This window comes from Empedobacter sp. UBA6305, from assembly GCF_002440405.1.
Classification (GTDB): domain Bacteria; phylum Bacteroidota; class Bacteroidia; order Flavobacteriales; family Weeksellaceae; genus Empedobacter; species Empedobacter falsenii_B.
In genome coordinates this window covers 1-86391 of record NZ_DJTP01000022.1, presented here as the reverse complement: position 1 = coordinate 86391, position 86391 = coordinate 1, and the positions used below count along the sequence as shown (strand labels likewise).

Annotated in this window: 105 protein-coding genes and 1 tRNA gene; 77 read left to right on the top strand and 29 right to left on the bottom strand. The window is 30.4% G+C overall.

Annotated elements, in window-relative coordinates; all coding sequences use genetic code 11:
* Window positions 1–326: hypothetical protein (locus tag B3M86_RS06175; RefSeq protein WP_291048101.1), on the bottom strand; the 326-nt coding region annotated here is incomplete at its 3' end.
* A gap of 609 nt (window positions 327–935) precedes the next feature.
* Between B3M86_RS06175 and B3M86_RS06170 the strand changes: the two genes are divergently transcribed.
* Window positions 936–1757 carry a hypothetical protein gene (locus tag B3M86_RS06170; RefSeq protein WP_286496213.1) on the top strand — a complete coding sequence of 274 codons (822 nt, stop codon included), beginning with the start codon at window positions 936–938 and terminating at the stop codon, window positions 1755–1757.
* A 52-nt stretch (window positions 1758–1809) separates the two neighbouring features.
* On the opposite strand, the gene B3M86_RS06165 is transcribed toward B3M86_RS06170, so the two are convergent.
* The 3 genes from B3M86_RS06165 to B3M86_RS06155 form a co-directional block, all read right to left on the bottom strand.
* Entirely contained in the window at window positions 1810–3102 is a 1293-nt protein-coding gene (locus B3M86_RS06165; protein WP_291048098.1) for a serine hydrolase domain-containing protein, read from the bottom strand.
* 167 nt (window positions 3103–3269) lie between these two features.
* Complete coding sequence (locus B3M86_RS06160) at window positions 3270–3704, bottom strand: hypothetical protein (RefSeq protein WP_219035348.1); 435 nt, start codon at window positions 3702–3704, stop codon at window positions 3270–3272.
* A gap of 149 nt (window positions 3705–3853) precedes the next feature.
* Complete coding sequence (locus B3M86_RS06155) at window positions 3854–4795, bottom strand: MBL fold metallo-hydrolase (RefSeq protein WP_219035347.1); 942 nt, start codon at window positions 4793–4795, stop codon at window positions 3854–3856.
* 121 nt (window positions 4796–4916) lie between these two features.
* Between B3M86_RS06155 and B3M86_RS06150 the strand changes: the two genes are divergently transcribed.
* The 3 genes from B3M86_RS06150 to B3M86_RS06140 all read left to right on the top strand — a co-directional run bounded on the left by B3M86_RS06150 (window position 4917) and on the right by B3M86_RS06140 (window position 9777).
* On the top strand, window positions 4917–7793 hold the full coding sequence (locus B3M86_RS06150) for an alpha/beta hydrolase family protein (protein ID WP_291068582.1): 2877 nt from the start codon (window positions 4917–4919) through the stop codon (window positions 7791–7793).
* Between the two features lie 146 nt (window positions 7794–7939).
* Window positions 7940–8470 (top strand): YqiA/YcfP family alpha/beta fold hydrolase, encoded by a 531-nt coding sequence (locus B3M86_RS06145; protein WP_219035345.1) that lies wholly within the window; start codon window positions 7940–7942, stop codon window positions 8468–8470.
* Window positions 8471–8541: 71 nt separating this feature from the next.
* On the top strand, window positions 8542–9777 hold the full coding sequence (locus B3M86_RS06140) for a porin (RefSeq protein WP_286496216.1): 1236 nt from the start codon (window positions 8542–8544) through the stop codon (window positions 9775–9777).
* A gap of 269 nt (window positions 9778–10046) precedes the next feature.
* Here the strand turns inward: B3M86_RS06140 and B3M86_RS06135 are convergent, their stop codons facing one another.
* The 4 genes from B3M86_RS06135 to B3M86_RS06120 are packed head-to-tail and all read right to left on the bottom strand — an operon-like array spanning window position 10047 to window position 13594.
* The gene (locus B3M86_RS06135; protein ID WP_147280013.1) at window positions 10047–10406 is read right to left on the bottom strand and encodes a hypothetical protein; all 360 of its coding nucleotides are present in this window, start codon (window positions 10404–10406) and stop codon (window positions 10047–10049) included.
* A 17-nt stretch (window positions 10407–10423) separates the two neighbouring features.
* On the bottom strand, window positions 10424–11629 hold the full coding sequence (locus B3M86_RS06130; protein WP_291076457.1) for an alanine dehydrogenase: 1206 nt from the start codon (window positions 11627–11629) through the stop codon (window positions 10424–10426).
* A gap of 6 nt (window positions 11630–11635) precedes the next feature.
* A complete protein-coding gene (tsaE, locus tag B3M86_RS06125; protein ID WP_115001044.1) occupies window positions 11636–12040 on the bottom strand; it encodes a tRNA (adenosine(37)-N6)-threonylcarbamoyltransferase complex ATPase subunit type 1 TsaE in 405 nt (134 codons plus the stop codon).
* Complete coding sequence (locus B3M86_RS06120) at window positions 12041–13594, bottom strand: bifunctional response regulator/alkaline phosphatase family protein (protein WP_291076455.1); 1554 nt, start codon at window positions 13592–13594, stop codon at window positions 12041–12043.
* 276 nt (window positions 13595–13870) lie between these two features.
* On the opposite strand from B3M86_RS06120, the gene B3M86_RS06115 reads away from it, so the two are divergent.
* From B3M86_RS06115 to efp, 5 genes are all read left to right on the top strand, one after another.
* A complete protein-coding gene (locus B3M86_RS06115; RefSeq protein ID WP_286496217.1) occupies window positions 13871–15061 on the top strand; it encodes an HD domain-containing protein in 1191 nt (396 codons plus the stop codon).
* A gap of 87 nt (window positions 15062–15148) precedes the next feature.
* Entirely contained in the window at window positions 15149–16174 is a 1026-nt protein-coding gene (gene lpxD / locus B3M86_RS06110; RefSeq protein ID WP_115001039.1) for a UDP-3-O-(3-hydroxymyristoyl)glucosamine N-acyltransferase, read from the top strand.
* 6 nt (window positions 16175–16180) lie between these two features.
* Window positions 16181–17569, top strand: coding sequence for a bifunctional UDP-3-O-[3-hydroxymyristoyl] N-acetylglucosamine deacetylase/3-hydroxyacyl-ACP dehydratase (locus B3M86_RS06105; protein WP_038336111.1), 1389 nt, complete (start codon window positions 16181–16183; stop codon window positions 17567–17569).
* A 17-nt stretch (window positions 17570–17586) separates the two neighbouring features.
* Window positions 17587–18372 (top strand): acyl-ACP--UDP-N-acetylglucosamine O-acyltransferase, encoded by a 786-nt coding sequence (lpxA, locus tag B3M86_RS06100; RefSeq protein ID WP_115002092.1) that lies wholly within the window; start codon window positions 17587–17589, stop codon window positions 18370–18372.
* A gap of 19 nt (window positions 18373–18391) precedes the next feature.
* Window positions 18392–18958, top strand: a complete 567-nt coding sequence (gene efp / locus B3M86_RS06095; RefSeq protein WP_038336113.1) for an elongation factor P — start codon at window positions 18392–18394, stop codon at window positions 18956–18958.
* Window positions 18959–19007: 49 nt separating this feature from the next.
* Here the strand turns inward: efp and B3M86_RS06090 are convergent, their stop codons facing one another.
* Window positions 19008–20714 (bottom strand): M64 family metallopeptidase, encoded by a 1707-nt coding sequence (locus tag B3M86_RS06090; protein ID WP_286496220.1) that lies wholly within the window; start codon window positions 20712–20714, stop codon window positions 19008–19010.
* A gap of 157 nt (window positions 20715–20871) precedes the next feature.
* Here B3M86_RS06090 and B3M86_RS06085 point away from each other — a divergent pair, with 157 nt between their 5' ends.
* Entirely contained in the window at window positions 20872–21528 is a 657-nt protein-coding gene (locus B3M86_RS06085; RefSeq protein ID WP_125349808.1) for a SanA/YdcF family protein, read from the top strand.
* A 10-nt stretch (window positions 21529–21538) separates the two neighbouring features.
* On the top strand, window positions 21539–21910 hold the full coding sequence (locus tag B3M86_RS06080) for a hypothetical protein (protein ID WP_038336116.1): 372 nt from the start codon (window positions 21539–21541) through the stop codon (window positions 21908–21910).
* Between the two features lie 56 nt (window positions 21911–21966).
* Here the strand turns inward: B3M86_RS06080 and menD are convergent, their stop codons facing one another.
* Window positions 21967–23637 (bottom strand): 2-succinyl-5-enolpyruvyl-6-hydroxy-3-cyclohexene-1-carboxylic-acid synthase, encoded by a 1671-nt coding sequence (gene menD / locus B3M86_RS06075; protein WP_280051849.1) that lies wholly within the window; start codon window positions 23635–23637, stop codon window positions 21967–21969.
* An 82-nt stretch (window positions 23638–23719) separates the two neighbouring features.
* Window positions 23720–24463, bottom strand: a complete 744-nt coding sequence (gene fabG / locus B3M86_RS06070; RefSeq protein WP_038336119.1) for a 3-oxoacyl-[acyl-carrier-protein] reductase — start codon at window positions 24461–24463, stop codon at window positions 23720–23722.
* A gap of 147 nt (window positions 24464–24610) precedes the next feature.
* Here fabG and B3M86_RS06065 point away from each other — a divergent pair, with 147 nt between their 5' ends.
* Together B3M86_RS06065 and B3M86_RS06060 are read left to right on the top strand one after the other, a co-directional pair.
* Complete coding sequence (locus B3M86_RS06065) at window positions 24611–24994, top strand: hypothetical protein (RefSeq protein ID WP_221856850.1); 384 nt, start codon at window positions 24611–24613, stop codon at window positions 24992–24994.
* 95 nt (window positions 24995–25089) lie between these two features.
* Entirely contained in the window at window positions 25090–25467 is a 378-nt protein-coding gene (locus tag B3M86_RS06060) for a hypothetical protein (RefSeq protein WP_221856848.1), read from the top strand.
* Window positions 25468–25525: 58 nt separating this feature from the next.
* Here B3M86_RS06060 and metK read toward each other — a convergent pair whose 3' ends face one another.
* Window positions 25526–26785: a methionine adenosyltransferase gene (gene metK / locus B3M86_RS06055; protein ID WP_219035092.1), complete on the bottom strand. Its 1260-nt coding sequence runs from the start codon at window positions 26783–26785 to the stop codon at window positions 25526–25528.
* A 328-nt stretch (window positions 26786–27113) separates the two neighbouring features.
* On the opposite strand from metK, the gene B3M86_RS06050 reads away from it, so the two are divergent.
* Both B3M86_RS06050 and B3M86_RS06045 read left to right on the top strand, forming a co-directional pair.
* A complete protein-coding gene (locus B3M86_RS06050) occupies window positions 27114–27575 on the top strand; it encodes an Lrp/AsnC family transcriptional regulator (protein WP_115001022.1) in 462 nt (153 codons plus the stop codon).
* A 314-nt stretch (window positions 27576–27889) separates the two neighbouring features.
* Window positions 27890–29188, top strand: a complete 1299-nt coding sequence (locus tag B3M86_RS06045; protein ID WP_291076453.1) for a site-specific integrase — start codon at window positions 27890–27892, stop codon at window positions 29186–29188.
* 4 nt (window positions 29189–29192) lie between these two features.
* Here B3M86_RS06045 and B3M86_RS06040 read toward each other — a convergent pair whose 3' ends face one another.
* From B3M86_RS06040 to B3M86_RS05995, 10 genes are all read right to left on the bottom strand, one after another.
* A complete protein-coding gene (locus tag B3M86_RS06040; RefSeq protein ID WP_291076451.1) occupies window positions 29193–29648 on the bottom strand; it encodes a hypothetical protein in 456 nt (151 codons plus the stop codon).
* Window positions 29635–30531, bottom strand: coding sequence for a hypothetical protein (locus tag B3M86_RS06035; protein ID WP_291076449.1), 897 nt, complete (start codon window positions 30529–30531; stop codon window positions 29635–29637). The genes B3M86_RS06040 and B3M86_RS06035 overlap by 14 nt, the downstream gene beginning before the upstream one ends.
* 57 nt (window positions 30532–30588) lie before the next feature.
* Complete coding sequence (locus B3M86_RS06030; protein ID WP_291076447.1) at window positions 30589–31086, bottom strand: hypothetical protein; 498 nt, start codon at window positions 31084–31086, stop codon at window positions 30589–30591.
* Window positions 31087–31176: 90 nt separating this feature from the next.
* Window positions 31177–31749 carry a DUF4468 domain-containing protein gene (locus B3M86_RS06025; RefSeq protein WP_291076445.1) on the bottom strand — a complete coding sequence of 191 codons (573 nt, stop codon included), beginning with the start codon at window positions 31747–31749 and terminating at the stop codon, window positions 31177–31179.
* A 54-nt stretch (window positions 31750–31803) separates the two neighbouring features.
* Window positions 31804–32514, bottom strand: a complete 711-nt coding sequence (locus B3M86_RS06020; RefSeq protein WP_291076443.1) for a hypothetical protein — start codon at window positions 32512–32514, stop codon at window positions 31804–31806.
* A gap of 61 nt (window positions 32515–32575) precedes the next feature.
* Window positions 32576–33205 carry a hypothetical protein gene (locus B3M86_RS06015; protein WP_291076441.1) on the bottom strand — a complete coding sequence of 210 codons (630 nt, stop codon included), beginning with the start codon at window positions 33203–33205 and terminating at the stop codon, window positions 32576–32578.
* A gap of 27 nt (window positions 33206–33232) precedes the next feature.
* Window positions 33233–33838, bottom strand: a complete 606-nt coding sequence (locus B3M86_RS06010) for a hypothetical protein (RefSeq protein ID WP_291076439.1) — start codon at window positions 33836–33838, stop codon at window positions 33233–33235.
* Between the two features lie 121 nt (window positions 33839–33959).
* The gene (locus tag B3M86_RS06005; RefSeq protein ID WP_291076437.1) at window positions 33960–34700 is read right to left on the bottom strand and encodes a hypothetical protein; all 741 of its coding nucleotides are present in this window, start codon (window positions 34698–34700) and stop codon (window positions 33960–33962) included.
* A gap of 16 nt (window positions 34701–34716) precedes the next feature.
* Window positions 34717–34989, bottom strand: a complete 273-nt coding sequence (locus B3M86_RS06000; protein ID WP_291076435.1) for a hypothetical protein — start codon at window positions 34987–34989, stop codon at window positions 34717–34719.
* Between the two features lie 72 nt (window positions 34990–35061).
* On the bottom strand, window positions 35062–35733 hold the full coding sequence (locus B3M86_RS05995; RefSeq protein WP_291076433.1) for a S24 family peptidase: 672 nt from the start codon (window positions 35731–35733) through the stop codon (window positions 35062–35064).
* A gap of 168 nt (window positions 35734–35901) precedes the next feature.
* Between B3M86_RS05995 and B3M86_RS05990 the strand changes: the two genes are divergently transcribed.
* The 3 genes from B3M86_RS05990 (at window position 35902) to B3M86_RS05980 (ending at window position 37447) form a co-directional block, all read left to right on the top strand.
* Window positions 35902–36174, top strand: a complete 273-nt coding sequence (locus tag B3M86_RS05990) for a hypothetical protein (protein ID WP_280036393.1) — start codon at window positions 35902–35904, stop codon at window positions 36172–36174.
* Window positions 36175–36195: 21 nt separating this feature from the next.
* The gene (locus tag B3M86_RS05985; protein WP_291076430.1) at window positions 36196–36444 is read left to right on the top strand and encodes a response regulator transcription factor; all 249 of its coding nucleotides are present in this window, start codon (window positions 36196–36198) and stop codon (window positions 36442–36444) included.
* A 769-nt stretch (window positions 36445–37213) separates the two neighbouring features.
* Window positions 37214–37447: a hypothetical protein gene (locus B3M86_RS05980; RefSeq protein WP_291076428.1), complete on the top strand. Its 234-nt coding sequence runs from the start codon at window positions 37214–37216 to the stop codon at window positions 37445–37447.
* Window positions 37448–37450: 3 nt separating this feature from the next.
* Here the strand turns inward: B3M86_RS05980 and B3M86_RS05975 are convergent, their stop codons facing one another.
* Window positions 37451–37690, bottom strand: a complete 240-nt coding sequence (locus tag B3M86_RS05975; RefSeq protein WP_291076426.1) for a hypothetical protein — start codon at window positions 37688–37690, stop codon at window positions 37451–37453.
* Between the two features lie 105 nt (window positions 37691–37795).
* On the opposite strand from B3M86_RS05975, the gene B3M86_RS05970 reads away from it, so the two are divergent.
* The 32 genes from B3M86_RS05970 (at window position 37796) to B3M86_RS05815 (ending at window position 58695) form a co-directional block, all read left to right on the top strand.
* A complete protein-coding gene (locus tag B3M86_RS05970; RefSeq protein WP_291076424.1) occupies window positions 37796–38086 on the top strand; it encodes a hypothetical protein in 291 nt (96 codons plus the stop codon).
* Between the two features lie 18 nt (window positions 38087–38104).
* Entirely contained in the window at window positions 38105–38437 is a 333-nt protein-coding gene (locus B3M86_RS05965; protein ID WP_291076423.1) for a hypothetical protein, read from the top strand.
* A 91-nt stretch (window positions 38438–38528) separates the two neighbouring features.
* Complete coding sequence (locus B3M86_RS05960) at window positions 38529–38900, top strand: hypothetical protein (protein ID WP_291076422.1); 372 nt, start codon at window positions 38529–38531, stop codon at window positions 38898–38900.
* Window positions 38897–39331: a hypothetical protein gene (locus B3M86_RS05955; RefSeq protein WP_291076420.1), complete on the top strand. Its 435-nt coding sequence runs from the start codon at window positions 38897–38899 to the stop codon at window positions 39329–39331. The genes B3M86_RS05960 and B3M86_RS05955 overlap by 4 nt, the downstream gene beginning before the upstream one ends.
* 19 nt (window positions 39332–39350) lie before the next feature.
* On the top strand, window positions 39351–41360 hold the full coding sequence (locus B3M86_RS05950) for an ATP-binding protein (RefSeq protein WP_291076419.1): 2010 nt from the start codon (window positions 39351–39353) through the stop codon (window positions 41358–41360).
* 20 nt (window positions 41361–41380) lie between these two features.
* A complete protein-coding gene (locus tag B3M86_RS05945) occupies window positions 41381–41665 on the top strand; it encodes a helix-turn-helix domain-containing protein (RefSeq protein ID WP_291076417.1) in 285 nt (94 codons plus the stop codon).
* 16 nt (window positions 41666–41681) lie between these two features.
* Window positions 41682–41876 (top strand): hypothetical protein, encoded by a 195-nt coding sequence (locus B3M86_RS05940; RefSeq protein WP_291076415.1) that lies wholly within the window; start codon window positions 41682–41684, stop codon window positions 41874–41876.
* A 16-nt stretch (window positions 41877–41892) separates the two neighbouring features.
* Window positions 41893–42924 (top strand): recombinase RecT, encoded by a 1032-nt coding sequence (locus B3M86_RS05935; RefSeq protein ID WP_291076413.1) that lies wholly within the window; start codon window positions 41893–41895, stop codon window positions 42922–42924.
* Entirely contained in the window at window positions 42925–43662 is a 738-nt protein-coding gene (locus B3M86_RS05930) for an MBL fold metallo-hydrolase (protein WP_291076411.1), read from the top strand. It abuts the gene before it with no gap.
* A 2-nt stretch (window positions 43663–43664) separates the two neighbouring features.
* A complete protein-coding gene (locus B3M86_RS05925; RefSeq protein WP_291076409.1) occupies window positions 43665–44057 on the top strand; it encodes a hypothetical protein in 393 nt (130 codons plus the stop codon).
* A gap of 7 nt (window positions 44058–44064) precedes the next feature.
* Window positions 44065–45093, top strand: a complete 1029-nt coding sequence (locus B3M86_RS05920) for a nucleoid-associated protein (RefSeq protein ID WP_291076407.1) — start codon at window positions 44065–44067, stop codon at window positions 45091–45093.
* On the top strand, window positions 45093–45557 hold the full coding sequence (locus B3M86_RS05915) for a hypothetical protein (protein ID WP_291076405.1): 465 nt from the start codon (window positions 45093–45095) through the stop codon (window positions 45555–45557). The genes B3M86_RS05920 and B3M86_RS05915 overlap by 1 nt, the downstream gene beginning before the upstream one ends.
* A gap of 116 nt (window positions 45558–45673) precedes the next feature.
* The gene (locus tag B3M86_RS05910) at window positions 45674–45892 is read left to right on the top strand and encodes a hypothetical protein (protein WP_291076403.1); all 219 of its coding nucleotides are present in this window, start codon (window positions 45674–45676) and stop codon (window positions 45890–45892) included.
* A 4-nt stretch (window positions 45893–45896) separates the two neighbouring features.
* Complete coding sequence (locus B3M86_RS05905) at window positions 45897–46895, top strand: DUF4373 domain-containing protein (RefSeq protein WP_291078990.1); 999 nt, start codon at window positions 45897–45899, stop codon at window positions 46893–46895.
* The gene (locus B3M86_RS05900) at window positions 46879–47589 is read left to right on the top strand and encodes a hypothetical protein (RefSeq protein ID WP_291076399.1); all 711 of its coding nucleotides are present in this window, start codon (window positions 46879–46881) and stop codon (window positions 47587–47589) included. Before B3M86_RS05905 ends, B3M86_RS05900 begins: the two co-directional genes overlap by 17 nt.
* Window positions 47579–47857, top strand: a complete 279-nt coding sequence (locus tag B3M86_RS05895; protein WP_291076397.1) for a hypothetical protein — start codon at window positions 47579–47581, stop codon at window positions 47855–47857. The genes B3M86_RS05900 and B3M86_RS05895 overlap by 11 nt, the downstream gene beginning before the upstream one ends.
* 191 nt (window positions 47858–48048) lie before the next feature.
* Entirely contained in the window at window positions 48049–48540 is a 492-nt protein-coding gene (locus tag B3M86_RS05890) for a hypothetical protein (RefSeq protein ID WP_291076395.1), read from the top strand.
* A gap of 19 nt (window positions 48541–48559) precedes the next feature.
* Window positions 48560–48979 (top strand): hypothetical protein, encoded by a 420-nt coding sequence (locus B3M86_RS05885; RefSeq protein ID WP_291076393.1) that lies wholly within the window; start codon window positions 48560–48562, stop codon window positions 48977–48979.
* Entirely contained in the window at window positions 48976–49407 is a 432-nt protein-coding gene (locus B3M86_RS05880; RefSeq protein WP_291076391.1) for a hypothetical protein, read from the top strand. Before B3M86_RS05885 ends, B3M86_RS05880 begins: the two co-directional genes overlap by 4 nt.
* Complete coding sequence (locus B3M86_RS05875; RefSeq protein WP_291076389.1) at window positions 49404–49721, top strand: hypothetical protein; 318 nt, start codon at window positions 49404–49406, stop codon at window positions 49719–49721. The genes B3M86_RS05880 and B3M86_RS05875 overlap by 4 nt, the downstream gene beginning before the upstream one ends.
* Window positions 49722–50069: 348 nt before the next feature.
* On the top strand, window positions 50070–50495 hold the full coding sequence (locus B3M86_RS05870) for a hypothetical protein (RefSeq protein ID WP_291076387.1): 426 nt from the start codon (window positions 50070–50072) through the stop codon (window positions 50493–50495).
* A gap of 35 nt (window positions 50496–50530) precedes the next feature.
* Window positions 50531–50604: transfer RNA gene (locus B3M86_RS05865), tRNA-His, on the top strand.
* 161 nt (window positions 50605–50765) lie between these two features.
* On the top strand, window positions 50766–51281 hold the full coding sequence (locus B3M86_RS05860; RefSeq protein ID WP_291076386.1) for a hypothetical protein: 516 nt from the start codon (window positions 50766–50768) through the stop codon (window positions 51279–51281).
* A 3-nt stretch (window positions 51282–51284) separates the two neighbouring features.
* Window positions 51285–52118: a terminase small subunit gene (locus B3M86_RS05855; RefSeq protein ID WP_291076384.1), complete on the top strand. Its 834-nt coding sequence runs from the start codon at window positions 51285–51287 to the stop codon at window positions 52116–52118.
* Complete coding sequence (gene terL, locus B3M86_RS05850) at window positions 52108–54552, top strand: phage terminase large subunit (RefSeq protein WP_291076382.1); 2445 nt, start codon at window positions 52108–52110, stop codon at window positions 54550–54552. Before B3M86_RS05855 ends, terL begins: the two co-directional genes overlap by 11 nt.
* A 10-nt stretch (window positions 54553–54562) precedes the next feature.
* On the top strand, window positions 54563–54829 hold the full coding sequence (locus tag B3M86_RS05845; protein WP_291076381.1) for a hypothetical protein: 267 nt from the start codon (window positions 54563–54565) through the stop codon (window positions 54827–54829).
* A gap of 8 nt (window positions 54830–54837) precedes the next feature.
* Window positions 54838–56229 (top strand): phage portal protein, encoded by a 1392-nt coding sequence (locus B3M86_RS05840; RefSeq protein WP_291076379.1) that lies wholly within the window; start codon window positions 54838–54840, stop codon window positions 56227–56229.
* A 446-nt stretch (window positions 56230–56675) separates the two neighbouring features.
* Window positions 56676–56927, top strand: coding sequence for a hypothetical protein (locus B3M86_RS05835; RefSeq protein WP_291076377.1), 252 nt, complete (start codon window positions 56676–56678; stop codon window positions 56925–56927).
* A gap of 7 nt (window positions 56928–56934) precedes the next feature.
* The gene (locus B3M86_RS05830) at window positions 56935–57180 is read left to right on the top strand and encodes a hypothetical protein (RefSeq protein ID WP_291076376.1); all 246 of its coding nucleotides are present in this window, start codon (window positions 56935–56937) and stop codon (window positions 57178–57180) included.
* Window positions 57177–57500 carry a hypothetical protein gene (locus tag B3M86_RS05825; RefSeq protein WP_291076374.1) on the top strand — a complete coding sequence of 108 codons (324 nt, stop codon included), beginning with the start codon at window positions 57177–57179 and terminating at the stop codon, window positions 57498–57500. The genes B3M86_RS05830 and B3M86_RS05825 overlap by 4 nt, the downstream gene beginning before the upstream one ends.
* Complete coding sequence (locus tag B3M86_RS05820; RefSeq protein ID WP_291076372.1) at window positions 57479–58510, top strand: hypothetical protein; 1032 nt, start codon at window positions 57479–57481, stop codon at window positions 58508–58510. The genes B3M86_RS05825 and B3M86_RS05820 overlap by 22 nt, the downstream gene beginning before the upstream one ends.
* A gap of 20 nt (window positions 58511–58530) precedes the next feature.
* Entirely contained in the window at window positions 58531–58695 is a 165-nt protein-coding gene (locus B3M86_RS05815; protein WP_291076370.1) for a hypothetical protein, read from the top strand.
* Between the two features lie 90 nt (window positions 58696–58785).
* On the opposite strand, the gene B3M86_RS05810 is transcribed toward B3M86_RS05815, so the two are convergent.
* A complete protein-coding gene (locus B3M86_RS05810; RefSeq protein WP_291076368.1) occupies window positions 58786–58989 on the bottom strand; it encodes a hypothetical protein in 204 nt (67 codons plus the stop codon).
* A gap of 35 nt (window positions 58990–59024) precedes the next feature.
* Here B3M86_RS05810 and B3M86_RS05805 point away from each other — a divergent pair, with 35 nt between their 5' ends.
* A complete protein-coding gene (locus tag B3M86_RS05805; RefSeq protein WP_291078988.1) occupies window positions 59025–59300 on the top strand; it encodes a hypothetical protein in 276 nt (91 codons plus the stop codon).
* Between the two features lie 381 nt (window positions 59301–59681).
* Here the strand turns inward: B3M86_RS05805 and B3M86_RS05800 are convergent, their stop codons facing one another.
* A complete protein-coding gene (locus B3M86_RS05800; RefSeq protein WP_291076363.1) occupies window positions 59682–60173 on the bottom strand; it encodes a hypothetical protein in 492 nt (163 codons plus the stop codon).
* A 2-nt stretch (window positions 60174–60175) separates the two neighbouring features.
* A complete protein-coding gene (locus tag B3M86_RS05795) occupies window positions 60176–60334 on the bottom strand; it encodes a hypothetical protein (protein WP_291078986.1) in 159 nt (52 codons plus the stop codon).
* 151 nt (window positions 60335–60485) lie between these two features.
* Between B3M86_RS05795 and B3M86_RS05790 the strand changes: the two genes are divergently transcribed.
* The 19 genes from B3M86_RS05790 (at window position 60486) to B3M86_RS05700 (ending at window position 79525) form a co-directional block, all read left to right on the top strand.
* The gene (locus B3M86_RS05790) at window positions 60486–61187 is read left to right on the top strand and encodes a hypothetical protein (RefSeq protein ID WP_291076361.1); all 702 of its coding nucleotides are present in this window, start codon (window positions 60486–60488) and stop codon (window positions 61185–61187) included.
* Window positions 61188–61189: 2 nt separating this feature from the next.
* Complete coding sequence (locus tag B3M86_RS05785) at window positions 61190–61720, top strand: hypothetical protein (RefSeq protein ID WP_291076359.1); 531 nt, start codon at window positions 61190–61192, stop codon at window positions 61718–61720.
* A 16-nt stretch (window positions 61721–61736) separates the two neighbouring features.
* Window positions 61737–62855: a major capsid protein gene (locus tag B3M86_RS05780; protein WP_291076357.1), complete on the top strand. Its 1119-nt coding sequence runs from the start codon at window positions 61737–61739 to the stop codon at window positions 62853–62855.
* A 2-nt stretch (window positions 62856–62857) separates the two neighbouring features.
* A complete protein-coding gene (locus tag B3M86_RS05775; protein ID WP_291076355.1) occupies window positions 62858–63139 on the top strand; it encodes a hypothetical protein in 282 nt (93 codons plus the stop codon).
* Between the two features lie 2 nt (window positions 63140–63141).
* On the top strand, window positions 63142–63459 hold the full coding sequence (locus B3M86_RS05770) for a DUF6706 family protein (protein ID WP_291076353.1): 318 nt from the start codon (window positions 63142–63144) through the stop codon (window positions 63457–63459).
* Window positions 63450–63779, top strand: a complete 330-nt coding sequence (locus B3M86_RS05765; protein ID WP_291076352.1) for a hypothetical protein — start codon at window positions 63450–63452, stop codon at window positions 63777–63779. The genes B3M86_RS05770 and B3M86_RS05765 overlap by 10 nt, the downstream gene beginning before the upstream one ends.
* On the top strand, window positions 63770–64201 hold the full coding sequence (locus tag B3M86_RS05760; RefSeq protein ID WP_291076351.1) for a hypothetical protein: 432 nt from the start codon (window positions 63770–63772) through the stop codon (window positions 64199–64201). The genes B3M86_RS05765 and B3M86_RS05760 overlap by 10 nt, the downstream gene beginning before the upstream one ends.
* Entirely contained in the window at window positions 64198–64599 is a 402-nt protein-coding gene (locus B3M86_RS05755; RefSeq protein ID WP_291076349.1) for a hypothetical protein, read from the top strand. Before B3M86_RS05760 ends, B3M86_RS05755 begins: the two co-directional genes overlap by 4 nt.
* Before the next feature lie 25 nt (window positions 64600–64624).
* The gene (locus B3M86_RS05750; protein WP_286512134.1) at window positions 64625–65140 is read left to right on the top strand and encodes a hypothetical protein; all 516 of its coding nucleotides are present in this window, start codon (window positions 64625–64627) and stop codon (window positions 65138–65140) included.
* A gap of 141 nt (window positions 65141–65281) precedes the next feature.
* Window positions 65282–65797, top strand: coding sequence for a hypothetical protein (locus tag B3M86_RS05745; RefSeq protein WP_291076345.1), 516 nt, complete (start codon window positions 65282–65284; stop codon window positions 65795–65797).
* A 5-nt stretch (window positions 65798–65802) separates the two neighbouring features.
* On the top strand, window positions 65803–66024 hold the full coding sequence (locus tag B3M86_RS05740) for a hypothetical protein (RefSeq protein WP_291076343.1): 222 nt from the start codon (window positions 65803–65805) through the stop codon (window positions 66022–66024).
* Window positions 66024–70883: a tape measure protein gene (locus tag B3M86_RS05735; RefSeq protein WP_291076341.1), complete on the top strand. Its 4860-nt coding sequence runs from the start codon at window positions 66024–66026 to the stop codon at window positions 70881–70883. Before B3M86_RS05740 ends, B3M86_RS05735 begins: the two co-directional genes overlap by 1 nt.
* Entirely contained in the window at window positions 70858–71397 is a 540-nt protein-coding gene (locus B3M86_RS05730) for a hypothetical protein (RefSeq protein WP_291078985.1), read from the top strand. Before B3M86_RS05735 ends, B3M86_RS05730 begins: the two co-directional genes overlap by 26 nt.
* Window positions 71394–72032 carry a hypothetical protein gene (locus B3M86_RS05725; RefSeq protein ID WP_291076337.1) on the top strand — a complete coding sequence of 213 codons (639 nt, stop codon included), beginning with the start codon at window positions 71394–71396 and terminating at the stop codon, window positions 72030–72032. The genes B3M86_RS05730 and B3M86_RS05725 overlap by 4 nt, the downstream gene beginning before the upstream one ends.
* Window positions 72017–77560 carry a phage tail protein gene (locus B3M86_RS05720; RefSeq protein ID WP_291076335.1) on the top strand — a complete coding sequence of 1848 codons (5544 nt, stop codon included), beginning with the start codon at window positions 72017–72019 and terminating at the stop codon, window positions 77558–77560. The genes B3M86_RS05725 and B3M86_RS05720 overlap by 16 nt, the downstream gene beginning before the upstream one ends.
* A gap of 18 nt (window positions 77561–77578) precedes the next feature.
* Window positions 77579–77884, top strand: a complete 306-nt coding sequence (locus B3M86_RS05715) for a hypothetical protein (protein ID WP_291076333.1) — start codon at window positions 77579–77581, stop codon at window positions 77882–77884.
* 97 nt (window positions 77885–77981) lie between these two features.
* Window positions 77982–78452, top strand: a complete 471-nt coding sequence (locus B3M86_RS05710) for a phage holin family protein (protein ID WP_291076331.1) — start codon at window positions 77982–77984, stop codon at window positions 78450–78452.
* A gap of 2 nt (window positions 78453–78454) precedes the next feature.
* Window positions 78455–78955 (top strand): M15 family metallopeptidase, encoded by a 501-nt coding sequence (locus tag B3M86_RS05705; protein WP_291076329.1) that lies wholly within the window; start codon window positions 78455–78457, stop codon window positions 78953–78955.
* 3 nt (window positions 78956–78958) lie between these two features.
* The gene (locus B3M86_RS05700) at window positions 78959–79525 is read left to right on the top strand and encodes a hypothetical protein (protein ID WP_291076327.1); all 567 of its coding nucleotides are present in this window, start codon (window positions 78959–78961) and stop codon (window positions 79523–79525) included.
* A gap of 33 nt (window positions 79526–79558) precedes the next feature.
* On the opposite strand, the gene B3M86_RS05695 is transcribed toward B3M86_RS05700, so the two are convergent.
* Window positions 79559–79762: a hypothetical protein gene (locus tag B3M86_RS05695; RefSeq protein ID WP_291076325.1), complete on the bottom strand. Its 204-nt coding sequence runs from the start codon at window positions 79760–79762 to the stop codon at window positions 79559–79561.
* A gap of 185 nt (window positions 79763–79947) precedes the next feature.
* Here B3M86_RS05695 and B3M86_RS05690 point away from each other — a divergent pair, with 185 nt between their 5' ends.
* The 4 genes from B3M86_RS05690 to B3M86_RS05675 all read left to right on the top strand — a co-directional run bounded on the left by B3M86_RS05690 (window position 79948) and on the right by B3M86_RS05675 (window position 81553).
* Entirely contained in the window at window positions 79948–80262 is a 315-nt protein-coding gene (locus tag B3M86_RS05690) for a hypothetical protein (protein WP_291076323.1), read from the top strand.
* 77 nt (window positions 80263–80339) lie between these two features.
* A complete protein-coding gene (locus B3M86_RS05685) occupies window positions 80340–80726 on the top strand; it encodes a hypothetical protein (protein WP_291076321.1) in 387 nt (128 codons plus the stop codon).
* Window positions 80727–80729: 3 nt separating this feature from the next.
* On the top strand, window positions 80730–80933 hold the full coding sequence (locus B3M86_RS05680) for a hypothetical protein (protein ID WP_291076319.1): 204 nt from the start codon (window positions 80730–80732) through the stop codon (window positions 80931–80933).
* 206 nt (window positions 80934–81139) lie between these two features.
* The gene (locus B3M86_RS05675) at window positions 81140–81553 is read left to right on the top strand and encodes a hypothetical protein (protein WP_291076317.1); all 414 of its coding nucleotides are present in this window, start codon (window positions 81140–81142) and stop codon (window positions 81551–81553) included.
* On the opposite strand, the gene B3M86_RS05670 is transcribed toward B3M86_RS05675, so the two are convergent.
* Window positions 81540–81830, bottom strand: a complete 291-nt coding sequence (locus tag B3M86_RS05670) for a hypothetical protein (protein WP_291076316.1) — start codon at window positions 81828–81830, stop codon at window positions 81540–81542. The genes B3M86_RS05675 and B3M86_RS05670 overlap by 14 nt on opposite strands.
* Before the next feature lie 170 nt (window positions 81831–82000).
* Here B3M86_RS05670 and msrA point away from each other — a divergent pair, with 170 nt between their 5' ends.
* Window positions 82001–82534 (top strand): peptide-methionine (S)-S-oxide reductase MsrA, encoded by a 534-nt coding sequence (gene msrA, locus B3M86_RS05665; protein ID WP_291076314.1) that lies wholly within the window; start codon window positions 82001–82003, stop codon window positions 82532–82534.
* A gap of 28 nt (window positions 82535–82562) precedes the next feature.
* Here msrA and B3M86_RS05660 read toward each other — a convergent pair whose 3' ends face one another.
* Window positions 82563–83918: a DEAD/DEAH box helicase gene (locus B3M86_RS05660; protein WP_125349811.1), complete on the bottom strand. Its 1356-nt coding sequence runs from the start codon at window positions 83916–83918 to the stop codon at window positions 82563–82565.
* Between the two features lie 110 nt (window positions 83919–84028).
* Here B3M86_RS05660 and argS point away from each other — a divergent pair, with 110 nt between their 5' ends.
* Both argS and B3M86_RS05650 read left to right on the top strand, forming a co-directional pair.
* Window positions 84029–85801, top strand: a complete 1773-nt coding sequence (argS, locus tag B3M86_RS05655; protein ID WP_286475224.1) for an arginine--tRNA ligase — start codon at window positions 84029–84031, stop codon at window positions 85799–85801.
* A gap of 63 nt (window positions 85802–85864) precedes the next feature.
* Window positions 85865–86335, top strand: a complete 471-nt coding sequence (locus B3M86_RS05650) for a DUF1810 family protein (protein WP_135835150.1) — start codon at window positions 85865–85867, stop codon at window positions 86333–86335.
* The last annotated feature ends 56 nt before the right edge of the window (window positions 86336–86391 follow it).

Genomic DNA, 86391 nt, shown 5'->3' with positions numbered 1-86391 from the left:
TTAACAAGGGGAAGATTACACCCAAATAAATATCTGACCATAATAAGGAAATATTCAAAATTATATTTATCATCATTTTTAGAGAAGATAACAATTGAATCAGAGAAGTTAACGATATACACTTCAGTATCACTATAGCATCCATCAAGATGAGTACTATAATTTGTTTTTTCTATACTTTTTTTGAATTTGTTAATAGAGGTTAATCTAGAATAAATTTCATCATGAGTATTTCTCATAATACTATCTTTGAAACCTAATATATCTAAAAAAGCTACAAAACGAAAATCAGTTGTTTTCCAATTTGTTTTTATTGTATTAGTCATTAAATCTTGATTTTATTTACTTTTAAAATAGTTAATAATATTTTTTTTTACACTCAAATATACCAAAAAATCACAATCAAACCCCTTATTGTAAAACTACAATCCTACAAATTTTCTCCCACTTTTGCTCGTGTTTTCTTTTACTAATTGTCAAAAAAGAATATATAAATAACGTTGCATAACCCAAAAAGCTCCTGAGAGGAGCTTTTTTTGTGGAGTATATACTATTTTAAAAACTAAGGTTTTCACTACTTCGCATTCTACGTAAGCATAAAAAAAAGCAGTAATCATATAAAATACTGCTTATATAGCTTAAAACTAAACTTCGATAACTCCATAAGAATTAAAAGCTAACTTCGGTTCCGTTCAACAGGCTTCCATCTCATGCCCTCTGGGCAAGACGAAAGCTTAGTTATTGTGCGACGTTTTTATTCTAAACAGATGTGTTTTAACTTACCCGAGTCCTCGGTTGATTATAAACAGGTGTGTTTTACCTTATCCGAGTCCTTGGTTGATAACAAAGAAATTTATTTTTAACTATAATTAGTGAGTTTTAGACGAATTAAAACGTTTATTTTTGGCGTAATATTAATTGAGACTTTCTAAAAAATGAAAAAACTATTTTTATTGACAACATTCTTTATGGTGTCAGCACTTTTTGCTCAACAAGCGACTAATACGTTAGAAGGCGTTTTTACAACAAAAGCAAAAGATGAATTATATAATCCATTGAAATTTGATGGAAAAGGAAGAGTAACAATCGGTGAATTTGATGAGGTTGGTTACGAATTTACAGAACGCAATGATTCGGTTATAATATTTGTCGAAAAAACGGTTTTTATCTTCAAAAAAGAGAAAAATCAATTAAAAGGAATTTCAGATTGGGTGGATAAAAAAGTGTATAAATCAAATTTGAAATCTTTCGAAAATAAACCTCAATCAGATTCTAAATTAGCACAACGTGCAAATTGGATGGCAGAGAATTATGATATTAATTTTAAAAATAATGCAACCTATTTGTTTGATTTTGATGAAGAAAGTTTAACTAAAAAATTAAAAGAAAATGAAGCTGCAAATGCAAAACTGTGTAAAGAAGGTTTTGATGAAAGTTGTAAAGTAGTTTTTGCCTATAAATTTGCTGAACAATCTGGTGGTGTTTTCGAAACATTAAGTGCAACAGAAGAGTTGAAATTAAAACCAAATAAAGAGTTACAGCAATTAGCACAACGTGTGATTGATTTAGGAAATCCAGATGGATACGGATTATTTTATACGTATTACTATTTTACAGGAGAAAAGGAAAAAGCGGAAGAGTTTTTACAAAAAGGATTAGATTTAGGATCTAAGTATTGTACAGAGATTTCATTAAATTCTGCTTTAAGTGAATTTGGAGAAGGCTTACAATCGGAAGTAGAAGAATCAGAAGATTAATTCGAACAAATTATCATATAAAATAAAAGCTCAACATTAGTTGAGCTTTTTGTTATTTAGTCAATAAATATTTTGCAACAGCATGATAAGCTGGTAACGAATACGGGTCGTTCGCACTATTCGATGCAACCGGATTGGAAGCAAATCGCACAATAACCATTTCCGCTTTTGGATCAACATAGATCGCTTGACCATGAACGCCACGCGCCATAAATGCTTGATGCTCATTATTGGTTACCCACCACATATCTTTGTAGCTCCAGCCTTTTAGAAGTTTATAATCTGCCTTTGCAAAAGCTTTTTGATTTCCTCCTTTTTTTATTTCGTCAACCAATTTTTTAGGCAAAATTTGATGATTATTAAAGTAACCATTGTTTCTTATCATTTCTCCAAACATTGCCAAATCTCTAAGGTTTGCATTAAATCCACCTCCTGCAAAAGCAATTCCAGCACCATCAATCTGGTAATATCCATCAAAGTTAGTTCCCAACGGTTGCCAAAATTTTTCAGATAGAATTTGAGCCAAAGGTTTATTCAATACTTTTGTAATAATCCAACCCATCACATCAGTATTCACTGTTTTATAACCAAAAGCTTCGCCATGTTTACCATTTTTCTTGACTGTTTTTAGATAATCATAATAATTTGTAGGTCCATTATAATTAGCAGGTTTAGGAAAAGGATTTCCAGCAGCCGAAAAAGCCCACACTTCTGCATTCGGATCGCTGTAATCTTCACTATACTGTAAAGCTGTGGTCATGTCCAAAACTTGACGAATCGTAGCATCACCAAAAGCTGAGGTTTTCAATTCAGGAATATAATCACTACATTTTTTATTCTCATCTAGAATACCTTCGGCAACTAACATTCCGCCCAATGTACCCGTTAAGGTTTTACTAACCGACATCAAGGTATGAGTTCCGTTTTTGTTTAGTTCTCCAAAGTAATTCTCATAAACAATAGCGCCTTTGTGTAAAACAATAATTCCATCGGTATAATTTTTTTGCAAAGATTCTTTCCATGTCATAGTTTCTTTAGTTTCTAAAGGAGTAAAAGTCACATTATCGATAGATTGATCCAATTTAGTTGCCCAAGTATATCTGTTTTCTTGTGCCGAAGCAACATTTACAGTTGGGAAAAACTCGCGCATATGACAAACGCTGTAACGCAAAGCCGGAAAGTTAAAAAAGCTACCATCTATAGCGGACAAAATATCTTCTTTTGCAGGTGGAAACCCTTTCATCCAATTAAAATTCTTTGGATCCGATTGCTCTGCAGTCAAGAATTGTTGTCCATAATTCATTTGCGTCATCACTAAAATTAAACAAACTAATATTTTTTTCATAGTTGTACTATCTATTTGGTTGATAAATGAAGTAGAGGAGAAGCTTGCTTCTCAAATTTACGAAAACCATTTTAAACTTTATTTTATTAAAAATCGGTGAATTCGAAAGAATAATAAGGTCAAATAACAAGACGAATTCACCGACAAGTTTTGAAGTATTCGATTGATTAGATCTCAACTTCTCGTTCAGAATTTGTGCAATTACTATGAACGATATAATCGATTAGTTTTCCGTTTTCAAAACACAACATTAAATCTTCTTCATAAATTGATGTATGTGTCAATTGGTTAAATTGTAATAATTTTCCTTGTGAGATTTTAATGATTCCAGAATACCAGCTCGCAAAAACTTCTTCTCTTCTCGGAAACAAATAATTCAATTCAACTTCATCCAAACCATCCAAATATCCTCTGAAATTAATCAAAAACAATTCGTCATTTCTCAATTCCCATTTCCCATAATATCCTCTCCAGCATGTTGGCGAAGGTGGAGTAAAATAAGGTGGATGATTTAATTCTCTAAAATAATGATGTAATGGTTGTTCGGCTATAATATATTGTTGGTTGTCGATTAATAAAATTTCTCCTATTTGCGCGATCATTTTTTCTTATGGTTTATTCAAATGTAAAATAGCCATTCGAATAAATGAAAAATCAATAGTGCTAATTTATCAAAATAATAAAAATTGACCGACTAAAATAAATAGTTGAAAATTATTTTGTCTTTAAATGATAAATTCGTATTTATTATTTATTTAAGAGTTATTCTTTCACCTTGTTGAGGGAAAATATAATTGATGTTATATGGATTATCTTTTAACAATTCGTCTTTAATTTTTTGCTCATAATCATCTTTTGGCTTGATATGAGTAACGATAATTGTTAAACCTTTCAACCTACTTTTTCCAACTTCTTTCGCTAATTCGCCTAATTCTTCGTTCATTAATTTTGGGGTTAAATGACCAAATAATAATTTTTCGGGTTGAGAATTCGGAAAAGAAACTTCTAACATCATTGTTTTTAATTTTCCTGATTTAATTTTAGGTGAAATTGCTTTCCAAATAGTTGATAAGTTTTGAGTTTTTTCGATACGATCAGCTCCTGTATCACCAAAATATAAGACTGCATTTGAACCATTTTCGACTAATATTGCTGAACTTTTTAAAGGGTTTACATGACTCAATTCGTAAATAGTTCCTGTGAAATTAGTACCTTCTATTGTGAAAGGTATTCCTATTTCTGCGTATTTGTAGTAATATTTATTCAAAATTGGCGATTCACCTTCATTGGCAAAATTTGCCCAAGCATCATTGGTAAAATATTTATTTTTTAAAACTGAAATTGTTTCAGAAATACCATAAATAGGCTTGTTAGAATCTTCTGGAGAATTAATAATCATCCCAGAAAGATGATCCAAATGTCCATGTGAAATAAAATATCCTTTGATATAGTTTTTCAGAATTTTATTGTTTTGTTCTTCAAAAGTACCTTTCTCTATTGCTTTATTGATTCCAGAAAGAATTGTTCCTGCATCCAATGCTAAATAGCTGTTTGTTGTTTCTTCACCAATCAAATAAGATGAAAGATTGCTTTCATTGCTACCTCCATAAACACCAAGTGGAACAATCTGAATATTTTGTGCTGATGCAATCATCGAAATTCCGAATCCAATACTTAATAGATATTTTTTCATAAAAAGAATTTTAACAAAAATACAACTGAAAAGTATTATTAAACTAAAATATCCCCATAGTTTCTAAAAACTTTAGTATTTTCACATTTCTTTAAAAATTAACGCATAAAAATTAGTTAGAATGAAATCGAAATTATCTACTAAAATATTGAAAAATTATGCGACTCAACTGATGATGAAAAAAGCAATGTATGCAGCTGCAATTGCTTTATTGGCAACGAATGTTGATGCGCAAAAGAAACCTCTTGATTTGACTGTTTTTGATGAATGGCAATCAATCGGAATGAAAGAATTATCAAATAATGGTTCGTGGGTTGCTTATCAAGTATATGCACAAGAAAGCGATAATACATTGAACTTTTTTGGTTTGAAAACAGATAAAAATCTAAGTTTTCATCGTGGTGAACAAAGTGTTTTTACAGCAGATTCTAAATTTGCCGTTTTTAAAATTCGACCTTTTTACAAAGATTTGAAATTGGTTCGAATCAAAAAGAAAAAGGAACATGAAATTGCTAAAGATTCAATCGGAATATTAAATCTTGCAACAAATCAAGTCGAGAAATTACCAAATATAAAATCATTCAAAACACCGAAAAAAGGAGGTTCTCTTTTAGCTTATTTATTAGAAAAAGAAGAAACGAAGAATGATAAAAAAGACAAGTCAGATTCTACAAAAACGAAGGATAAAGTTGCAAAATCAGCTGGAAAAGATAAGAAAGATACGCCGTTAGAATTGGTGTTGAGAAATTTGATTTCAGGTCAGAGAAAATCATTCAAAAATGTGATGAATTATGAGTTTAGCGAGAATGGTAAGCAATTAATTTTTTCGACTAAACAAGAGAAAAAAGATAGTTTAGATAAAACTAAATATGGTGTTTTCTTAGTGAATACAGCAACGTTTGTTCAAAAACAATTGGTAGATACAATTGGTGATTTTAAACAATTTGCGTTTGATGAATTAGCAAATAAAGTCGCTTTTGTTGGAACTTCTGACGAAGAGAAAAAGGAAAATAAAACATATTATTTATATTATTCTACAACAAATAATCCGCAACAAATCAGGAAATCTGAATTGTTAGGATTGAAAAAAGATTGGCAAGTTTCAGAAAATCGTCAACCAAAATTTAGCAAAGATGGAAATTCTTTGTTCATTGGTTTGATGCCGAAATTAGCAGAAAAAGACACAACTTTGATTGCTGATGATCATGCAAAAGTGGATGTTTGGAGTTACAAAGACGATTTTATTCAACCACAACAATTGAAGAATCTTGAGCGAGAGAAAAAACGTTCGTACCTATCTGTGATTGATTTATCGAATCCTGTAAAAGTGACACAATTAGCGGATTTGGATATGAATCAAGTCGAGATTTTGAACGAAGGAAATTCAAATTTTGCTTTAGGAACTTCTGATAATGCCTATCGATTAAGCTTGAATTGGGATGTAACAGGTCGTAAAGATTATTATATCATTAATACGAAAACGGGAGAGCGTGAATTATTTGCAAAAGCTTTGGCTGGAAAAGTGGAAATGTCGCCGAATGGAAAATTTGCTGTTTTTTATAATGCCGAAAATGGATTATGGTCGAGCTATAATATCGAAACAAAGGAAACAAAAGTTCTGAATAAAAAGCTGAAAGTGAAATTTTATGACGAAGAAAATGATTCACCAACTTTAGCGCAAGAATATGGAGTTGCCTATTTTACTGATAATGACGAAACGGTTTTAATCAAAGATCGATATGATATTTGGGAGTTTGATTTGGTTGGAAAACGTCGTCCAGAAAATATGACAAATGGTTTCGGTCGTAAACATAATATTACGTTTGGTATCAATCAATTAAATGATGATATTAAAACAATTAATCGAGATAATTTAGTTTATTTAGGTGCTTTTAATAATCAGAATAAACAATCAGGGGTTTATCAAACAATCATTTCGAAAGCAAAAAATCCTGAAGAAGTTGTCATGTCGAATACTTGGGGAACGCAAAAAATGAAGAAAGCGTTGAATGCCAACGAATTTATTTATACAAAAGAATCGTTCCGAAATTCGCCTGATGTTTATGTTTCAACAAATTTTAAAGATGAGAAAAAGATATCTGCAATCAATCCGCAACAAAAAGATTATTTATGGGGGAATGGTGAGTTGGTAACGTGGAAAACGTATTCAGGTAAAGATGCAACAGGAGTTGTGTATAAACCAGAGAATTTTGATCCAAATAAAAAATATCCGATGATTGTTTACTTCTACGAAAAACTTTCGGATAATTTGAATCGTTATCAAGCGCCTGCGCCAACGCCTTCTCGTATTAATCACACATATTTTGTAAGTAACGATTACATTGTGTTTACACCAGATATTTCATATACAATTGGTCATCCTGGTAAATCTGCCGAAGATTATATCAATTCTGGAGTAGAAGCGTTGAAGAAAAATACGTGGGTAAATGGAAGTAAAATCGCTATACAAGGACAAAGTTGGGGAGGTTACCAAGTTGCACATTTGATCACTGCAACCAATATGTATGCTGCTGCTTGGACGGGTGCGCCTGTTGTTAATATGACTTCTGCTTATGGTGGAATTCGTTGGGGGACGGGTATGAGTCGTCAATTTCAGTACGAACAAACGCAAAGTAGAATCGGTAAAACCTTGTGGGAAGCGCCGGAATTATATATCGAAAATTCGCCTTTGTTTAATATGCCAAAAGTTACGACGCCAGTTGTAATCATGCATAACGACGAAGACGGTGCTGTTCCTTGGTATCAAGGAATTGAAATGTTTATGGCATTGCGTCGTTTACAAAAACCAGTTTGGATGTTAAATTATAACGGAGATGATCATAACTTGATAAAACGTGCGAATAAAAATGATATTCAACAACGTCAAGTTCAATTTTTTGATCATTATCTGAAAGATAAACCTGCTCCGAAATGGATGACAGAAGGTGTTTCTGCAATTAATAAAGGTATTGATTGGGGATTTGATCTAGAGAAATAATTATAGTAAATATTTAAAAGCGACCAATTTGGTCGCTTTTTTTGTCAAAAGAATTTCTTACAACACAATTATATTGTTAAATTTACATTTCATGTATAATTAACTTCTTGAAAAAGTTTTAATTTAGAGGGATAATTGCACTGAATATGAATACTAATAATCGACAAATTGTTTATATCCATGGACTAAATAGTTCGGCAAATTCAACCAAATTCAAAACTATTCTAAAAAATTATCCTTCAGCTATTTGTATTGAATGGAAAACGGAGGACAATATTGCAACTATTTTATTTGAAGCTTACGAACATTTAAAAGGTTTGGTAAATGATTTGGCAATTATAGGAAGTTCTACTGGAGGGAATTTTGGTTGGCAATTGCAACAAAAATTAAAGGAAAATGGAAAATCGAGTGAATTAATTTTGTTAAATCCTTTGGTTGATGTGTCGATGAAAGTCGAAAATAATTTTCCAGAAAATCTTTCGCAATATTTAGTGGATATGAATCGTTTCGAAAATACAACGGTTTTTCTTTCTGTACATGACGAAGTTTTGGATTTTGAAAAACTAAAAACTTTCTTTGAAATTCAACAAAATATCTTTCCACAACAAATCGAAATCATAGAAATTGATGACAATCATCGAATACGTAACTTCGAGTCATTGTTAACGTTAATTTAATTTACGCATTACAATTATTTAATTTTATTAACTGCATTTTTGCACACGAATCAAGAAATAAATAAATAAACATGAGGCAATTTTTAATATTAATACTTATTGTATTTTCAATCAGTTCGTATGCGCAAGTAAAAGATTCTACAGAATCTAAAAAGAAAACTGTACAGGATTTTAAGAATATGATGTCGCCTTATTACAGCTATGGTAACGGATTGGGAATTACTTCTCCAGATAGTCTTTATCAGGTCAATATTAGATTTCGTATGCAAAATCGCATTAGTTATAATCATAATGATGGAGAAGAAGATAATATTGATGGACAAATTCGTCGTTTAAGATTGCGTTTTGATGGATATATCGGAGATCCAAAATTTGGTTATTCGATGCAATTATCTTTTGCAGCAGGTGATGTAGGAAAAGCAGAAGAGGGTAAGAATACAAATATTATTCGTGATGCGATGATTTTCTATTACCCAAATAAACATTGGAGTTTAGGATTTGGTCAAACAAAACTTCCAGGAAATAGACAACGTGTTAATTCTTCTGGAGCATTACAATTAACGGATCGATCTATCAATAATGCAGATTTTAATATCGATCGCGATTTTGGATTTCAAGTCTTATACAATAAAAGAAATCAAGAAAAATTCTCTTATATTTTGAGAGGAGCTATTTCTACTGGTGAAGGGCGAAATTGGACAAGTTTTAAGGATACTGGTTTAGCTTATACAGGAAAAGTTGAGTTGTTTCCACTTGGAGAATTTACAAAAGGTGGAAGTAATTATGAAGGTGATTTAGTTCACGAACAAACACCAAAATTGATGATTTCGGGAGCTTATAGTTACAATGATAGAGCACATAGAACAGCAGGAATGTTAGGAGATGATATTGTAGGTGGAGGAACAGCTAATATAAAATCATTGTTTTTGGATGTGATGTTAAAATATCGTGGATGGAATTTGATGTATTCTTATATGAATCGTAATTCTGATAATGTGTTATTTTATAACCCTACAGATATTTCTGATTTTAATTATATCTATAATGGAGAAGGAATGGATTTTCAAGGTTCATACACATTCCCGAAACACTGGGAGGTGATAGGACGTTATTCAACTCAAACAGTAGATAAAGAAATTTTTGAGTTTACACCGAATACAAATCAATACACATTAGGTTTGACAAAATATATTTGGGAACATGCTTTCAAATTACAAGCAGAATTTACGTATGAACAACAAAAATTCTATAATTTAGAAAAGAAAAACAACTGGTACGCGCGTTTTCAGATAGAAATTGGGATTTAAGATATCTTATTGTAAATTAAATATTTTAGAATAAAATAAAGGTTTGATATTTGATAATATTTAATAAATTTGCAGTCAAATATCAACCTATGCAATCCAATAAAAAAAGAAAAAGTTTAAACCGAAATGTAGAGTTCGGAACTAAAAAAGTGCAATTTAAAGATGTAATTATTGTCGCAATATTAATCTTCGTAATTGTTTTAGCAATTTTGAAATTTATAAATTAATTATAAAACAAAAAACCACTTCAATTGAAGTGGTTTTTTGTTTTATTTCTTTTTGATGGAAACTAATTTTGAATCTTCTTTGCAAATTTCTAATACAAAATCATAATCCTTTGTATTGTCTTTGCTTTTATAGTTTGCCAAATATTCTCTACAAGGAACTTGATCTTTTTTCGAGTGATCAAAATCAACTTTACTTCTTTTGAATAATTCTTTTTTCAAGAATGTCGAATCTAAATTTTCTGCTTTTAAAAATGCTTGAGCTTCTGGTGAAATAGCTAATCTTTTTGAAAAAGCTTCATCCAAAACTCTTGCATTTGGAAAGTAATTACATGAGAAAGCACGAGGTCCAAACGCCATAGCGACGAAAACTAACCCAATTCCAACTCCCATCAAATACTTCATAAATCTTTGCGTAAACGTCATATGATCAATAAATTAATGTCGTGAAATGGTAAATCAAACCAATCACATAAGTTCTTTTTTACAATTCTTCCTTTGTACAAATATACGCCATTTCTTATAGTTTTATCCGATTGTACTACATTCGAAAAACCAGATTCTTCAGAAATTTGGAATAAATACGACAAGAAATAATTGCTCAATGCTTTGGTAGAGGTGCGTGCGACGCGAGAAGTGATGTTAGAAACTGCATAATGAATTATATCATTCTTAATAATGATCGGATGATCGTGAGTTGTTAATTCAGATGTTTCGAAACATCCACCTTGATCAATGCTCACATCAATAATTACAGCGCCAGCTTTCATATTTTGTACCATCATCTCAGTTACAACACAAGGTGTACGCGTTTCTCCGCGAAGTGCACCGATTGCTAAATCGCAACGTCGCAAAGCTTTTCCTAATTCTTTTGGATCTAATGTAGAAGTAGAAACTCGTTGTCCTATATTTTGTTGTAATCGTCTTAATCTTGTTAATGAATTATCAAAAACACGAACCGAAGCACCTAAACCCAAAGCTGTTCTTGCTGCATTTTCTGCAACCGTTCCAGCTCCAAGAATCACAACTTCTGTTGGTCGAACTCCTGTTACGCCGCCCATCAAAATTCCATTTCCTCCGTTTGTAGAAGACATCAATTCACTTGCAACCAAAATTGCCGTTGTTCCTGCAATTTCACTTAATAAACGAACGACTGGTAAATGATTTTGTTCATCACGAATAAATTCAAATCCAACAGCGTTTACACGTTTTGTAATTAATTTCTGAAAATATTCGCGTCTTAAAGTATTCGCCGGAACAGATGAAATAATTAACGCATTTGGTTTTATCCAATCAATTTCATCTAAAGTAAGTGGACCAACTTTTAGAATAATAGGTTTCTCGAAAACAGCTTGCGTATTGTAAGAAATTTGCGCACCAGCTTCCGAATATTCTTTATCCGAATAATTTGCACCTTCTCCTGCTCCAGTTTCTATCGTAACTTGGTGTCCATTATTGACCAAAATTTCGACTGCATCAGGAGAAAGACAAATTCTTTTTTCTTGATTATTTGTTTCTTTTGGAATTCCAATATCAAAGCGTTCTTTCTTGTGAGGAATCTCTAAACGCTCGGGTTGAGGAATAAGATCTTCCTGAGAAAAAGGCGTGAAAATATTTTTTCCGTCCATATAGTATTAGCTAAAATTTAAATGACGAACGCCATCTACATTTTCCAATGTAATTGTGTGGTGCTCATCTGGTATAAAGTTAGCAATTTTATTTGGCCATTCCATTAAACAATATTGATTAGAATATAAATATTCTTCAATCCCAAAATCTAAGGCTTCATCTTCGTGATTTAGACGATAAAAATCGAAATGATAAACTTTTCCTTTATCTGTTTCATATTCATTAACAATCGAAAAAGTAGGACTCGAAACTTCATCATTTGTTCCCAAAGCTTTTACAAACTCTTTGATAAAAGTTGTTTTTCCAGCTCCCATTTCTCCTTCGAAAGTGATTAATTTATACTGAAGTTGATCGATTATTTTTTGAGCAACTTCTGGTAATTCGTCTAAATTATTGATGATAAATTCCATTTAATTTTTTGGTGTTAAAACAACCATTGGGATAATTATTTCCTCCAACGAAATTCCACCATGTTGGTAAGTGTTTTTGTAATAATTAACGAAATGATTGTAATTTTTTGGATACGTTAAAAATAAATTTTCTTTTGCAAAGATATACTTTGACGTAACATTAACCTTAGGTAAAAGGAATTTTTCTGGTTGCTCAACCGCCAAAACATCTTTCGGATCATATTGCAATTGTTTCCCCAGTTTATAACGCAAATTTGTACTTGCTTCTTTGTCGCCAATCACTTTTGTAGGTTCCTTTACGTAAATTGTTCCGTGATCGGTTGTTACAATAATTTTCATTTTTTCTTGCGCCGCTTTTTTCACAATTTCCATTAAATATGAATTCTCAAACCAATGTTTTGTGATCGAACGATACGTTTTATCATCACGAATAATTTCACCAACAATTTTGTTGTCCGTTTTCGCATGCGAAAGAATATCGATAAAGTTGTAGACAATTACATTTAGATTGTTCTTTTTGTAATTATTAAAATCATCTGCAATTTTTTTCTCGAAATCAGAATTTAAAATTTTGAAATAATTATACGATAAATCGCCAAAACCAAGACGTTTTAATTGTTCACCTAATAATTCTTTTTCGTACATATTTTTATTTCCTTCATCGGTATCATTCAACCAATATTCAGGATATTTTTTCTCAATTTCCAAAGGCATTAAACCCGAAAAGAACGCATTTCTCGCATATTGAGTTGCCGAAGGTAAAATACTGTAATATAGATTTTCGGCTTCTGAATTATAATAACGATTGAAAATTGGCTCAATAACTTTCCATTGATCGTAGCGTAAATTATCCACCATAATCAATAAAACATTTTTATCTTTTCCAAGATGAGGTCGAACCAATTGATTGAAAATTGTATGTGATAAAACGGGACGATCTTCGTCGTCGTGCAACCAATCTTCGTAATTACGTTCTATAAATTTGAAGAAAGCTGCATTTGCTTCACTTTTCTGATTTTCGATGATTTGAGAAAGTGCTGTATCTTCGATATTTTCAAGTTCAAGTTCCCAAAAAACTAATTTTTTATAAATCTCTTGCCAATCTTCAAAATCGCGTGCATTCATCATATCCATTGTGATATTTCTGAATTCCTGTTGATAATTAATCACTGTTTTTTCAGAAATAATTTTCGATGCGTCCAAAATCTTTTTCAAACTCAATAAAATCTGATTTGGATTAACCGGTTTAATTAAATAATCTGCTATATGTGAGCCAATTGCATCTTCCATGATATGTTCTTCCTCACTTTTTGTGACCATAATAGCAGGAAGATTTGGACGCAATTCTTTAATTTTTGGTAAAGCTTCCAATCCGCTCAAACCGGGCATATTTTCGTCGATTAAAACCGCTGCAAAGCTCTCTTTTTCTATTTCTTCTAATGCATCAGTCGCATTATTTATCATTGTTGTATCGTATCCTTTCTTCTCTAAAAAAAGCTGGTGTGGTTTCAATAAATCGATTTCATCATCAATCCATAAAATTTTTATAGCCATTTGTTATATTTTTATTTTTTATATTGATTTCTACTTTTAGAATTATTCCAAATATAGCGATTACGGAAATGTTAAAATCAAAATTGTATGTTAAACAAAATTGTAGTTTTCCCAAAATTTGCGATGATTATTTAGCATAAATAATTCCAAAAATGATTTTTATCTAAAATATTTTATAAAAACCATTCTTAATCAAAAAAGTAACGTTCTGAATGAGTAAAAATTCTTATCTTTGCCGACAAAACAGTACGTTTGAATCCATTAAACAATAATAAGTTGAAGATAGTAAATGATCCAGTTCATGGATTTATTACGATTCCAAACGAGCTTATTTATCAGATTATTCAACATCCATATTTTCAGCGACTTCGTAGAATTACGCAAACTGGATTAACAGAAATGGTTTATCCAGGAGCGAGACATTCTCGTTTTCATCACGCTTTAGGTTGTATGCATTTGATGCAAAAAGCCTTAAATATTCTCAAAAGAAAAAACGTCGACATTACTCCAGAAGAAGAAAATGGAGCTTTAATCGCGATTTTATTGCATGATTTGGGACACGGACCTTTTTCTCATTCTCTTGAACATTCTATAATTAATGGTTCGCATCACGAAGAAGTTTCGCTTCGTTTGATGGAAGAATTGAATCAAATTTTTGATAATCGATTAGCTCTAGCTATTCAAATTTTTAAAGGAAATTATCCGAAAAAGTTCTTGTCACAATTAGTTTCGAGTCAGTTGGATTGCGATCGCATGGATTATTTGAAGCGCGATAGTTTTTACACAGGAGTGGTAGAAGGAAATATCAATCCGGAACGAATTATCTCAATGATGAATGTCTCGAATGATGAGTTGGTGATAGAAGCAAAGGGAATTTCGTCGGTCGAGAAATTTTTGATGGCGCGTATGTTTATGTACATGCAAGTGTATATGCATAAGAAATCGTTTACAGCAGAGAATTTTTTGATTAGCGTTTTGAGAAGAGCGAAAGAATTGACAAAAACGGGAGAAAATCTTTTTGCAACGTTTGCTTTTAAATACTTTTTAAAAGAAAATGAAGTTGGAAGTTTATCGAAAGAAGGTTTAGAAATTTTCACACGTTTGGACGACTCGGATGTTTTATCAGCGATAAAAGAATGGCAGTTTCATGATGATTTAATTTTGAGTAAATTATCAAAAAATATCATTCAGCGTACATTACCAAAATCATATTTGATGGATACAAAATTATCCGAAGAAGAAATTTTGGTTGAAAAAAATAGAGTAGAAAATGCTTTAGGAATTGATGATGCAAGTTATTTTGTGGAACAAACAACGATAAAAATTGTTCCGTACGAAAAATCAAAAAGTCCAATAAAGGTTTTATATAAAAATGGTGAGGTAAAAGAAATTTCGAGTTCAGAAAAAAGTTTGTTAACGCAATTTTTGCAACAAGAAATTACAAAATATCATTACCATAGCGTTTAAATATCGATTTGAAGAATTTGACAAAAAAGTTAAATAACTTAAATAATCATTTTATAAATTTAAGAATAATTATTAGTTTTGCAGACTATGAAATTTAAAGCTGCAGAGATTGCGCAATTATTGCAAGGAACCGTAACAGGTGATGCAAATGTAGAGGTTTCCACATTATCGAAGATAGAGGAAGGAAAAGAAGGTTCGATTTCGTTTTTGGCTAATCCGAAATACGAGCATTTTATCTATACAACAAACGCTTCTATTGTGATTGTGAGTAAGGATTTTGTGGCAACAGATTCTATTTCGTCTACATTGATTGTGGTTGAAGATGCATATCAAGCCTTTACAAAGCTGTTGCAGTATTACAATACGATAAAAAATAATAAAGTTGGAATAGAAGAATATACGAAAGTAAATTCTACTGCGCAACTAGGAGATAATGTATATGTTGGAAGTTTTTCTTATATTGGAGCTAATGTTTCGATTGGGAATAATGTAAAAATATATCCAAATGTAACGATTGGCGATCATGCTAAGATTGGTGATAATACCGTTTTACATTCAGGCGTACAAGTGTATGAAGAGTGTGAAATTGGTCAAAATTGTATCATTCATTCTAATGTTGTGATTGGTGCTGATGGTTTCGGTTTTGCGCCAAATCCAGATGGTTCTTTCGAAAAAATTCCTCAAATAGGAAATGTTTTGATTGAAGATAATGTCGAAATTGGAGCAGGATCAACAATAGATAGAGCAACAATGGGATCTACAATTATTCGTAAAGGAGTAAAATTAGATAACCAAATTCAAATTGCTCACAACGTTCAAATTGGAGAGAATACTGTTATTGCTTCGCAAAGTGGAGTAGCAGGATCTACAAAAATTGGACGTAATTGTATGATTGGAGGTCAAGTTGGTATCGCAGGTCATTTGACAATCGGAGATTTTGTACAAGTACAAGCTCAGAGTGGTATTAATGGTGATGTAGAAAGTAAAACGCAATTGTATGGTTCGCCAGCAATCGAAGCGTCAAGCTTTAGAAAATCGTATGTACATTTTAGAAAGTTTCCAGAAATTGTGAAACGAATCGATAAATTAGAAAAAGAGAACAAACAAAAGTAAAAGTTAATGTCTGATAAACAAAAAACTTTAGCGAATGAAGCCGTTCTAAAAGGTGTTGGCTTACATACAGGTAAATTTGTTACCTTAACATTTAGACCAGCCGAACCAGATACAGGATTTGTATTTGTTAGAACAGATTTAGAAGGTCAACCTCAAGTAGAAGCTGATGCACAGTATGTTGTGAGTACAGCCAGAGGAACAACTTTAGAGAAGAAAGGAGTTAAAGTACATACAACAGAGCACGTTTTGGCAGCTTTGGTAGGTATGGATATTGATAATTGTTACATTGAAATTGACAATGCGGAACCACCAATTATGGACGGTTCTTCTCGTTTTTTCGTTGAAGCAATAGAATCTGCTGGAATTGTAGAGCAAGATAAAGACAGAGAATATTATAGAATTAAAGAAATTGTAACGTATGTAGATCCAGAAACAGGATCAGAAATCACGGCGATTCCTGCAGATGAATACCAAGTTACAGCAATGGTAGATTTCGGAACGAAAGTTTTGGGAACTCAAAATGCAACTTTAACATCTATCAAAAACTTCAAACAAGATATCTCTCAAGCAAGAACATTTTGTTTCTTACATGAGTTAGAGCAATTGTTGGAAGCTGGTTTAGTAAAAGGTGGAGATTTAGACAATGCAATTGTTTATGTTGACAAAGAAATTACGCCAGAAACAAAAGAAAAATTATGTAAAGCGTTCAATAGAGATGATGTTTCTATTCGTCCGAATGGAATCTTGGATCACTTGACTTTACACTATCCAAATGAAGCTGCACGTCACAAATTATTAGATGTTGTGGGAGATTTGGCTTTAGTAGGTAAAAAATTGAAGGCTAAAATTATTGCAACAAAGCCTGGACATCATACCAATACAAATTTTGCAAAGAAATTAAGCAAACAAATTAAATTAGCGCAACGCAATAAAGTGCCAGAATTTGATTTGACAGCAGAACCAGTTTATGATATTAATGATATCATGAAGTTATTACCACATCGTCCACCATTCTTATTGATTGACAAGGTAATTTCTAAAAGTGCAACAGGTTTAATCGGCGTGAAAAATGTAACGATGAACGAGCCTTTCTTTGTTGGACATTTTCCTAAAGAACCTGTTATGCCAGGTGTATTGCAAATTGAAGCAATGGCACAATTAGGAGGGTTATTGATTTTAGGAGAATTAGAAAATCCTCAAGATTATTCAACTTATTTCATGAAAATTGAAAGTGCTAAATTTAAACGCAAAATTATTCCAGGTGATACATTGGTGTTTAAATTAGAGTTGGTTGAACCAATTAGAAGAGGAATTGTTCATATGCAAGGAATTGGATATGTAAACAATCAAATTGCTGTGGAAGCAGAAATGATGGCAGTTATTACAAAAGAATAATTAAAGAAATGGAAGTTATGAATCATCCGATGGCATATGTTCATCCAACTGCAATAATAGGTGAAAATGTTACAATCAGCCCTTTCTCTTCTGTTTACGAAGATGTAGAAATTGGTGATGGAACATGGATTGGTCCTAATGTAACAATTATGTCAGGAGCACGTATTGGAAAAAATTGTAAAATTTATCCAGGTACGGTAATTTCTGGTGAGCCTCAAGATTTGAAGTACGAAGGTGAAAAAACTTTAACATATATTGGTGACAATACAACAATTCGTGAATGCGTTACTGTAAACAAAGGAACTAATGCATTAGGTTATACTAAAATTGGTGACAATTGTTTGATTATGGCAACTGCACATATCGCGCACGATTGTGTTGTAGGAAATAATGTCGTAATCGTAAATGCGGTTGGTTTAGCAGGACATATAGAAGTTGGAGATTTCGCTTTTATTGGTGGTTATAGTGCAGTTCATCAATTTACAAAAATTGGAGAACATGCTTTTGTAGCTGGTGCGACACAAATTCGTAAAGATGTTCCTCCGTATGTTAAAGCTGCAAAAAATCCTGTTGCTTATGCGGGAGTTAATGCAATTGGATTGAGAAGAAAAGGTTTTACATCAGAAGAAATCTTCGAAATTCAAGGTATTTACAGAATTTTATATCAACAAAAAAATAACGTATCTCAGGCTGTAGAACAAATCTTAGAAAAATTCCCAGATTCACATTATCGTGAAGTGATCCTTGATTTTATCAATACAAGTGATCGTGGAATTATGAAAGGATATAGCTCGGGAGTTTAATAAAATAACAATAGAATAAATGGCGACAACTTCTGATATCAGAAAAGGTTTATGTATTATTTTTAATAATGATACGTATAAAATTATCGAATTTTTACACGTAAAACCAGGTAAAGGACCTGCTTTCGTTCGTACAAAATTAAAATCATTAACTAACGGAAAAGTATTAGACAATACATTCTCTGCTGGTCATAAAATTGAAGAAGTTCGTGTAGAAACACGTAACTACCAATATTTATATGAAGATGATAATGGTTTCCACTTCATGAATAATGATGATTTCTCTCAAGTTTATTTAAACAAAGATTTGATTGATAATTCACAATTTATGAAAGCTGGTGACGAAGTAAAAATCTTGTTCCGTGCTTCTGATGAAACAGCTTTAGCAGCTGAGTTACCAACTACAGTTGTAATGGAAATTACATACACAGAGCCAGGTCTTAAAGGTGATACAGCTACAAATGCTACAAAACCTGCAACGACAGAAACTGGTGCTGAAATCCGTGTTCCTTTATTCATCAACGAAGGTGATAAAGTAAAAATCAACACAGAAGATGGTTCTTATGTAGAACGTATTAAAGAATAATTATTCTGAAATATAGATAAAAAAAGCGACCTTTTGGTCGCTTTTTTTATTACAATTTTATTGTAACTTTTTCGCTAGAGCATGTCGTTTCTTTATCTATTTTCTTGACAAAAATTGTAGAACCTAAGAATTCATTTTTGATTGTGATAGATGATGAATCACTCCCTTTATAAACCGTTTTATTCTCTTTTGGATCGAAATTATAGATTCTATTTCCATCTTCATCCAACCATTCGAATTTATATTTCTTATCGTCAGTATTTTTTAAAGTAAGTATAATCGTTCCGTCTTTTTTATTCTGTTTGATACTAACTTTTTCAGAAAAATTAATTTTTTCTAAAACAGTAATTTGAATTGCTTTTCGTTCAGATTTTTTGTTGTTCCAATTACTTTCAACATAATAAGTCTTATTCTCAGTAATAGTTGGACTAATAATATTGCTTCCTTTTACAAATGGTTGAGTAGAATTTAGCTCATCATACCAAAAATATTCAACTTTTGCTTCTGGATTTTTCACCGTTAGTGCCTGATGTTCATTGTAACAACTTTCTTGTTTTTCACCCCATGTCAAAACTGGTGGAGTTAAACTCTCATTATTAGGTTTTGTAATTTCCCATTGCGTTGTGTACATATGATTCGCATGATTTTCTTTTCTTACTAATTGCGTTGTATCCGTCACTTCAGCTCTTAAAATATTTTTTTCTAAGTTGAATTGACCTTTGTTTAGATGAATAGAATCTAAATTTTCTGCAATCAATTTATTATTCAAAATCCATTTTACTTTCAGGGTATTTGGAACTGGTTTTACTAAATTAAGAGTAAAAGCATTCATGTTTTCTGTGTTAACAGGAGTATCAACAGCGGGTTTTGTAGAAATAATTGGATTTGTTTTTTGATGAATTACTTCAATAAATTCTTCTTGACAAACATTACAAAAAGGCGCGATTAAATATTGCATTTTACAGAATTCGTGCGGACGAAACCATTGTGCTCTTGCATCTTTTTCGCCATATGCATAAATTCCAATTCCATTTGTCCCAATCCAATTTTTCCAAGGAACATCTTGTATATTCTGTGTTTTATTTGGACCAGGAACCGTATACAACGGACCAGACCAATATTCGTCTGATAATTTTGCAAACGAATGTCCAATTTCGTGAACAGCGATATCATTACTTTTAAAATTAACTGTTGTCGTCGCAAATTCTCCTCCAGAACCACCATAAAAAGGAGAATTAACAAGAATTACAACTTGACTATAATTGGGAATATTATCTTTCAGAACTTGTAATACCTTTTCATTTTTCGTTGGAACAACTAAACGATGAATTCCAGAAATATCAAAACTACTTCCGAAAATTGTATTTGGATTAGTTTTCGGAACTTCATATTTCTTTACAAATTTATTATAACGTTCAGGTAACTGATCCCAATCTACTTTTTCTGTGGGACATTCTTTGGTAGAATATGGGTGAATTGCACCAGATTCCTCAGAAATACTATTTATAACAAATACATTAAAATAATTGATATATTGACTTAATGGTTCCGTTTTGAAAAAATAGTCTGTAAATCGTTTTGCATCTTCTTTATAATATTTTAATTCGTCTTTTGTATAACCATCTGCTAAAACAACAAGGTTGATAATGTTTTTATCACTTCCCTGATATTGTAAGGTATCAATTTCGAATTTTTGTGCTGATAGAGTTGAAACTGTAAATAGAGTGGTGGCTAGAAAAAATAATCTTGTTCTCATAGTTGTATTTTAAAAAAATAATACGCAATATAGTAAGATAGATTTTTTTAATGAAATTTTGATTTTAAATATTTATTATCGGATAGGAGTTCTTAAATCATTATAAAACTGAAGAATATATTGTATTTTTAACACAAGAAATAATCTTGAACCAACTATGAAAATCAAAACCAAAAAGTTTCTGAAAAAATCTTTTTATACTTTACTTATTTTAGGAATTGGAAGTCTTTTGTTCACAGCTTTTGCAAATTATAAAATAGAAAACTCAACGGAAGAATTTGTCACAGATAAATTAGAGATTTTACCTAAAACCAAAGTTGCGATTGTATTGGGAACAGCGCCAAATTTGGTGAGTGGTTATCAAAATTATTACTTTACGTATCGTATAGAAGCTGCAACAGAATTGTATCAATCAGGAAAAGTAACGTACTTTATTTTGAGTGGAGATCATGGTCGAAAAAACTACAACGAACCTGAAGCAATGAAACAAGCCTTAATAAAAAATGGAGTTCCAGAAAATGTGATTTATTTGGATTATGCAGGTTTTAGAACATTAGATTCTATGATTCGTGCAAAGGAAATTTTTAGTCAGAATGAATTTATTGTAGTTTCCCAAGAGTTTCACAATCAACGAGCAGTTTATATTGCACGTCAAAACGGAATTAATGCGTATGGTTACAGTGCAAAAGATGTCAATAAACATGCTGGATTAAAAACAAATATCCGCGAGTATTTTGCTCGAACGAAAGTTTTTATTGATAGCTTTTTTGGTGTTCAACCAAAGTTTTTAGGAGAGAAAATTGAGATAATTTAATTTTTATTCAATGAATAAAGATATAAAGCAAATAATGAGTAAAATGCTTCTAATTCAATCTTCTGATTGCATTTTTATTTATGGTAAACACAATTTTAAAATAAATAATGAATTAGATTTTACTTTTGATTTTGAAGAATTAGTAGAGTTAAATATTGTAGAAAATAATATTGAGAAGAATCTTTTTACTTCCATCATTAGTCATTGTAAAGGAATTATTAAAAATAATTTTATTGTTGATTTGACTAGTTACAGAAACGCTGAGAATTTATATGTGTATTTAAAGGAAACATCCGAGTATTATGTTATCATTTCAATCGGAGAATACCAACCTAGTTTATATAGAATTTATATAGAAGGTGTCTTTTTGAAAATGTTTTAGGAAAATTATTTGAATTAAAAAGAGAAACCAAACTAATGATTTCTCTTTAATATTTTTTACTTCAAACTACTAAAATATCCTCTCAAAATAGCATCGTTAGCAGAATTTCGTGTATCAATTTCTAAAATCTTCGGGCGATTACTTTCTGCATAAAAATCTTCAAAAGTATTTTCTAAATCAGTTAAATTTGAAACAACTTGGTATTCAAAACCATACATTTTAGCTAAATGTTCGGCAGTGAAATGATGTTTTGTTTCAAAATAATCTTCAACAACATCTGTTTCAGATGGGCCAGGAATAAATTTGAAAATATTTCCTCCGCCATTATTGATCAAAATAATTCTGAAATTATTCGGCATGTTTACATTCCATAACGCATTCGAATCATAGAAAAACGAAATATCTCCCGTAATCATCACCGTATTTTGACCAAAAGCGATGCAAGCCCCAATCGCTGTAGATGTAGAGCCATCAATTCCACTTGTTCCGCGGTTACAAAAAACAGGATTCGAATTGTTGTGATCATACAATAATCCGTAACGAATAATGGTTGAATTTCCGTACTGAATTTGCCAATTTTCAGGATAATTTCTAATAATGGAATCAAATGCTTTCAAATCACAAAATGGAATCATATTGATGTAATTTTTGTGTTTGATATTATTCGCTTCTCGTATCGAATTCCATGTGTTGTAATATTCTGATTCTTTTGGATTAACAAACGGAACAAATTGTTCTAGAAACAATTCAGGTTTCGTCTCAATTTTATCTGTTAATGCTTGGAAAGTGTCTGGTTGCCAATATTCATCTAAATGCCAATGTTGCGTTGGCTTTTGATCACGTAAGAATTTTTTAATCTTTTTGGAAACGACATTTTGCCCAATTGTCAATAAAATATCAGGTTTCAACGCTTCTAATTCTTCTTCCGAATAAGGGAAAATAACTTGATCTATTTTATTGAAAAATCGTTCATCATGAATATTTGATGTTACTTCTGTTAACACAACAACCGAATCATCTTGCGCCAATTGTTTTACAAAATGATCAAATTTGGCATCAGGATGATGTAATCCGACCAAAATCATTTTACGCGTCGAAGCATTCCAACGTTTCATCAAATCAATTACATCAATTTCTGGATAATCTTTTGCAGGAATTGTAATTGTATCAATTTCAATATCTGGTGTTGTTACAGATTCGTACAAAGGCTCAGAAAAAGGCATATTGATATGAATTGGCGCAGATTTGTGCATACAATCAATCAACGCATATTTCGTCAACAACATATTTCGCGTTAAATCATCCGTTTCTTCACTTTCGGAAAGTTGTACATTATGAACTGAATGTTTCTCAAAAATATCTTTTTGGCGAATGGTTTGTCCATCAAAATTATCAACCAAATGCTCGGGACGATCTGCAGAAAGCACGATTACAGGAACATTTTGAAAAAAAGCTTCCGTAATTGCTGGGTAATAATTTGCCGTTGCCGAACCAGAAGTACAACAAACAACAACAGGTTTCTGAATTTGCTGTGCCATTCCCAAAGCGACAAATCCTGCCGAACGTTCGTCGATTACACTATAAGTTTTGAAACGTTTGTCATTCGCAAATTGCATTGTTAATGCTCCGTTTCGAGATCCTGGCGATAATACGATATGATCAATTCCGAAAGCCAAAAAAGTTTCAGCAATCAATTGAACATTTAATTTATTTGATATTTTTCTCAACGTAGTTGTCTTAAATTATAAAAGGTTTTGATTAGCAAATTTACTAAACAAAACCTTTCAAAAAGTATGATATTTTTAAGAATTAAGTATGTAAACCTCCGTCTACACTCAAAACTTGTCCTGTTACATAACTTGATAAATCTGACGCTAAGAATAAACATGCATTTGCAACGTCTTCTGGTTGTCCTCCACGTTTTAATGGAATTCCATTACGCCATTCTTCAACAACTTTTTGGTCTAAAACTTCTGTCATTTCAGTTTCGATGAAACCTGGTGCAATTGCATTACAACGAATATTACGAGAACCTAATTCTAATGCAACAGATTTAGAGAAACCAATTAAACCAGCTTTAGATGCTGCATAATTTGCTTGCCCAGCATTTCCTTTGATTCCAACAATAGAAGACATGTTCACGATAGATCCAGAACGTTGTTTCATCATTGGTTTGATCACTGCTTTTGTTAAGTTGAAAGCCGAATTTAAGTTTGTTTGAATTACTTTTTCGAAATCTTCTGCAGACATTCTCATCAACAAATTATCTTTTGTAATTCCAGCATTATTAATTACAATATCAACTTGACCAAACTCAGCAATTACATCTTCCACTAATTTTTGAGCAGCTTCGTAATCAGAAGCATCAGATTGATATCCTTTTACTTTACCGAATTGTCCCAATTCTTCTTCCAAAGCTTTTGCTTTTTCTACAGAAGAAGCATAAGTAAAGGCAACGTTAGCGCCATTTTTCACAAAAACTTCAGCAATACTTTTTCCAATACCGCGAGTTGCGCCTGTAACGATTGCTGTTTTACCTTGCAATAAATTCATGTTTATAGGTATTATATATTGCTTCAAAAATACGATTTTTTGTGAGAGTTAAAAATGTAAAAAAATACTTTATCAATTTTATTTAACATTTTATGGTATTATAATTGAAAATATTGATTGTTATAACCAAATTAAAAATATAAAAACATGAAGAATCTATTGAAATTTTTAGCGGTAACATTTTTTGCCTTATTTGTATTTACGGCTTGTAGCGATGATGATGATCCAGCAAACAATGATTTCTTTGCAGGAACTTATAAAGGAAAAATAAGTTATGTTGATGGAAATAATACTCTTTCTGCTGATAATGGAAGTGTATTTGTAACTAAAATTGCAAGTGGAACAAAGTATAATTTTGCTTTTTCTGATAAAATTCCAGATTTGAACGGAGTTGAGTTCGAGAAAAAAGGAGACAATACTTTAGTAAGTGTTGGGGCAACAGAATTATCTTACATTAGAATTGATAATTCAAAATTAACTATTCTTTATACAAAAGATGGTAAAACTTGGACTGCGAATGCAACAAGATAATTTTTAGGAATAATAATAAAAGACGTTCAGTTGTGAGCGTCTTTTTTTTGTACAATATTTTGAGTTGAAAATAGTTAAATATAAAATGATGTTTTATGAGAACGATTGTATGTTTTGCTTCTTTATTAATGCTGATATTTTCTTGTAATAATGAAGATGATGGTCTGAATACTATTTATAAAGAAAAATATGAAAGACGATTTATAATTTTTCAAGATTCTTTAGGAGGAATTGTTCAAGATAGTGTAGTAGTGCAAGTTTCTCAATCTAAGAATTTATATAAATTTGATTTTATCACATCTCAAAAAATTGATCCGATAGAAAATATTCAAATGGAAATGACAGGAAGCAATTCGTTACGAAATGTGGGATGGACACCGACAAAACTGATTATGCTTTCTAGAGATAGTATCAATATTTCTTACAAAGATGGAAAACGATATTGGTTAGTCAATTCGATTAGTGAAAATTAATCATAAAAAAATCCACTCAATATTGAGTGGATTTTTTAGTATGATTTAAAATTTCAGATTATGATCCGAAAGCTGTTTTAATTTGATCTACGAAGTCTAATTTTTCCCAAGTGAATAATTCAACTTCAACTTCAACAACATCCTGTCCATTAGCAGATTCAAAGCGTTTTGAAACTATTTTTGGTTCTCTACCTAAGTGTCCGTAAGATGCAGTTTCTTTGTAAATTGGGTTTCTTAATTTTAATCTTTGTTCGATAGCGAAAGGCTTCATATCAAAGATTTCAGAAACTTTTGTAGAAATTTCTCCTTCAGTTAACTCAACTTTTTGAGTTCCGAAAGTATTTACTAATAAAGAAACTGGAGCAGCAACACCAATTGCATAAGAAACTTGTACTAAAACTTCGTCAGCAACACCAGCTGCAACCAAGTTTTTAGCAATATGACGCGCAGCATAAGCAGCAGAACGGTCAACTTTTGATGGATCTTTTCCTGAGAAAGCACCACCACCGTGAGCACCTTTACCACCATAAGTATCTACAATAATTTTACGACCAGTCAAACCTGTATCTCCGTGAGGTCCTCCAATAACGAATTTCCCTGTAGGATTGATATGATAAGTAATACTATCTGTAAATAAATCGCGTAAATGAACAGGTAATTGCGCTTTTACACGTGGAATTAAAATACTTACTAAGTCATTTGTAATTTTATCTCTCATTGCTTCTTCGTTTGCGAAGTCATCATGTTGAGTAGAAATTACAATAGTATCGATACGAACAGGTTTGTTGTCATTATCATATTCAATTGTTACTTGAGATTTAGCATCAGGACGTAAATATGGTAACAAATCTTTTTCGTATTTACGGATATGCGCTAATTCTTTCAATAATCTGTGCGATAAATCTAACGCCAAAGGCATATAGTTTTCAGTTTCGCTTGTAGCATAACCAAACATCATTCCTTGGTCACCAGCACCTTGCTCTTCGTCAGATTGTCTGTCTACACCTTGGTTAATATCTGGAGATTGTTCGTGAATTGCAGATAAAATTCCACAAGAATTTGCATCGAACATATATTCACTTTTCGTGTAACCAATTTCAGCAATTGTTTCTCTTGCTACACGTTGTAAATCAATGTAAGAATTAGATTTTACTTCACCTGCTAAAACAACTTGTCCAGTCGTTACTAAAGTTTCACAAGCTACTTTACTTTTTGCATCAAATGCTAAAAAGTGGTCAAGAATTGAATCAGAAATTTGATCGGCAATTTTATCTGGATGCCCCTCAGAAACTGATTCTGACGTAAATAAATATGACATTTCTATACTTTTTTTTAAAATGATAGAGGGAAGGAGAAAACTGAAGTCCTGTTTTAGCAATTGTTTTATGAGGTTGCAATCAGTCAAATCTTTCCTCTCGATTTTTCGAGCTCAAATATACAATGAATAATATGAATAATGAAAGATATTTAACATTTATTAGTATATAAAAATTATAGAGTTTAACTTTTTATCTTTTTTAGAATAGAACAAAAAACGGTGTGTTTTAATAAATTATAAATATATTTTCTGTAAATGAGTAATTTTTTTAATCTATATAGATAATTATTCAAAATAATGTTGTTACTTTAGAAAAAAATTAATTGAAATGAAATTTGACACTCTCGATCAACAGCTGCTAATGTATCTACAAGAAAACAGTAAAATTACCTATAAAGAATTATCTGATAAGTTAAATTTATCGTCAACCGCAATTCATGAAAGAATCAAGAAATTAGAAAAGTCAGGAATTATTTCTAAATATGTTGCGCTTGTAAATAGAAGATTAATTAACAGAGAGCTTTTGGTATTTAGCCATATTAAGTTACAACAACATTCTGCTGATAACATCAAGATTTTCGAAAACGAAATTGTGAATTTAAAAGAAGTTCAGGCGAGTTATCATGTAAGTGGTGATTACGATTACATTATCAAAATGTCTTTCGAAAATATGGACGAATACAGAGATTTTATGGTAAATAAACTAACAACAATAAAGGTAATTGGTAGTACTCACAGTACTTTTGTTATTGGTGATGTAAAAGATGATACCGCTTTCCAATTGGTATAAAAATATAAGAATGGTTCTGATAAATTAGAATTTTTTTTGATTGAATAAGTAAAAATAGAGAAGACATGAGCAAGGAAATAGCAGTTTTAGGAGCTGGTTGTTTTTGGTGTGTGTAAAATCATACTATTTTTTTTAACTTATTGACATCAATAAATATACATAAATTTCATATTCAAACCCTTTGTATTCAAAGGGTTTCTTTATTTGTTAAAACTTGTCGTTGTGTGATGTAAATTGATAAAAAGTGTTGAGAATAACAATAGTTTGTGCAAATTTTTGAATATTTGCACAAAAGCATTTTTAAACCCCGAAATATGATTACAGCTATTATTATTGTTGATACAAGAAGAATTACAAACAAAGGATATCCAATTAAAATAAGAGTTTACAATCAGGAGGAAAAACAGAATAAATACATTCTTACTAAAAAGTATCAGCTTGAAAAAGATTTGGTGATTGATTCTGAAATTAGAAAATTACAATATGATATTGATGAAAGATTAATTTACTGCAGAAGGAATAATTTAGATTTTGATTCTTGTATGGATGTTTTAAAAAATGGTATTCCAGATAATGATATTGATTTAGAAATAAAAATTCTTGAGTCTAAATTAGCAGAGCTAAAAAAGAAAAGACCTTCAATTGGTTTTATACAATTTGCTGAAAAATTTTTAAATCAAAAATTGAAACGAAACGAGAAAATTGAAATATTTCAAACTGCAATAAACCACTTAAAAAAATTTATTCTACCTGATTTAGATATTCCTATTAATAATATTGATTATGATTTTGTGAATAATCTTGATCTATATTTAAGAGGAGTAGAGTCTGTGAGTTCAAAAAATAAAAAGCTTTCTAATGCGACAATAAACACTTACTTTGAAAAGTATAATCATATATATAACGAAGCGAAAAAGCACGAGCATTTGTTTGTGAAAGATAAAAATCCTTTTTCTTTAATAGATATTAAGTCAATTTCGGAAAGAACAAATAAAGATTATTCATTAGAAGAATTAAAGGCTTATTTTAATTCTGATTTAATATTTGTTAATTCTAAAAAATATCCTGTTAGACCAAGCGCGGAGCTTGCAAGAGAAATACATAAGTTTCAATTTTTAATTGGTGGACATGATTTAATAGATATTGCATCTTTAAAATGGTCAAGCATTGTTAATAATCGTTTAGTTTTTAAACGTGCAAAAAATGTAAGACACAAGTTTGGCGGAAAAACAATCGATAATATGTTACATCCTTTAGCTTTAGAAATTGTAGAGAAAATTGGAACAAAGGAAAATGAGAGAATATTTTCATTTTTGCGAGATCCAACAGAATCATACGAAAGATATAAAGCGCAAAGGCAATATTACGATAAGGTATATAAATCTATTGAAGACAATTTTTCTTTTAGTAGTAATAAATTAAGAAGTAAAACTATGCGTTACACTTTCAGAACTATAGCTGGGAATCTTATGATTAATACAATGATCATTGAAAATATAATGGGCCACTCAAACAACTCTATTTCGATGGGTTATCAAGGTGCTACTCCTTACGAAATTCAAGATGCGGAACATTTGAAAGTTATTGAAGCTGTTTTTGGAGAAATTAGATAATTCTTTATAAAGTTTGATCTAAAATATCATTATTTAATTTTTGGAGTTGTGTAAAATTAACAATAAAAAAAATGATTGAGAACGATAGAAAACATAAAGCAAACAAACTAAGGTTGAAATTCACATCTACTTCTTTTACAGATAAAAGTTTAAAGGTATTAATATTTGTATTTTGATCTCTAAAAAAATATTCTATAATATAAATTAAAGCAGAAACAGAGAAAAGGGTGATAAAAGATGTTTGTAATTTTTTAATATTCTCTCTGATTACTTTTAAAACAGTTTTATTTTTTATAGAACTAAGGTTAAACGTAACAATTAAACCCATTCCGATTGAAAACATAATACCCATTACAGTAAAAATAGCATTCATAAAGTAATCACTCACAATTATATTTATTTGCGAAAGCGATAATAGGGCTGAAATTATAAGCGCAATATATACCTTAGTTATTTTCATTTTCAATTATTGATTGAAGTATATTGTCGAATTCCAAAAATACAGAATTTTCATCTAAATTTCCATTTTCTCCAATAATATCTAAAACTGTTTCTTCTTTTAGTTTACTACCGTTAATTTTTTTTCCATCTTTTGTTATAATTTCAACATTATCACTATTTGTAATAACTTTGAAAATTGAACTTAATGATGCAATGTTTGATGATTCTTTATGAGGTGTTAAGCTTAGATTTATATCAAAATAGTGTTCTAGTTTTAGTCTATTAATGTCAATTGTGTCATCAAATAGTTTTATAAATTTCTTTTTTGCTGAATCAATAAGATTCTTGTCTATTCCATCGCTAAATTCATTCGATAATTCAGGATCAATAAATCTTATCTTCTTTACGTCATTCATTGATAAATCAAGGTTTTCTTGACAGATAATTCTATCATTGATAAAATATTTTGTTGTTGAACACTCTTTTAAAAGCCAGTTAATATAATTTTGAAACTTCATTAATGAGCTTCCTTTATCAATTGTTACAATAGCATATTTGTCGGTTATTAAAAAATAATAAATATCTTTTACTAATAAATTATTAGAAAATTCATGAACACTAATTTCAGATGTTGTTATTTTTTCTAGTTCAAATATCTGATCGTCAAATTTTAAAATTTTATTCTGAGATGTTAATCTCATAATTGAGCCTTTTATTACTCCTACTTCTGAATAGAAGTCATTTATTACATCAAATTCATTAGGGTCTTCACTTATTTGAAGGCATTTGTTTTTAAGAGATTTACCTCTTAATACAACATCTAGGTTAGAAATAAGATTGTCTAAATCTTGTCCAAAAAATAATTCTTTTTTAATGTTGCAAGCTCTAAAATTTACTTTCATGGGTGTTTATAGGGTTTCTTACTTAATTTACTATTTATGAAATTCAGTTTTTTTACTTTAAATCTTAAACAACGTTTTAGATTTTTGCCATTCATTGTCAATAATACGCTGTGAAGCTTCAATAATATCTTGTAAAAACGGTTCAATTATATTTTTATCTAAATTATTTATATCTTCAAATTCCAAATATTTATAAACTTCATTTATGGAATTTATGATAATTTTATGATCAGGATATTTAGGATTTAAAAGTAATAGAATTTTATTTCCAATAATTTCAGTTTTATTTGATTCATTTAAATATATACTGTAGTTATTTTCAATAATTTTATTAATATGATCCTCTCCTAAATTAAGTACTTTATTTTTAATATTATTTACTAGCAATACAGTTGTTTTTGAAGTGACTATATATTCACTTACAAGATCTCTTAAATTGTTTGTCCAATTTATTCTAGCATTAGATATAATATTTGATTTTACTTGATATAGCGCAGCAAACCAAGCAATAATTGCTATTAATATAGGTATTGAGCTTAATATAAGTGTTTTCATTAGTGTGTTAATTAATGGTCGCAATAGTATTAATTAAAAGTGTTTGTTTTTTTTACGGGAAGCCGTTATTGCAACTGATTCCTTTTATTCCTACCAATCAGCATTCAATTTATTGCTCGATCCTGATTCGATGTAAGATTTTAAATCTGAATTTAATCTATTTAAATTACTCATTAAATCAGGTAAATAAGAATTATTTTTATTTCTTAATTCTCCTTTTTTATTATAGTAAGCGCTACCATCTATTAAATCTACTTTTCTCCAGCCTGTTAAATTACTGCTTAAATATTGGTTAGGTTTTACATAAAAAGCCATCTGAATTACTTCGAAACGATACTTATTATCTTTAAATTCTAAATCAACTAAGTATTTTACATCTGTACAGTCAGTTAATCCTATTCTATTCACGCAAACACCATTTGGAGTAATTCCTTCAAATCTAATTTTATTATTTTCAATTGTAGATTGAATTACTGCATCTGCATTTTTAAAAGTTTCTTTAACCCATCCTAAAGCGTTTTGATAAATTTCTGATTGAGATTTATTAGGAGTTACAACAACTAAATATTTTGGAGTTAAGCCTTCTGGAGTGTAATTGAACTCAGTTTGAGCGAATGAAAAGATTGATAAAAGTAAAGTTGTTGTGAGTAAAAGTTTTTTCATTATAAAAATATAGTTTTAAAAAAAAGCCGAATGAACGGCTTTTTATATTATGTATTAATCTTCTTTTTTATTGGTAATAAGTGGAGCTAATTCTTTTTTCAATTCTTCAAATTCATCCTTTGACATCATGTCAATTTCCATTAACTCTTTAGCTTCTTTCAATTTCTCAATTGCTTCTTCTCTAGTCATTTTCATATTTTTTAAAAGAATTTCTCCAGATTCGATTGCTAATTCAGTATCCATTACACTAAGATATTTGTTTGCTCCAAAAGCTCTACCATTTATTTCTCCTAAAACCATAACAACATACAAAGGTTTCTTTTTACTTCCTCTGTGGTAAGTTTTTATTTCTTGAACAATAACCGTTGTATTTTTTAATGAATTATCAGCCATATATTGCGCATCACCATTCATAGTTGCCATTACGCTAGTAAAACCTGCAGGTCTACCCATTTTCACAAATTCATAAGTTTTCTTTGAAGTACTTCTTGATTGTGCAACTCCTACTCTTACACCGTTACCATAACCGCCAGCATATGTTCTTGTAGCTGTTTCTGCCGAAGTAGGTGTACCTAAAATTAAAGTATCACCAACAGAAACGCTATTATCACTAACAGTAATATATTTATTTACCTGAGTACCATTTTTAACAGTGTTGAAATAATTAATATCTTGTGTGTTTTTATAAGTTAACTCGCTAATATCGTCTTGAGCAAACGTAAAAGTTGAAGTTATTAAAGTTGCTAAAAATAAAAGTTTCTTCATAATGTATAAATTTTTCTAAATATATGTGTTTTATGTTGTATAAAATTACGGAATACCGTAATTAAGAGTAAATGTCTTCGATTTTGTTTTTAAGAAGCTTAATTTCGTTATGATGTTCTTGTGTAGGATTTTTAAATGAATGCTTTATTTCATCTATTAACTCATAAATCTTTTTCGTTTGATTATCTTTTGCTTTTTCTGATTTAAGAGATTTATATTTTATTTCATATTCATCGATTTTAAATTTTGCTAAATCTAAAATCAATTTATTGTACTCAATACATAGTTTATTAATAAAGTCTAAATCAAATTTAATATCATATCCTTGATCTCGATACATTTTAATATATGTATGGTTTTCATAAATAGTGTCAAATCTTCTTTTAATAACGTCTATATTTTTTGAACTATACAATATATTTAAACTTTCCTGGATAATCTTCTCGTGCCTATCTAATGCGGATTTAAGCTCTTTTTGTTCAGTTTTTAAATAGTTAATTCGATTAATTGCGTCTTGCTTTGAAGTTGGTTTGAAATTTTCATTTAAAACACTATAATCGTTTTGATTACTTTTAAATGAAACATTAGAAGGTATATTAGTTTGTCTTTTATCACCGAAAGTAATTTGAAGTATCGCACCAAGTAAACCGCAGCCGAATATTATTCCTAGTAATATTAATATAGTGTTCATTGGTGTATAAATTATAATTGATTCCTTTTAATATTTTGTGTAATTTGATTTAATAGTTTTAAAATCTATTAATTGTAGATTTTTATTAAAAAACAGTTGAGCTGTATCAACATCATAAATACCATTCGATTTAGTTACGGATATTTTTATTAACGCTTTGAAGCTTGTAGGCTTAATAGAGTCTGCTTTTTTAGTTAAATCTTGTAGTCTTATTCCTTCTTTAACTAAATTTTGCAAAGAGTCTAAGTAAGTTTTAGCTTTATCTGAAGCTTCTTTTGCTGATTTAATTTCTATTTCCGTTAATGTGCCGCCATAAAGTTCACTTCCAAGTTTCGCTAATTCAGTTTTCTTTTTAGCATTATCCATTTGAATATTTAACATCTCACTTAAATAATTCGCTAAAGGATTCAAACTTTGAAATGTTAAATCATATTCATCTTTCATTGTTAACGTGTCAACAGAAATGATAGATATGCTATCGATAGATTTTAAATCTTTTCCTATTGAATTATTAAGTTCATGATTAATATGTTCTTTAGATTTATTTAAAATAATTTCATCTCTTTTTTCAATTTCAGATTTACAAGAAAAAAAGCTTACTGAAATAAATGTTATTAGTAAAATTTTATTCATAGTCTTAATTTATTTTGCAATTTATTTATAATAGTTATTTTATTTTTACGTGTTCCCGTATTACATAGCTAATTTTTCAAATTGTCCCCAAGCAACTACCTGAAAGAATTTTTCAATAAAATCAATTGGAACTTCTAACTATAATATATTTATTGGTTAATCCATTTAAATTGAAAATTATTTCAGCTTCATTTTCTTTATAGTTTAAAACTTCAATATAGCCGTCTACATTTTTTTCTTTACTCAAGTAGTAAATAGAATCTTTTATAATGTATTTTCCGAAAAAACTTACATGGCTATTTTTTTTATAATCAGATAAACTAATGTAATTGTCTCCTAAAAAAGATAGAGACGATTTGTCGCTATTGAATAAATTATAGTATTGATAAGCTTCTTTATTTGAATTATATTTTTGCTTAATCACCCATTCACCAAATAATTTATCTTCTTTATTAACTTCATTAGCTTTATTTACATTACTATTTTCTTTGTTAATATCAACAGATGGAGTCATGTTAATTTGATTATTATATGATGATTTATTATTTATAAAATCAGTGTTTTCAAAATAATATTTTCCATTTACTTCATCTATTTTACCAGCAACTATTTTAAAAGTGATTTTATCTCTAACCATTGCACCATAGCTATTAGTAGCGCCATAGTCAATAGTGAATTCTGAAACTATCCCATTTTCACCATCAGGTAAATTGTAAGATTCATTATATATCTTTAATGATGCAGGATCTTTTAAATTTTTATTTAAATATTCTTTATACGCAATTCTTCCATCGTTTACAACCTTAGGATCACAGCTAATGAACATAAATAAGAGAAATAAAATAGATAAAAGTTTATTCATTGATTTAATTTTTTACTTAAATATCCTCTTTTCCGAATGTTTGAATTTTTAAAGTAGTTGAAATTTCGGATAGAATTGATAGTAATAACTTACTTAAATAACCTATAAGGCAAAGCGTAACACCTGTGCAAAATAATACTGAATCAAACCCTATTTCATTCGTGAAAGAATATGTTACCATTAAAATACCAATAGATAATAATAAGGCTAATATTGTAGTAGAAGCTTTTGTAGTTTGTTTTTCTATTTTTAAGATTTCATTTTGTTGTTGCTCAGTTAATTTCTTCATAGAATTATAATTTTAATTTAATTTCATCAAACGTAATGTAATTATTTTATTGAAAATTACGGTTTTCCGTAGTTATAATTGATTTCTTTTAATTTTTCCTTTAACGATAAACATATGAAGTATATCTTCTTTATTAATTACAATATCACCTTTAAAGTTTGGATTTGAAGCGCGTAAAATAATTTTTGATTCATCTTCATGGTAATGTACTTGCTTAATAGTTTTTAAATCGTTAGCATTTCCATTTGTCGCAACAAAATAAGTTTCTCCCCATTGAATAACATCTTTGTTTAAAATCTCTTTAACCGCAACTATTTCTCCAGAGCAATAACTCGGATACATACTATCCCCGACAACAGGAAGGTAAGCTGTACAATCATTAAAATGCTCGTAATTAATATAAAATGTAGGAGTTTCTTTATAATCCGAATACATTGGTAACGCACCTCCAGATACTTCAATATTTTCATAATAAGGAACACCATCAGTTGACGAAGTTATTATTTTGTAATTATCTGAATCAGATTTAATCATTTGCCCATTACCTGTTAAAAGCCATTCAGCCGAAATTTCGCTAAATCTATTTAGAATACTGTTTAATGTTTCGTCTTTTAAATTAGACTCTCGTTTAATAGCTGTTTGGATAGAATTATTCGATAATCCAACTTCTTTTTCGAAATTGCTGATATTAAATTTGTAGTAATCAATTACTTCTTTTACTCTATTTATAGGTTTTCTATACATATGTTAAAAATTTTAACATAACAATATTCTAAAATATATAGAATATTGTTTGATAATTAGAATAGTGTTTATATATTTGTAAAACAAAATACCACTGTGCACAAAGTTACACAAGGTATAATTAGTAAAAGTAGTAAAAATATACCAATTATATAAGATAGTTCAGATATGGAAGCCAGTTTAAAACTTAAAAAATACAAAAGTTTCTCAAATGGAGTAGGTCAATTAAAAAGAGATTCTTTCCAATCTTTTAAAAAAGAGGTAATGATGTTTTTAGCTATGAAAAGTGATAGCACTTATTACTCTAAGATGAGAGGAGAAAGACCTATGAGTCCATCAGATATGGCAACTATCGAAAGAATCTTCAAAAAACATGGTGTGACACAAAATATTTGGTCCGATCCTATCAAAAAGGAAAAGCCTAAGATTAATCAATCATAATATACCCTAAATACCCGAAAAATGGAACAATTAACAGAAAGAGAAAAACTAATCACTCAAATGATTGCGAGTGGTAATTCAGTAAAAGAAATTGCTGATAAGGTTTGCAGAAGTGAACATACAATTACTAAGCAAATCCAAGTGATTTACGATAAGACAGGAATCGCAAGACGATTAAATGCTCTAGCAGCTTACTATTACCAACTACTTATTTCAAAAGAGTTTGAGAAGGTGAGTTTAAATCCAAATCAGCAAACATTTCTAGCATAAGCAGAAGATCTTAGTCTACGGACTTTAAAATATAAACGAAGCGTTCTTTTCAAAATCGAGATTAATAAAAAAAGATAAAAGAGTTACATCTTTTTATCCTTCTATTGGCGGGATTGTCAGTAAGTTCTTACAGCGCATTGAAAAGTGTTCTATAAGCGCGTACAATAAGACGCGTATCCTTCTCTTAGCGGGGTCGAGAATAAAAGAAAGTACAATATAATCTTAAAATGAAATCGAGAAAATGAAACTTCAAATAACACAATTTTTTGAGTTGTTCTTTGACATCATTGGGATAAATATAATAGTCATTGCTAACTATATCAAGTTAGGTGAGTCTGCGAGCTGTAATTGTATGAATTACTAAAGAAACAGCTAAGAGCGAGGGGGTAACCTTTGAAGCATCCGAATTATTATGATTTATCAAACCGCGATAAGGCGCGGTATTTAATACCTGTTAAACATCTTACTCTTATTTGGAAGTTAAACAAGTTCGAAACTTGGTAAGATGGCTAAAACAAATCAAATAGCTTATGAGAAAAGAGCCATTTTACGAACGTTGGATAGATTTAATAACAAAAACCGTTGTTATATCGTCTATGACTATATTAACTTTAGTCATGATAATGTTGTTAATCAATGTTTTTTACAACTTTTATAAATTTCTATTCACAAATTTTAATCTAACTATCTGGTAAGTTGCTTTAAGTTTTTTATAATCCTTTAGCATAACAAACTATTCATTAGTTAGATAATAAATAACCTTATAACTATGAAAAAATTAATTAGAAGAATTAATAGATTTTTATTTCTTGATGATGAAAGGATTAAAAATCAACTCAATTTATACAAACTACTAGAAAACGAAGATGCACTTTCTGAGTCAGAAAATAAAGCGATGCTCTGGTATTTTAAAAAAGTATTAAAAAAAGAGCTTAATAAATATGTGCCAATCAATGAAATGATTGACGCTTTAGAAAACAAAAAAACCTCCGAAGAGGTTTAATTACTAAGAAAATACACTATCTAGAATTTCATCCGGACCGAGAGATGAAGAAGTGTTTTCTTTCTTCTTTTCAATTAAATGAATTGATACAATAATTTGCGTAGAGAATTTAGGATGATATAACAATACCCATTTATGATCTACTTGAATAAAACTTCTTTCATTTTTATCATCTAAGAAAGCACTGATAATAAAGTTTGTTTTATTGTATCTGACTTTGTCATTAATCTTAAAAACATTCATAACGTATATATTTTATTGTTGGAACTACAAATATATACAAATTCCTGATTGGCAAGCATCAACGTTCGAGCCGTTGACAGGAACTAATCCAAAAAACTAATCCAAATGAGTGAAGTAGAAAATTACCTTCAAAAGAAGAAGTATTTGGAGAGAAGTGACTTTCCAAAAGTTTTTAAAATGGACTTTAGAACATTTGAAAACTATTATGTTAAAGCTTCTAGTAATCAAGACAGAAGAATTAGCAAGGCTAAAATTGATATTATTAAAATTCCTAAAAACAAAAGAACAAAACAACTCTTTAAAACTTCTGATGTTGTTGACTTCTTATCTCTTCACGGAATTTATCCGCTTGATTTTTTAAACATAAAAAAAGCTCCAGTTGCACCTGAAGCTTAGTTTCAAAATTTATAATGTATGAAAAAGTTTCTCGAACATTATGTAGCAAAACTACGAAGATTTTTCCAACGAAAAAAAGTAGTTGAAAAAACAACTGAACCAGAAGAAACTAAAATTCTGGTAGGAATGGTAAAAGTCAACGCAAATAACAAAGTTATAGTGTTTGACTTTAGACTTCAAGAAGGTCGAAAATTATCATTGAGCGATCATTTAAAAAGGTATCACCAATGCACAGATTCTCTTTTAAAAGAGCAATATCTGATTGATATGTATAACGATGGCTTTTTAGATGAAGCGATTGATTTGTATGAAAATAAGAATGGTTTAATTGTAATTGATAAGACTTTATGAACGAGCAAAAATTAGTGCAAGATTTAAATACAATGATTTGTCTTGCAGCACTTATTGTAGTTGGTTTTTTCGTAATTAAAATAGTTTTTTAATGAAAAGAAAAATATACATCCCTCAACTTGCAGAAATTGAATTTGATTTTATGCAGATGAAGCCAGATTGTTTTAGAATTGTTGATGGTGAAATGAAATTAGCTTTTGAGTTAAAATGTACTGATCCAAATTACAAAGGTCATAATCTTACTTTAGGATTGAATTTCAATTACAACGAGAATGCAATTGACGAACGTTTCCCTAATTATCGTTATACCGAGTTAGAATCGCTTCATAGTATAGAATTGTATGATTATAACATCGAATATCAATTCAACGATTTTACAACAGCTAAAATACTTCAAATTGCAAAAGCTGTTATGCCACGGAAATATACTGAAATGCAAACTATCAAAATTTATTCACTATGAATGAAATGATTTATGTCTATGACAGAAATAATAAGCTTGTTTTTGAAACAGAAAATAAAGCTGAATTAAAGAGAAGATTTGGAATTACATATAAATCTTTAATGATTCGATTGAAAAATAAAACACCTTTCAAAGATTATTATTTTGCAATTGTTGCTGATTTCAAAATTCCTATTCAACCACTTATAAAACCTAAAATTAAAGCTTCACCAGGTCGACCAAACACAAAACCGAACTTAAAGAAGCAGGAAGAAAAAGAAAAATTCAAAGAAAGTACTTTCTTAAATTATTCTGAAAATAAAGAGCAGTTAACTATCGCTCAAAAAGTCTTAGAAAAAGCAAAACTTCAAAACAAACCTGTACGCAGATTAAGCGTTAAAGACGCTGTTAGGAATTCTTTAAAACGCGAATTAAAACTTTCACACATCTAACAAATACCCAAACATTTACATGAAAAATATTGTATTAAAATCGCTGGAGTTGAAGAACTTCAAAAGCTTTCGTCATGCCAAATTTGACGATTTTAACGAAAAAGAGAACTTCATTTATGGTAAAAATGGAGCTGGAAAATCAACTTTATTTGATGCTTTTTTGTGGTTGCTTTTTGGAAAAGATGCTAACGATCGTAAGGATTACGAGGTTAAACCACTTGATGAAAATAATCAAGTTCAAAAGCAGATTGATGTAGAGGTTCACGCTACTTTATTAATCAATAATGAAGAAGTTACTTTATCACGAATCTACAAAGAGAAGTGGCAAAAAGTAAAAGGAGCAGAGGAGAAAACTTTCAAAGGTCACGAAACTGAATTAATCTTTAATCAAGTGCCTGTTTCCTTAAAAGAATTTAATGCAAAAGTCGCTGAGATTTCTGAGGAAAGTTTATTCAAGTTAATCACAAATCCAAGCGCTTTTGAAGCGTTAGATTGGAAGAAGAAACGCGAAGTTTTAGTTTCAATTGCTGGTGAAGTTTCGGACGAGGAATTATTTAATTCTGATGCAGATTTTAAAGAGTTATCGTTTAAGTTAACTAACAAAACGTTAGATGAGTATGACACTCAACTTAAAGCATCAATTAAAAAGTCGAAACAAGAAAAAGAAGATACTCCTGCTCGAATTGATGAACTTAAAAACTCTAAAATTGAAGATGTTGATTTTGCAAAAATTGATTCGGATATCCAGGAGAAAGAAACTAAGATTTCTGATATAGATTCTGAACTTGAAAATGCTTCTAAATCCGTTCAAAATATTGTTGATGCAAATACAAAGGTCCAGCAAGAGATTCAAAAACTTAATTCTCAAAAATCAGAGATTGAGATTCGTTTGAGAAATCAAGCTAAACAAGAGTGTTTTGTTGATACATCGAGTGTTGATGCTTTGAAATCGAGGTTAAGATTAAAGGAGAGTGAACGTGATGATTACGCTGATAATAGAATTAAATTAAAATCATCAATTGTTGATTATCAAAAGCAGATTGAAATTTTACAAGTTAGAAAACAAGGCTTAATTGCTTGGTATAATAAAGAAAATACGAAACAATTAGTTTTCAATGATAATGATTTTAATTGTCCTTGTTGTTCACGACCTTTTGAAGAAAAAGATATTGAAACTAAAAAACAAGAATTAGTATCTAAATTCAATACTGATAAAACTTCTTTATTAAATTCAATAATTAATGATGGTAATCAAGTTAAAACCCAGATTGAAGTTCTTAATAATACTCTTAATGCTTATCAATTAAAACTTGATGAACAAAAAGTATTTATTGATCAATTGACGGATGAAGTCATTTCAATCGAAAATCAAATCCAAACCGAAACTTCAAACCTTCAAACTCCTAAAAACGAAGAAGAAGTTTACCAATCATTAATCAATGATGATGCGCAATTGTCAAAACTGAAAATTGAAATTGCAACTCTTCAATCAAAAATCAAGGAAGTTAAGCAGGCTAATAATTCCGAGTTGAAAGAGCAAAAACAAACTTTACAATCGGAAATTAAAAAGTTAATTGAACTTAAAGGAAAGAGTTCTGTAAATGAATCTATTGATAATCGTATCAAAGAATTAGCTAATCGAGAAAAAGAACTTTCTCAGATTATTGCAAGTCTTGAAAAAGAACAATTTGTTGTTGAAAGATTTAAGAAAGTAAAAACTGAAAGTCTTGAAAAATCAGTAAACGAAAAATTTGAATACGTTACTTTCAAATTATTCGAAGAGCAAGTAAACGGAGGTTTAAATCCAACTTGTATTACGTTGGTTAATGGAGTTCCTTTTGGTTCCGCAAATACTGCAGGAAGAATCAATGCAGGATTAGATATTATCAATACACTTTGTAAAGCAAATGAAATCACAGCGCCTGTGTTTTTGGACAATCGCGAATCTGTAACCAAATTAATTCCTACTGAAAGTCAAATCATCAGTTTGATCGTTGATCCTAATCAGGAAACTTTAAAGTTTAATTAATCGCAAAAACCCTAAATACAATGGATATCAATAAAGATTCTGATTCGATAACTATGAGCTTTGAATCGTTTGAAGAACTAAAGACTACTTTAATAGCTGAAATTATTTCTCATTTAGAAAGCATTAAACCTAATAATGATTTAGGATTATTGACACGTGATGATATATTGAACATTTTTAAAATCAATAAATCAACTTTAATTAGATGGCAAAGAGAAAAAACACTTCCTTTTATTAAGATTGGAGGGCGTGTATATTTTAAACGCGCTGAAATAGAAACAATGTTAAATACTGAAATTAATTAGTCTTAAAAACAGAATTATGAAAATCGAATTGGAGGATTTAGGATTTATTAAAACATCAAATAAAGTTTACGAGAAAAAAATAAATCAAGAATCAACCATTACTGTAATGTTAGATAATTTAATTCTGGTAGAATCAAAGAGATTTAAATGTTATTCATATGAATTAACTATTGAAAAAGTTAATCAATTAATTAAAATTTTTAACCCGTAAAAAAAAACAAAATAAAATGTCAGAAAATACACAGGTAGCGCAAGTCAATCAACCAACACCAGCAGAAAAATTCGCTTTAGCGGTTGAAAAACAATATTCAAGTAATAATGGAGCGATTGAAATGTCATCGTTCCAAAAGAAATTAGCTCAAAACTATTTTATTGCTATTGATCAAGCCATTAAGGATTCTGAAAATAAAAGAAAGCAATATGAACCTTTACAGTACTCATGGCAAAATATGAATTTAGATGCTAAATTTTATTTTAATGTCATGGCTTATTCAGCAATAGGTTTAGATCCTTGTCAAAAAAACCATTTATCAATTATTTTGTACAAAAACAATAAACTTGGTAAATATGACATTAGTTTCACAATCGGTTATGTAGGATTAGAACTAAAAGCAAAAAAATATGGCTTTGATATTCCTAAAGAAGTAATTACAGAAGTCGTCTACACAAATGATATTTTCAAGCAGTACAAAAGAAATCGTGAAAATAAAGTCGAATCTTATGACTTTGAAGTTGTAGATGATTTTGACCGTGGAGAAATCAAAGGAGGTTTTTATTATCTAATCTATGAAGATGAAACAAAAAATCGTATTCGTGTATTCAACATGTACGATATCGAAAAACGTATTCCAAAATATGCAGCTGCAGAATTTTGGGGAGGTGAAAAAGATATTTGGAAAGATGGTCAAAAAACTGGTGAAAAAGAAGAAGTTGAAGGCTGGAGAGATGAAATGGTTCTCAAAACACTTAAACGCGCGGCTTATGATTCAATTCCTATTGATTCTGCTAAGATTGATGAAAACTTGATGCAGGTTATTCAAGCTGAAAAATCAAATGATGTTGAAGGTGATATCAAGTATGAAATTGAACAAAATGCGAATAGTCAACAAATCGATTTTGAAGATGCGAAATTGATTGAAGAAGCTTCTTCTCAGAAAATAGAAATTAATGCAAATTCAGTTGAGCCTATCCCTGTTGAACAAGCTTTTGAAAGTAATACAACCGAAATGCAATTTCCAACCGAACCACCTTTTGCGTAAATGCAACTCAAAATACTTAGCACAGGATCAGTAGGTAATTGCTACATCCTAGAAAATGAAAAAGAAGCCCTAATCATAGAATTGGGGCTTAATTTTTCCAAGATTAAAGAAGCTTTGAACTTTGATTTAAGTAAAATTTCAGGAGCTATAATTTCACATTGTCATTTAGATCACGCCAAAGGATTGAAACAAGCATTAGATAACGGAATTGAATGTTATAGTAGTCAAGGTACTTTCCAAAATTTAAACATTAACCACCACAACGCTAAAATCATCAAATCAAAACAAGCTTTTACAATAGGAAATTTTAAGATTCTTCCTTTCAATGTTCATCACGATGTCAATGAGCCTTTAGGTTTTTTAATCGACCACGAAGAAACAGGAAGGTGTCTTTTTGTAACCGACACCACTTACATCGATTATACTTTTCCTAATCTCAATAATATCATCATTGAAGCAAATTATTGTGAAGATATAATCAAAGAAAAACTTGGTAGCTCCTGGCAAAGTGAATTTTTGAAAAATAGAATTCTTAAATCTCACATGAGCCTAAATACTTGTAAAGAAACATTATTAGCTAATGACCTTTCGCAAGTACAGAAAATAGTACTTATTCACTTATCAGATAGTAATTCTGATGAGCGAAAATTTAAAAAAGTAATCGAAGAAGCAACTGGTAAAATCGTCTACGTTGCTAACAACAATCAAATTTTAGAGTTTAATAAAAATCCTTTTTAGAGATGCAAAATTTAATCGCTTCACTCGATGAGATTGAATTAGAATTACAATCAATTCAAGAATTCACAGAAATAACTCCAAGCGAAGATGTAAATGAAATAGTTCAGAGAGGAAATGATTTGATTGCTTATCTCGCACGAACTACAAAGCTTTTAGCTGATTCAAAATATCACAAAGACAGTAAGCTTAACTCGACTTTTATAGATGAGATTCGAAAGATTTCGCAATTATCTGCATCAGTAGCAAATAAGTATGTTGATAGTCTTTGCAAAGATGAAAATTACCTAATCAATTGGTCTGAAAGATTAAATCGAACAGTTACACATCAAATTGATTGGTGTAGAACTATTGTAAGTAAAAACAAAGCAGAAATGCAAAACCTAAATTTTAGATGATAAAATCATGAAAGAATTAAAAAACGCATATATAGAACATTTAGTCCTACAAAAAGTAGGACACAAAGTAAGAGAAGAAGTGAATATTTTTGCTTCAAAAACTACTGAATTTGACGAATCAAAAGAAGAACAATTAATCCCTTTTCTTTTTAATCCATTCAAGAAAAATCTTGAATTAAAACAATTCAGTCATTACACTGATAAGCTTGAATTCAATAAAGTTTACAACTTATGTAAATCTGCATTCGATGAAGAAATTGATTTTGTTGACTTTTCAAATGAAGTTCTAAAAACGCTTTACGATCAATCATTGCATCCACAAATTAAAAGTGGTGAAGTTTTTACTGTACAATTGAATAATGCTCAATTTGATAGAATTCCTTGTAAAGCAATCGGAATATATAAACTCGAAAACAAATCAAAATTTTTAAGATTTGATGAACGAGAAACTATTGACTACAACGTTCTGAAAGGCTATAAGCTTGATAAATTAGATAAAGGAGTATTAATTCTGGATGTTTATCGTGATGAGGGGTTTAGAGTTTATACAATCGATGATAACAACGTTGAATCTGAATTCTGGACAAAGAATTTCCTAGAAGTGAAACCTGTTACAAATCCAGCTTTGCAAACAAAAAAGTTTCTTGAAACAATCAACGACTTTGCAATTGATGTTGTTTTAGATAAAACTAACAAAAAGGACCAAGCTGAATTTCTTTCAAATTCAATTGATTTATTGTCGAACCACGAATTTGTAAACATTGAAATCGTTGACGAAACTTTAGGAGAGTACAAAAATGATTTCAATCAATATCTGCATCAAAGAGATATAAAGCTTGATAAAGAATTCGAAGTTGATCCTGGAGTATTAATCACTCAAGCAAAGAAAATCAAATCAGAGATCAAATTGGATACAGGAGCAAAAATCAATATTGATTTACTTAATTCTGATTGTGCTACCGATAATCTTGAAAGAGGTTTCGATGATGATAAGAAGATGTTTTATTACAAGGTTTATTTTAATTCGGAAGCGTGATGAAAAAAAAGATTATTCCAGCTAAAGAATTTGTTAAAGAAGCAAAAAATATTATTGCTAAATGTAAAGCAATTAAACAAGCGTATGGTGAATATTGGAATCAATTGCGAGATTCAGCAAAGTTTTCAGCTATAAACAATAATGGTTGGTTGCATTATAATGAAATAACTAACAATAATGGAACTCTATTAGATTGCATACAAATGGATATTTTACATGATATAGATTGTTATAGACCTAAATCACTTCATGGAATCGAAAACAATAATGGTTGGATTTGTATAGAAAGTGAAGAGGATTTGCCGAAAGAAGTTATTGAATGTAGGACTTGTTTTTATAATGGAAAAAATTATATAGAAGGAGTTATAAAAAAAAGAAGTCCACAAGAGTTAAGTAGATTAAAATATATTAACGAAATCACCCACTACCAACCAATCGAAAAAACAAAGCCACCAATTTACTAATCTATGACTAAATACGAAAAAGAAGATAAGAAGCTGTTTTGGCTTCTTTTTTCTTCAACAATTATCGCAGTGCTTATTGTAGCACTTTATTTTAAACTAATCAAATACATACTACTATGATAGCAGATATCGAACAATTAAAACAACAAGTACAAGCTAAAGGATATAAAATTGTAAACTATCACGAAAGTCCTATGCAGTTTAACATCATCGTCCAAACTAAAACAGGCGATCATTGTTTTGGTGAAATCTTTACAGGCTGTAACGTCAACGAACGCATCATAATCAAAAACAGGGCTTGCGAGAAATTAAAGGAGCTGATTAAACAAAATTAGTGTTATGGCTAGACCAAAAAAAGTAGGACTAGATTACTTTCCTCTTGATATTGATTTTTTTGAAGATATAAAAATTAGAAAGCTTATTAAATATCTAGGCTCAAAGTCAATATCTATTTACACTTACATGCTATGTAAAATATATAAAGAAGGATATTTTATCAAATGGGACAGTGAACTACCTTTTATTGTTTCGGAAGCTACAGGTTCTAAAGAAGAGTATGTAAATGAAGTTTTAAAATTTTGTTTAAAGAATCATCTTTTTTCAGAAGAACTTTACAATAAACATAATATTTTATCATCAAAAGGAATACAAGAAAGATATAAATTAATATGCTTAACAGCGAAAAGAAAATTCAATATTTCAAAATATAATCTAGTTAATTCGGAATTTAGTACACAAAGTAAAGTAAATAAAAGTAAAGTAATAACTTCTTCTAACGAAGAAGTAAAAAAAAACACACAAAAAAAAGATTTGGGGTGTGTGTCTGAAAATTTAAACGAGGAAGAAAATTCAAATTCTAAAACTTCTAAAAACCTCGAAGAAGAAAAAGAAAAAAATTGCGAAAAAAAAGAAAAAGAATTACCAAAAGGTTTCACGACTGAATTAAGAGATTCTCAATTCTTCAAAAATGTTTGTGAGTTCTTTTCTCAAAAATCAGAATTGTTGCAAATGAAAGTAATCGGAAGAATGATTTCGATAGCACGTGAAAAAGATTTTGAGGAATTCAGAAAGCAAACTAAAGCTTACATGGATTACAAAAATCAAACAGGTGAAAAAGTTCATAGGTTTCAAAATTTTTCTTTCGAATGGGATCAAGACGATTGGATTGATAAGCTTAAAAAAATAAATCAAACTAAAACTCAAAATGGAAATGCAAAGTCAGAATCAGATGATATCATTGTCGGAAGAGTCAATGTTACCAAAACAGAAAGCTACCTTGAAAGTCGTAGAAGACAACGCGAAATGGAGTCCGCTAGAACTTTTGAAACAGACATATGAATTTCCAATCATCAAAGAATGTAGGAAAATCGATGTTATAAATGCAATTGAAAGTTTTGTTTGTGCTGATGCTACGTTGAGAGGTGTCAAAGATGAAAATATGCCACAAGGAGAGTTGTTAGATGATATTTCCGAAATGATTTACATGAGATTTTGGATGATTTCTGTTCAAGAAATTCAAATTGCTTTGAAAATGAATAGGTACGGAATGTTTGAACAGAAATCTGAACATTATCAACTTGTAAATTCGGAGCTTATCGCTGAAATTCTAGGTAAATACTGCAAGTGGAAGCAAAAAAAAGCAATAGAGCATAACCTTTCACGAAAACCAGCTTCTCACCAAATTGAAAACAAAATTGACGAAGAAAAAATCGAGCAAGAATATCGGGAAACGATTTTAAACGAAATAAGAGAAGGAAAATCTCACAGACATATAAACGCTCATCTTTTGATTAAAAGTGTCCCAAATCAATTTAAACCTAACAAAATTCAGTATTATTCACTCCTTGAAAAAGAAGAAATGAAATTGAAAAATGAAAAAGAGTTAAAATTAGCAGAAGAAAAAGATCCGTTAAGTGCAAAAAAAATCATCCGAGAATTTAACGAAACACTTAAAGTAAAGGCTCATCAAAGAGTGTGTAATGTAATAGTTTGTAATTGGTTAAATAAAACAATTATACAAAATGGAACTTAACCAAATTGATGATCTCACCGAAAAAACAAATGAGGAATTGATTAACTTAGTAATCGACCTCATAAAAACTCTCTACAACAAAAGACCAAAACAAGGATTTAGACTTGAATCTGGAACAATCGTTAAAGATTCAGAAAACTACTTCAAATCGTTTAAATCCTACCTAACAAAATCAAATAATATTCGAAGCATTACCACAGGTGAACTCAAAGAAGATTGGGTGAAGTGGTATTGTATTTTGTTGAACCTAAAAAAGCAGATAAGATGAATTTTTACATAGGAGAATTTTATCAATATACGAATTCAAAACAGAGATTCAAGCTTAAAGAAAAGAGATTTTCAGTACTCGTTTTTGAATGTGGTCATTGGTGTACAGATAATGTTTTTCTTGATTTAATCAGAGTAAAAACTAATCAATTAGTTAGTGAAGATTTGCAATTAAAACTAAACTTTTAAAAAATGAATTATCCAGGAGAATTTAAAGAGCGTGCTCAAATAGAAATGTCGAAAAGGTTAGGTTTTAACAGCCGAACTGAATGTGTTAATTCCTTAGGAGTAAAGGAATTTGCAAGAAAGCGAGATGAATTTTACAAAACGTTTTTTAAGGAAGAAAACGAGCTGATAAAAGTTGAAGTATCTAATCAACAAAAAGTAATGAAAAACAAAGATCTTCCTGAAAAATTGGAGTTGATTTTTGAATATATAAAACAGAATCCTGAAACTCGAATTTACAAAGTTGAAGAAAAGTTTTTATTCTGTAAATTCTACTTAAACATAGTAGTTAAACTTGGTTATGTAGCTAATATTGGATCAAAACATAAGCCTATTTTCATAGTAAAACAGCAAGGGAAATCCTGTGCAGAAATAATAGCAGAAGTTCGAAATTATTCAAAATTAAAACAAAGAAGAGTAAGGGAGAATGAAGCAAGGAGAATTTTAAATGGAGAGTAAAAAAAAATCGAAAAATATAATGAGTAAATTAGTCGTAAAGCCGTTTCAAAAACAAGAAGTTTTAAATGCAAAATTAACAACAATCGCAATCTTAAATCAAGTAATACTTGAAAAGTTTGACGAAATCGCAGATAAGAAAGAAGTCTGGAATCAAAGGTTTAAAAACATTGGAAAGCAAAATATTTCAATGATTGAAGAATTGCAAGAGAAAGTGTATAATCAGCATTATGAAGCGAATCAAAATAGATTCATTTATGCAGAAGAATCAACACGAAGATTAGTCAATCTTTTGTCAACTCTTAACATTGATGAATATATCGATTTAATGGGATTTGTAGAGTTAATGAAACACGATAAAATTAATTCTACAAAGCATTGTGTTAACTTTTTAATAGAAAATACGGAACGAATTAATAATCAATTAAAAGAGGTAGTATGAAACTAATCAGCATGACAGATTTTGTTTTGGAGCAAACAGAATTGCTTTACGAAAAAAATCAAAGTAAGTTAATCCATAGAGTTGTTAACTACGCCCAATTCTTAAAACAACCTTCAAAACTTGGAATGTTTGTTCCTTGCGATGAAAATAATAATCCAATCAGTAAAAATATTGCTGATGATAATTATTTAGGAGTTCATTTATACCAACAAGCTAAAAATAGAGTGTTATTCGAAGGGTTTGAGATAAAAGTTTCAAATATTACAAATAATCTTCAAAATGATTTTTTAATTATTTCAGAAACCAATGAAGTAATAGGTCATGAAAATAAAGATCAATGGTTTTTTAATCCTTATAAAAAAATTGAGGACTTAATTGATTACGATTTAACACTAACCGAAACTGCTAAAAAACAAATAGGATTATGATTTTAACAGGAAAATGTAAAGAAAAGTTTTGGGAGTGGTACAAAAACAGAGAAGGTAAAACGTTAACACCAAAAGAATTAGAATTAATATCAGAAGAAGTGCTACAAAACGCCTTAATAATTGATTTTTTTGATAGTGTTGGGATTTATATCGAGATTCATTATTCAAGTTTTTTAGGTAACAGATTCCTTTGTATTGTAAATACAAATGAAAATCATAAAGTAACATCATTTCAAAATAATAGACACCAAGCGATTAAAAAAGCAATCAAAAAAGCAAACGATTTATATAATTCTAGATATGAAAATGTTTAACGTAAAGGCAACATATTGCACAGAAACACAGGAATTGGTAGAGTTAACGATTGGGAATAAAAATAATTTAAGTCATAAAAGAAAGGTAGAATTCAACAAATTGCAAAAAGAAATAAAATATAAATTCAGCGCAAAAACATCATAAAATTTACACCCTTGTACACTATACAACACACCCGTAAACAAAAACAGAAATTTCACCAAAAAAACATGTTTTTTATACGATTATTCTTTTTTAATACAGAGACTTACCTCATATTTGAATCAATATTCAACGAAAGGGGTTTTGTGGCTAACATCAATTGAACTTGATTTTTAAACCTCTTATGAAAATAGGAGGTTTTTTATATGATTTTAGTCGGAATAGATCCAGACGTTGAGAAAAATGGTTTTGCATTAATTCACAATAAAAATTACGAGTTAGCAAACCTTACGTTCTTTGATCTTTATGATAAGCTACAATCATTAAAAAATGATTTTGGAACTGAGAAAGTCAAAGTTTATGTCGAATGTGGATTTTTAAATAAATCTAACTGGCATAAACTTAGAAAAGGTTCAGCTTCTATAAATGCAAATATAGGAAATCGAACAGGACGAAATCATGAAGTAGCTTATAAGATTGTTGAGATGTGCGAATATCTAAACTTAACTCATTTTAAGGTAAAACCAACCACTAAAAAAAGAGATAACAAGGATTTTTCACTCATTACAGGAATCAAAAAAAGAACAAACCAAGAGCAACGAGACGCGATGCTTTTAATATTTGGAAGGTGAATTTTTTACATATATTTCTTTGTGTTTTGTTGGTTGGGAAAGTAGCTCAGTAGGTAGAGTGCTTAGATGATGAATCAAGAGGTCAAAGGTTCGAGCCCTTTCTTTTCCACTATTTCTGTTAAGGAAATGTTTCGGGTATTTAAAGACTGATGAAGTTTAGTAATCAGTCTTTTATTTAAAAATGAATTTTAAATTTTATTATAAACAAAGGCGCTAATAATTAGGCAGTAAGTAGCAAAGCGCTATTTACTGCCTTTTTTATTTTTATTCATGGATCAAAAAGTAAATAGATTTAACTCAAAGAATGTTCAAACATCTTTAATCCCGGACCTTTCAAAAAGGATTGAGATTTTAGAAAATGAACAATATCTATTTCTTCCAAATGATTGGATAAATGATGAAGAGCTTATTGTTTTAAAATTTAGAGCTGAACAAAAAAAATATAAAATCGAATATGCTGATTCTGCTCCAAAAACCTCAACTCAATTAATCTTTGAAGAAATTGAAAAAGCAATCAATATTGTTACAGGATTAAACCTTCAAGATTATGCTTTAAATGACAGGAGAACTCATTTATTTTATGCTAGAGCAATCTATGTTACTATTTGTTTTTCATATAAAATCGAAAAGAAACTTATTTCTAAAAAAATAAACAAAGCAATTAAAACGATTGAACTCATTGTCGAAAAGCACGACGATCTTTTTAAATTCACTCCAGAGTATCGCAGAAACTATAATGACGTGATGCAAATAATCACAAATAACCAAGTAATTGATAAAGTTTAACCAATGGCAAAACAAAGTAAATCACAAATCGTAAAAGAATGGAAATCATCTGATATAAAAATCAAGAAGGATTCCAAAGGTTTACTTTGGGTTATTCTTGGTAGAGAAAAGGTTAAGCTTCCGAATGATTTAACTAATGTAAAGTCTATTACTCTTAGTCAAGCTGAGGGATTTCTTGGTTTGGATAAATCTATTAATGATTTGGCTGATGATGTTGAGAAAGAACGAAAAGAGAAATCAAAAGCTCCTTGGATGATTGGTAATAAGTTTTGGCAGCAAAGATCAAAACATGGGAGAGATAAATTATTTACAACTCCTGAGTTATTATGGGAAGCTACTTGCGAATACTTTCAATGGTGTGATGATAATCCTTGGGTTAAATTAGAGCAAAAGAAAGGTAATTCTAGTATAGATATATTGGAATTAATGCAGTTCGCAAAAGAAGAAGGTGCAGATTTAGATAAAGTAATGAAAGGAGCTATAAATCCTTTAATGGAAATCCCAACTGCAAGACCTTATACTATTAAAGGGTTGTGTATTTATTTGGGATGTAACGAAAGATATTTAGAGCAATTTGAGAAATCTTTAATTGATAAAGAAGATATTTTGTCAGAAGATTTTTCTACAGTCATTACACGTGTGCGCGAAATTATATTTACTCAAAAATTCGAAGGTGCTGTTATTGGAGCTTTTAACGCTAATATAATAGCGCGTGATTTAGGACTAACAGATAAAAAAGACCACACATCCAACGGTGAAACAATTACTACTCCAGCTCGCATTCTAACAAAGAAAGAAGCTCAAGAACTTTACAATAGTTTAGAAAATGACTATTAAGAATTCTGACATACGAGATATTGATGTATTAAAAACTTGGGTACTTTCCAGTACCTTAAATTTTACACGCTATTTTTTCAAACATAATCAAAATCGAAAGTTTATTGTTGGATCTCATCACGAAAAAATATCAGATGTTTTAAATCGAGTATTAAAAGGAGAGGTTAAACGTCTTATTATCAATGTGGCGCCTCGTTATGGGAAAGCTATTGATTGTAATACAGATATGCTTACTATTGATGGTTGGAAAAAAGCAAATGAATTAACGATTGGAGATTATGTTTTTGGAAGTGATGGAAAACCAACAAAAATTATAGGTGTTTATCCTCAAGGAATAACAAATGCTTATAAAGTAGAGTTTAGTGATGATACGTATTTAATAACATGTAGTGAGCATTTATGGAGTTTAAATCATAAAGACTTATCAAGGAAAGATAAATTTACTTTCCAACAAATTAGAAAAACGAAAGATTTGATTGGAAAATTATATGCAAACGATGGGCATAAATTATGGCATATTCCAAATGTTCAGAGTTTGGAAATCGACGATAGAAATGATTTAGAAATTGATCCATATCTATTAGGATGTTGGTTAGGTGATGGTCATTCACATACTGCTTCTATTACAACTATGGACGAAGAAATTATTTCAAAATTTGAATCATATAATACTGTTGTTAGAACGCATCAAAATTCAGGAAAGGCAATTACTTATGGCTTAAGAAATAATTTTATTTCAAAACTTAAACAGCTAAATCTTCATAAAAATAAACATATTCCTTTGAAATATTTATTATCTAGTCATAAACAAAGATTAGAACTTTTAAGGGGTTTATGTGATACTGATGGAACTGTTAATAGAAAAAATAATCAAGTAAGTTTTTGTTCAACTAACGAAGTTTTATTACAAAACGTAAAAGAATTGATTTGTTCATTAGGAGGGATTTATAAAGAATATAGAAATTCATTATTCTTTAAAATAAAAGATTGTCCTTTTCATTTAGAAAGAAAAAAGAAATTTTGGAAACCTTTAACTAGAAGACATTTTACAAAAAGATTTATAAAATCAATAACTAAAGTTGAAGATCGTGAAACAGTTTGTTTTACTGTAGATGCAAAAGATAGTTTGTTTTGTGCAGGTAGAGATTTGATTGTTACTCATAATACCGAATTAGCTGTAAAAAACTTTATTGCAATGGGTTTAGGATTAAATCCAAAAGCAAAGTTCATTCATTTATCGTATTCAGATGGATTAGCAATTGACAACTCAGAAGGCGTGCGTAATGTTATAGAATTACCACAATATAAAGCACTTTTTGAAACAAGACTAGCTAACAGAGGTAAAAAGCATTGGTATACAACCGAAGGAGGAGGGCTTTATGCAACCTCATCAAGTGGGCAAGTAACAGGGTTTGGAGCTGGTTTAGTTGACGAAAAAAAAGAAGAAGAAGAGTTTGAAAAGGCCTTAGATGATTTATTAGCTGTTGACGGAACTGAATTCGGTGGAGCTATTATCATTGACGACCCTATTAAACCTGATGATGCAACATCTGCAACAATTCGAAATAAGGTAAATAACAAATTTGATACGACAATTAAAAACCGTGTCAATTCAAGAAATACACCAATTATCATCATTATGCAACGATTGCACGTTGATGATTTATGCGGTAAATTAATTCGTGAAGAAGGTGAGGATTGGGAGGTTTTAGAACTTCCTTGTATTTACACAAATGAAGAAGGTGAAGAAGTTGCGCTTTGGGAATTTAAACACACTTTAGCTGAATTAAGAAAGGAAAAAGAAAAGAATTCATTTGTCTTCGAAACTCAATATATGCAGAATCCTAAACCATTAGAAGGATTAATGTATGATCGTGAATTTAAAACTTACGAAACTATTCCTTATTCAAAATCTGCAATCCGTAAAGCTTATATTGATACAGCTGATGAAGGGAAAGATTATTTATGTGCAATTTCATACGAAGAACAACCGCACGGAAATTACATTTTAGATGTTTTATACACTCAAAAACCAATGGAGTACACCGAGCCGAAAACTGCTGAATCTTTAACTATGCACGCTATTGAAGAAGCAGTAATTGAATCTAATAACGGAGGTCGTGGTTTTGCTCGTAATGTTGAAAAACAGATGCGAGAAATGGGTAATAATGAAACGTATGTTGATGATTTTCATCAAAGTTTAAATAAGAATGTACGAATATTCACCCGATCAAATGAAGTAATGAATTTAACTTTCTTTCCTGTTGGTTGGGATAAATTATGGCCAACTTTTCACACTCATATTACAACTTACATGAAAGTAGGTAAAAACGAATTTGATGACGCGGAAGATGCTTTGACAGGAACGGTTGAAAGGAGAGGAGAAAGCAGTATCGAAGAAACCGAAGATATACTATCAAGATTGAACTTTTAAAAACAAAACCATGGAAAATAAGAATGTAATTATCGTTGGAAGTGAAGATTCAAAAAGAGGATTAACTGAAGAAATTGAAAAAATTGCAACAGCTTGTAATTTATCACTTGTCGAAGTGAAAGAAAATGTAGAAAAATTTGTAAACTATTTAGAATGTACAAACGATTCTATGAAAGAATTAATTGATTCTGTCGCTTCTGCCGAATTTAGATTAATAGACTATCCAAAAGAAAGAACTTCTGTTATTCCTCCAAACTTTTATCGCAAACGATTTTAAAAAAATAAATGAACGAACTATGTAAACTTTTAAAAATACCCGAAGGCTCAAAAATACAAAAGATAATCGATGCCTTAAAACAAGATAAAGATAAAACAAAAATCATTGAAAAAGCTAAAAAGGAATTAGATCCAAAGCAGCATGATATAATGAATCCTATTCTTAGACGGCCTAAGGATAAGGATGAAAAAGATAAAAACAAAGATGTTATTTCTATTGCATTAGCTTATCAAAAATGGATTGTTCGAAAAGAAAAAGCTATGATTTTCGGTAATCAACCGATTTTAAGAGCTAATCCAAATGATGAAACAGAGAAAGCTGTTTTAAAGGCAATTGAAAGAATTTTACACGACATCAAGGAACCTTCATTCAATCGCAAACTAGCTGAATCAATAGGTTCTTATACAGAAGGAGGTGAGCTTTGGTATTTGAAAGAAGGCGAAGAACATGATTCTTACGGATTTAAAACTAAGATGAAAATCAAAGCAATGTTATTGTCTTTAAAAAATAGTAGTCAACTATATCCGTGTAAAGATGACTTTGATGATATGATTTGTTTCTCTCGTAATTACATAAAAAAGATTGAAGGAAAAGAGGTTGAGTATTTTGAAGTTTACACGCAAAATTTTACTTATTTATTCGAGAATTTAAAAGAATGGGAGCTTGTAGATGGTTATCCTAAAAAGCAAGTACTAGAAAAGATTCCTGCTGTCTTTGGAGAACAGGAAAATGTTTCTTGGTATGATGTACAAGATTTAATCGAAAGGATTGAAGTATTGGTTTCTGATCATGGAGAAGTGAATGATCGAAATGCTTATCCAATTCTTAAAGTAATTGGTAAACTTAAAAATTACTTGAACAAAGGACCAGGAGGAGGAGTTGAGCTTGACAAAGAATCTGATATGAGTTATTTATCATGGGATCAAGCCACAGACTCAATTAAACTTGAAATCGATAATCTTGTTAAGAATATTCAATTGTTCTCTCAAACTCCTAATATTTCATTCGATGAAGTAAAATCTTTAGGTGCTCTTTCTGGAACTGCTTTAAAAATGTTATTCCTTGATGCGCATTTGAAAGTAATGGAGAAACGAGAAATCTATGATGAGTATTTGCAGCGTCGAATCAATATTATTAAAAAAATTCTTGCAACATTAAATCCAGCTTGGAAAACTGCAATTGACAATCTTGTTATCGAGCCAGAGATTGTTCCTTTTATGGTTGAAAACGAAAAAGAACAGGTCGAAATCGCTTTACTTAAAAACGGAAACAAACCTTTAGAATCTCACGAGAAGTCGGTTAAGAATTGGCAGGGTCAAGATACTGAGGATTACGAGAAGATTAAGCAGGAGGAAAAGGAATTAAATAACGTGGATTATTTTAATCCAGCGAGCGAATAAGAAATAAAAACCTTACAAATCTGCTTATTCCTACAAAAAGTGTACAAATAAGCAGGTTGTAGAATACTTATTTTGACAATGGTAAAAAAAAATAGAATTAAAAAAGAAAATATGAAAGAAGATATTATTTACGACAATCCTTTTGATTTAATATTAGGGAATTATATCAAATAAGTTTATCTAAAAATAAACACTAAGCAAGATGAATTTAGACGTTGTTTTTAGCTTAAACAGAGGGATTTATAAAAGTAAGCAAGAATTGAGTTCGTCTAAGCAACATCTAAGTTCGTCTAAAAATGTACCAAGATGATTAAGATTAAGTGTTAAGATGAACTGTTAGGAAATTCCGAACAGTTGACCATTTCGAGGAGATCCTCGATATGATAATTAAATAGCAAAATGTAACACATTTCAAAAATGTGTTATAAAAACTTAAAAAATGTAACATGAAGAAATACATTAAAAAGCCAGTTATTATTGAAGCGAAAGAGCTTGAATATAATACTAAAAGTCAAGAAGAAATAATTGAATGGTCTAACGGATTAATCAAAAAAGGATTAGATGGAGGTTTAAGAATTCCAACGTTAGAAGGTGTTATGGTAGCTAATACAGGTGATTTTATCATTAAAGGAATTGAAGGAGAATTTTATCCATGTAAGCCCGATATTTTTCATAAAACATATAGCGAAGTCAAATAGCCATCAAATGAAATCAGATACAAACTTCTATTGTCAACATCATTCTGGACATGAAGATTTTTCGATTGATGAGTGGAATGAAGTAAATCATGAACTTCAATCTTTACCATTAACAGAAAAACAAAAACAAGATATTTTATTTCCTGATCCTTGTAAAAAACAATGTCAAGCTTGCATTAATATAATTATTGATCAAAGAGCGAAAACTCAAAGATTAATTAAAAAGATGAACAATCAACCTGCTATCAAATGAAAACACTTTTAAAAAATAGAATTTACGTTCCAATTTACGATCATTACTTTCATTTGTTTATTGTTGACGAAATCCCAAAAGAAGATGGTCAAGCTTATGTTTGCACAACAGAAAATAAAGTAATTTATGTAACATTTCAAGAAACGAATTTACACCCTGCATTAATCACTCATGAAGTAGTGCATATTGTCAATCGTATATTTGAGTTCAAAGGAGTAAAATTAGATACGAGTAATGACGAAACTCAAGCGTATTTGACTGAGTATATTTTTAATGAAATTTGGAAAAGAATAAATAAATGTCAATCGAAGAATTCATAATCCAAGACGAAAAACTTGCAAGAATTGCAGCAGGTAAAAACTTGCAACAAATCGAAAGATTATTTCAAAAATACATTTCGAAGGTAATTTCGTTGTATCAATTGAATGAAAATATTGATTTAGACTCTTTAACTCCTCAGTTAAAAAAGGAAATTGAAAAGTTAACGAAACAACTTTCATTCGATTTAGAAAATAAAATCAATTCTGCAACAAAAGAACAATGGATGCTAGCGCAAGGAACCGCAACAAGATTCGTTGAAACTTATTTTGATATTAATAAACTAAATAAAGCTACTCAAGATATTTTCCGAAATAATAATCTTGATAATTATATGCAAGCACGTAAATCAAGATTAAATCAATTCAAGTTATCTGATAGAGTTTGGAAGTATTCTAAAAACTTTGAAACAAACATCATTGATTCGCTAGAAATAGCTTTAAAAAATGGAGATTCTGCTCAAGTTTTAGCAAGAGATATTAAACAATATCTTAACGAACCTGCAAAGCTTTTTAGAAGAGTTCGCGATGTTAAAGGACAATTACATCTAAGTAAAAATGCTGCAGCTTATAATCCAGGGCAAGGTGTTTATCGTTCAGCTCATAAAAATGCTTTAAGGCTGGCAAGTTCAGAAATCAATACTTTTTACAAAGAATCAGAAAATCAACGTTGGAAGTCAATGGACTTTGTTGTTGGTTTCGAAATTAAACGTTCGAATAATGTTTTTGATTGCGGGGTTTGTGGTCCGTTAGCTGACAGTTATCCAAAGTGGTTTTTATTTACAGGTTGGCATCCGAATTGTCGCTGTTACCAAATCCCAATACTTAAACCAATCGAAGTGTTTACCGATGAATTAAAAGGAGCTGTAAAGCCTTCTTATTCGCATTTAGGTAATTTTCAAACTACTGAGATAAAAGAAATGCCTGCTAATTTCAAGAATCATCTTAAAGAAAAAGCAGACATTTATAAGGGGTATAAGACGGTTCCTTATTGGGTTAAGGAGTTTGTTTAAAAATTACTAATTTTATCAATATGGAAATAGGAGATAAATTAATACATAGACATACTAAAAATGTAGGTAAATTAGTTAGAATTACTTATCCAACAGGTAAACCTACTACATTTGTGATTGAAATGGAAAATAAAGGAATTTATTTCGCTCCTGCAGGAGAGTTTAGTGTGCTTGCGAAATCTTAATTGGTTTCGCTTTTTTTTATCTCATTATCCAATTTAAAACAAAATCTTCTTTGAATTTTCCGTTAATTTCAAGTTTACTCATATTTTCTTTTAATAATATTGATTTGATACCCATCCAAGCCAAAAATAATCAGTTTCATTTGTTTTTTGACCTTCTTTCAAATGGAATTTTAGAGAAAAATTATAACCGTCGTTATTCTTTGAAATTGAATAACGTTCTTTAATTCCTATTCCAATCGACGAAGTATCCAAAGCTTCTAAAACTGCATTTATAATTTCTTTTTGACCTTGCATACTACAAGATATGAAAAATTGCTATATTTAGTGTTGTGCAACAAGCACCGATGTTAGGTGCAGTTCTAATTACAAAACTTTATAAAATGGAAAATTTAGAAAAACTTACAAAAGAAATGGCAATTAAAGAAGTTGCAGACATTAGAAGCATCGCATTAGACGATGAAGCTGCACACTCAACCGAAGATAGTTTGCATTATTGGTTTATATGCTGTGTTGCTGCTGGAATGTATGAGAAAGAAGAAGCAATAGAAGTGGCTAATATTGTTAAATCTACTTCTGAAATTGATTTCGCTCGTTGGTGCGTATAGCATTGCACCTAACATACGTAACTGTTGCATAACTCCAATTTACAGTAAAAACAGAATATATGACCTCGTTTAAGCCTTTTTAAGCGAGGTTTATTTTTAGAAAAATATATTAATGTAAAATTAGGTTTGCTTAAAAACTCTCTTTTTAAGGAGTGAAGGAGTGATTTTGTAGAAGCGTAGTTCTTCCCTTGTTTTAAATAAATAACTTGGGCTAAAACACTTGATTTACTTGGCGATAAAAGTTATCAGATGGAACTAGCCGATCTAAACTTAATTCATAAAAAAGTTGAGGAATAATTTCTTTTTGACCTGTGATTTTCATTAAAGTAAAGGTAGCTAATGAAAATTGATTGTTTTTACGTGAAGACGTAAAATATTAAATTATACTTCGTCTGGCATAGGTGTCCAATCGGTATAATTCCCAGTATTAAAATATTTTGTTTCTTTTTGACACGTGATTGATGTATTATGAAATATTAATTCTTCTCTTGTTAATGCGAAATATAAGTTTTGCAGTTGGTGAACATTATAAATACGATTTCCATTATAAGATATAATTGAATTATCATAACCATTAATATTAATTTGAAAATTATTAAAATTTAATAATTTATCATCACCACTATAGCAATTAAATTCAAAACCAAACTCAATCAATCTTTGTTCGGTTAGTGGGATTGGTTTTAAATTATTTGATTTAAATATTTGTTTTTTGTTATTTATAATAAAATAAACACAATCTTTTAAAATGCCCTCTACTTTAACTTTGTCAAAATAATAATCTTCTTTATTAGGTATTGGATTATAAACTTTTCTATATAAGTAATTCCCAATTCTCAACTCGTTCGCCAAAATGATATTTGTGTTCTCCATAATTACTTCTCTTTAAAAATTTCATACAACTTAACTACTGCTTCTTCATATCTCTTTTTTGCAGATGAATTCTTGAAAGCATCAGCTGATTTAATTCCAAAAATATCAGCCATCTTTTCATTAGTTAAATTGTATATTTTTTTTATCTCTTTAAAATTCATGCTCAAAAGTAAGTATATATTTACTATTATACAAATTTAATTCAATTTTCTTTCCCATAACTCGCTCTTATCTCGTTAAAAAATACGCTACTTAAGCGAAAATTGTTCAATATTTTTGTTTTAATCGATTTGAAATTAAAATCTCATTATAATGAAACAAAAATTACTTGAATTACTTAATACTAGATTTCTAAGTAAAGGCGTTCGAAAAGATGTTTTGGCGCGATTAGCAACAGCTTATTCGTTACAAATCACAACAGAAGAAGAAGCACAGGCACTTGTCGAAAAGTTAACAGACGAACAGGTTACTGAATTTCAAAAAGAATTACGTTCGGAAGTAGATTCTGAAATTGCTAAAGCGACAAAAACAGCTTTAGAAAATGCTGGCAAAAGTAAAGGTGGTGAAGGAGAAGGAGATCCAGAACCAAAAAAGGAAGAAGGAGGAAATTCTGATCCTGCAGATATTGCTTCAATCGTTGCGAATGCTATTGAAAAAGCAACAGCTCCATTATTGCAAGAAATCAACTCTATCAAAGCTGGTAAGACTACAGAAACAAGGCTTTCTCAAATCAATGACATTTTAAAAGATGTAAAAGACGAAACTTTGAAAAATACAATTTCAAAGAATTTCCCTCGTATGTCTTTTGAAAATGACGAAGAATTTGCGGAATACTTGGCGGAAATTCAAACAGATGTAACAACATCAAATCAATCATTTATTAATCAAGGCTTAACTAATCATCAGCCTTCATTCGGAGAAAAAGCTCCCGATGGTGTATCAAGTTCAGTAAAAGATTTTATTACAAAATCTACTGCAACAACTGATGATGGATTAGGTGGTAAAGAAATTTAATTATGTCAGAATTACAAATTTCAAGATCTAAAGGGCGTAAGCCGACAAGATGTATTTTACATAAAGTAGCTGATATTCCTGGAGGAGTTGCAATTGATCCTACGACATTAGAAGATGAACGTCTTTTAGAAGGTGCACCACTTGCAAAAGGAAAAGGTGGGCTTTATGAAGTAGTAGGAAATGCAGTTATTTCTAAAGCAGCAGATACCTCTGCGACATCAATTGATGTTTTAAAAGGTTCTCATTTAAAAGTAGGAATGACAATTTTGGGTGCTAAAATCACTGCAATTGATAAATCAAAAACAGACTTTGATACTTTGACTTTAGATAAAGGTTTTTCTAAAGCTGTAGTAAAAGGAGATGTTATTGGAGAGTCAAAAGTTGTAATTGCAGTTTGCGGTGAAGAGAAAAACGTTTCTGATAAAGGAAATGTTTTTGTAAGTGCGTGGGTTATTGCGGTTATCCAAGAATCAAATTGCCCTGGATTAACAACTGAGCAAAAAGCAACTGCTCCAACATTAGTTTATGTTTAATATATAAAACAAGAAAATGAACGAATCATTAATGATTGGCTTAGTAGAAAGTGATGTACAAGCCGTAGTAAATACGTACGATTTAAAGCCTTTTTACTATCCAACTTTGTTTCCTGTAAAAGAAACTTATAAGTTAACGTTTACAACGTTAGAATCACAAGTTGGATTGAAAATCGCAGCAGATTTAGTTGCTAGAGGTTCAACTATTCCAAAGAAAGTTCGTGATGCTATCGAAAAAATAGCAGGATCAATTCCAAAAATTGCTATTTCTCGCGAGTTAGAAGAAAACGAATTAACTGAATATGATATTGCTGTTGCAATGTTCTCTCAAAATAGAGATATGACTGCTTTAATTGAGTTTTGGGCAGAAGATACTGAGTTTTGTTGGACGGGTATTGCTTCAAAAATTGAATGGATGGCATTGCGTCAAATCTCGCTAGGTGGTTTAGTAATGAATCAAGAAACGTCACAAGGCGTTAAACAAGCTATGCCATTGGATTATGAAATTCCAACAACACAAAAAGTAGGCGTTTCAAAATCTTGGGATGGAACAGATGCTGATATCGTTTCAGATTTTAAGAAAGCAATTAAAGTAGGAAAATCTTTCGGAGCTTCTTATAAATATGCTTTTATGAATCCTACAACTTTGTCAAAGATTGTAAGACAAGAGCAAATTGTCAAAAATTCTGCTTCTTATGTTACAAATTTGATTGGTGCAGCTCAAGAGCCTGATTTAGCTGGAGTGAACTCTTATTTTGCGAAAGCAGTGGGGTTAAATGGAATCCAAATCGTGATTATCGACCAAGATATTACTCTTGAAGATAAAAACGGAGATCGTGTAACAGGTAATCCATTCGAGGATGATGTTGTAATGTTATCAGAAGCTAAAGTTTTAGGAAGAACTCTTTACAAAAAACCAATTGATATGAACTTGAAGAACTCTAAAGCTTTAAAAGTTTTACGTTCTCATACTTTAATCAAAAAATGGTCGGAAGAGAATCCTGTAAAAGAGGTTACTCAAGGTATTGCAAATGCATTCCCTGTTTGGGATTTAGCAGGTAGATCAACTCTTATGCAAGTAAATAATACTACTTGGAATAAAGAGATTGTAGATAAAGTTTTACCAGTTGGATAGTTATGGCTAAAGTAACAGTCACTAAAACATTAGTAGAAAAAAACTCTCAGTTAGCGGAATTGCTAGCTGAGAGAAATATCGAAGTAGGTTCAAAAATTGAGCAATCGGAATTAGATGAATTGTACAAAGTTTTAGAAAAACCTAAATCTTACAAAGTGATTTCTCGTTTCCGTGATCAAAATAACGAATCAAAGATTTACGAAGTGAACGAAGTTATTCCTGCTGATTTTGAAGAATCTCGAATTGCTTCTTTATTAGAACGTAAACTAATCTCAGAAGCTTAATCATGACAAATAAAGAATACATACAAAGCGTAATGTCGAGAGTAGGAGCTAATGCAAATGATATCATTATTCTATTTGCTGAAAATCCAACTTTAGATCCAGACGCACAATTGATATTGAAAGACTGCGAAAAAGCTTTGTATGATTCTTTTTGTTCTTGGATTCCGATGTATGAAAGTGTATCAGAAGGCGATATGACAGTTAAATGGAATTGGAATGCAATTCGAATGATGTTAGGTCGATTAGCTACAAAGTTGGATTTACCTAATCCATTAGACGAAAATGAACCAAGTGTAACAGCGATTAAACCATGGGGATAGGACACAATCATTATCTATTTATTGAAGATAATTCTTTGATTTACGATGAAGAAACAGGCGAAATGATTCCGAATGAAAACGGAATTAAATTTATTTCTATGTGTCGTGAACAGGTTAATTCAAGTGGGAAAGTGATTGCTGGAACTGATGGAATTACAATTGCTTTTAATTCAGTGATTCATTTGGATAAATCTGTTTTACCAATCGAATTAGGAAAAACTATCATTGTTTCAAATGATTCAGAAGGTAAGGACGTAAGGATTAAAGGTAGTGCACTAAGGTTTACGCAAGGATTATTACATAATAGATTATGGGTATAAGACCGAATTTTTCGAGTAAAGATTTAGATAAGCTAAATCAAAAAATAATTGATGATACTTTAAAAAAGTGTATTCAAGCTTATTTATACTTAGGTGAAAGAGTAGTTTCTCATGCAAAACAAAGTGTTGGTTTTATGGACCAAACAGGAAACTTAAGATCATCTATTGGTTATGTACTTTTCGTAAATGGACAAGTTTACAGAGAATTTTACGAAGGTAAAGCAGTTGGAACATCCGAGGGAAAACAATTCGCTCGTGAATTAGCTTCCAATGCAAGTAAAGCTAAAATAGTCTTAGTTTTTACAGCAGGAATGAATTACGCTTATTCGGTTGAATCTCGTGGTTACAATGTTTTAGCAGCTTCTGAGAATTACGCTAAACAAGTAGCTGATTTAATAATCAAACAAATAATGATGAAATGATGTACGATACTTTTGACGCAAATGAATTGCTTTTTAAAGCTTTAAATATTGATGAAGTTAAATCTGCTATAAAAGGTAAGTTGTATAATGATAGTCGTCCAATAAATTCACTGAACGAAGACATTGTCGTGAATACTATCACAATTACAACTGTTTTTAAACCGCAATTAGCAACTTCGAATATTAATATTTATGTACCTGATTTAGAATTGGGAGTTAAAAATTCAAGAAGATTAAAAGAGATTTCGAGAGTTGTTCGCAAAGTATTTGAAAATCATCAATTCATAGGGAAGTCAGTTTATATTTCAGACTTAGGAATCATACAAGAACAAAACGGAAAAGAACATTATGTAAATCTTCGCATTCAATGGAGGATTTACGATCAAAAAACAAACTAATTATTAATTTATAAAAAACGATATTATGGCAACATACACATTTGGTTTAGCCAAAGTAATGGTAGCAGAAGTTTCAGCTGATGGAACAATGCCTGAAACTTCAACAATGACAAAAATTGGTGAAGTATTCGAAGATTCTGGTTCTTTAGAGCAAGAAGAAGGTGAAACAACAGAATTTAAAGAAGAAGGTAATCCAATTCCTAAGGTTGTAATTACAAAACAAGGTAAAATTACATTCAAATTTAATTTAATGAATGTAGATCCTAAAATGATGGCTGATTATATTGGCGGATCAGTAAACGTAACTTCAAAAGAATGGGAGTTTGACGGAAAAGCTAAATCAGTTGAAAAAGCATTATATATTCAACCTGAACAAGGATTGTATTTCAAAATTCCAAAAGCTTCTATTTCTGCTGTACTTTCTGGTGAAATGAATCAAAGTAATTTAATTACAATGAACTTTACAGTAACTCCTTTGTCTCCAGGAGAAGGTAAGAAATCAGTTTTAGCTGGTAATGTTTCAGACTTACCAACAGGATAATTGATTTAATATTTTAAAACTAAAAACCACTCTTTATAGTAGTGGTTTTTTTTATTTCTTCCTCTTAACTCACTCTTATCTCGCTCGATTTTATAATACTAAATCCTTATCCCTTCACCATTTTTGTATAAATCGAAATATATGGATCAAAAAGATATACAAAGAGAAGAAATCAAGACTTTAATTGAAGCTCCTTACGAGTTTGAAGTTGAATATAACAAGAAAGCAATTGTTCAAGAAAAGTTCTTTTTTGGATTAATTCCCTATGAAAAAAGAGTAACTAAAAAAGTAAAAGAAAAGTTCGAAATAAAACCTTGTACATTATCGACTTTGGACCGACTTTGTCAATATCAAATCGAACTATTTATCGATAATGATAAATTGAATAGTGAAGTTGATATTTTCAATGAAACGAAGCTAATTGCTGCGAAAAATTCAAAACTGATGGCTAATATAGTTGCGGTAGCGGTTCTTGGTGTTGATTATTCAAAATCAGAATTTAAACGAGTATCATCTATTCTTTTTGATTCGCTTACTCCAGCAATGCTTTTCAATGTTATCAATGAAATTTTAAAATCTCAAGATCTAGCAAATTTTATGAACTCTACTCGATTAGCATCGATAAAGATGACGATAAGTCCAAACGAAGTAGAGTAACTGGAATGAAAAGCACTTACGGAACGAGAGCTTCCATTTGCGCACATTTCAGTTGGACACTTGATTATTTAGAAAATCAAATCCCTTGGTCAAAAGTAATTCGATTGATGGCAGATTTACCTTCTTATGATTACGACGATGACGAAAATACAAGTACTCAAACAAAAAAAGCAGTAAAAATAACAGAGCAAAATGCAGATGATATTCTTAAAATGTTTAAAAGCTAATGGATATAAGTAACGGAAGAATAGGATTTACCCAAGATTTAGATAACCAGAAATTTTTAAATGCACTTCGACAATCAAATCGAGGTGTAACAGATTTTAATGCTCATTTACAAATGAATTTTAATCAATCATTAATATCTGTTAACGATTTAGCTAAAGGAGTTACAGCGTTTCTAACAATTGATATGGCGCGCGATTTTGTCACTCAAATGGTTAAGATTCGCGGAGAATTTGAGCAAACAGAAATTGCTTTTAATACCATGCTTCAATCTCGTGAAAAAGGAAATGCATTGATGCAAGAAATGGTTGAGCTTGCAAAGAACACACCTATGCAATTTAGCGAGGTTTCACAAGGAGCGAAACAACTTTTAACATACCAAGTTGAAGCGGAAAAGCTAACTGAAACTCTTTCAATGCTTGGAGATATTTCGAGCGGACTTGGGGTTCCTATGTCTCGTTTAATTTTAGTTTACGGACAAGTAAGAGCAAAAGGTCGTTTAATGGGGGATGATTTGCGTCAATTTACGGAGGCTGGGGTTCCTATGATTGCTATGATTGCCAAAAATATGGGAATAGCACAATCTGCTGTTGCTGATATGGTTTCTGAGGGAAAAGTTGGTTTTAAAGAAGTAGAAAAAGTCCTTGAGCAATTAACATCTCAAGGCGGATTGTTCTACAACATGATGGAAGAACAATCTAAAACTATTCCTGGACAAATAGCTAAACTAGAAGATGAGATTGAGCAGATGTTTAATAGTATTGGTAAAGATTCTCAAGGTTTTGTAACGTCTGTGATTAGTGGTGCTTCGAGTGTTGTTGAGAATTATAAGGAAATTGGTAATGTTTTAGGGGTTTTAATTACAACTTACGGAGCGTACAAGGCAGCGTTATTTGCTGCACATACTCTTCAAACTACAGAAGCATCAATGCTTAAAAATACTGTAGATAACTTAAGAGAAAATCAATCTTTTACAGCAAGAAAGATTGTAGCTGAATATGATTATGCAAATGCAAAATTAGCAAGTGCAAAAGCAGAAGAAATAGCTTCAAGAGCGGTTGTAAAAGCATCAAGAGAAAATTTAAACGCTTTACAGATAGATAAATCTAAAGCATTTGAAAAATTAAATGCTGCCCATTCTGCTAGAGATGCGGCAGATATAGAAGTTGCGGCAGCTCAAAAACAATACGACGCTTATAAAGGTTCTCATTGGGTTAAAAAAGAAAATGAAGCTTTATCAAATCTTGAAGCAGCAACTGCTAAAAGGAACGCATTATCTAAAGATATAGAAACTGCAAGTATTGAATATAATACAGTTGCTGAAAAAACAAATACAGCAAGCAAGACTTTAAATAGTAATGTACAAGATTTGCAATCAAAAAAACAAGCTGTTGGTATTGCTACAAAAAATTTAGATACTGCAGCTACAACACGACTAACATTTTCACAAAGATTAAATATTGCAGCAACTGAATTAGCTACTATTGCCAATGATGCATTTAACGCTTCATTGTTAGCAAATCCGATTGTCTTAATTACTGTTGGCGTGGTTGGTTTAGCTTCTGCAATTTACTTTTTGTCTGATAATATCAACGGAGCTAAAGATGCACAAGATAGATTTAACGAATCTCAACAAAAAAATTCTAATGATTTAGAATCAATCACTCAAAAATTAAATAGTTACATACAAACAATTAAAGACTCAACAAAAACACAAAGTGAACAAATACAAGCTTATTCTAATTTAATCAATTTAAGAACGCAATCTTTTGAAGGATTATCTATTGAAGAGGTTAAATTAATGTCCGTAGCTGACGCTCAGAGCAAGGTTAACAAAGAGATTGAATCGTATAAAAACATTCAAATTGATAAATCCATTTATGATTTAAAAAATAGAATTGACGAATTAAACGACTCACTAAAAGAAGAGATTAACTTATGGGAGCAGAAAAGATTATCAGACGAATTAGAGAAAACTGGACAGCTTTTAGAACAGCAACTATACACTCAAGAAGATATTAATATTGCTAATAAACTTGCTTCTATGAATAAGCAAGAGCAAATTCAATATTTAACAGAATTAATAAAAAAACATGAAGACAATGTAAACTTATCAAATAGAGTAAATGATAGTTTAGCAGAAGGGACAAGTTATTTAAATTCTGCTAACATCGCAACTAATATTTGGACTTTAAGCCTATCTAATACAGCTTCAAATATCGATTATATCACATCAAGAATGAGCAGCTGGAAAAGTATGTTAGATGGTTTAAGTAAGGACACTTCAAAGGCACTCGGAAAGTCATATGGTGAAAGAAATTATGATGATTGGAAAGCGATACAAGAACAGGCTATAAAAGATCAAAAAAATCTTGGTATCAGTAAAAAAGGAACAAAGGAATGGCAAGATTTACAAAAAGTAATTGATGGGGCTACTCAAGCTTTAAAAACTTGGGATACAACAAAAACTAAAACAGATAAAACTAAAACTCCAAAATCCATTAAGCCATCAAAAAAATCCGATGATCCATTTGAGATATACAAGAAGCAAATCGAATCTGTAAAGGAAGATTACGAGCGTTTTGTTGATTATATGAATTCAGATGATTTGGTTTTAAAGAATTCTGGTAAAATTCAATATGAATCACTTTCTAAAAGTGGAGCAACTTACGAGGAGTTTTTAAGAAGATTACAAAAACAACTTGTAGAGACTTCAAACAAATCGGCATTACAAGTAAAACAACTTCGATTTATCAATGATGAATTAGTTAAAGTTATCGATTATAACGCATTTGATAAATTCAAAGAAGGGATTGAAAACTCTATTTCTGAATCGGAAAATCTTTTAGAGGTTCTTGGTAAAATACAAGAAGAAAAATTAAAACTACAAGGAAATACTGATCAGATAAGTATCGATAAATTAAAATTTCTTGACGAAAAGGAGATTGAGAATATCAAAAAGGCAGACGATGCTGCAAAAGATTTAATCAAAACTTTAACAGAAGAGTTTAATCCATTAGACGCAATCAATAAAAAGTATGATGAGCAAATCAATCTTTTAAAAGAAAAGCTAAAAACAGCTAAAGATGAAGTTGAAAAAACTAAAATAGAAGTCGCTATTGAACAGGTTGAGTCAAAACGTAATTCAGAAACAAAGAATATTACAAATAACGTTGATTATAATAAACTAATTTCTGAATATCAATCATATGAGGATAAGATAAAAGCTATTGATGATAAAATGAAGGCTGATTTATTGACGAATCAAACTTATTATGAAAATCAGAAAAAAGCATTAATTGAACAAGGTAAACTTGATGAAATTAAAGCTTTAGATGATATCAAAAAAGCCAAGGATGCTCAGATTAAAAAGCAAGCTTCTGATGATACTTCAAGTATTGTAAAAGATCAGTTAATGAACTCTGAAGAGTGGGCAATGTTATTCTCTAATATGGATGAAATGACTTTCCAACAAATTGATAATTTAATAAAACAAATAGAAGGGAAGTTTAATTTATTAAAAGGGAAGTTTAACCCAATTGATTTAAAAGTTATTCTAAAACAATTGAACCAAGCTAAAAATTTAGTGATTGAGAAAAATCCTTTTGGTTCTTTAGCTGTAGGTTTAGCAGACTTATTTAAAGGAGCGGAAGAGGAAACAAATTCAAGTACTGAAGGTATAACTACTAAATGGAATAGAGTAGCTAAATCTTTAACAGGAACTTTTGATTTTATCAATGATGCTATTGATTCAGCAGGAGTTTTAAAAGAATTTCTTGGAGAGACAGCTAGTAGCGCAATGGAAACTACACAAACAGTTCTAAGTATTGGTTCAAGTGTTTTAGCTGTATCCCAAATGACTACAGAAGGTATTAAAGGAGTTGAAAGAGCATCTGTAATCCTTGCAATTATTTCAGCAGTAATTCAAATAGCCACTAAAATAGCTAATTTATTATCTAATATTTTCTCTAAGGACAAGAAAAAACAGAAAGAAATAAATAAGCATAAAGCTGCTGTTGACGACTTAACAAATTCCTATAAAGATTTAGAAGATGCTGCCAAACGCGCACTCGGTTCCGATGTTTATTCAGGTCAAAAACAAATGATTGAAAATCTGAAACAACAACAGATTGAATATCAAAAAATGATTGAGCTAGAAAAAGGGAAAAAGAAAAAGGATGCTGGAAAAATTAAAGAGTGGGAAGATGCTCTGAGAGATTCTAAAAAAACTATTCAAGATTTACTTGAGGAAATCGCAGAAGATGTTGTACAGACGAATGCAAAGGATTTAGCCACTGAATTAGGTGATGCTCTTGTCGAAGCATTTGGAAAAGGTGAAGATGCGGCAAAGGCATTCGCTGAGGTTGCAAACAATGTTTTAAAGAATGCTGTTTTAAATCAACTTAAAAAACAATTCTTAGAGAAGCAATTACAAGCTGCGCTTGATAAACTCTACAAAGATATGGGCGGCGACGATGAAGGTAATTTCAATTTTAATGGATTATCTCCAGAAGAACAGCAGGCGTTCAAGGATAAAATCAAAGAAATATCCCAAAACTTTACAGGAATGTTAGATCAGTATTCCGACTTGTTTAAGGATATTATTGATCCAAACGAAACAGCAATGGCTGGAGCAATTAAAGGGATGTCGGAAGAAACAGGCAATGCTTTATTAGGTCAATTTAATGCTATTCGTATTCTTCAAAAGGAACTTGTAACCATTAATATTGATTCGAACAAAATACTCCTAAATAGTTTGGACAGATTAGCGAACATAGACTACAACACAAGAAGTGTTTTACCACTTTTAGAAAAATTAATTAACAGAATAGATAATGCAGGACGAGCATATGGATTTTAATAATATAAAAATAGAAGCTCTAAAAAGAGCAAAACAAAACGAAATATGCGAAGAATGGGCGGTTAAAATGGAAAACGCCCAAACTTTGGATGAGTTACTTGATATGTACATCAAAGGAATAGATTTTTCTTTTTCGTCAGAATTTTTATCAAATGATTTTATGCGTAGAAATTTAAAAGGAAAAATGGAACATAAAGGAATTTTCCTTGATGATTCAGTTGATTTACATAATAACAGAGATATTGTTTGTCTTGGTGATTCAAGATTAAACTATTTAGCTGATGAATTTTCAGTTACTCAGATGTATTTGCGAGACAATGTGAAAGCTCGGTTAGTCGTAAGAGATAGTGCGTTTGTTATGATTGATATTTTTGACAATGTTCAGTTAGAAATAGAAGCAAGCGACAAAGCTAACGTTCGCGTTAATTGCTATAAAGGCGCTAAAGTTACTTTTGAAAGTAACGATGATAGTTATGTGAAAATTTCAAATAAAGATTTTAAAACGTATAGATGATTCCTGTAATTTATTTACTTGACAATATACCCTTTAAAAATTACAATGTTTATGTTTCAGATTCTTCAAACTTATTTGATAAAGCTTCTATAAAAGAAAATCAAAAGAAGGATTGGAGTGATGAACACGGATATGATATCGATTTGCAATCACGATATCACAATTCTAAATCTATTACAATTGATTGCTTTATTCCCGCTAATTCATTGAAAGAATGTATTGAAAAATACAATGATTTCTATAATGTTTTAGATCAAAAAGGATCTCGAAGATTATCGGTTATCGCTGGTGAATTAAGAATGGAATATCAAGTTTTCAGACAAGATACTGCTGAAAATAAATTGTATTATGATGATTCTAATGCAGTAGGTACTTTCAAATTAAAGCTAATTGAAAATATGCCTGTTAAGCGTATTTTGAAATCAACTCAAAAAACAGCAACCATTACTTTAAAATCTAATAAGGTTTTAGTAATTAATTGGGGAGACGGGACCGAAGAATATACTTCACCAGCAATCGAAACTTATTCTCATACTTATCTAACTACAGATATTTTCTATCCAATGATTTTAGGTGATTTAGATGCGATCACAACGTTTAACTCAAATGCAGATGTTTTATGGAACAAATTTTAGTTAAGCGCTCAGATAACTCGGAGTATTTACTTGAGGATAAAAACAAAGGAAGTTTTATTACTTCAATCATCCAATCAACTGAATTAAGAAGTAATGACGTTATCAATGTTGAAATTATCAGTCGTGAATTTATCAATTTTACAATTGGCGATTCGTTTCATTATTTAGGTCAAAAATATACGTTAAATCAGATTCCTCGATATTTTAAAAATAGCTCAAATGATTTTCAATTCTCAATGACATTTGAAGGAGCTATGTTTGATTTAAGACGCGCTTCTTATGATGTAAATATTGATACAACAGGCTCGGCGATTTATGGAGAAACATTAACTGCTGATTTAGAATTATTCGCTACTATTTTAATTGAAAATATTAATCGTGTTTTTCCTGGTAAATGGGTTTTAGGTGAAATTCCAACTGAAACAGAAACGAAAACTATTACTTTTTCAGAAGAGGAAAATTGTTTGGCTGCTCTTCAAATGTTATGCGATGAATATGATACTGATTTTATCATTAAAACAGATAATAACGGAGTTAATATTTTAAACTTTAAGCAAGTCGGAAATGAAATTCCTTTGGAGTTTAAAGTTGGATTTCAAAAAGGACTTTACACGTTGACACGCGAAAAAGTTGACGCAAGCGATATTGTTACTCGATTAAAGGTTTATGGCTCAGACAAGAATTTAGGTACTGATTACCGCGCAAATCGCCTTGTTTTAAAAGATAAAAATAAATCTAATTCATTCATTGAAAACGCTCAAGCAGTTGCTAAATATGGGATTTACGAATCTACTAAAATCTTTGATGATATTTATCCAAGACGTAAAGGGAAGGTAACCTCTATAAATTCAGAATCGCCTTACAAGTTTTCTGATATATCAATGGATTTTGATTTAAAAGAAAGAGATGAAAACGGAACTAAATATCTTTTAAATGGAGTAAATGCAAAAATTCATTTTAATACAGGAGATTTAGCAGGTTATGAATTAGAAATTCACGACTACAATCACGAAACAAAAGAATTTCATATTGTCAAATTTGCAGATGAAAATGGATATGAATTTCCTTCAAAAGATAGTGATGCGTTCAGAATTGGCATTGGTGATGAGTATGTTATTTTAGATATTCAAATGCCACAAGTTTATATTGATAACGCAGAAGCAGAACTATTTGAAAAAGGAACAGAGCATTTATCTGATAAGCTAGAGCCAAATATTCAATATTTATTAGATGTTGACACCTTGCATCTTCAAAGAATTTTAAATAATACTGTTACGAAATTCTTCTCAATTGGTGATTTTATCAAAGTTGTTGATGAAGATTTTGATATTAATCGCTATATCAGAATTAAATCAATTGAAAGAGATTTAAGAAATCCATTTGATTATAAATTAACGCTTTCAGATTCAAAAGTCACAAACTTTTTAAGTGGGACTATTCCAGGAGAAATCAATACGATTAAAAACATTATCAAGATAAATAACCTTAATAATCCTGCAAAAGCTCGCCGTAATTGGAAAGATGCACAAGAGGTTTTAAATATGGTTTTTGATGTTGAAGGCGATTATTATACGGATAAAATTAAACCAAACTCAATCGAAACAACTCACCTGCAAGTAGGTGCTAAGTCAATGCAATTTAACCTTATCGATTCATTTTTCGAACCTAATTTTGAAGGGAATCCAAATAAAATAAGATGGTCTACTTGTAAACTCGTTCATTTTACTATTTCTGACAATATAGTTGAGTGGCAAATACAAGGAGGTCAGAAGGATTTAGAAGCGAATAAACCATATTATTTGTACGCAAAATGCAACAAGTCAAATAATATAGGTGTAATTGAAATAACGGAAACGCAGTACGTAGTTGATCAAGGGAGTTCTTATTATTTCTTAATCGGAATTGTAAACACTTACTCAGAAGATGTAAAAGCACGTGAAATTTCTTTAATGTACGGTTTTACAACAGTTTCGGGAAGATTTATAAAAACAGGTAGAATTGAGTCAAATGATGGTAGTACTTATTTTGACTTAGATAGTGGCGAATTTAAAGGAAAATTCACGTTTACTAACGGTAAAAGTGTTGAAGAAGCTATTACTAATCAAGAGATTTATATCGAATACTCTCAAAACGGAATAGATTGGCATTCAACGTTCTTATATGATGATGTTTTTATGCGTCAGAAAAAAGGCGATGGTGCTTGGAGTAATACTATTAGAATTGTAGGTATTCAAGGTATTAAGGGCGACAAGGGTGAAGATGGTCAAACTCAATACGTTCATATAAGATATTCTGCTAATAGTGACGGTAGTTCTATGACTACAACACCACAAGCAAATACAGCTTATATTGGTATCGTTACGACTACGAATTCGGAAGCGCCAACTTCAAACACTTCGTACACTTGGGCAAAATTTAAAGGTGAAGATGGTGTACCGGGTATTCCTGGCGCTGATGGTAAAGATGGGATACAATTGTACACTTGGGTAAAATATGCAACTGATGCTAATGGTTCTAATATGTCAGATTTCCCTGATGGAAAAACCCATATAGGTTTAGCTTATAATAAAACTACATCAATTGAGAGTAATACAGCAAGTGACTATACTTGGGCTTTAATTAAAGGAGAACAAGGTAATCAAGGTGTACCTGGAGTTAAAGGTGCTGATGGGCAACAATTTTACACTTGGATTAAGTATGCAACAACTCCGACAAGTGGTATGTCAGATGATCCAACAGGTAAGTTATATATGGGTATAGCTTACAACAAAACTATCCAAACTGAAAGTTCTAATTATGCTGATTATTCTTGGTCATTAATCAAAGGAGAGCAAGGTACGCAAGGTGTGCCAGGTATTCCTGGGGCTGATGGTAGTTCTTTGTTTACTTGGGTAAAATATGCTGATACACCTACTTCGGGAATGAGTGATTATCCAGATGATAAGTTGTACATAGGTTTGGCATACAACAAAGTTACTGCAACTGAAAGTGATGATTATAGCGATTATTCTTGGAGTTTAATGCCACAGAACATTGAGATTGGAGGTAGGAATTTACTTCGTGATACAGGAAATAAAATCGATGTCAGTACTCCAACGAATAATTACTTTCTCCTTACTTATGCTTTATCTTCACCGCTTGAGATTGGTAAAACATACACGATATCTTTTAAGGTAAAAACTTTTGCAGGAAAAACAGGACAAATTTGGTTTAGAACAAATAAAGACCTTCCAGGTAGTTATGATAAAACCATTAATTTCAATACCGAAAATATTGAGCAGGTAAAAACACATACAGAAGTATTTACCGCTTCACAAAACGACGCAAACATCGTTTTTTATAATTTTGGTTACAGCTCATCGAGTGCACAATGGTTAAACAATGCGTTTATATTGTATGACTTGAAACTCGAAAAAGGCAACAAAGCAACGGATTGGACGCCAGCTCCAGAAGATGTAGAAGCTAACATTTTGAAATCCAAAACAGATAGTATTAATGCTTCAAAAGCTTATTCTGATGCGCAAGATGAATTAAAACGTATTCAAACAGAAGCTTATGCTGATGGTAAAGTTACAGCTGCTGAACAAAGAGCAATTGACGATGCGACTGCTAAAGCTGAAGCTACTAAAGTTTACGCTGCGGCTCAAGATAATTTGCTTCGTACACAATTAGAAGCGTACGCAGACGGTCAAATAACAGCAGAGGAGCAACAACGCATCCAACAAATGCAAGATAATTTAGCCGCTGCCAAAGCATATGCAGATGCACAAGCAAATTTAGCTAAAATTGCGTCCAATGCCTATGCTGATGGTATTGTAGATGAGGAAGAAGCGCGAGCGATAGCTGATGCGACTGCGAAAATGGAAGCAGCAAAACAACATGCACAAGGATTGGTTAATAACATTCAGATTGGTGGGAGGAATTTGATTTTAAATTCGCAAAGTGTTATTTCTTCAGGAAATGACCATCAAAATAGTAATAACTCAGTGAAAGGAGAAGTTCAAGTTCATAATACAAATAACAATTGGAACTCTTACGCTTTTTTTAATCAATCAACTGGTTTTAATTTAGGTGATGAAGTTACTTTTAGTATTGACTTGAAAGTTTCTTATGATGCTGAAGTTTTATTAAACTATATGCCTCATTATCCTAATAATATTGCTTTAGGTACATTTAACTTAAAAGCTAATCAATGGACAAGAAAATCTATTACTTTAAAAATTCTTAACAACGATGGTAACGCCTTTTTGTTTGGTTTAGGTGGTAATAACACACCGAATTTAATTATAAATTATAAAAACCCAAAAGTTGAATTTGGCAACAAAGCCACCGATTGGACTCCAGCACCTGAAGATGTGGAATCGAGCATTGAACAAGCTAAGCAATTAGCTGAACAAGCTAATCAAAAAGTTATTGATATTTCAAATGATAACATTTTATCTGCAAGTGAGAAACAACAAATATCAAATGAGTGGAATAGAATTAAATCTGAATATACAAGTAATTATAGTTTAGGTATTAGTAATGGAGTCTCAACAACTAATTTAACTAATGCTTACAATGATTTATTTAATTATATCACGCCGTTATTAGTTGATATTTCAGTTGATAGTCCAATTGTAGGTGATGTTTTCAGAGCGAAATTTAAAGCTTATTACGACCAAAATATAGCTTTACTTGTTGCTATTAATGATAAGATTAAACAAGGAATCAATAATAACGCAAATAATATCAATAACTTAAATAGTTCAATTGCACGTATTAATCAAATTACATCATTTTTAAACACAACAGTTAATGGTAATGTAATTGGTACGGGTGTTTTAATGGTTGGTTCAGAATCTCAATCTAATGCAGGTATATCGGGATTAAATGAAGCTGGTTCAAAATCGGTAAGGTTATGGGCTGGAGGTACTGCTCAGAATAGAGATAAAGCAGCTTGGAATACTTTAGATGATGGAACAATGCAATTTTTTCATCCAAACGGAAATATAGCATTTAGATTCGGATTGAGTAATGGAAAGTTTATTATGGACGGTTATCACGAACAAGGCATGAAACTTTGGGAATTATCGCCAAATAGAGGTTTAGTAAACGTTGCGTATATTCCAGAAAGTTGGACAAATACACCTATGATTAATATAAATCAAAGTAGTAGTACGTTAGATGTAGCAAGCGCTAAAACTGCTGTGGTTAATCGAATGTCAATTGTGGTTGTAAGTAACTTTAGAAGATATATAGCATCAAGTAATTATACATCATTTGAGTATCAAAACGGGACTCACCCCGATAACGCTCAATATGCAAACTTAATTGGATATAAAACAGTGAATAATTCAAGAACATCAAACATTCCAAATGGTTGGTATGGGTTGCAAGTTGGGGAGATAGATATGGACCAAGAGCCTTCAAATGGCGAGATTCCTCCAATTAAGACGATTGTATATTTTCTTTATTACATTGAAAATGGAAAAGTGACTAAAAATCAAAGCATACAGTTTACAGACAGGGATATAGCGAATAAATAACATTAATTTAAAAAAAAAATGACAACTCAATTCAAATTAGAGCAACGCTCAACGACTGAGATTCTTTCAGAAATTATCTCAGAAACTTACAAAGTAACTTATTCGTTTAACTATTCTAACGGACAAAAACCAAAGGCAATTTCTTTTAATCTTTGTCGAGTAGATGCTGAAAATGATAAAATTTTATCAGGTAGTTATTTAGCTGAAATTGGACAATTAGACTTTAAAGCAATTAAACCTATTGAGGATTTAGGAACTTTAGTTGACCACATCACAGAATCAAGCAATACAATTATTGAAGGATTTATTACTGAAGCTGAGTAGTAACTAAGTTCTATCTTTTAAAAATTAACTACAAAAACCCCATTTTGTTTATTTAGTTTTACAAAACATTGTTAGCGCCTTATTTAACAATGTAACAATGAATCAAATTTTTATTTATCCTGATTGGATATTATTCGTCGCCTTAACTTTTTTAATGGCAATGGACTTTATGACTGGCTTTATGAAAGCTAAATTTTTGAAAGTAAATCGAAGTTCAGAAGCTTTTCGGAAAACAGTTAAGAAAATCATTCAATACTGCTCAGCAATTATTGTTGTAATATTTATTTTAAATCTAATGAGATTTGATCAGTCTAATCAATTCTTCAAAGATTATTCGAATTGGTTGCAAAATGGAGTGATTATTCTAATGATTTACATCGAATTAACTTCAATACTCGAGAACGCCATCGCAATTGATAAGACTTCAACATTTTCAAAAGTCTTTATTATCCCTTTTCACCGATTATTAACACTTCAATTAAAATCTAATCCTATGTATAGCTTTAGTCAAGAAGAACAACGTAAAGTCGAAGTAAATAAATTAAAACGTCAAAAAGAAATATTGTAGTTATGTATTACGATCAAATTAGTTTAGATAGAATTGCAACTTTTCATCCACTTTTGCGTGCTAAGTTGAAAGAATGGTATTTGGAAGCAAATAATAAGTTACTTCCAAAAGGATACCGATTACGAATTACTCATGTTTATAGATCAGTTCAGGAGCAAAACGACTTGTATGCTCAAGGAAGAACTAAGAAAGGTTCGATAATTACAAATGCGAAAGGAGGGCAGTCTATCCATAATTACGGACTTGCATTTGATTTTGTGATTTTACGAGATTTAGATGATAACGGAACTTTTGAAACAGCTGATTTTACAGTTAATGAATACTGGAAGAGAGTTGCAAACTATTTCAAATCAAAAGGATTTACTTGGGGCGGTGATTTTAAATCTTTCAAAGACGCTCCGCATTTAGAATATTCTAAAGGTCTAAGCTGGTCTTATTTCAAAGGTTTAAAAAATCAATTATATAACGGATTATCTTATCCAATTTTACCATCTAATTTTTAATCTATGAAAACATTTATAGGTAATGTACTATGTTTCTTAGCTCTTTTTCTTGTCGTAATCTCTTACGGATGTAGGACTTCGAAAAGTACAGTTGAAAAGCACAAGGAAAGTTTTTCAAAGGAAGAGTTCCAGCTGAATAAGTTTGATTCTATCTCTAAAATTGATAAACTGAATAAAATCGATAATTCTTTTCAAAGTCAATGGAGCGATTTTAAGCAGAAGTTAGATATTTCTTTTAATGGACTATCTAATGATGATGAATTCGAATTTAAGTTTACTGAAAATGGATTTACAGCTAAAGGGAAAGGATCTATCAATCAGAAAACTGAAACAAATAAAAAAGATTCAACTGCGAATAATAAAGTAGATAAAATATTTAAAGAGAATTCAAACATTCAGAAAAATGAAGTAAAGCAAAATAAAGTAGACGAATCAAAATCGAAAGTTGATAAAGACAAACAAAACAAAAGTTTTGGTCCTTCATTCAATTCTACTATAATTATAACAATTGCAGTTGTTTTAACTTTAATCCTACTATGGAAATTTGGATTGCCGAAGCTAAAGAAATGATAAATTTAAAGTGGTCAAATCTGACCACTTTTTTCAATCTGTTGCCTTGTCTAAAGCTTCATAATTCAACTTACAATTTGATAATTCATCTTCCAGATATTTAATTTTTCTATTTCGCCTTTGAATTTGTTTATTTTTTTCATTGAGTTTTTGATTAAACTCAATTAGTTGTCTATCCTTTTCTTTTTTATTATTGCAAGAAAATAGAAGTAATGGTAAAAGATAAATATATTTCATAGTGTTGATTTTTACTAAGTTAATAATATATTTTATTTGATCAGTGCAATTCAATGTTATTTGGAAAATATACAAATAACATATTTCTTTCAAAATAATTATGCAAGATGTTGCATAATTAAAAAACTCGTTGTACTTTTACACTATCAAAATTATCAAAGTAATAACAATTAAAATTAGGAATTATGACTAAGTATCAAGTAAGTTGGATTGTTTTAAATGCAGAAACAGGAAAAGCTACATCAAGAGATTTAAATGAAATTAATAAAATGTTTTCATTTGCGCGTTTTTCAAAAATGCAGGACAAAATTGTAGGGCATTTTAAAAACAAAGAGGAAGCGCAAGAAGCTTTAAAGAAAATAAAAGGACTTTTCAAAAGTTATAAAGCAACTATTATAACTGATGCTCAGTTTGGATTAGGTAAAGTTGATTATTCAAACAAAACAGTGTCTTTTCCATACACTACGAAACAATTAGAAGATTCAATTGTAGTTAATTAAAAAAATAGAAGCTCCCTAAAACGGGAGCTTCATTTATCAAAATAATCTCTAACAATTAATTTATAAATATTAGAAATATGGGAACAAATTTAGAACAAATTTCTATACCAAAATTCATTCATTGCGAAAACGAACCGAAAACAGGTGATTTTTTACACGATAATAGACAATTTATTTATTGTCCAGAATATTTGTCCTTAATAGAAATTATTCCTTTAGATGATATTCAGATAGCTTATCCAATGGAACAATTTCAGAAATCATTTTTATACTTCTCTGATCATTTTAAATCAGAAGAAGAATATTTATTGGTTTTTGTTCAAAATAATGTAAAATTAATTGAATCTAATAATGAGATTGTGCATCTTCAAAATGGCACTGAACCAATGACAGAAGAAAAATTAATTGATGAAGCTTGGGATTATTACAAGACTTATCTGATAATGGAGGATAAAAAAAATTAAATTATGGAGATAAACTACGTTAATTTAATTTTCGAAAAGAAAACCAATTGGAAGTCTGTCGCTGAATTTGCAAAATTTGTTGATATTCCAGATCGAACAATTAGATCATATATCTATGATAATCGTGTTGTTCCTTTAGATAAATTTATTAAAATCTGTAAAGCAACCGGTTTTGAACTTGATAAGTTAATTGAAGAAAACATATAAAACAATAATAATCTAGCTAAGTTTCGGGGTTATATTCCAAAATTTTCGCTTGGTCCACTGCGGAGATGAGTTTTATAAATTACTAAAAGCACAGAACTACAATAATGCCTTTCTGTGCTTTTTTTTACAAACCTTAAATCTTCCTTAAGCAAAAGATTCTTAAATTTACAAAATATTATTCTATTATTCGGTTTTAAATACTTAAAATGAATAACATTATTAAATCGGATTCAACTTTCTACGATTATGAGGAAGAAACAAATATTAGAGTTGTCTCATTGAATTTAGAAGACTTTAATAAGAGATTTAAAACTGATATAGTTCTGTATTACGATGAAGAATATTTCACTCCTTATGAATCTTCAGAATTAGCAGATTACTTTATTTCTACTATTCCAGATTTACTTTTCATGGCCCACAATCCATTTTGTAATGAATTGGATGAGTGGAAAGAATTTATAAAATTCAAAGTTGAAGAATTAAATAATTTAAAAGAGGGCTATCAAAAGGAATGGTTCAAAATTTTATATAAAAATTATTATCCTATTGGAATTGCAGATGTCGAAGAAAATAAATATTATGTAATTAATGAAATGAATAAAATTGTTAATTCGATTTAGGTTGCCATATCAAAATCCATTTATCTCCTTTATTTTTTAAAGTAAAATCAAGATGAATTAACTCTTTGCGTTTCTTATATATTTTCTTAAAGTTGGCTTCTGAAAGATTTTCAACTTGAAAGAAAATCATTTTGATCTTTCCAAATTTCTCAACTTTATAAATATGATTAGACATTACATCACGATCTTTTATCCATATCTGGATGTTTTCACTTGATCTTGGTTCAATCCATTTTAATAACGAGTAAATTTTATCTAAATCAGAATTCGAAATCATACATTAAATATCTTAAAAATTTAATTAATAAATCAAAAATAAGCGTACTTTTGTTAAGCGTTTGGAAAGAGATTTCTGAACGTTTTGTGTTTATTGAAAAAGTTTATTTTGTGCAAAATTTGTGCAAATAATTTTACAAAAGTTAGTTTTAAATTTAAAAGTCTTTAATAATGGGAGTTGAAATAGCAGTTTTAGGAGCTGGTTGTTTTTGGTGTGTGGAAGGAATTTTTAATTCGATAAATGGAGTAGAACAAGCTATCTCTGGATTTGCAGGAGGTAATGTAGAAAATCCTACTTATCGTCAGGTTTGTGATACAGATACAAATCATGCGGAAGTTGTTGAAATTACTTTTGACAATGAAGTGATTTCGTACAAAGAATTATTAGAAATTTTTTGGAATATACATAATCCAACACAGTTAAATAGACAAGGAAACGATGTTGGTACACAATATCGTTCGAGTATTTTTTACACATCAGAAGAACAAAAAAAGCAAGCGGAAGAATCGTTAAAAGAGTTTGATAACGGAACTTTGTATGAAGATAAATTCGTTACAACAATAGAGCCTTTAGATAAATTTTGGCCAGCCGAAGATTATCATCAAGGTTATTACAATGAAAATCCAGATCAGCCATATTGTTCGGCAGTTGTTGGACCAAAAATTGCAAAATTTAAATCTAAATTCAAACAGATTTTAAAATAAGAAAAGCGACCAATTGGTCGCTTTCATTTTATTTTCCTTTTTTACGTGCTTTCGCTTTCTGTTTTTGCTGACCACGGTTTTTAGGTTTAGATTTTGGTGGTTTACGTTTTGTAGGACCACCTAAATTCACCTTTTTATTTTTATCTTTTTTCTCGTGAAATGCTGCACCACGTTCTTCAATTTTTACAGTTGTAAGTTGTTTCATTTTTACAACATCTTTCTCAAATTCACGTTTTACAGGATTTATTTTTACGTCCTCTTCAGGAAAAGGAAGTTCGTTAATCTCTTTATCCATCAATGCTTCAATAGCATCTAAACGTTCAATTTCCTTTTCAGAAAAATAAGAAATCGCTTCTCCTTTTTTATCCGCACGTCCTGTACGCCCAATTCGGTGAATATATTGTTCTGGAATTTCTGGAATTTCGAAATTGATAACATGCGTAACATCAGGAATATCCAAACCACGAGCCATAATATCTGTCGTGATAATTCCTCGGTATTCATCTCTGGTAAAGGCTTCCATTGTTCTCAAACGATAATTTTGAGATTTGTTAGAATGAATTACTCCAAATTCATCTGGATAAATTTCATCTAAATGATTAAAGATTAAATCAGCATGTTTTTTATTGTTTGCGAAAATTAAAACTTTCTCAAATTTTGCTTTGTCTCCTAATTGATGAACAATTAAATTCAATTTTGTATTGAAATTCTCAACTGGAATAGCCAATTGAGTGATTTTTTCTAATGGTGTTCCTGAACGAGCTAAGGAAATTTCAATAGGATTTTTGAAATATTCGTGTAACATATCATCTACTTGATCTGTCATCGTAGCAGAAAATAAAATGTTTTGACGTTTTTCGCTCATCATTGTAAATAAATGAATCAGTTGCGGACGAAAACCTAAACTCAACATTTCGTCAAATTCGTCAACCACTAATTTCTTCATTTCTTTGAATGATAATACATTGTCTATCGCCAAATCTAAAACACGACCTGGTGTTCCAACCAAAATATCAACGCCTTCATACACCAATAATTTTTGAGTATTGATGTTTACACCACCATAAATTCCTAAAACACGAACATTGATAAACTCTGTTAATTGCTCTAAAATATCGGTAACCTGAACAACTAATTCGCGTGTCGGAACCAAAATAACAATCTTTGGTTGATTCGTTTTAGAGTATTGATAAGTATTCAACAAGGGTAATAAGTAAGCCATTGTTTTACCTGTACCTGTTTGGGCAATTCCCATTATATCTCGTCCAGAAAGAATCGGTTTGAATGATTTTTCTTGAATTGGAGTTGGGGTTGTGATATTCAACTTTTCTAAAGCCGAACTCAATTGTTTTGTTAATTCGAAATCCGCGAATGTAGCTTTCATTTTGCAAAGATAAGTTTTCTTGATGACTTCTTAAAAACTCAATGTGCAATCCGTTCAAATTCGTTGAAACTTCGTACTTTTGCATTTCGATTAAGTAAAAAGGAATAAAAATGAGTTTAAAACAATACATCACGCAGAATGTTTTAGAAGCGATTCAAAACGTTTATCAAATTAACCCTGAATCTGTTGAAATTCAGTTTACAAGGAAAGAGTTTGAAGGTGATTATACATTGGTTGTTTTCCCATTAATCAGAACTTTGAAAGGTAAACCAGAAGAAATCGGTGCTAAAATCGGTGAAAATTTGGTTGAAAATAATAAAATTACAGCGTTTAATGTTGTAAAAGGTTTCTTGAATATGAGTTTAAGTTCAGTAGAATTTTTAGAAAATTTTACTCAAAATGCTCAAAATTCAACTTTTGGAATTACAAAAGTTGATGAAAATTCGAGAACGGTAATGGTAGAATATTCATCGCCAAATACAAACAAACCTTTGCATTTAGGACATGTCCGTAATAATTTGTTAGGATTTTCGGTTTCTCAAATCATTGAAGCAGCAGGAAATAATGTGATTAAAACACAAATTATTAATGATCGTGGGATTCACATTTGTAAATCTATGATTGCTTGGGAAAAATTTGGAAATGGTGAAACACCAGAATCTGCAAATATGAAAGGCGACCATTTGGTTGGAAAATATTATGTGGAATTTGACAAACATTATCGTCAAGAAATCAAAGAATTAGAAGCGCAAGGAAAAACGGAAGACGAAGCGAAAAAAGAAGCTCCAATTTTCTTAGAAGCACAAGAAATGCTGCGTCAATGGGAAGCACATGAACCAAAAGTTATTGAGCTTTGGCAAAAAATGAACGGTTGGGTGTATGATGGTTTCGCTAAAACGTACAAACGTCTTGGTGTTGCTTTTGACGAATATTTATACGAATCGAATACCTACATTTTAGGAAAAGATATTGTTGAAGATGGTTTAAACAAAGGTGTTTTCTACAAAAGAGAAGATGGTTCTGTTTGGATTGATTTGACTGCAGAAGGTTTGGATGAAAAATTAGTTTTACGTTCAGACGGAACTTCGGTTTATATCACACAAGATTTAGGAACTGCAGTAGAGCGTTTCAAAAATAATCCAACGTTAGAAGAATTAACGTATGTTGTAGGAAATGAGCAAGATTATCACTTCAAAGTTTTGTTCTTAATCTTGAAAAAATTAGGTTATTCTTGGGCTGATGCTTTACATCACTTGTCTTACGGAATGGTTGATTTACCAAACGGAAAAATGAAATCTCGTGAAGGAACAGTTGTAGATGCAGATGATTTGATGCAAGAAGTTTATAATACAGCAAAAGAGATTTCTGAAGAATTAGGGAAATTAGACGGAATGTCTGATGATGAAAAAGCTGAGTTGTACGAAACAATTGCGATGGGTGCTTTGAAATATTACATTTTGAAAGTAGATCCTAAGAAACGTATTTTATTCGATCCGAAAGAATCTGTTGATTTTAATGGAAATACAGGACCTTTTATTCAATATACTTTTGCGCGTATTCAGTCATTATTGAGAAAAGAATCCCCAAAAGAATTTGATGCAAATGCAATAGAATTGAATGATGCAGAAAAAGAAATTATTCGTGCATTATACGATTTCGAAGATACGATAGAAAAAGCAGCAACAGAAATGAGCCCTGCTTTGATTGCGAATTATGTGTATGAATTAGTTAAATTATTTAATTCATTCTACCAAAACAATCCAATCTTGAAAAATGAAGATGAAAACGTGAAAAATTTCCGTTTATATCTTTCTCAATGGGTTGCAAATACAATTCAGAATTCGTTACGTTTATTAGGAATTGGTGTTCCAGAAAGAATGTAATCGACTTATAAAATAAATAAAATGCCTCATCAATTTGGTGAGGTATTTTTTTAACTTTACAATATGAAAATAGGAGATTTACTGAAACAAAAAGATCCTCACGATAAATTTAATTTGAAACGATTTCACGATGCGCAAAGTTTTGTGTATGATGAAATCTTAATGGAAGTTCATGCAGGAAAAAAACAAACGAATTGGATTGTTTTTATGTTTCCTCAATTAGTTGGATTAGGTTCGAGTGATTCGTCATTAGAATTTTCGATTTCTTCAAAAGAAGAGGCGAGAGCTTTTGTGAAAGATGAAGAACTTTGGGGAAATTATTTAGAAGTTTTATCTGTATTATTAATGCAACATAAAGGCGTAATTCCGCAATTAATTTTCGGAAAAAATGATGCAATGAAACTGAAATCAAGTTTGACTTTATTCAACTTTATAGTTCCGAAAGAAAAAATTATCAAAGATGTTTTGAAGTTTTTTTATGCAGATCAAGTCGATAAAAAAACATTAAGTATATTGAAACAAATGAATAAATAAAAAAATCTCGAGCATTTGCTCGAGATTTTTTATTTAGACACTGTCCAAAATTTTGT

Bases quoted from the DNA above. Each gene is read 5' to 3' on its own strand.
- B3M86_RS06170 (WP_286496213.1), top strand. From the start codon at position 936: ATGAAAAAACTATTTTTATTGACAACATTCTTTATGGTGTCAGCACTT.
- B3M86_RS06165 (WP_291048098.1), bottom strand. From the start codon at position 3,102: ATGAAAAAAATATTAGTTTGTTTAATTTTAGTGATGACGCAAATGAAT.
- B3M86_RS06160 (WP_219035348.1), bottom strand. From the start codon at position 3,704: ATGATCGCGCAAATAGGAGAAATTTTATTAATCGACAACCAACAATAT.
- B3M86_RS06155 (WP_219035347.1), bottom strand. From the start codon at position 4,795: ATGAAAAAATATCTATTAAGTATTGGATTCGGAATTTCGATGATTGCA.
- B3M86_RS06150 (WP_291068582.1), top strand. From the start codon at position 4,917: ATGAAATCGAAATTATCTACTAAAATATTGAAAAATTATGCGACTCAA.
- B3M86_RS06145 (WP_219035345.1), top strand. From the start codon at position 7,940: ATGAATACTAATAATCGACAAATTGTTTATATCCATGGACTAAATAGT.
- B3M86_RS06140 (WP_286496216.1), top strand. From the start codon at position 8,542: ATGAGGCAATTTTTAATATTAATACTTATTGTATTTTCAATCAGTTCG.
- B3M86_RS06135 (WP_147280013.1), bottom strand. From the start codon at position 10,406: ATGAAGTATTTGATGGGAGTTGGAATTGGGTTAGTTTTCGTCGCTATG.
- B3M86_RS06130 (WP_291076457.1), bottom strand. From the start codon at position 11,629: ATGGACGGAAAAAATATTTTCACGCCTTTTTCTCAGGAAGATCTTATT.
- tsaE (WP_115001044.1), bottom strand. From the start codon at position 12,040: ATGGAATTTATCATCAATAATTTAGACGAATTACCAGAAGTTGCTCAA.
- B3M86_RS06120 (WP_291076455.1), bottom strand. From the start codon at position 13,594: ATGGCTATAAAAATTTTATGGATTGATGATGAAATCGATTTATTGAAA.
- lpxD (WP_115001039.1), top strand. From the start codon at position 15,149: ATGAAATTTAAAGCTGCAGAGATTGCGCAATTATTGCAAGGAACCGTA.
- B3M86_RS06105 (WP_038336111.1), top strand. From the start codon at position 16,181: ATGTCTGATAAACAAAAAACTTTAGCGAATGAAGCCGTTCTAAAAGGT.
- lpxA (WP_115002092.1), top strand. From the start codon at position 17,587: ATGAATCATCCGATGGCATATGTTCATCCAACTGCAATAATAGGTGAA.
- efp (WP_038336113.1), top strand. From the start codon at position 18,392: ATGGCGACAACTTCTGATATCAGAAAAGGTTTATGTATTATTTTTAAT.
- B3M86_RS06090 (WP_286496220.1), bottom strand. From the start codon at position 20,714: ATGAGAACAAGATTATTTTTTCTAGCCACCACTCTATTTACAGTTTCA.
- B3M86_RS06085 (WP_125349808.1), top strand. From the start codon at position 20,872: ATGAAAATCAAAACCAAAAAGTTTCTGAAAAAATCTTTTTATACTTTA.
- B3M86_RS06080 (WP_038336116.1), top strand. From the start codon at position 21,539: ATGAATAAAGATATAAAGCAAATAATGAGTAAAATGCTTCTAATTCAA.
- fabG (WP_038336119.1), bottom strand. From the start codon at position 24,463: ATGAATTTATTGCAAGGTAAAACAGCAATCGTTACAGGCGCAACTCGC.
- B3M86_RS06065 (WP_221856850.1), top strand. From the start codon at position 24,611: ATGAAGAATCTATTGAAATTTTTAGCGGTAACATTTTTTGCCTTATTT.
- B3M86_RS06060 (WP_221856848.1), top strand. From the start codon at position 25,090: ATGAGAACGATTGTATGTTTTGCTTCTTTATTAATGCTGATATTTTCT.
- metK (WP_219035092.1), bottom strand. From the start codon at position 26,785: ATGTCATATTTATTTACGTCAGAATCAGTTTCTGAGGGGCATCCAGAT.
- B3M86_RS06050 (WP_115001022.1), top strand. From the start codon at position 27,114: ATGAAATTTGACACTCTCGATCAACAGCTGCTAATGTATCTACAAGAA.
- B3M86_RS06045 (WP_291076453.1), top strand. From the start codon at position 27,890: ATGATTACAGCTATTATTATTGTTGATACAAGAAGAATTACAAACAAA.
- B3M86_RS06040 (WP_291076451.1), bottom strand. From the start codon at position 29,648: ATGAAAATAACTAAGGTATATATTGCGCTTATAATTTCAGCCCTATTA.
- B3M86_RS06035 (WP_291076449.1), bottom strand. From the start codon at position 30,531: ATGAAAGTAAATTTTAGAGCTTGCAACATTAAAAAAGAATTATTTTTT.
- B3M86_RS06030 (WP_291076447.1), bottom strand. From the start codon at position 31,086: ATGAAAACACTTATATTAAGCTCAATACCTATATTAATAGCAATTATT.
- B3M86_RS06025 (WP_291076445.1), bottom strand. From the start codon at position 31,749: ATGAAAAAACTTTTACTCACAACAACTTTACTTTTATCAATCTTTTCA.
- B3M86_RS06020 (WP_291076443.1), bottom strand. From the start codon at position 32,514: ATGAAGAAACTTTTATTTTTAGCAACTTTAATAACTTCAACTTTTACG.
- B3M86_RS06015 (WP_291076441.1), bottom strand. From the start codon at position 33,205: ATGAACACTATATTAATATTACTAGGAATAATATTCGGCTGCGGTTTA.
- B3M86_RS06010 (WP_291076439.1), bottom strand. From the start codon at position 33,838: ATGAATAAAATTTTACTAATAACATTTATTTCAGTAAGCTTTTTTTCT.
- B3M86_RS06005 (WP_291076437.1), bottom strand. From the start codon at position 34,700: ATGAATAAACTTTTATCTATTTTATTTCTCTTATTTATGTTCATTAGC.
- B3M86_RS06000 (WP_291076435.1), bottom strand. From the start codon at position 34,989: ATGAAGAAATTAACTGAGCAACAACAAAATGAAATCTTAAAAATAGAA.
- B3M86_RS05995 (WP_291076433.1), bottom strand. From the start codon at position 35,733: ATGTATAGAAAACCTATAAATAGAGTAAAAGAAGTAATTGATTACTAC.
- B3M86_RS05990 (WP_280036393.1), top strand. From the start codon at position 35,902: ATGGAAGCCAGTTTAAAACTTAAAAAATACAAAAGTTTCTCAAATGGA.
- B3M86_RS05985 (WP_291076430.1), top strand. From the start codon at position 36,196: ATGGAACAATTAACAGAAAGAGAAAAACTAATCACTCAAATGATTGCG.
- B3M86_RS05980 (WP_291076428.1), top strand. From the start codon at position 37,214: ATGAAAAAATTAATTAGAAGAATTAATAGATTTTTATTTCTTGATGAT.
- B3M86_RS05975 (WP_291076426.1), bottom strand. From the start codon at position 37,690: ATGAATGTTTTTAAGATTAATGACAAAGTCAGATACAATAAAACAAAC.
- B3M86_RS05970 (WP_291076424.1), top strand. From the start codon at position 37,796: ATGAGTGAAGTAGAAAATTACCTTCAAAAGAAGAAGTATTTGGAGAGA.
- B3M86_RS05965 (WP_291076423.1), top strand. From the start codon at position 38,105: ATGAAAAAGTTTCTCGAACATTATGTAGCAAAACTACGAAGATTTTTC.
- B3M86_RS05960 (WP_291076422.1), top strand. From the start codon at position 38,529: ATGAAAAGAAAAATATACATCCCTCAACTTGCAGAAATTGAATTTGAT.
- B3M86_RS05955 (WP_291076420.1), top strand. From the start codon at position 38,897: ATGAATGAAATGATTTATGTCTATGACAGAAATAATAAGCTTGTTTTT.
- B3M86_RS05950 (WP_291076419.1), top strand. From the start codon at position 39,351: ATGAAAAATATTGTATTAAAATCGCTGGAGTTGAAGAACTTCAAAAGC.
- B3M86_RS05945 (WP_291076417.1), top strand. From the start codon at position 41,381: ATGGATATCAATAAAGATTCTGATTCGATAACTATGAGCTTTGAATCG.
- B3M86_RS05940 (WP_291076415.1), top strand. From the start codon at position 41,682: ATGAAAATCGAATTGGAGGATTTAGGATTTATTAAAACATCAAATAAA.
- B3M86_RS05935 (WP_291076413.1), top strand. From the start codon at position 41,893: ATGTCAGAAAATACACAGGTAGCGCAAGTCAATCAACCAACACCAGCA.
- B3M86_RS05930 (WP_291076411.1), top strand. From the start codon at position 42,925: ATGCAACTCAAAATACTTAGCACAGGATCAGTAGGTAATTGCTACATC.
- B3M86_RS05925 (WP_291076409.1), top strand. From the start codon at position 43,665: ATGCAAAATTTAATCGCTTCACTCGATGAGATTGAATTAGAATTACAA.
- B3M86_RS05920 (WP_291076407.1), top strand. From the start codon at position 44,065: ATGAAAGAATTAAAAAACGCATATATAGAACATTTAGTCCTACAAAAA.
- B3M86_RS05915 (WP_291076405.1), top strand. From the start codon at position 45,093: ATGAAAAAAAAGATTATTCCAGCTAAAGAATTTGTTAAAGAAGCAAAA.
- B3M86_RS05910 (WP_291076403.1), top strand. From the start codon at position 45,674: ATGATAGCAGATATCGAACAATTAAAACAACAAGTACAAGCTAAAGGA.
- B3M86_RS05905 (WP_291078990.1), top strand. From the start codon at position 45,897: ATGGCTAGACCAAAAAAAGTAGGACTAGATTACTTTCCTCTTGATATT.
- B3M86_RS05895 (WP_291076397.1), top strand. From the start codon at position 47,579: ATGGAACTTAACCAAATTGATGATCTCACCGAAAAAACAAATGAGGAA.
- B3M86_RS05890 (WP_291076395.1), top strand. From the start codon at position 48,049: ATGAATTATCCAGGAGAATTTAAAGAGCGTGCTCAAATAGAAATGTCG.
- B3M86_RS05885 (WP_291076393.1), top strand. From the start codon at position 48,560: ATGAGTAAATTAGTCGTAAAGCCGTTTCAAAAACAAGAAGTTTTAAAT.
- B3M86_RS05880 (WP_291076391.1), top strand. From the start codon at position 48,976: ATGAAACTAATCAGCATGACAGATTTTGTTTTGGAGCAAACAGAATTG.
- B3M86_RS05875 (WP_291076389.1), top strand. From the start codon at position 49,404: ATGATTTTAACAGGAAAATGTAAAGAAAAGTTTTGGGAGTGGTACAAA.
- B3M86_RS05870 (WP_291076387.1), top strand. From the start codon at position 50,070: ATGATTTTAGTCGGAATAGATCCAGACGTTGAGAAAAATGGTTTTGCA.
- B3M86_RS05860 (WP_291076386.1), top strand. From the start codon at position 50,766: ATGGATCAAAAAGTAAATAGATTTAACTCAAAGAATGTTCAAACATCT.
- B3M86_RS05855 (WP_291076384.1), top strand. From the start codon at position 51,285: ATGGCAAAACAAAGTAAATCACAAATCGTAAAAGAATGGAAATCATCT.
- terL (WP_291076382.1), top strand. From the start codon at position 52,108: ATGACTATTAAGAATTCTGACATACGAGATATTGATGTATTAAAAACT.
- B3M86_RS05845 (WP_291076381.1), top strand. From the start codon at position 54,563: ATGGAAAATAAGAATGTAATTATCGTTGGAAGTGAAGATTCAAAAAGA.
- B3M86_RS05840 (WP_291076379.1), top strand. From the start codon at position 54,838: ATGAACGAACTATGTAAACTTTTAAAAATACCCGAAGGCTCAAAAATA.
- B3M86_RS05835 (WP_291076377.1), top strand. From the start codon at position 56,676: ATGAAGAAATACATTAAAAAGCCAGTTATTATTGAAGCGAAAGAGCTT.
- B3M86_RS05830 (WP_291076376.1), top strand. From the start codon at position 56,935: ATGAAATCAGATACAAACTTCTATTGTCAACATCATTCTGGACATGAA.
- B3M86_RS05825 (WP_291076374.1), top strand. From the start codon at position 57,177: ATGAAAACACTTTTAAAAAATAGAATTTACGTTCCAATTTACGATCAT.
- B3M86_RS05820 (WP_291076372.1), top strand. From the start codon at position 57,479: ATGTCAATCGAAGAATTCATAATCCAAGACGAAAAACTTGCAAGAATT.
- B3M86_RS05815 (WP_291076370.1), top strand. From the start codon at position 58,531: ATGGAAATAGGAGATAAATTAATACATAGACATACTAAAAATGTAGGT.
- B3M86_RS05810 (WP_291076368.1), bottom strand. From the start codon at position 58,989: ATGCAAGGTCAAAAAGAAATTATAAATGCAGTTTTAGAAGCTTTGGAT.
- B3M86_RS05800 (WP_291076363.1), bottom strand. From the start codon at position 60,173: ATGGAGAACACAAATATCATTTTGGCGAACGAGTTGAGAATTGGGAAT.
- B3M86_RS05795 (WP_291078986.1), bottom strand. From the start codon at position 60,334: ATGAATTTTAAAGAGATAAAAAAAATATACAATTTAACTAATGAAAAG.
- B3M86_RS05790 (WP_291076361.1), top strand. From the start codon at position 60,486: ATGAAACAAAAATTACTTGAATTACTTAATACTAGATTTCTAAGTAAA.
- B3M86_RS05785 (WP_291076359.1), top strand. From the start codon at position 61,190: ATGTCAGAATTACAAATTTCAAGATCTAAAGGGCGTAAGCCGACAAGA.
- B3M86_RS05780 (WP_291076357.1), top strand. From the start codon at position 61,737: ATGAACGAATCATTAATGATTGGCTTAGTAGAAAGTGATGTACAAGCC.
- B3M86_RS05775 (WP_291076355.1), top strand. From the start codon at position 62,858: ATGGCTAAAGTAACAGTCACTAAAACATTAGTAGAAAAAAACTCTCAG.
- B3M86_RS05770 (WP_291076353.1), top strand. From the start codon at position 63,142: ATGACAAATAAAGAATACATACAAAGCGTAATGTCGAGAGTAGGAGCT.
- B3M86_RS05765 (WP_291076352.1), top strand. From the start codon at position 63,450: ATGGGGATAGGACACAATCATTATCTATTTATTGAAGATAATTCTTTG.
- B3M86_RS05760 (WP_291076351.1), top strand. From the start codon at position 63,770: ATGGGTATAAGACCGAATTTTTCGAGTAAAGATTTAGATAAGCTAAAT.
- B3M86_RS05755 (WP_291076349.1), top strand. From the start codon at position 64,198: ATGATGTACGATACTTTTGACGCAAATGAATTGCTTTTTAAAGCTTTA.
- B3M86_RS05750 (WP_286512134.1), top strand. From the start codon at position 64,625: ATGGCAACATACACATTTGGTTTAGCCAAAGTAATGGTAGCAGAAGTT.
- B3M86_RS05745 (WP_291076345.1), top strand. From the start codon at position 65,282: ATGGATCAAAAAGATATACAAAGAGAAGAAATCAAGACTTTAATTGAA.
- B3M86_RS05740 (WP_291076343.1), top strand. From the start codon at position 65,803: ATGAAAAGCACTTACGGAACGAGAGCTTCCATTTGCGCACATTTCAGT.
- B3M86_RS05735 (WP_291076341.1), top strand. From the start codon at position 66,024: ATGGATATAAGTAACGGAAGAATAGGATTTACCCAAGATTTAGATAAC.
- B3M86_RS05730 (WP_291078985.1), top strand. From the start codon at position 70,858: ATGCAGGACGAGCATATGGATTTTAATAATATAAAAATAGAAGCTCTA.
- B3M86_RS05725 (WP_291076337.1), top strand. From the start codon at position 71,394: ATGATTCCTGTAATTTATTTACTTGACAATATACCCTTTAAAAATTAC.
- B3M86_RS05720 (WP_291076335.1), top strand. From the start codon at position 72,017: ATGGAACAAATTTTAGTTAAGCGCTCAGATAACTCGGAGTATTTACTT.
- B3M86_RS05715 (WP_291076333.1), top strand. From the start codon at position 77,579: ATGACAACTCAATTCAAATTAGAGCAACGCTCAACGACTGAGATTCTT.
- B3M86_RS05710 (WP_291076331.1), top strand. From the start codon at position 77,982: ATGAATCAAATTTTTATTTATCCTGATTGGATATTATTCGTCGCCTTA.
- B3M86_RS05705 (WP_291076329.1), top strand. From the start codon at position 78,455: ATGTATTACGATCAAATTAGTTTAGATAGAATTGCAACTTTTCATCCA.
- B3M86_RS05700 (WP_291076327.1), top strand. From the start codon at position 78,959: ATGAAAACATTTATAGGTAATGTACTATGTTTCTTAGCTCTTTTTCTT.
- B3M86_RS05695 (WP_291076325.1), bottom strand. From the start codon at position 79,762: ATGAAATATATTTATCTTTTACCATTACTTCTATTTTCTTGCAATAAT.
- B3M86_RS05690 (WP_291076323.1), top strand. From the start codon at position 79,948: ATGACTAAGTATCAAGTAAGTTGGATTGTTTTAAATGCAGAAACAGGA.
- B3M86_RS05685 (WP_291076321.1), top strand. From the start codon at position 80,340: ATGGGAACAAATTTAGAACAAATTTCTATACCAAAATTCATTCATTGC.
- B3M86_RS05680 (WP_291076319.1), top strand. From the start codon at position 80,730: ATGGAGATAAACTACGTTAATTTAATTTTCGAAAAGAAAACCAATTGG.
- B3M86_RS05675 (WP_291076317.1), top strand. From the start codon at position 81,140: ATGAATAACATTATTAAATCGGATTCAACTTTCTACGATTATGAGGAA.
- B3M86_RS05670 (WP_291076316.1), bottom strand. From the start codon at position 81,830: ATGATTTCGAATTCTGATTTAGATAAAATTTACTCGTTATTAAAATGG.
- msrA (WP_291076314.1), top strand. From the start codon at position 82,001: ATGGGAGTTGAAATAGCAGTTTTAGGAGCTGGTTGTTTTTGGTGTGTG.
- B3M86_RS05660 (WP_125349811.1), bottom strand. From the start codon at position 83,918: ATGAAAGCTACATTCGCGGATTTCGAATTAACAAAACAATTGAGTTCG.
- argS (WP_286475224.1), top strand. From the start codon at position 84,029: ATGAGTTTAAAACAATACATCACGCAGAATGTTTTAGAAGCGATTCAA.
- B3M86_RS05650 (WP_135835150.1), top strand. From the start codon at position 85,865: ATGAAAATAGGAGATTTACTGAAACAAAAAGATCCTCACGATAAATTT.